Below are 115,343 nucleotides of genomic sequence, written 5' to 3' on the forward strand. Positions count from 1 at the left end.
AAATATCCCGCTTTCCCGACAACGTCGCTCTGTAGATCAGGATGTCTCCATCAATCAGAACGAAAGCTGATTTGGGAACATCAAGGGCATTGAATATGATTTCATTTTTCTTATACGTGCGAATCTGAGCACCGGAAAGAGCTATACAGTCGTTAATTTCCTCCGGAGTCATATCCTGAAACAGTGCACTTTCTTTCAATCCATTGATCATGCGGTCACCTTTATTACTTTCTCAGACAGGACTCTTGAACTGGCCACTATTCATTATATACCCAATTATGCAGAATGTAACACGGATGACTCGGGAAGAACCACTGGCAGACCGGCTTTTGCGAACAGCTCTTTTGCTTGGGTTAATTCCTCATCTGTTGGCTCTTTTGTATTCTCTAACTGATACTGAAGCTTCATCGCTTTCCATTTATATTCTCCCATTTTGTGGAAGGGCAGGAGCTCTACTTTCTGAATGCATTGATAAGGCTTCAGAAACTCGGCAAGTTCTTTAAGCTGTGACATCTCTAAAGTCCATCCGGGAACCAGTACATGACGCAGCCAGACCGGTTTCCCAATTTGTTCACAATAATCCAAGGTGGCAAGCGTATTGGAATTACTTTTTCCTGTAAGAGAAATGCATTGGGAATCTTTCAGACTTTTGATATCAAGCAGTACCAGATCTGCTGCATCCAAAACAGGTGCTGATCTGAGCAGGGATACGCTACCGGCAGTATCCACCGCAGTATGAATTCCATGCTCACGGCAGCGCTGAATGACATCCAGTGTAAATTCAGGCTGGAGAAGAGGCTCTCCTCCGGAAAGGGTAACGCCGCCCTTTCTAATAAAGTTCTTGTAAGTGAGTATTTCTTCCACAACCTCCTGAGAGTCTACTTCTTTTCCTGCTCCCATTTTCCAGGTGTCGGGGTTGTGGCAGTAGAGGCAGCGGAGCGCGCAGCCCTGCAGAAACAATACGTATCGGATACCCGGACCATCAAGTGTCCCGAATGTTTCAACTGAATGAAGAGATCCTTTTATGCTCATAACTCCGTGCCTCCTTTCAGCACACAATCTATAAAAATTCAATCGTTTATTTGTTGAGATATTGGCTTACCAGTTCCACTCCACTATTTCAGATATGCTTACATCTTATTGTGGAATGTTCGGTGCAGTACATCAAGCTGCTGCTCTCTGGATAGCTTTATAAAGTTGACGGCATAGCCGCTGACCCGGATGGTAAGCTGTGGATAATTTTCAGGATGGTCCATGGCATCCAGCAAAACCTCCTTGTTCAGGACATTCACATTGATGTGGTGCCCTTTGTCGGCAAAATATCCATCCAGCAGGGAAACCAGATTTTCAGACTTCTGATCCGCTTCCTTTCCAAGAGCACCCGGCACTACGCTGAACGTGTAGGAGATACCATCCTCAGAGTAATCGAAGGGCAGCTTAGCGACACTCTTCATACTTGCGATACAACCGTTTGTATCACGTCCGTGCATGGGGTTGGCACCCGGTGCGAAGGGTTCTCCGGCAGGTCGTCCGTCGGGGGTTGCGCCTGTCTTTTTGCCGTAGACCACGTTAGAAGTGATGGTCAGCACCGACATGGCATGCTGTGCTCCGCGATAGGTAGGGTGCGCGCCAAGCTTTGTTCGGAAGCTTTTGACCACATCCATTGCAATCTGATCAACGGAGGCATCGTTATTCCCAAACTTAGGGTAGTCTCCTTCGATCTCAAAGTCAACGGCGAGGCCTTCTTCGTTTCGGATTGCTTTAACTTTTGCGTGTTTGATGGCGGAAAGACTGTCTGCAACGACGCTGAGCCCTGCGATGCCCCCTGCCATCGTCCTGAGCACCTCTTCGTCATGAAGTGCCATTTCAATGCGTTCGTAAGCATATTTGTCATGCATATAATGAATGACATTCAGTGTGTTGATATACAATTTCGCCAGCCAGCCCAGCATTGTATCAAATTTTCGCTGCACTTCTTCGTAATCCAGGTATTCAGAGGTGACTGGTGCAAATTCCGGTGCAACCTGTATACCGTACCGCTCATCCTTCCCGCCGTTAATGGCATAGAGCAGTGCCTTGCCAAGATTCGCACGAGCGCCGAAGAACTGCATCTGTTTGCCGATTCTCATAGGGGATACGCAACAGGCAATGCCATAATCGTCACCGAACTTCGGACGCATGATATCATCGCTTTCATACTGGATTGAAGAGGTTGCGATGGACATCTCCGCACAGTAATTTTTAAAATTCTCGGGAAGACGCTGGCTCCAAAGTACGGTCAGGTTTGGCTCCGGCGCAGGGCCGAGGTTTGTCAGCGTATGCAGGAAGCGGTAACTCATCTTCGTTACCATATGCCGCCCGTCTTCACCCATCCCTGCGATTGCCTCAGTAATCCAAACCGGATCACCGCTGAACAGTTCGTTGTAAGCAGGGGTTCGCAGGAAGCGGACCAGACGAAGCTTTATGATGAAATGATCAACAAGTTCCTGGATTTCCGCTTCGGTATATTTTCCGCTTTTTAAATCCTCTTCCGCATAGATATCCAGGAAGGTAGAGACTCTGCCGAGGCTCATGGCAGCTCCATTCTGTTCCTTGATGGCGGCCAGATAGCCGAAATAGAGCCATTGTATCGCTTCCTTGGTGTCCTTTGCCGGGCGGGAGATATCATAACCATAGGAAGCAGCCATATCGGTAAGTTCTTGAAGGGAACGAATCTGTTCGCTCAGTTCTTCCCGCTGTCTGATCACGGTTTCATCAATCACGTCAAACACGTAGGACGCTTTGGCATTCTTTTTCTTCTCGGTGAGGAAGGTGGTGCCGTACAGCGGAATCCGCCTGTAATCCCCGATAATTCTGCCTCGTCCATAGCCATCGGGAAGTCCTGTAATGATGGCACAGTGGCGTGCCTTTTTCATCTCGTCGGTATATGCGTCGAAGACTCCATCATTATGGGTCTTTCGGTATTGAAATACGTTTTCGATTTCATCGGGAAGCTTGCGGCCGTAGACTGCCAGCTGTTCGTGGACGAGGTTGATACCGCCGAACGGCAGCACTGCTCGTTTCAGGGGTTCGTCTGTCTGAAAGCCGACGATTTCTTCCAGCGCTTTGTCTATATATCCAGGCTTATGGGAGGTGATGGTGGAAATGGTGTTCTCATCGATGTCATAAACTCCGTTCCGATCACGCTCCTCCTTGAGCAGTTCCAGTGTTTTTTTCCACAATTCTTCTGTTTTCCCTGTTGGCGATGCAAGAAAGCCTTTGTCGCCGTCATAAGGTGTATAGTTTGCTGCGATAAAACCGCGGGTATCCACCTCTTTGTTCCAATTTCCTGTTTTAAAACTCATATCGATTCCTCCTTTTGACGGATGCTCAGCGAATATTGATTGATCAGCACCATGAGCGGAACACGATGACCAGTTTTTCTGGTGCTTTCATGATCAATATACCATTGTGATGGGAAAGAATCGGTGATATTTGTTACATAAAACATATTATTTGTGTAGGATTTACTCATCTTGCATCCAAAATAATCAAAAGTAATAAGGCCAATGGGCTCTATTGCGATTTGTCAGGTCGACTTGACATGACGTGGAAAATTTGTTATCTTGGTCCTGTAAGGTAAACGTTACAGGAGGAGACAATCCATGAAAAATAAAATAAAGCAATTTCGGGAACATTTGGGGCTGACACAGGAACAATTGGGCGCTCTCGTTGGGGTATCAAGACAAGCGATTAACGCCATTGAGACGGAGAAGTTTGAGCCATCCATCTGGCTTGCTTACGACATTGCAACGGTATTTCACAGCAATATCGAGGAAATCTTTTTGTTTGAATCGAGTCAGCGCAAATCAAGAGCGGAGCAAAGCAGAGGTGTAGTATAAATGGCATTGAGACAAATAAGGCTGCAGGATGATGAAATTCTGCGTAAAAAAAGTAAGATCGTAGAAGTTGTGGACGATAGAATAAGACAAATTTTAGAGGATATGGTTGAAACGATGTATCATACCGAAATTGGCGGAGGGCTGGCTGCTCCACAAGTAGGAATCTTGAAAAGACTCGTTGTGATCGATATGGGGCAAGGGCTGATTAAGCTGGTGAACCCCCGAATCATTCAACAGGAGGGGAGCCAGGAAGTGATTGAGGGGTGTTTGAGCATTCCGAATAAATGGGGGAAATTAATAAGGCCCGATAAGGTAACGATACAGGCCTTAAACGAAAACGGGGAGGAACTGACCCTGACTGGTACCGGTGATTTGGCAAAATGCTTTTGTCATGAAATTGATCACCTGGATGGAATTCTCTTTACAGATTTCGTTGTGGAATACATATGAGCAGTGTCGGATCAAAACATTGAAAAATAGGGACGGAATCCTTTTTTATTCCAATCGATGAAGTGCGTGGCAAGGAAGCCCGCACTTTTTTATTATGCAGAAAATAATCATGGCAGCAACCTTATGAGGATTGAATTTTATCTAAAAATTCAATCTTTTCAAAATATGGCATAAAAATTGCTCATCAAAGTGCAAAGAAGGTGCATTGAACTTTTATAGGGCTAATCTTGAACCAACTCAAAGAAGGAAGGATGGAAAGTATGAAGAAAACGAAAAGAAGAATCATAGCGTTTACGCTTGTACTCGCTATGGTAATCAGTTCCGTTAGTGTTTCCTTTGCAGAAACAGGAGGCAATGACGCACAGACGCCAGAAAGCAATGGCACACAAACGCAAGGCTTTATTGATATGCCTTCAAACTGGGCTGCGGAGCCGCTGGAAAATGCGGTGAAAAACGGACTCCTTTCGGGGTACGATACAGCCAAGGGAAAAGAAATCAGAGCGGGTGGGAAACTAACCCGCGGGGAAATGGCAGCTATGATCAACAGAGCCTTCGGCGCATCGGTAAAAGGGGATCTTACCGGTTACGTTGACGTGCCGGCAAGTAAATGGTATGCACCGGAAATCGCAAAGGCTGCAGCCATGGGAACCTTCTCGGGCAGCGGCGGAAAAATGAGACCTGAGGCGCTGATTACAAGAGAAGAAGCTTTTGTAGCGCTTGCAAGAGCCTTTAAAATTGAAACGAAAAAGGCTTCCGAATTACGATCCTATTCAGATGCAGGAGACGTTTCAAACTGGGCAATTCCTGAAGTTTCTGGCCTGGCAGCCAAGGGGTATGTCGCCGGCTCAAACGGAAAATTAGCCCCGAAAGCAAACATTACCAGAGCCGAATTTGCTAAGATTATGGACAATATCGTCAAGCAGTACATCACAGCATCAGGAACTGTTACCAATGTAGAAAATGGTACGGTCGTCGTGAATGCACCGGGAGTAACACTGAAAAACCTGACCATTGCAGGGGATTTGATCCTTGCCGACGGAATTGGTGAGGGAGAGGTAAGCTTAGATGGAGTGGCTGTAAAAGGAAACACTATCATCAGAGGCGGCGGTCCCAACTCCATCGTTGTAACGGGCAATTCCAGCCTTGGTAAGGTCATCATCAGCAAAACTGCCGGAGGAAGAATCAGCGTTAAAGTCGTAGGAAATGCTAAAGCCGAAGACGTGATCATCATGGATGGTAAGGTATTCCTTCAGGTAGCGGAAAAAGCAGCAATAACGTCACTATTGGTTTCAGTGCCGGACACAGAGCTGAATATTGCAGGTACGGTAACAAAGCTCATCTCAGCTGCAGCAGCTTCAGGCTTGAAACTTACCGTTTCAAAAGGCGGAGTTGTCGTAACTGCTGCGCTCAATGCCTCTGCATCCGTGAACAATGAAGGAACGATAAAAACACTGGAATCCAATGCTTCAGGCGTAGCTCTTTCTGGAAATGCTCCGGCTGTAATTACAGGCACCAATCCGCCAGCGTCAACGAAAACACCCTCATCCTCCGGAGGAAAAAGTGGAAATAGCGATTCTGATGAAGAAGATAAAGAGAATCTTTTAGAGGTCAGCAGAACAGGATATGAACTGGAGGACTACACTGTAAATTTTAAAGCTGGAAACCCAAAAAGAATTAAAAGCAATATTCTTTTTTATTCCACGATGGGGGCTGTCGATGTAGCTGATGTGTATCAGGTGTTGAATGATACAGAGGCAGCAGCCCTGGTCAGCGAAGGAAGAGCACTTTCTATCGGTACAGACAGCGACATTACAGTCGATTTGCCGGAGGATCTCACATCGGTCAACGGGCATATGTTTGATCAAAATGAAAAGTACGACTTTTACTATATCTACGTAGCTTCCATTCCTAAGGATGCAAAGAAAGATATTGTCATTACCAAGGCAGATCTGATGATCCATCCGGAACGAGGTCCTGCGGCATTAACTTCCATCGGGGACGGTCCGGGGAAGGGAGCTGCTGTACCGGCAGGAGGAGCCACTTCGGTAGATCCTGAATCATCGACCTTCGTTCAGGCTTATATTGATAATATGAAGCAAAACACACCTGGAATCAAACCACGCCTTGCTGATTTCTCAGCATCCTGGCAGGAGACAGAAGACCTGCTGTACGACGATTTTTACAACAACGGAGATAAGGAAAACTTTGAAAGTCACGGACTGGTGCCGGTTTACATCCCACTGGCGCTGGACAATTATAAAAGTGTTGCCAATGAGCAGTACTTTGCGGACTTGGTGGAAAGCTGCCACATCGCATTCTTCTTCGGAGGTGCGCAGCTCAGGCACACGAGAACGCTTTTGAATGATGACGGCACTCTCTCAAAGGTGGGTCAGGCCATCCAGAATGTTCTTGAAAGAGGCGGAACTGTTGCCGGGTCCAGCGCTGGTTCTGCGGTGATGTCCGGCTATTCCTATACAGACGGCGCTAATTATTCCTACCCGCCCATGTATTGGAATCAAACGGAACTTGTAGACTTTGAAGTCTACGATGGAGAAACGGATCAAGAGCCGGTAGCAACCATGAAAGGAAACAGTCTCTATTATAAAAGCATCGGTGTCATCCAGCCTGCTGCAGGCAAGGATGCTTTAATGGATTCCCATTTTGATATCAGAGGCCGTTTGGGCAGACTGCTGGTAGCGCTGAGAGATACAGACCAAACAGGGCTTGCAATCGGACCAGACGAAGGAACCGGAATCAGAATCAGTGAACAGATTGGAACCGTGTTTGGACTGGGCGGCGTTTTCATCGTCGATGCCAGCGATGCGATTTGGAGCGAAGGTAGCGGTCCATCCAACCCGCTGTCTGTGACAGGGATCAAGCTCCATTATCTGACTGAGGGAGATACTTACAATTTTGATACGGGTGTTGTTACGCCAAAGAGCGGAAAAACAGAAATTGTTTCTCCCGCAGAATCAGTCTACAAGACTGTGGATGCTTTCGGTCCGTATGAGACCAGCAAAACCATCCTGTCTCTCGTAAACAGCGAAGCAGAGTCCGTAACGGTAAAAGGGAAGAAAGCACCGGATACCACTTTTGCTGAAGGCCCTACCTTTGATATTACTTATACGAAGACTGCAGGAACTACAGCGTATGATTGCAGCGATACATATGGGGAGGGAGAAATCAAGGAATCACTGGGGGAATACCGGAAAACCACCATTGTTAATTTAATCTTGGATGTTGCTCCCGGGCATCATTTGCCTGTCGTAAAAGCCATCACCAGTACGTCGGGGAATGCAAGTATTTTGTTCAATAATCCGCTGTGCCTTGGAACCACTACAGACGGTCCTGTTGACCTTACAGGAGGCAGCACCGCAAAATACATCACTGTAAAGGATAGCGCAGGCAATAGTAAAGCACTGTCAACAGGCAGTTCCTTTGCCATTTCAGGCAATGTACTGCACATCGCGCTGGCATCAGGCAGCTTCGAAGCCGGAGACACTATTCAGCTGACGGATAAGGTAATGGATATTTATGGGGAAGCAGTTAACTCGGAACGTGTCTTTTGGAACAGCGGAACGAAATGGTCAGTACCGCTAAAGATATCCTCGGTATATCCGTCAAGCAAACGCTACAGAACTTTCATAGAATTTAGCAATGAAATTGCCATTGGTTATACCGATGCAGCGGATGACAACTATTTCATCAACCCATCGTCCTCATCGGATTTCAAGTCCCAGTATATTGTTGTAAAAGACAGTACAGGTAAAGTGAAAAAGCTAGATAATGCAAACTCCTTCTGGCTTGATCCTGACTATCCAAGGGAAATCATGATTGATCTGGATACGGATTTGTTTGAGACTGGTGACACTGTAACGATTTCGACCAAAATCAAAGATATCTATGGAGAAGGACTTGTCAAGGATGCAACTTACCGCTATTACTATGATGCAGAGGCTGAGGAGGGGGAATGGACATTAGCTTTATAAAATGACTATATAAAATCATATAAAAAAATAAAAGGAAGATGGGCCGAATTGAGATTCACCCTCTTCCTTTTTCTGTTTCTACTTTTGTTTGTGTTTCTATTTCAGACTAATCTGTTTGAGTAAAAAATAAATTGGATAAGTTGATTTCTACTTATTTAAAATGAATGCTAATTATTTGAAGTGTATTTTTTGATCTTCTGATAAGCCTGAGATTGGCTTATACCCAATTCTTTTGCAATTTTATAAGAACTTCTCAGATCATTATATTTTTCTAAAATGATTCGCCTTTCTTCTGCTTCAAGGAGTTCCTTTAGTGTGGGTTGTTTCTGAAAGGATGCCGCTTCATTTTCGGTGTAAGCGACTGCCTTTGCGATGGAACCGACTCCCTTTTCAGTTGAATCATCTTCCTTTTGAGTTTGTTTTGCAATATGGGTGAGAACATTATCAGGCAAATCCTCCACTCCCAGAACGGAACTTCCGGAGGTAACAAAAAGTCGCTCCATTAGATTTTCTAGCTCCCGTATATTTCCCGGCCAACTGTAATTGACCAGCGTTGTTAAAAGCTCGATTGAGATTCGCTTATTCTCTTGATATTTTTCGGTGTATCGGGCCAGGAAGAAATGGATCAAGGAAAATATATCATCCTTCCGATTGCGCAGCGGAGGAATCTCAATGGGAACCACGTTGAGACGGTAAAACAGATCTTCCCTGAATTTACCTTCACTGATCAGCTTGCCTAGGTCTTTGTTTGTTGCTGCAATCAGTCTAAAATTGATCTTCCTTGGTATTGTCTCGCCCACACGAATCACAGCCTTTTCCTGAATAACATTTAAAAGTTTTGCCTGCATGTGCATTGGAAGATCTCCGATTTCATTGAGCAGGATGGTTCCGCCGTTAGCGGCCTCAAAATATCCGGCCTTGCCGTCACCCTTGGCGCCGGTAAAGGCTCCTTTTCCATATCCGAAAAATTCAGATTCTGCAAGGCTCTCAGGCAGAGCACAGCAGTTGACATTGACCAAACGACCACGGGAGAAGCTTGATCTGGCATGGATAAAATTAGCCCAAAAATCCTTGCCCACGCCGGTTTCGCCTTGCAGCAGAACATTCGCGTCACTTTGGGCTGCTTTCACCGCAAGAGCCATGACTCGTTCCATTTCAACGCTTTTTGTAACAAGCTCATGGATAATATTATCCTGGCTGATAATTTCAAATGTATTGACATTGATATACTGATTGGCAAGGGCTTCTTTTTCACCAACCAGCGCAAAATCTTTTTTTACGGATTCAATTTCTCCTTTGATGGTTTCAACAAGTTTCCGATTCATTTCCAATTTAAAATCGCTGTAATCGAAATCGATGCCCAGAACACCCATGAGGAGGTCTTTCGTATCCTTTCGTGCGCTGTAAACAGGAACGCTGTAAGTGATCACTTCTTTGAGCAGATAGGGATCATAATATGCCCGGGTAAACCCGCCTTCTTTTACACGTATGGATTCAAAGTACCACCATTTCAGGAAAGAGTTTTCCTGGGTAAAGTCTCTGATATAAGACATATTGTGTTCGCAGATCTCCCATTTACCTACATTTTCAATACATACGCCTGCCCCAAGTTCGTCAGAACCAAGCTGCGGCGTCGCTTCAGGGGTAAACTGGAAATAGATCTGAGAGATCAGCTCCTCTGAACAAGCCGTTTGATAAAGCAAAGATTTGAGCCAGTCACTCTGAAGCTCATAAATATAGTGCCGGTCTTCCCGGATGCGAATCATATCAACTTCACCCGAGAGCTTCTCCCGGATTGATTTCGCAATATTGGATACGCGAATCCCAAACGGAATTTCTTCTTTCAACATGGAGCACCTCTATAACAAAGCGGGAATTAGCGAAAGACCAATGGCCTTCCACTTTATCTGGCAAATAAATCAGATTGATACGCAAATCATATCAGACTTTGAAAAACCAGTCAAATATTTCGCTGATCGATGACTTGGTATAAAATTTGCTATTAAATTAGGAAGGACAATTGGAAATTAGCATCAACCATGAAGGAGATATTATGGGGATCAAAGCAGACACAATATTTTATAATGGCAAGATCTATTCGATGGACTCATCTTCCCATGTTTTTTCAGCAATGGCGGTAAAAAATGGAACGATACTTGCGCTTTCAGAGAAGGAAAATGAGAGTATTTTGATGGACGATTACTCTCAGGAGGGGCATACTGTCTTGAAAGACCTGAATAACGGAATTGTACTGCCAGGGCTTTCGGATACCCATGTTCATGCCCCGGGGCTTGCATACGATATGCTATTCAACGTAAACCTCTATCAGGCGCTTTCAAAGGACGAGACGCTGGACTTGATCCGAAACCACGTCAATGAGCATCCGCAGGACGAAATCTATTATGGGCGAGGTGTCAATTCAGGATATTTTGAAGGAGTTGAGATGACTGTAGGGCCGAGAAAAGAGCATCTAGACAGAATCTCCTCGGACAAACCGATTATCATCGCTGACTTTGGAGGAAATTATCTCTGGATGAACTCTGCCGCTTTTGATACCTATGGCATTACCCAGAAGACAGAATGCCCCCAGGGCGGAGAAATCCCACTCGACCCAAAGGATCAGTCCCTTTGGGGAATTGTCAGAGGAGAGGCCAGAACCCTCGTGCCATATCAGAGTTTCAGCGAAGAGCAAAATTATCTGGCTGCAAAATGGTTTCAAAATCAAATGCTGGCTTATGGATACACTTCTGTGTTTTCGCTGCGGCCTCCCGGAACCGTCAGACCGAGAACAACACATTTTCCTCTCTTTGAGGCCTTGGAGAAAAGAGGTGAACTTTTCCTCAGGGTACAAGGCGGCAGAGATATGGATCCTAACGGTGATGTTGATGTACAAATTGAGATCATGGAGGAAGAACGAGTCAAGCATAATTCAGGACAGATCCGTTTTACAACAGCGAAATTTTTTCTTGACGGTTCCATCGAAGGTCTTGATGCCTACCTTCTCATGCCCTATGAAAGCGCATCGGGAAAGGATGAAGATTACAAAGGCATCTTCCTCTGGGAGGAGGGAAAGCTTGCGGATGCATTTCGAAAGTGCATGGAAGCAGGGTTTCAGATTCATTGCCACGCTATTGGCGACGGTGCTGTCAACCGGGCTCTGAATGCGCTGGAGCAAGCCAAGCAACAACTTGCGGAAGGCGATTACAGAACAGTATTTACTCATTTGCAGTTGGTTTCACCTACTGATGTCAAACGGATGAAGAAACATCATATCATCGCTAATGTACAGACCTACTGGCATCTTAAATCACCTGTCCTGTATCATCAAATTGAAAAACCTCTGCTTGGAGATCGTGCGGAACGAGAATACCCCCTTCAAAGTTTAATCGCAGAAGGAATCGTTGTAACCGCCTCCTCAGACTATCCGGTAACACCGGATCCCAATCCTTTTTACGCCATTGAGGCTGGTGTTACAAGAAATCTTTGCAATGCTGCAGCCTTTGGCATCAAGGATATCGCAGATATAGAAGAACCGACGTATTTGCTGAATAAAGAGGAACGTACTTCTGTGGGAGATATGATCAAAGCATTTACCGCAAATGCAGCTTATTCCATATTTCAGGAGAATTTAACCGGAAGCTTGGAACCGGGAAAAGCGGCTGATTTTATTGAGATCAGTGCTGATCCCTTTACTATAAATCCCACTGAAATCGAGTTTATCAAGGTGAGAAAAACCTACTTTGGGGGCAGGCTGGTGTACAGCGCTGAGACAGCTGTTTGAAGCCGTTTAATGCATGTTGAAAAGGAGGCCCATATAGAAATTATCAATCCTTTGGACAAAGGGTGAAAATTTTTTTGCAGGGTATCGCTTATTGGGAAAGGAAGTGGTAAAATAAATATCTCTTAAAAAAGTTTAAAAACATGGAAGAATAACGTGAATTTGTCTTCGGTCTAAGAAATTCCCAATTTTGTATAAATGAGGGATATGGAGACCGATTGATTGCACATCTTACAAACAAAACCAATGATATAAAATCCTTTGAGGATTTTATAAATAAATGATTTATAAGGAGGCAAAAATGACAGAAGAATTGGTAGAAAAGAAAAAACACGGTCTTTCTTTTCCTTCGGCATGGTTAATTACTTTTATTTTATTAATGATTGCTGCCGTGTTAACCTACATAATACCGGCAGGAGCGTATTCAACGCTGATCTACAATGGTGAGACTGAGGCATTCACGATCACGGCTCCAAGCGGTGAAGAAAGTGAAGTCCCTGCTACGCAGGAAACGCTTGATCAGTATGGAATCAAAACGGATTTGGACAAACTGGTGGACGGAACCATCTGGAAACCCATCGCCATTCCGGGAAGCTATGAAAAGGTAGATCCTCAGCATCAGAACTTCGTGGATGTGATTATGTCCATCGTCAACGGGATCTACGAAACCATCGACATCATGTTCTTTGTGCTGATTTTAGGAGGTTGTCTGGGGATATTAAATTATTCCGGTGCGTTTACCGCTGGAATCGGAGCCCTGAGCAGAGCAACGCAAGGGAAAGAATATATTCTCATCGTAGCAATGACCTTCCTGATTTCTTTGGGTGGAACGACGTTTGGTATGGCGGAAGAGACAATGGCACTTTATCCGGTGCTTGTTCCGGTATTTCTAGCCGCAAAATACGATGCGCTGGTCTGCGTTACCTCCATTTATATGGGTTCTACCATCGGCTGCATGTTTTCAACGGTAAATCCTTTCTCCGCGGTAATCGCGTCCAACACCGCCGGAGTGGACTTTACTTCCGGCATCTACTGGAGAATGCTGGGTCTGGTTGCAGCCCTCGTCATCGTCGTTATCTATATCATCCGTTATGCAAATAAGGTGAGAAAAGACCCCACAAAATCAATTGTATACGATGAGCGCTTTAAAATCGAGGCGGCCTTCCAGCAGAAGCAGGAAGCACAGCCCTTGAAACCGCAATACTCCATTGCACTGATTGTTTTCCTTGCATGTTTTGCGGTCATGATCTACGGTGTTATCAATCTGGAATGGTGGTTCGGTGAGATGACCGCGGTCTTTATCGTTGGTGGCGTGATCATCGGCATTATTTTGGGATTGCCTGAGAAGGTTTTCTTTGAAGAATTTATCAGCGGAGCTTCTGCCCTCGTAGGGGTAGGTATGATCATCGGATTCTCCAGAAGCGTTAACCTTCTGCTGGAGAGCGGAAGAATTCAGGATACTATCCTGCAAGGATTGATCAGTGGTGTGGGCGATATGAATCCCTATTTCTTCCTTGTAATACTGATGTTTATCTTCATGATCCTAGGCTTTTTTATCAATTCGTCTTCTGCCCTTGCAGTATTGACCATTCCGATTATGGCGCCTCTTGCTGATGCGGTAGGACTTCCCAGAGAACTGGTGATCTCTGCATACATTTATGGACTGGGGATTATAACGGCAGTATCGCCTTGCAGTCTTGCGCTGATTACCTGTGAAATGGTTAAGGTTCCATATGTAAAATATGTGCGCTTCCTGATGCCGCTTCTTGGACTGCTGACCATCCTCGGTGTTGTAATGCTGCTGCTTCAGGCTTCGTTGGGATAAAATGAATCAGTGTGGGACTGCGCAGGAAACTCGAACAGTAAACTTGTGTAGGAAACTAGAGTGATAGGCCTGCGAAGTCCTTCATCTTAAGCAAGATTGAATTGGCTGATATTTAAGGGGAGAGTATATGGATATCAAAAAAGAATTCGAAAAAAACCGGGAGCGATTTATTTCTGATTTGCAGGGCTTAATCCGGATTCCAAGTGTGGCAACGGAAGCTGACGGAGCGTATCCTTTCGGGAAAGAGGTTCAAAGAGCATTTTCCTATATGCTTGATCTTGGTAAATCAATGGGTTTTGAAGTAAAGAACGTCGATCACTACGGCGGGCATATTGATTTTCCAGGCAGCGAAGATGGCATCATGGCAGTCGTCGGTCATATTGATGTGGTTCCGGAGGGAGACGAATGGACCTACGATCCATTTGGAGGAACGATAGAGGGCGACTGGATTGTCGGACGCGGAGCTCAGGATGATAAAGGCCCGACTATGGCAGGGCTTTACGCGATGAAGGTGCTGAAAGATTTGGGATTTCAACCGAAAAAGACTGTTCGGCTGATATTGGGTCTGGATGAAGAAGCCTGCTGGGACGGAATGAGATATTATCTTCAGCATGAAAAAGCACCGGATTTTGGTATTGTCCCCGATGCAGACTTTCCTCTGGTACAGTGTGAGAAAGGTTTGCTGCAGCTTGATCTTGTAAAGGATTGTACGGAAGGGACCTCCTTAACCGGAACAGAGCGGCTTGTCCTAGAATCTGTTGAAGGTGGAACAGCTCCCAATGTTGTTGCAGGTCATGCGGATATGGTAATCACAGGCACGGAAACTGAGCTCAATGAAGTTTGTCAGAAAATCAATATGGAAGCAAAGCAAAAGGGATATGAAATAAAGATGATTTCTGACGAGGTGAGACTGACCGTATCGGTGAAAGGCGAACCTGCGCATGCTGCTGTTCCGGAAAGAGGGGAAAACGCAATTTCCATGGCGCTGGATCTAATTCGGGACATTCGTTTTGCCAACGAGGATGCAAATCACCTCATGAATTTCTATCATGATAAGATTGGTTTTCATTTGGACGGAAGCAGAATCGGATGCAATATGGAGGATGAACTGTCTGGAGCATTGACCTTTAATGTGGGTGGCATCGTATTCAATTCAGCTGAAACAAGGATAACCGTTGACATCCGTTATCCTGTTACTGCGTCACAGGAAGCGGTTTGCGAGGGATTGGAAGCGGCGATCAGAGAAAGCGGATTCAAGCTGGAGGTCTTTGATCACATTCGGTCAATCTACCAGGAATCCTGCAATCCTGTGGTAAAGACGCTGATAGAAACGTACCGTGAAATCAGCGGTGATATGGAGACCAAACCTTCTGTCATCGGAGGGGCAACCTTTGCCAGAGCAATTCCAAACTGCATGGCCTTCGGCGCTTTGTTCCCCGGCGACCCCGAACTGGAGCATCAGAAAGATGAAAAAGTTCAAATTTCACAGATGATCAAAGCGGGCACGATTTATGCGGAAGCTATTTATCGATTGACAAAATAAAATTTAGCTTTGTATTGCAATAGAAAATTTCAAACAGTATAAACTGAGAAAGCTCATCATGATTTCTTTTGGAACATGATGAGCTTTCTTTCTGGAGATAAGGTTCTCCTTATTGATACTTCTTTCATCTTAATTATACCATAAATAAAAATAAAAAAGCAGACTATAAGTCATGATTTTTAAGTGATATAATGCAGTAATCGAATTCAGACAGAACAAAAATAAGGGCTTCAGCTTGACTTATTTTGCACGATACGGAAATGCTAAAGTTATAAAAGAAAAAGGAGTGTGTCAGCATGAATGACAAAAGAGATGTTTTAGATAATGGTCCTTTTTTTCATGGTACGAAAGCAGAACTAAAGCTTGGAGATTTATTAGAACCACAATATCTTTCAAATTATCAGGATAAAAAATCAAACTATATTTACTTTACCGGAACTTTAGAGGCTGCTAAATGGGGTGCTGAATTAGCGAGATCTAACGCAAAAGAAAGAATTTACATTATAGAACCTTTGGGGGAATTTGAAAATGACCCAAACTTAACAGATAAAAAGTTTCCCGGAAATCCAACACGTTCTTATCGCTCCAAATTTCCTTTGAAAATAATCGCTGAACTGGGTTCATGGGAAAGACATTCTGATGAAGTATTAAATCAAATGCTTACTTCTCTAAAAAAGTTAAGTGAGGAAGGAAAAAATGTAATATATGATTAAGGATAGGATGTTGTAGAATTTCCAATTCACAGCAGCTAATTTTGAGAACAGCAGGAAAACAAATAATAAAAAAGGTGAAGCAGAGTCAATAAAAAATGGATAAAAAAATGCTCTTTCTCTTTTCACATAAATTTGGTATACTCTTTCATGGGTTTTCAAAATATGAAATCAGATTTGGTTTCATATTTTATTTTTTGAGGTGAATCCTATCGAAAGGAAGGTGATGATTTTCGGTGAAATAAATATAAAATAAAATGAGAAACGGTATTTAATCTAGGAGGAAAAAACAAATGAAACATTCTGATAAAATTGGGCAGCCCAGAGATCAGTTTAAATCCAGGCTGGGATTTATCATGGCGGCAGCAGGCTCAGCTGTTGGCTTAGGAAGCATATGGAGATTTCCGTACGTTGTCGGAGAAAACGGCGGCGGTGCTTACATGATTATTTATATGCTCGCACTTATAATTATCGGCATACCGGTTATGGTGGCCGAATTTGTTATCGGAAGAAACAGCGGTAAGAATGCTGTTGACGCCTATGCGCACTATTCAAAAAAATATAAAATCGTTGGTGTATTTTCAATGCTTGTCCCTTCCATTATCCTATCTTTTTACTGTGTTGTGGGTGGATGGGCGATTATGTACTTATATCTTACACTGGCAGGAAAGCTCACGGATCTGACCCCGCAAGGATATACAGAAATGTTTGCAGCATCTTCCAGCGATATGCTTTTGTCAGGTTTCTTTTTCCTGCTGTTCGGTGTACTTGCTATATTGGTTGTCTGCAAAGGAATTTCACAGGGAATTGAAAAAGTTTGCTCCATTTTGATGCCGGCGCTTTTTATTATCATGGTTGCGCTCTCCATCCTTGGCTCTCTTCTGCCAGGTGGAATGGAAGGAATTAAATGGTATCTGATGCCTGACTTTTCAAAGGTAAACAGCAGAACTTTTGTAGATGCTGTTGGACAGGTTTTCTTTACGATGAGCCTTGGAATGGGTATTATGGTAACCTATGCAAGTTACCTGAAAAAGGATGAAGATATGCCCAAAGCCGCGACGATCACCGTTGTTTTTGATACGCTGGTATCTGTCTTAGCTGGTTTTGCTATTTTCCCGGCAGTGTTTGCCTTTGGTCTGGCGCCGTCCTCTGGCCCCGGACTTGTCTTTATTACATTGCCCAACGTATTTGCCCATCTTCCGTTTGGCATCGCAGCTGCAATCGGTTTCTACTTGCTTTTGATCTTTGCTGCGCTGCCGTCAGCCATCAGCCTGCTGGAGGTTCCGGTATCCTACGTTATTGAAAAGTATCATATCAGCAGAGTAAAAGCTGCGGTAGGGGTAGGTTTTTTGATCATGCTCATCGGTATTCCCACACTCCTCAGCTTTGGACCATGGAGTGACATTAAGGTGTTCGGATATAACTTCTTTGATCTGTATGACTATGTGACCTCCAATATCGCACTCCCGATCATCGGTCTGGCAGGCTCCTTAATCCTTGGTTTTACCTGGAGCAAGAAGGTCGTCATGGATGAAGTAACAAATCACGGTAGAATTAAATTTGGACTGAAAAACATCTGGTACTTCTCCGTGAAGTATATCAGCCCGATCCTGTTGATCATCATTTTCATTACATCTATAGGAATGTTAAAGTCTGAGTTATAATAAAGCATAAATAGCCATTCTGAGATTATTCCGTATTGCTTCATTGCATTTGCTGTATATTTAGCAGCCGGATTCCTTATGAACATATACTTTCTGAACTGATTCCTCCCGCTATCACAAATCATAGAAGAGAACTTAAAAGTATGGGAATTGCCTGATCCAGACGGAAGTCAGCAAAGAAAATTAAAGGAAGAACAGAAAACGAAATACGCGCCATGTCGGACGCAAACCGATATTGCGCGTATTTAAAATGGATACAATCTGTGATATTATATATAATATAGGAAAATCGTTCATAAGTTTTTTTCGGCAGGAGTATTGCTCCTGCTTTCTCACAATAAAGAGAAAGTATGAAGGCAAAGGAGGTAAGAAATGGCTTTGCATGTAGTAGATGAAGCAAAACGCTGCTTAAATTGTAAAAAACCATTATGTCAGGTAAAGGGATGCCCTATCAAAACACCGATTCCTGAAATGATTCAAGCGTTCCTTGGTGGAGAAATCAACAAGGCTGGTGAAATGCTCTTTGAGAATAATCCGCTTTCTCTCATCTGTTCATTGATCTGTGACCATGAAAAACAGTGTGAGGGTCATTGTGTGCTCAATCATAAAGGGATGCCCATTCATATCAGCAGCATAGAACACTATATTTCGGATAACTATCTTTCAAAATTAAAGACCGCTGCTGTTTCCTCAAAAAAGGGACGTATCGGTATTATAGGATCGGGGCCTGCGGGCCTTACAATTGCCATATTGCTTGCTCAACGGGGCTATCAAATCACAATCTTTGAGGGAAAAGACAAAATCGGCGGTGTTTTGCGATATGGCATTCCAGAATTCCGCTTACCAAAGTCCATTCTAGACCGGTATGAAAATCTGCTTGTGGACATGGGGATCAAAATACGGCCCAATACAGCGATCGGAACGGCGATCGGTGTGGATGAAATGATCCGGGATGGCTATGATGCTATCTTTATCGGTACCGGCATCTGGAAACCAAATACGCTGGGAATCAAAGGTGAGACGCTGGGAAATGTGCATTATGCCATCAACTACCTATCAAACCCCGATGTATATCATCTTGGCGATACTGTTGCTGTTATCGGGGCTGGGAACGCGGCGATGGATGTTGCCAGAACGGCACTCCGGGAAGGGGCGCGGCAGGTAACTGTTTTTGCAAGAGGAAACAAGGCGGCGGCTAGTAAAAGGGAGCTTGAGTATGCCCAGATAGACGGCGTCAAATTTGAATATAATAAGGCTCCTGTTGAATTCACGGATGAAGGTGTGATCCTGCAGGACATCGAACGAGATGAAACCGGCGCAGCTGTGTTTGTAGAGGGCACGCAGAAGCTTTACCGCGCGGACAGCACCATTATTTCCGTCAGTCAGGGACCACGGAATCGTATCGTTTCTACAACGACCGGACTTGACGTGACGCAAAGAGGCCTGCTGGTAACAGACCAGAAGGGCGAGACGACACGTCCGGGAATCTATGCTGCAGGGGACATCGTATTCGGTGCCAAAACAGTGGTTGAAGCAGCGGCTTATTCGAAGCTTGTCGCAGATGCGATGGATGAATATGTGCAGAACAAAAACAGAGATCAGAAAAACAGCAGTGAAGAAAGATCGTAAAAGTGCTGTTCAGATTCCCTCTTGTCCCATTATCTCAACCATTTACCGTAGTGGGTTTCTCCAAGTATGGAGAGCCGCACCGGCAGCAACACTGGTGCTGCAGTAAAATTCAGCACTTGTTGAAATTAATTCTCTTATCGAAATCAATACTTTTCCAGAAATGGAATGATATATTTCTGATTATTTGTAATCATATGACCGAGGTTCGGAAGCAGAAGCAATTCTGCTGATGGTACCAGGCGCGTGAGCCTTTGGGCGGACGCTTGTGAGTCGATGATCCAGTCATTTTCTCCGCCGACATAGAGCACAGGCATGGTCAGCCTGTACAACGCATCGTCTGAATGAACGGGAAGTTCCTGTATCGGCTCATAGTTTTCTACGATAAGGTTCAAGAAGTCCAGAGCTTCCTTTGGAATATTCTGCTCTCCTAAAATATCAGTATCGACCTCCAGAGTGTCGTCTGACTGACGTGATTGCTCCGCACTTTGAAGGAACTGCAGGCGGATCTCAGACAGTCCGGCAGATGCGATCAAAATCAGCTGCGATACTTTCTCGGGAAATGCAGCAGCAAACTTGATGGCGAGCCAACCTCCCAGGGAATTTCCAGCAATGGCTGCCTTCTTAAGACCAATTGCCTCCAGAACTTCCTTTAGCCAGAGCGAAAAGTCATCTGCGCGCAAATCCGGTCTGTATTCTTCGCTGTTCCCGGCTTCACCGATAATATCTACGGCGAAAACCCTGTAATTTTCAGAAAGTGCAGAAAGCTCAGGAAACCAGAATGCACTGTTGCTGCAAGAGCCGTGGAGCAGGATAATCGGCGGGTTCGATTCCTCTCCGGTTGTCAGCAGGAAGGTCTGTCCATAGCTGGTTTCCACATAGCGCTGTTCAAAGGGAAAGTGGCTCAATACTTTGTTATAGTAGCCCCGAATTTTGTCACGACCTTCTGTTGTTTTATATACACTTCTTTTCATATTAACTTACTCCTTTCAAATTTAGATTGTTAGGATTCCTTTGATCCTGTCATTTGTTATGCAATCCTTCTTTGTTAATTCGCAATACCCCGATCCTCTTGTGTTAAAGAGGCTACCGTATCCAGCATCACCGCCATAAATCCAATATCGCCCCACAATGTGATCCGAACCATGTTTTCCCGTTCGATATATTGTGATTGAATGGAAGACTGCCCATATTCCGGTGGCTTTGCGTTGGACACGGCAGTCAGCGTATTCATGATGCGGATCGCATCTTCTTTTCCATATACGGCAACATCAATAACGGATGAGGCGATGACTTTACGATTCCCTTGTTTGCTCTCTTCAGAGGTATGATCGCTGTTGCTCTGCATAAAAATGCTCAAATCATGCCCGGTTACCCGCCAGCCCTTGCCGATTTTCGTCGCACGCAGCTTTCCTTCTCTGATATACCGCTGGATTGTCTTGGGATGGATATCCAGCATTTCTGAGATCTGATCCACTGTATAATAATCTTTCATTGTAAAAACCACTCCTTATTGATTCGTTTAAAGTAATTATAGGGAATAATAAGTAATGTGTCAAGCGCCTTTTGATTTTTTACTCTTAGTTTGATATCCAAAATTATTCCAACGGTTGTAATCTGTTTTGCTTTCAAATATCAAAAATGTTAAGCTAAAACTAGTACTCTGCAACACCTAATTAGTTACATTGCCGCCGGTTAAATTTCCGTATGACTGTGTTGGCGCCACTCACCATAGCTACGGCTATGCCTCGATTAGATAAAAAACATTGCAGAAAAGCGCACTGCAGTCTACAACTGTATCAAACGTGGCTGGAGCTGTAGGACTGATAGAGAACGGACCGGAGGGAATGTTTATGAAGTATCTTACAAAAGATTGGTATGAGATCTGTCAGAGGACGGGTCTCCATTATGGAATGAGAGTGCACAGAGAGGCTGGCGCATTCAGTGAGACACTGTATCAGCGGCAGCAGTGAATTTGAGAATCGTTGGGATCAGTTCGTGATTCGCATGGATGCCCGGGGGAGCTTTACAGAATGCAATAAAGTTACATTTCAAAACGCTGACATCATAAAGCAGGAACCGAATATTACCGGCAGCAGCTGGCTTTACTGCGAGTTATACCGCATAGAAAACGGCTATGAGGTTCACATACTTTTTTGGGGGGAAGGAATGCCGGAGCTAATCCTTACCTGCAGTGACATCATGATGGAAATAGAATGAAAGGATCGGTGTGTATCATGGAACGAGCACAAGAGGAATTTATAAACAGGATTACAGCGGATGGTACCATGGAATTCAGCCGGAGCATTATTGAAGGTGTTGAAATTAAGCTGTGCAGAAATGATCCGCATATTTACAAGCATCATGTCCATAACGAACTGTCCTTAGGGTATATTTTAGAAGGATCAACGGAATTAACGCTGAATGACAGGACCATCCGATATCAGGCAGGAGACGGAGTATTGATTCCTCCTCTGATGACCCACAGGTGCGCTCCCAATGATATTAAGCATTGGTCGTATATCATGTTTTTTATTGATCCTGACTACTATGGCGATGTGGTGCGGTTTCATCAGGCCAGGAAGCTGCAGTCCGATGAGATTGAAAAACTGAAGGGATTCATTGAACAGATGCTTTCTGAACAGAATGCAAATGTGCTGGAGACGATTCTGATTGAGCTTCTGCTTGCGTTTGCTGAAATAGACAACACAGATACGACCGCGGAAGGTACTGATGAAAAAATCAGGACGATTCACGATTATCTGATTGAGCATGTCAGGGAAGCAGTTTCGTTGGAAGAACTTGAGCAGCTGTCAGGATTGAATAAATTTTCAATCATCAGGAATTTTAAGAAAATCTACGTTGCCACTCCTGCGGCATATCATCTTCAGTATCGGGTTGCTGAAGCGAAACGGTTATTAAAAGAAGGGGTTGACGTTTTTGATATTTGTGAGGAATTGAAGTTCTATGATCAGGCGCATCTGATCAGGGAGTTTAAGAAAATGTACGGTGTGACTCCAGGCTCCTATTTGGGGCAGCTTAATGATTAGAACCATTATTTTCATTTCAGTAGATTCTGAGACTCTGTTTTTGTGGTTCGCGGCTGTAATTTGATCATCGCTATTCAGGTGCTTTTTGCGAAGAGAGTAGCGATGATCACAGCGTTATGTGGAATTACCAACTGAGCCGGGGGAACAGTGGGTTTCCTACTTTGATTTTCTTTTGATTTTCTTTTCTTTGGAATAAGTGACCCTGATACGTCCCCGTTAAACCATGAAATGTATGATAAAGCACACTGCAAGGACATACATAACCGGATGAACTTCTTTCCCCCTGCCGGTGATGAGCTTTATAACGGTATAGCCGACAAAGCCGAAAGCGATGCCTTGGGCGATACTAAAGGTCAGAGGCATCAGGATGATCGTCAGGAATGCTGGCAGAGCTTCTGTAAAATCGTCAAATTTGATACTTACCACTTCACCCAACATCAATATCCCAACAATAACTAAAACGGGAGCGGTTGCCTGTGTCGGGATTAATAAGAAAAATGGTGCAAAGAACAATGTAAGCAAATAAAGAATTCCGGTGGTTACGGCGGTAAGACCTGTTCTGCCGCCCTCAGAAACACCGGTTGCACTTTCAATATAAGTAGTGACCGTAGACGTGCCTAAAACAGATCCGGCTGTGGCGGCGATAGAATCGCAGATCAAGGCTTTATCGAGATTTTTTATCTTTCCGTCTTTGCCTACCAATTTGGCTTTTCTGGACACGCCGATCAAAGTTCCGATATTGTCAAACAAATCTACGATTGTAATGGAAAATATTACTGCAAACAATCCATAACTGAATACGCCTTTAATATCCAACTTTCCGAAGGTTTCTGCAGGGACAGGAGGAATAATATTGAAAAAATCGCCTATGCCGGCAGGTACTTTTGTAATTCCCATAAACATCCCGATAACGGTAGTTGCCAGAATACCGATGAGGAGACCTCCCTTTATCTGTTTTGCGTAAAGCAGACTCGATAGGGCAAGTCCAATTAAAAATAAAACGACACCGGGGGTTTTTAGATCTCCCAAGCCAACAAAGTTAGACTGATCCGCTACGATAACACCAGCATTTTTAAATCCGATAAATGCGATAAAAAGACCGATGCCGACGCCAATTGATATTTTAAGGCATTCAGGAACACAGTCTATAATTAATTGTCTTACCTTCGTCACGGTCAGAATAATAAAAACTATGCCGGAGAGAAATACAGCACCCAAAGCGGTCTGCCAGCTTAAACCCATGGCGCCGCAGACCGTGTAGGCAAAGAAAGCGCTTAAGCCCAATCCGGGAGCGACGACGACGGGGAAGTTAGCGTACAGCCCCATAAGAATGGTTGCAAAAGTCGTTGAGATTATGACAGCGGCGATGGCACTGTCTTTCGGCATCCCTGCGTCGCCTAACATGCTGGGAACTACCGCCAGAATATAGACAGAAGCGATAAACGTTGTAATACCTGCTATAATTTCAGTTTTTACCGTGGTTCCATTTTCGGATAGTTTAAAAAACTTATCCAGGCTGCTGGTTGAACCAGTTGAAACGTTGTTGCTTGACATTAAAATTTACCTCCATATTAACAAACTAAAAATTAGTGTAACCCTAAACGGAGAATCATCAGGAATAACCTGTCCTATCTCTCTGAAAATCCCTCCTCCGTAATTCTCCCCGTAACATAATATCATGGTCTTATGCATATTCAAAATAAATTTCGGAATACGCATTTTAATTTTTTGATAGGAAAGGCTAGTTCCTCCGCACCCTTCATTAAATCAGCGATTCCATAGATTATGAAAAATTCATTCCGTATCAATTTTGTACAATACAAACCCTTCGAATTCGGCTAACCTTACGGTAGAAAAGAGAAGGAGTTTTGTTATGAATCAGCTAAAATTAATTGTGGTTATGGTTATCTGGGGGAGCATCGGTGTGTTTACGAGGTTCATTCCTTTGTCCGCCTTGAGCCTTGCATTTCTTCGTGCGTTAATTGCCTTGCCGGTACTGTTTGCTGTGATGAAAGGAAAGGGGCCGGATCGAAAGCCCTGGAAGCAGTTTCTCCCTTACATTCTTTCCGGAGTGCTGCTTGGGTTTGGGTGGCTCACCTTATTCTACGGGTTTAAGCATACCAGCATTTCTTCTGCGGTGATCATCTACAACATGTGTCCTGTGTATGTTATGATCCTTGCTCCAATGGTCCTAAAGGAGCGGATTACGAAGATGCAGGCTGGAGTAATCTGTATTTCTTTCTTAGGGCTTTTCCTGATCGTAGGACAGACTTCGTCCGAAGGCTATGGTTCTGTGGGGTTGGCGCTGAGCGCTGTTTCGGGTATGCTCTATGCAGCAATCGTACTAATCAACCGCAGCATCAAGGTGCGTGTGGATAATCATACGGCGACCTTTGTTCAGATTTTAACTTCCAGTCTGGTCCTGCTGCCTTTTGTGCTTGTGGAAGGGAACCTTGTTACCGTTTTGCAGCTGGATGCCAGGGCGGTGGTTTATACAGTACTGCTGGGTGTGCTTCATACTGGTGTAGCCTATACGATTTTCTTTTCTCTTTACGAGCATATGAAATCCATAGAGATTGTTCCCTACAGCTTTTTGGAACCGCTTTTCGGGATCTTATTCAGTGTGCTTTTGCTCGGTGAGATTCTGACAGTACCGCAGATTGCAGGAGGAGTTCTGATTTTAGGATCCAACTTTATTGGAGAGCGGTGTAAGAGCAAGAGCAAGGCTGCTTATTGATTTCGGCTTTGTTTGCGTATTCACCTAAGAGCCTTAGGATACTTCTGCAGACCATGTTTCGTACAATAAAGATACAGATCTCCCCGGTTCATCATCATGGGAATCCGCACTTCCGCACTCTGCTCTGGATACAGGCGGATCAGCAGCGCTCTGTCGTAGGACACATATGCCGCGAAGGAAATATAGTGGTCCTTCCGCATCTCATGCTCAATAGAGATAAAGTGATCCAGATCCATATCCTGAGCAGAAATTTTATGGTTCTCATCATGAGGCACCGGCTTCAGTGGTTTTAGTTTTCGTCCGCAGCAGGAAACGGAAGCGCTGCCGGTACTGGTCAGGATATTATTGCAGGCAGGGCAGACATAGAAGAGTGTTCGATCAATCTTTCCCACGTCAGGAAGATTCAAATCAAGTTTACCCTCCAGCATTTTCTGGATGTCCGCTCCCAGAACCGCCGCAAGATCAGACCAGAGGGAGACATCCGGGCAGCCTAAGCCGCACTCCCATTTGGATATGGTTTTATTGCTGACATTCAGCTGATCAGCCAGCTGCTGCTGTGTCAGACCTTTTTCCTTCCTTAGCTGAAAGATAAAATGGCCCACCTTGGCACAATCCATTTCAATCACCTCATTTTCTAACAGTACCTTATTCCCTTTGATCTCTTAGATTTTTATTACTGATCATAGATATCTTGCAATGACTTGAACCAGCCTCGACGGCAGCTGTGATAGATCTGTAATATCTAAAAAGCGTTCCTGGCCGTAAATGTCACAGATCATTTCCTTGTCCTGGCCGATGGCTGCCGCGAGAAATAGAATGCCTTTTCGGCTGTATTCGCTCAGCACACCTTTCATATCCTCTATGGCTTTCTCGCCGGTATAGTCTGGCATGGCTTTTGGCTGACCGTCGCTGATGCTGATGAGAAGCTTTGTTTTTTGAGGCGCTGCTGCCAGTTTTTCCGACAGGATGCGAAGCGCCATACCGTCCCTGTTGTTGCTTCGGCCTTGCATACTCATCAAGCTGTACTTGTCATTTAGACCAGGGTTCTCCCAGTCGATATAAGAGTACAGAGACATTCGTTCCAGCGGTGAGCGATCAGCTGTATCTCCGCAGATTATCGTGGAAATTCCGCAGTCTTTGCAAAACTCGTAGACTGCAATGGCTGCTTCCTTCGCTGCTTCCAGTCTGCCGAAGGCGCTCATGGAAGCAGACTCGTCAATGCGCAGTGCAACCGCAAGGGAAGGCTCTTCATCGGGGGGAGACTTCCGGGAGAAATACCGGAAATCAGGGGATGCTGCTTTCTCAGCATGGAATCTGGTGCCGTATAGCCTGGACTTTGAAATCTCCGCAGAAACTTCGTGTTCCAGCAGGGGAGAGGTTTTCCGTACCAGTTCCCGGATGACGGGCATGATTCTCGATTCGATGTCATGATATTCCCCATGTTGGGCCAGGGTGGATTCCGGTCTGTGAACAATCAGATTCACTTTTTCATGAGCAGAACCCTTTACCATTTCACGGGCTTGCTGGTTCAGATGTTTTCGAAAATCCTTCTTCTCCTGTTCCCAGTCTTTGTTTTCCTTATTGTTCAGTTCATGATAGTTGGGCGTTCCATCCTCTCCTCTGTCACTACTTTCTGTATCCATTGAAGTTTGGCAGGTCACATCGGAATGCCCTTCGCTGTCTGCTGCCTTTCTAAGCGCAACGGATGGGATATCGATTAGAGATTGCTCTGCTCCTTTTGTTTCGACCGTTCCCTCTGTATGAATTTCCATCACTTCTCCGTTGCTTTCGATGAAGCGTGCAGAAAGAGTCTCCAGCTCTGTCAGCAGCTCCTGCTTTGACAATGCCTGTTCCAGAATCAGGATTTCATCGGAGTCTGTGGTGATCTTATAGATCACTTTGTGATACAGCGCGTTGATGGTTTCCGTACCCTGCAGGACAGCATCCACCCAGAAAAAATAGGAACGCATTCCAGCGACGCCTTTGATAGCGTTTGCTTTTGCGGTTTGGTCCAATAACACAATAACACGTGCAAGGGTCAGCAGCAAGTCCTGATCGGTACACCCGGTCTTAGCCGCGGCGCGTTTCATCATGACTGTGATTTCTGGTAAATCCATTTTTTCACTGTGCTGTACCCGATCCCGAAGGGCTTCATTTAGAGGACGGCAGCCATTGTAACCGCGGTTTGTTGTGATGACCGCAATAAAATCCGGATGGCGGCGTACGATACGGGTTGGTAAATTGATGCTGCCATCCTGTTCCAGCGCTGAGTTCAGAGCCATGAGAACCGCTGCATCCCGTATTACCGTTGGCTCCTGAATTTCCAGCAGCCAACCATTTTCATATGCCCTGACGATCTCTGACGGGTAGTACTGATAGGAGACTGTATTTGTTTCAGTGGCATATTCATCCTCCGGAAGGACTGGAAGGATGGAACCAAGCACATCCGATTTATCCATGTCGGCAAAGCAGGTAACCTTTGTATAGGGAAGGCCGAAGTTCGCAGAGAGCGCCTTTGCAAGCTGTGTTTTGCCCGAACCCGCATCCCCTTCCAGCAGGATTGTTGTAATCTTCATTTCATCCCGATTCCAGTTTCGCTTCACCTCTGAGGAGATGCGTCGTTCTGCTTCGCTTTCAATATGAGTAGGCGGTTTTTGCCAGACCAGTTTTTTTTCTTCTTCTGTCAGTCGTCTGGCAGGAGACAGAAGCCATTGCTGTTGCATTTTATCGAGCTCCATTTCTTTTGGTTAAATACCAATCTAATGCGGTATCGTTTCTTGATTTAATAGTATTCCATTTCCTCTAAGATCCGGGACAATACCCGTAGCCGTTCGCCTGTGAGCTCGCCAAGATCGCTCAGTGACTGAGAAAATTTCTTGATATCTTCGTTAATATTAGGATTTTCCATGCAGACCGAGACCGGCATGACACCGCCCTGAATCCCTACACGCTCCACAGTCCGTTTCTCCGGATCGTAGAGTAGGGGAAGTCGATATGCTTCCCGGAAGTGCAGCATGGTGCGGCTTAAAAAAATCATCAGGTCCATCACCTGGTGAATGGGCAGTTCTGCACGGATTTCCAAATTGCCATCTGATGTTTGTTCCCAGATTTGTGCCGCAATTGGCATATTCTGATTGCCCTCCTGTGTGGGGGCTCCCAATGTCAGCCGCTTGATGTCAGACCGATAGGCGTCTCGCCCGTCGATCCGGTCGTATTGATCTGCGGTCATTACAATATTCTCGTTCATTATCGTGTTCTCATTCCTTTCAATATCCTCATTCATTTCCGTATCTTCATTCATTTCCGTATCTTTATTTATTTCCATATCTTCTTTGCCTTCGGATCTTCTGCAAGACACTGCTCCCGCAGTTCTTCCAGCTTCGCTGTATGATTATCAGCAGGATTATCATATTTCAGAACCTTCATAACGGAAATGTCAAAGTTTTCTTTCCCGTAAAGATTCCAAAGCTCCTGAAGCCTCTTGTTGGGATGGGTTTTCCCGGTAAGCTTTACAGTGGTGCTGTTAAAATCCGCTTTCGTATCATTTGATATCCCCAGGAAAGTTTCGCTTGTTACTGTGCAGCGGAATGAGATTACCCCCATTTCCGGCCGCCTGTTTTTATACTCTTCAAGGAGTTCTTTTTTTCGTTTCATGTCCATAGTGTTCACCTCATATTTATTGTATATGCTGTTTAAGAGGAAAACAATCTACGCTCCGTAGAGTCTACGAGCATATGATAATGGAAAATTCTGAAAGACGTCGAAAAAAGAATTGACCTAGAGCTCACTCTAAGCTGTATAATATATCGTACCTGCAGAATTTAAAGAAAATTCAGAGGATACGTATCAAAGAACAGGAGCGAAGTGATGGAAAAGACAAAGGTTTATTTTACAGATTTTCGAACTGTGGCCTTCGGAGACGGGCTGCCGGTCAAGCTAAAAAAGCTGATCAAAGAGGCTGGTATTGGTCAGATCGATATGAACGGAAAGTTTGTTGCGATTAAAATGCACTTCGGTGAGCTGGGGAATGTAAGCTTTCTTAGGCCCAATTATGCAAAAGCTGTGGCTGATGTCGTGAAAGAACTTGGCGGAAAGCCATTTTTGACAGACTGCAATACCATGTATCCCGGAAGCAGAAAGAATGCTTTGGAACATTTAGAATGTGCGTGGGAGAATGGTTTCTCGCCTTTGTCGGTAGGATGTCCCATATTAATCGGTGACGGCCTGAAAGGTACCGATGATATTGAGGTGCCTGTTGCAGGCGGTGAATATGTGAAACGTGCAAAGATTGGCAGAGCTGTTATGGATGCCGATATTTTTATTAGTCTGACCCACTTCAAAGGGCATGAAATGACAGGGTTTGGCGGAACGATCAAAAACATAGGAATGGGATGCGGTTCTCGTGCAGGAAAAAAGGAACAGCACAGCAGCGGTAAACCATATATTGAACCAGATCTGTGCAAAGCCTGCATGAAATGTCAGAAAGAATGCGCCAATGAAGGGCTGGTATTCGATGAGGAACTTAGGAAGATGACCGTAGATCAGGGTCATTGTGTAGGCTGCGGCCGTTGTCTAGGTGCGTGCAACTTCGATGCCATTGCGTTTGACAATGACGAGGCCAATGAACTTCTGAACCGCAGAATGGCAGAATATACAAAAGCAGTTGTTGACGGCCGGCCTAATTTTCATATCTCATTAGTAATGGATGTGTCGCCCAACTGCGATTGCCACGGAGAAAATGACGCGCCCATTCTGCCAGACTTGGGAATGTTCGCTTCCTTTGATCCGCTGGCCCTGGATCAAGCCTGCGTGGATGCTTGTCTGAAGGTAGCTCCGCTGCCCGGAAGCCAGCTTGCTGACAATCTTGCAAAGAAGGGATTTATTGATCACCATGATCACTTCATCAATTCCTCGCCGGAATCAGAGTGGCAAAGCTGTATGGACCAGGCAGAGAAAATCGGTTTGGGGACACGGGACTACGAACTTATTTCTGTGTTGCAGACCCATTCCCATCGTTGACAGGATTTCTTTTATCCTCGCAAATCAATAGGATACTTGTAAACCTGGTAATTAGTATTTCCTAATGAAAGACCCACTGTGCCAAACAGGAAAATCAAGCATATGACGCTTATCAATGAGTTATTGGTGGCGTCATTTTTTCTGCTTAAAATTCTATGCAGAAAATCATGTCGAAATCGAAAAATGGAAGATTGTACTAAAAAACCAGTTGGATTATAATAGAGGTAATTTGTTTTATTAATATGGATGAATAACAGAGAAATCAATGAAATTACACTGCGATACTTTTGCTTACGACAATATAAGGAGAGAAGTAATATGATAAAAGCAATTGTACTGGATGACGAATTGGCTGCAGGGAAATGGCTAAGCAGGAAGCTAAAGGAAACCGGTCGTGTTGAAGTGTTTTGCACCTTACAAAACCCTCTTGAATTAACAGAGAACTTAAATAAAAATCATATTGATGTGGTGTTTTTGGATATTGAGATGCCTGAGATTTCAGGAATAGAACTTGCCCTGCAGTTGAGTATGAAAGAAAATGCACCGGAGATAATTTTCGTGACAGCGTTCGATCGTTATGCACTGGAAGCGTTTCGTGCAGATGCCCTTGATTATCTGGTAAAGCCGGTAATTGACAGAGATCTGGAACGTGTTTTGGCAAAACTTGAGAAAAGGTTGAAAAGCCATACCAATGTTACGGAAAGGCCTCGGTCTGCAATCGAGAAGCGCTGCTTTTCCATATCCGATGTCAACCTGAATTTTCCAACTGCTAAGTGTGAGGAACTATTTCTATACATGCTGCTGAAGAACAAACAGTCGGTTTCCAAGTGGGAGATTATCGAGGACTTATGGCCAGGGAAAGGGTTGGGCAAGGGAGAAGCAAATATCCGCACAACAGCATTTCGCTTAAATCAGGTGCTGGACAAGCAGGGGCTTGATTTACGCGTGAAATCAACAAAAGGATATTACCACTTTTCTTCTGTTTTTAACAAAAACGAAATCGTTGCTGTTAGACCTTTTCCTCTGACAGAAGATTTGCAGCATATAGAAGCTTCTGCTGTGGAAATTCTAAGGCAACATAATTTTCTTAAAATCATGGAAGAAAAGGACTATCTTTGGGCCGTTATGCTGAAGGAGCATGAAAGTGCTTATTATAAATGGGCGATGGATTTGGTTGAGCGCCATCGTGATCGGGAAGCTTTATTTTTGCAGGCTCTGTGCTATTTACAGGAGCAATTTCCATGGAAAGAATCTCTCCTTGCGGAAATTTTACCACTGATAATGAAACTGGAGGGAGCCGTTGCACTGAAACACTTCTTTCGTCTCCAAAAGGAGGAACGTTCTCATATGGGAATCAAACTCAGCCAGGGAATTCGAGCTCTCTACGATAACCTACTAGATAGGTCCGAAATATAAAGAAAATTGTAGAAAAATAGAAAAAGATGTCATAATAAATCGAGTATGTAATTTTTTTGTAACTTTTTGCAGATATAATGAATCATTAAACCCAGATAATAAAAGGAATGATCATTGGGATCATTCCGGCAGGCAGGACTTTTACACTTGAACGTATGATTAGGGGGTAAAAAATGATTCGAAAAATGCAAAAAAAATTGACGGCAGTTTTACTGATCCTTACACTGACCGTAAGTATGCTGCCCGGGATGGCACAGGAAGTCTGGGCTGATCCCGGTGGAGCTGATCTGTCCTTAAGGACCATTGGCACTCATGTATTCAATTCCGTGACGGAAGGCTACGGGACGCAGCCGTTTCACCAGGAAACTATGGACAATACGGGCGATGACGGCACTGGCGAGTTGACAATCGAACTTGGCGGAGCAAATCCCGAGGCTTTCACACTTTCAAAAACGAGTATTACCAACATCGAAGCGAATAAAAGCGACTATTTCAATATTACTCCGAAAACAGGCCTTACGGCCAATACCTACACGGCTACAGTCACCGTTTCGGGACCTGGTGTGACAGCGAATAGCTTTGATGTGAGATTTCTTGTGAGTCCGGCAGGAACAACCTATACTGCTACCATCAGAACATATATTGACGATACAAGTTCTGATGTGACGGGAAAAGTAGAGCTTTGGAAAAACGGCAGTCTTGCAGCGGAGGCGGAAAAGACTGAAACTGGAGGATATACAACCGACGTACCCAATGGAGACTATTGGGTTTATATCAATAATGTAGATACTGGGCGGTCGATCTCCATTAACGGGGGCCCTCTATCTGTCGAAGTGGATTATTACACGGTAAACTTTTCGTCCATAACAGCAGGCACTGCAGATGCAAGCAACGTTACCGCAACAGCCAATGGTGCTTCCATCAGCAGCGGAACATTGGTACTAAAAAATGCAAGTGTCATTTTTACTGCAAAGGGGAAAGGTTCCGCCAGCTATACCTATGGGTGGAATGATGCAGGTAGCACCACAAATGCAACACTGAGCATCGCATTTCTGAAGACTCCAGTAGACCTTATCTGCACTGTTACCGGCATAGGAGAGCCACCTGCAGAGCCGGATTACGACATCAACGGAGACGGTTATCTGTGGACTGGAAACAGCGAAAAGATTGTTTTATCAGGTGATAACGACATACTAACGATTCATAAAAAGCCGACAAGCTATATTCAGATTGAAATTGAATCAGAAGATGGATCGACGGTCAAAATCAATGGAAATTCAATTGCCTTCGATGAGATGAACATTGTTGTTCTTAATAATATTGCACTCACACTTGATAATGTAAATGTCACTGCGCCTCCTGAGTCTGTCAATCCTGATGCTCAGTCCAGAATTGCACTGTTGCTCAATAAGGCACAAAAGGATTTAGAGCCGACGGAACTCAACATTGGAGGGAATTGTTTCCTTAACGGCAGTGAAGCAGGTCATGGAATTTCTTCCTATGAAGAGCTTCGAATTACCGGGTCCGGGACGCTCAATGCAAGAGGAGGAGACCGTACCTCCGGTACCGGCAACGGTGGCAGTGGTATTTATACAGATGGTTACAGGGTAGCTGGAAACGATGCGAAGCTGCTCCTGGACGGCGGTGTTACAGTGAATGCTGCAGGCGGAGACTCGCAGAGTGAAGAGGGCGGAGTGGGAATTCATGCTGCCTTTGGAGTTTTGATCATACGGAATGCCACGGTTAGCGCAACGGGCGGAAAGAGTACCGGTTCCACTGGCATTAAGCGAAATGGTGGTGCGGCGCTTCAAGCCTCATTTAACGGAACGACCTTGCTGCAGGGAGGGAGTGTTATTATTGAAGATAGCACAATAACTGCTCGGGGCGGCAATTCTGCAAGTGGATCAGGAGGAACAGGTATTTACGCTCTCAGCGCGCTGGCCATAAACGGTAGCAGTACCATTGATGCTGAAGGAGGAAATAGTGATTCCGGTAGCGGAGGTACAGCGTTATATGCAAATATAGGAGAGCTCAATATCCACGGTGGAACCATCAATGCAACGGGAGGGAATAGCACCTCTGGAGCGGGAGGTACAGCGCTATGTACAAATGTGGGAGAGCTCAACATCCACGGCGGAATCATCAATGCAACGGGAGGGGATAGCGCCTTTAGCAGCGGCAGTCCAGCGCTGTATGCATATCTGGATGACCTCAGCATCAGCGGTGGAACAATAACTGCCAAAGGCGGAAACGGCGCGGTCAACGGCTCCCATGGGATTTATACTCAGTGCGGTGCTGTAACCATCGGAAGCGGTGCCAATGTGACAGCAATCGCAGGCAACGGTACCACTGGCCTTGGTGGTGTAGGAATTCGGGCGTACGGCTCTCCCGGCGGTACAGGATCTTCCCCGGGAACCGTCCAAATTGCAGCCAATGCAGGTGATATCTATGTCCGGGGCGGGCAAGGAGTCTCTGCTGAGAGAGATTCCATCATGGGTCATTTTATTTATGTCGCAACGGGAAACATCGGTTCTATCTTGATGGAACTGGGTGCAGCTCATGTGATTCAGAATGTCCCCGGAGGAGATGATCTATATCATGTTAAGGCTGCAGTGAATCCGGCTGCAAAGGTTGTGATTCAATCCAGCGTAAATGGATCCAAAGGAGACTATCTCTATCGGGCACCCACAAAAGAGGACGGGTTGGCCTCCCTATGGCTGCCTGCCGGAGAAAAAACGCTGAGGGCAGAGGATTATGATGCAGGAACATTAACCGTTCCTGTGGGTGGAAGCCCAATGCCGGAAATAACGCTGAGTCTTGGTGCGAAAGATCCAGTCGTTACCGCGCATAACACAGCTGAACTGAAAACCTACATATCAGCCTCCTATGTTACTACAATCAATCTCGTTGAGGGAACTGTATATGATTATGATGGGGCATCAATTACTCGGGCTCTAACCATCAATGGAAACGGAGCTACTCTTAATGCAGGAGCGGGAATTGACAGCATCGTTGTCAAAATGACAGATGGCAAGGTACCGAATGCGGAGGGGAAAGTCTTCCTGGAGGTTCAGGGTACGGGAAGCAGTCTCACACTGAAGGATGTGACAATTCAGGGTGGAGGTACGCTGTTCTTATGCGGAATTAATGCGAAAACCGGCGCTGCAGTAAGCTTGGAGAATGTAACTTTTAAGGGCTTCCATGCAAATATAGCCAGCGAAGGCATTGTTAATAACTTTGGCGTTCACGCAGAGCCAGAGGCTACATCTTTGATCGTCAAAAACTGTGCATTTGATTCTTCCAATGCATTCAGAAATGCGGTTGCCGTGCGAGGCGGAACTGCATTGATCGAAAACAGCACCTTTATTGGTACTGCAACACCGGAACTTCTCAATGTGTCTGATGGATACGAGTATGGGGTCTATTTGTACGGAGGAACTTCCACAGTCAGAAACAATACGATGAGCGGTTATGACGGCGCGCTGATTCCAGGATACCTGAGCGGCTCCATTGCGACAGCTGCGTATTACGATATTGATGCAGAAATAACCGGAAACAAATTGTCGGACAGCACCGTCGGAATAAACATTGTGGGCGCATGGCATATCTTGTCCTACCCCTGCAAGGCAACTGTAAACGGTATTGCGCTAAACTCCAGTGAGCATGCCTATCTTCTCGGAGAGAAACTTTCAGTCCAAAATACGATTGCCAATAATATGGAAGGCAGTATTCAACTGAATCTCGATCAGAATGATTACTATACAGATACGACGGTTACACCACCGGAGAATTTCGGAACACCAGTATATTTTGGAGGCTTCCTTAAGCTGAAGGAAAAAAGCAAATCATCTGCAACTCTGGAATTTTTCGATTCCAAAACAGCAAAAGCAGCAATTGCAAACCAGAAATCTATGATCCTTCAAGTTTCGGGGGATAATGGAGCGAGCTGGACAACAGCCGCTGTGACAGCGCCGCTGACATCAAATTCGACGGGAGCTGTGGTAAGCCTTGCTTCAGGGAAGACTTACCTTCTGCGGACGGTAATGACAATTACAAGCCAGACGATGCCCAATGACTCCTTGCCCGATGTGTATACACCAGCTGACATTGTATGCTATTCCAATGCAGTCAGTGTGACCATTGCAGCAGGAGGAGGCTCATCAAGCGGACCGAAGAGTCCCCCGGCAGCAAACAGTGGAGCAGAGGTAATTGTCAACGGAAGGATCCAAAACGCAGGATCAGCAGAGACTGTAAAAGGATCTGACGGACGAACCACCACAACGGTAACGGTGGATTCAGCAAAATTGGAGGCCATATTGGCTACGGAGAAAAAAGGGGCAACTGTAGTTATCCCAGTGACGGGAGGTGCGGATACTGCAGCGGGCAAGCTCACCGGTGAGATGATTAAAAATATGGAACAGCAGGAGGCAACTCTTGTCCTCAAAAACGATACGGCATCCTACACGCTTCCAGCAGCACAGATCAACATCAGTGACGTATCCAGGCAGCTTGGGACAAGCGTTTCTCTTGCGGATATTGCTGTAGCTGTCAGTGTGTCGGAGCCGGACAAAACAATGGCAAAAGTGGTCGAAAGCGCTGCTTCAAACGGCGGATATACCATCATGATTCCAGCAGTAGACTTTACCATCACCTGCACCTATGGCGGACGTACGGTTAATGTCAGCGGATTTAACTCCTACGTGGAGCGTACCATTGCCATACCTGACGGAGTGGATCCCAAGAAGATCACTACAGGCGTTGTGGTTGATCCAAAGGGTACCATTCACCATGTTCCAACCAGAGTGACCGTAATAAACGGAACATACTATGCAGTAATCAACAGCCTGACAAACAGCACCTATTCCGTTATCTGGAATCCGGTTGAGTTCGCGGATATGAAAAAGCATTGGGCTAAGGATTCTGTTAATAATATGGGATCCAGAATGGTTGTTACAGGGGTTGGAAGCACCAATTATGCACCGGCAAGAAATCTTACCCGGGGCGAGTTTGCCGCTATTCTCGTGAGAGCTCTTGGACTGGAACCGGGAATCGGCAGCCATAAATTCAGTGATGTTACTACGACTGACTGGTACTCCGGCTATATTAAGACGGCGGCGGAATATGGCATCATAACGGGATATGATAACGGTAATTTCGGTCCTGATGACACCATTACCAGAGAACAGGCAATGGCTATGATTGCACGTACGATGAAACTTACCGGTCTTAATTCCGGCCTGGCTACCGGCGAAGCAGGTCAGTTGCTGAAAGGATTTACGGATGCTGCGAAGGTTTCCGCTTATGCCAGAGACAGCATCGAAGCATGCCTGAAAACCGGCATTGTTACCGGAATCAGTGCAGACAAGCTTTCTCCGAAAAACAATATCACGCGGGCCGAGGCTGCTGTTATGGCAGAACGCCTGCTTCAGAAATCAAACCTGATCTAACAGCCTTGCGGCATTCCGGACTGAATTCTGTTTCATGCAGAATTCAGTCTTTTTTCGTTACCATGGATGTTGAGGCTGAATCTTGTCGGTTGAGGCTGAATCTTATCTCATGAAAGAATATGCTCTGTCATTATTCCGCAAAATATAGTATGATATACTGTACAACATTTTTATGTTAACTGGACGCTTTCTGTCCGTTGTTTAAGAACGACTTGCCAGGAAAAGTGCCAATAGGCTTATTTCGTAAAACTATTCGGGAAAAAGTGCCAATAGGCTTGTTCCGTATTAATTATTAAAGGAAATCGGAGGAGACAGCATTGGAGAAGTGCATAAATACAGCGGAAATATATGAAACGATTACGGCTATCATTGACGATCACGTTCTGGTTTGCGACAGGGAAGGAAGAATTGCTTTCTCCAATCGGGCAATCCAGGAAAGTTTGGGATATACCGATTCAGAACTTGCTGCCTCTGCCTTCCTCGATTTGATCGCGGATATTCATAGGAATAAGGCAAAGACAATGTTGGAAACCGTATCTTCCAACCCTTCTGATTGGGAAGAGTTATTGTTTCTCGGAAGAGATGATATGGTTCGGCTTCACCTAAAATTTTTTGAGAAGGGGAATTTGATCTATTTACTTGGAAATGAAAAAAGTGCGGAGTATGAGCGAATTAAAAAGAAAATTGATACAGAGATAACGAACGCGGTAAAGATTCATAGACGTTCCCTGCCAGCCAGCCTTCCTCAGTCAGAGCGAATTTCATTTGCTTCCTTATATATTCCCGCAGAGGAGCTGGGAGGCGACTTGTTTGATGTTTTTAAAGTGGACAATGGACTGCTGGATGATTATTTTGAACAGTACGTTTGTTTTGTAGCAGATGTTTCCGGACATGGACTGGATAGTGCAATGCTTGCAATCTTCGTGAAAGATACTATCAGAAGTTACTTCCGCTTGAAGCATATACCGGGTCAGCTGCTGTCACCCAAAGAGATCATGCTGTTTTTCATCGAGCAGTATCGCAAGGAAGGTTACCCGGAAGAGTATCTGGTTTGCTTGATCATTGCAGTTTTTGATCTGAAAACAAAGGAACTTACTTACTGTAATGCGGGACTTCATATCTGTCCGCTGTTAGTTACACAGGAGGAGCGGATGATAGAACTGGGTAAAGCGGGCTTCCCCATAACCACAGCGCTGAATGCTGATTTGTTTGAATACGAGGACACGACTTATCCTCTCCTTCCGACCTTGACTTTGTTTTTCATGTCTGACGGATTGCCTGAACAAAGGGCCGGAAATGAATTTTACGGAGAGAGACTGAAAAAACTGTTTCCCGAAATTCATCGTCTGAATCCTGCAGGGATGATTCAGCGGATAGAAGAAGATTTCAATGATTTCCTTGGTTGTGAGAAAGTTAGAGACGATATTACATTAGTTGTCGCAAAGCTTCTGCCAACGGTGAATAAATGATCAGGACGGCTGAATTTACAGTAACTTTCGTTCTGCCACGGCTCGTTTTGTACGAGCGTATAGCTGGCATATATTTTGACAGGCATATTACTGGCATATAGAGGAGGAGAAGAAGATGCAGGAGATTCTGGAAGGGATTCTTGAGGCGATAGAAGATGAGATCAGAGCACAGAGGAATTACCAAAGCCTGGCGGATAAAGCAAAGGACCCGGGTGTCAGAAAATTCTTTGAGCAGCTTAAATTAGAAGAGGAAGAACATGAACGGGTGCTTCGCACGCGTTATGAAGCGTTTTCAAAGATGCGTTAAATTATTATGATATTTGGCTGTAGAAGGAGGCTGCTTGTGGGTAATATCATGCAAAGAAATCATGTCAATATCCTCGGAGACGGGAAGCAGACTGTGGTTTTCGGACACGGATTTGGTTGCTCTCAGGATATTTGGAGATATTTAGTACCCAGTTTTCTAAAAGACTACCGGGTTGTTTTATTCGATTATGTGGGCTCAGGCAAGTCTGATTGTTCCGCATACGATGGGGCGCGTTACAGTTCCCTTGAGGGCTACGCTGAAGATTTGCTGGAGGTCCTGGAGGAATTGAAACTTGGCCCGGTTGTTTTTGTCGGCCATTCTGTCAGTTCTATGATTGGCTTGCTCACTTCCGTCAAGAAACCGGAACTGTTTCAGGCTTTGATTATGATCAGCCCGTCTCCCAGGTATCGGAATGATCTTCCGGACTACTATGGGGGCTTCAGCGAAGACGATATTCGGGAATTGCTGCAGCTGATGGAAAAAAACTTTGTGGGCTGGGCAACTGCAAGCGCCGCTGCTTTGATCAATACACCGGATCAACCTTCTCTTGCAAGGCAGTTAGAAGAGACCTTTCATGCTGAAGACCCGGTGATTATGAAGAATTTTGCCAAGGCAACTTTTCAGTCAGATCACAGAAAGGACTTATCGGAGGTTTCAATTCCTTCTCTGATCATCCAATGTTCCGAAGACAGCATTGTACCCATTGAGGTGGCAGACTATCTCCATGCTCATATTCATGAAAGCAGTCTGCAGGTGATTAAAGCAAAGGGCCATTACCCTCAATTGAGCTGCCCAAAGGAAACGGCGGATGTCATAATCAATTATCTTTCAGACGGGAATAAAAGCAAACAGGGGTTTTCACGTGGACAGTAGTATGAAAAACGCTCCCTGCGGTTTTGTGATATTGTCAAATCAGGGAGAGATTCAGGAAGTGAATGATACATTTTTGAATATGACCGGCTATGGAAAAGAGGACCTGATGCACAAGCATTTAGAGTCCTTTTTAACGATACCAAGCAGGATTATGTTTCACTCATTATTTTTTCCTCAAATCAGGCTTAACGGACGGATCGAGGAGCTCTATCTCACGATATCATCGAAAAACGGCTCCCTTTCGGTGCTGCTTATGGGCAGTAAAAGCCAGCTTAGGGACAGGGAAGTCATCGACTGCATGATCATCAGAATGAGTCAGCGGGATGATTATGAAAAGGAGCTTCAATTTATCAAAAAGGAATTGGAAGGCGCTTATCTAGCCGAGAATAAGCTCAGAAAACTCTTTGAAACGACATTGTTCTCCATCAATGAAGGAATTATCGTTACCGATGAAGCTGGCATGATCACGATCATGAATCCACTTGCTGAGAAATTCACTGGCTGGAAAAAAGAAGCTGCAAAGGGCAAGGCATTTGATGAGGTGTTTCAATGCGTCGCCAGCAAGACAAGAGAAAAGCAGTCTGGCATGGTCCTAAATGTTATTGAAACCGGCACAAATAAGGATGTCTTTGATGATTTGATCTTACTCTCCAAAGATGGAACGGAGCGGTTTGTTTCCGGAACTGCAGCAGCGATCCGTTCAGAGGATGGCAGCATTTCCGGCGTAATTTCTTCTTTCAGAGATATTACAAAGGAATACCTCCAGGAAAAAGAAATCGATCACTTCCTGAATGTAAATCTGGAAATGCTTTGTGTTATGAATGGCAGCGGAGAATTTCACAAGATCAATAAGAAGTTCGGCAGTACCCTTGGCTACAGCGCAGAAGAGCTTCTGGGCAAGAGTTTTCTAAAATTTGTCCATGAAGAAGATGTGGCGGATACCTCTGATGCAATTATGACACCCGGTTATAGCCACGAACCTTATGTTTTCACCAACCGTTTCCTCTGCAAAGATGGATCCTATAAATACATTGAGTGGTACCGTCAGCCCGTGGAAGGACACTATATTTATTCTTCCGCCCGAGATGTGACGGAAAAGATATTGAAAGAGAACAATCTTATGAATATAGCGGTCAAGGATGAATTGACCGGTCTTTATAACAGACATTTTCTGATTTCTTACCTGGAAAAGGAAATGCGGTCTGAACTGGAAAATACGCCCATGATCATGGCAATTATGGACTTGGATCATTTTAAGCTTGTGAATGATACCTGGGGACATCCGGTAGGGGACCAGCAGCTCAAACATACAGCGGGAACAATTCTGAATGCTGTGCGGAAAACGGACATGCTGATCCGATTTGGAGGTGAGGAATTTCTGTTGATTTTGCCCAGGACTTCCGCTGAAGCAGCAGAAAGAGTACTTGAAAAGGTCAGAACATCGGTGGAAACGAACCATCATCCTGTTACCGGAAGGCAGACTGTCAGTATCGGAATTGCAGAATACCGCAAAGGAGAGTCATTTTCTGAATGGTACCGGCGCGCAGATGGCGCATTGTATCATGCAAAGGAAACCGGGAGAAACCGTATTGTTGTTTCTGATGAGTAAAAATTGGTTCGAGTGGTAAAAGTCTGGATGAGGAATTTAAAAAAATGGAGGTTTTTCTGTTAATTTGTCGAAAATAATATTTTTCGGAAGGAATGGAATTCAACGTGTCGTATGGTAAAATTGTTAGCAGGATTATGTTCAAAAGGAAAGACACCATATGAGAAAGAAACATACAGCAATTTTTGTACTGATTGTTATCATCTTTCTATCGTTGATTTCAATTTTTATCAGCAAGCCTACAGATTCATACCCTCCTGAAATAACAGGGGGTGTTTTGGATTTGCGTGATTGGTCGTTTGAGAAGGATGGAATGGTAACTCTGAAGGGAGAATGGACATTCTACTTTAACCAATTCCTGACTCATTCGGACTTTATGTCAGGCAACTGCCCAAAACCAATTTTGGTCCAAGTTCCTAGCACAAGAAAGAGCATGGCGGAATCAAAGCCCTTCAACGAAAACCAGTATTATGGAACATTGCGCCTTGTAGTGAAACTTCCGGATCAATGGAAGCCATATGGCCTGAAAACGAATATCATTCTCACATCCTACCAGCTCTACATCGACGGAAGATTATCTGGAGAAGTGGGGAAGGTTGGCACGAGCAGAGAAAACAGCAAACCATACTATAACATTCTCACCACCTATTTCAATCCTGAACAGAATGAAGTGGAACTCATTTATCATACCTCAGACTTCTGGGCACAGGATAGCGTGATAACTGCTCCCAAACTTGGACTGGCTCAGCAGATTTCAAGAGAGCAGCAGATTGGTTTGGGAAGAGATTTGTTCCTGTTTGGTATGCTTCTTATAATGGGAATTTACCACGTCGGCTTATACTTTATGCGTTCCAAAGATCCTGCACCGTTATACTTTGCTGTTTTTTGCCTTTTATTTTCCCTTAGAATGCTTTTGGTGGGAGAACGCTTTTTGCCAAGCCGCCTTGAACTGGACTTTTTTTTATATGGACGCGTAGCATATTTGTGTGTTTTTATTGGATTTACGGCGTTGTGCGGTTTTCTTTACTATACCTTAGAAGGTTTGTTTCCCAGATGGTTTCTCAAGGCCGGAACGGCTCTGGGACTTGTATTTGGGATCTTAATGCTATGGATTCCTTATTATCTGGCTGACCGGATGCTTATGGTGTACGCTGCAGCGGGGTTTGCGCTGATGGGTTATTCGATAATCCGTTTGGCGGTAGGTGTACTGAGGAGCTATCCCTTTGCCCAAACGGTTCTCTTGGGCTTTGCAATGCTTGGGATCACCTTTATCAATGATTTTGTGTATCAGATAACCCTCTCCAATACTCCCTCTCTCATTCCACTGGGCGTAATCGTTTTTACATTTACTCAGGCATATACACTGTCTGCAAGATTCTCCAGTGCCTTTACGGATGCCGAAAGACTGTCTGTTGAAAATCAAACGATTCTGCAGGAACTCAAGCTCATGAACAGCAATCTGGAGTCCCTTGTAGAAGAACGAACTTCAGATCTGCAGAAAGCTTTCAAAGAGATGGAGGCCATGTCAAAAACGGATTATTTGACAAAACTCCCAAACCGAAGGTTTGCTCTTGCAAAAATTGAACAGCTTAAGGAAGCGGGAAAGAGTTTTTGTATCGGCCTGGCAGATATTGATTATTTTAAGGAGATCAATGACCGCTACGGGCATATGAAAGGGGATGAAATCCTGATTCAGATCGCAGGAATACTGCAGCACTCCGTTGGAGACAGCGGGTTTGCAGGAAGATGGGGAGGAGAAGAATTCCTGCTGCTGCTGGAGATAAATGAGCTGAAGGCAATTCAGGAAAAAGCAGAATCAATTCGCAGGTCAGTGGAAGACTATAGGTACAGTGATATCGAGGAACATATTACAATTACAATAGGTATATGTCTGTATGCGGAAGACATGTCTGTGAGCACGATGATTGCTAAGGCAGATCAATACTTGTATCAAGGAAAGGCCGCCGGCAGGAACCGATGTGTCATTGACGGATCTGTACTGCAGCCAGCAGGATAAGAGTCTTGTCCATGAGCGGCGGATGTATGAAATTTAGAAAGGGAGCCGGTTATTGAATAACGTTATATTAAGCAGCTTACTGTTTGTTTCGTCAACTTTGCTCTGTATTCTCGTCTTCTATGGAATCAGGAGAAGAGAGATACAGGGCGTTTTCTATTTTTCAATTCTCATGGGAGTAATGATCATCCACTCGGTGGGGTATGCCTGTGAACTATTAAGCAATTCCCTTACGCAAATGTATCTTTGTATTAAAATTGAATACATTGGTGCCTCTTTTTATCCTTTTCTCATTGTACTTTTTGCAAGAGAGTATACGGATGAAAGGCGGTTTGCAAACAAATATCTTTTGAACCTGCTGCTGGTAATCAATACCATAACGCTGATTCTTGTCTATACAAACGCCTATCATGGTTTCTATTATTCCTCAGTCGGTCTTGACTTCTCGCCCGGGTTTCCGATTTTAGCACTGAAAAAGGGGTTCTGGTATACTGTTCAGGTAGCCTGTTTGTTTTTTTCAATTCTGTACAGTGTGATCATCCTTAGTATTAAGTTGAAAAGATCCAGTGGTAATTACAGGAGAAAAGTTGCATTTATGCTCATCGGGGTCATGATCCCTTTGATTACTTTGATGGTGTACATGAGCGGATACGGTCCGGTTTACATTGATTTGACACCCTTTTCCTATTTTATTATGAGTCTGTTTATCATTGTCGGACTACTTCGCTACGATATCCTGCTCCTTGCACCAATCACCCATGAAATGGTATTCCATTCCATTGAAGAAGCAGTTTTGGTAGTGGATCAGGATGATTTTCTGGTAAATTTCAACGCCGCATCAAAAGTCTATTTTCCTTCCCTTGAAAAGATCAAAATAGGTCAATCGGTGCATTTGATCGAAGAGCTCGGGGACTATGACTTCGCTTCAAAACAGAGGATCTATGAAGCCCGCGGAAGAATCCTGAGCTTCCATGTGATTTCTGTAAGGTACAATTATATCTATGTCATTAGCGATATAACCGAATCAGAAAAGGTAAAAAAACAGCTTGAAACGTTAGCCAGCGAGGACAGCCTGACTGGCTTATACAATAGACGCCACTTTATGGAGCTTCTGGAAAATTCAAATGGCGGTGGCACCTTCATAATCTTTGATCTGGATCATTTTAAAACCATTAACGATACCTATGGTCATATGGAAGGAGATCAGGTATTGATCTGGTTTGCAGGCAAGCTGCGGGAATGCTTCCAAAATCAGGTTGCATGCCGCTATGGCGGGGAAGAATTTGCGGTATATGCAGAGAATCTGGACGGGCAGGTGGCATTCCACAAAACGGAGCTTTTAAGAGAAGCATTGCACGCTGATTCGTCACGGGCGGTCAAGGTCACATTTTCCGCTGGCATCACGAATTTTGAGAAAGAAAATATACCGGAAACTCTGATTAAAGCCGATCAGAAGCTTTATGAAGCAAAAGCTGGAGGCCGGAATCAAACCAGATACGAATGATACTACCTGTTTACATTTTATCGGGCAGGTTTTCCTTGCAAAGCAGCTGCGGTGTGCATTCGGCACAATTGACGGCTGTTTTTTCTTAATATCTTCCAATGACTTTTGATATGAGAACGAATATGATGTTGTTGCGTGATAAAAAATAAACAATCAAAATGAAAGAAGAAGGGAAGAGAAAAATGGACAATAAAAAGAATGCTTCTGAGTTGGTTCAGTACCCTGCTTACCGCTGGTTGATGCTTGCGGCTGCAATTTTGACAATGTTATGCGCAATGATGATCACAATGTCCTTTGCGCCTTTGGTTGAAATCATTGCCAAGGATCTTGGAGTCGATCTGGGAACCGCATCCTTTGGCTTCATGGGAATGAATTTATTTTCAACTGCAGTAGGTGTTATGCTCGCAGGGTTTTTAATTGACAGGATTGGTCTTTCAAGGGTTATGATCGGTGGGCTGATACTAATGCTTGCGGCTAATACTGCACTTCCTGTTATAGGCCATAGCTATGCTGCTGTCGTCCTAATCAGAATTCTGGAGGCGCTGGGCTGCGCTCCTGCCTTGATTATTATCGAACCAACGGTATCCTTCTGGTTTCCAAATAAGGAGAAAGGCCTGGCATTGGGCTTGAATGGACTATCCATACTCGGACCAGTGGGAACGGGCATGCTCGGACCGCGACTGGTGATGAGCGCAAGCTCCTGGCAAATGGGAATGCTTTACTTCTCAGTGGTATTGCTGGTGGCAACAATCTTTATTGTAATTGTAAATATAGGTGCCAGACATCATCTCCCTCCTACCATGACAAAGAAGGAAGAGCACAGCAATATGACGAAACAGGATTTTATGAAGACAGTTCTGCGCAGTCCTGCATTTTGGCTGGGTCTTTGCGTCATGGCGTTCAGTACCTGGGCAAACCAATCCTTTAACAATCTAAGTCCAGCTTTTCTCGCAGTAGATCCTCCTGTTGGAGCTGGCTATGGGGCAGAGGCAGCGGGAAGGTTTTCGGCAGGCACATGGATTGGTATGATTGGAGGCTCTACTTCATCGGTCATTTAAATATCGCATTTTAACCTAACGAAAATGGGGCTTGATCTATTCAATGCCTCATTTTTGGGATACAATTATAAGTGCAATAGAATGAGGTCTGGGGGAGTTAACGATGGAAACGAACCATTTAAATGGAACTGGAATGGATGCTTTTTCAACAAAGTTTCTAAATGCATTACTGCAAGGAAAAAATCTGAATGATATCTTGGCTATCGGATTTGAACTGCTTGGCAATCCCATATTTGTTACCGACACCATAAATAAGGTACTCGCTTATACAAAGGATGTCGAGGTGGAAGATCCTGACTGGAATGAAATTGTTGAAAAGGGATATGTCTCCTTTAATGTAGCCACCAATAAAAAAGTTAAAGCAGTCATGGAGCAGATCGCCATCAGCGGCACACCGGTAATTGAATACCTGGAGGACAAAGAACTATCCATTTTGCGTGCGGTAATTCGCAGCGAAAACAAAACAATTGGGTATCTGGTGGTTCCCGGAAACTTTAAATCTCACAGCCAGGAAGATATTGATCATGCTGTCTTGCTTTGCAATATCTTGTCTCTGGCAATGCAAAAGCATCGTTATGCCTGCAATTCCATGGATCTTATGGCAGAATATTTTCTTACGGAACTGCTGGATGGAAAAATTAAATCCTCTAACATTATCCGGGAAGAACTGCGGTTTCTGAGAATGGAATTAAGAGCCTTTCTGTACATTCTTGTGATTCGAGCCAAAGACCATTATGATAATGTCTCCTCCATGGAAGTGATGGAAGCAATTAAAGCAATCTTTCGGGGCTCCATTTCCGCGGTATATAACGATGATATTGTAGTATTTCTCAATGGAAATAGGAAGATGGAAGATTGCGGGGATGAACAGGAAAAGCTGACGAAACTGCTTGCAGGAAATAAGCTGCATGGCGGTCTGAGCCGCTGCTTCCAAAGCATGTCAGATGTTCCATACTATTATAGTCAGGCAGTGGAAGCCATCGAATTGGGACAGCCTATGGACAGGCAAATGATTTTGTATCATTACGACCATTACGTTTTGCACCATATGGTTGCGGTTTGTGCAAAGCATACGGAAATTCGGAACTTCTGCCATCCCTCACTATTTGTACTGAAAAAATATGACGGAAAAAATGGAACGGATTTTATGCAAAGCCTGTATCAATACCTGAAGCACAGCAAGAACCTGATCGAAACAGCCAATACCCTTCACATACATCGCAATACAATGAGCTATCGTATCAAAAAAATAGAAGAGCTGATGGATGTTGATCTGAATGATATGAATTTATCCTATTATCTTTTTATGTCTTTTAAAATACTTGAATTTATCAGGGTTCAGGAAATGGACTAGTCCTACAAAAGAGGTGGATCAATTTGAATAAAAAAAGCAGTGCAGACGTTCTTGATCGTTTGCATCAACAGATTTTACAGTGTCGGCTCTGTGCGGAAACCTTCGGATTTCAGCCTCATCCTGTTGTGCAGGGCAGCCATAACGCTAAAATCATGCAGATCAGTCAGGCACCATCCAAAAGCGTACATGAGACAGGTAAGCCTTTCAATGATGCCAGCGGAAGAAGACTTCGGGGGGAATGGTACGGTATCACGGATGAGGTCTTCTATGATCCCAACCTGTTTTATATTGTGTCAATGGCACACTGCTATCCGGGGAAGTCCCCCGGCGGAGGCGATCGACGCCCTCCCAGAGTTTGTTCAGAACTATGGCTTTCTAAAGAACTTGAGTTGGTCAATAACGAAATCTATATCATTATTGGCAGCTATGCTTCGGAATTCTTCTTTCCGGGGGAGAAAATTACACATTTGGCCTTCGAAGATCGGGAAATCAACGGCAAACCTGTCTATGTTCTCCCCCACCCGTCACCGCTGAATATGAAGTGGTTTATGGACTATCCCGAGTTTACGGAGCAACGGATTCCGATCATAAAGCGTGAAGTTCACCGGGTGCTGGGGATTGAAATGGTTTAAGTATGGCCGCGAAAACTTCCGCAGCCATCAATAAATAAGCATTGATTGTCAGCAAATTCCATGGGGCCGAGGGCCAAAGCCCAAGACGCCAAAATCAATATATGCCTGACCGGTTCCATCCCCTGCGCGAACAAATACAGACAATGCACGTCCAGGTACATCATAAGTTTGCGTGAAGCTTTCTCCCGGCTGAAGCGTAAAGGTGCCAAGGCTAAAAATGAGCTCTTTGTTTTCACGATCCTGAATCAGAGGGGAAAAGGTAGCCGGAACTGTACTGCTTTGTCTGCTTGAGGCGTAAATGCGAATGGTGTAATATGACGCAATATCAAAGCCTTCCAAATTTTCGTTGAGTCGAGCAGTCTCGCCTGCAGGGATGGTTACTGCCCCTGGCTGCGTTCGGAAAATAAGCCAGTTTTGAGGGCCATAGCGGGTATCGTGATCCTGCATGATCATCCTTCCTTTCTTTGAGGCATTATATTTTATGATGTTTTGCGATGGTTGGTTCTTTTCAGAGTCTATTGACAGCTCACACGGATTAACATATTTCAGAGTCTATTGACAGCTCAATGGATGATCATATTCCAGAGCCTATTGACATATCAAACGGATTGTCATACTATTATGTTATGCGATATATCGAGTGACATAATAGTGGTTAGGAGGATTCTATGTCGTACACAAGCGGCCCCATGACAGAGGCCATGTTTTATGTGCTGCTTGCACTGGTTAACCCGAACCATGGGTACCAATTAATGAATGCAATCTCCCTAGTCTCAAATGGACGGATTCAGATGGGTCCCGGGACTTTATACGGGGTTCTTGCAAGGCTGCAAAAGGATGGACTCATCACCATTGTCGAGGATGATGGGCGCAGGAAGATTTATGAAATGAATGACGTTGGCAGGGCTGCACTGAGGGAAGAATATCAACGGCTTCTTTCTATGGTGCAGGACGGTATTTCACTTAGGGGGGAGATGGACAATGAGAATGTCAAGTAGAAATGGCAAGTCTGGCCGGGCTCCCAGAACGGTAAGACGATTTATGCAGGATGATATTTGGAACATCGGAAGGAATGAATCCTGGTTTTCCGGTATGGCGGAGAAGGGGTTCCACCTGCGTCGTATTGGCAGGATCTTTGCATTTTTTGAAAAAGGAGAGCCGACGAAAACGAACTATCGAATCGATGTAATGAATACTGCACCGGAGACAGAACAGCTGGAGCTTTACGAGAAATTCGGCTGGAAGCTGGTATGCAATATCAAAGAACTATACATATTCTCATCCCCGGAGAACGCAGCATGCCCAGAGCTTCATACTGACCCCGCAGAACAGAGTTTTACACTGGAAACTGTGGATCGGAAACTCAAATATCAAGTGATCTGGATCTCGTTTCTTATGATGATTTTTCTTGGCATGATGGCTGCTTTGTTTTTTCTGAATCAAACGCCTACCCTTTCCTTGATGGAAGTAACAGGGCTCCAGATACCGATTCTTTTGTTTGTGGAACTCTATGTTTCCTATAGCGTAATCAGAAATTATGTCTCTCTCAGGAGGCTGAAAAGGACGCTTTCTCAAGGAAAGCCGATGAATCATAAGGAACGCTGGAGACTCCCTCGTCTGATCAATGGAACGATCAGCGTATTCTTTATTCTGTGTGCATTTCTTACAATTATTTTGCCCATTGCGGACATCTTTCAAAGAGAAACTTACACATTGACCGATAAACCTGACAACCTTGCAGTGATCCGTCTTGCAGCAATTGAAAAAAATCCTCGCTTAGATAGACAAACAGGGCCCTTCAACGAGGGGGGAGACTTTTTAAATAGTGTCAATAAGGGCTGGTCACCCTTGGCCCCTGTTCAATACGAGATCAATGAGAATGGGATTATCGAAGATCTAGCGTGGGATGACAACAGCGGACCTTATTCTCCTGCAATCCATACACGGTACTATCGATTGCTCTTGTCTGGTATGGCAGATAACTTGACCAGAGATATTGAGAAAAAGTTTGTCGATTCCTATGATCCTGAAATGATTGTTTGTGAAGAGAAAGTGGAAGGGTTCGATCGATTGATCGTTGCAGTATCGGGAATTAGAAAACAAGTTTTTGCAGCAAGGGGGAAAGAAGTAATGTACGTGGATTATTTCGGAAATGCGCAGGCACAAGATCTCATTCGTTTGTTGCCGCAGGCTTTTCAATTTCCAGCAGAGATTTGATGTGATCCAGTTCTTTTTTATGACCCTCATGATCCAAAGGGGTTTCCACATAAAAAGGAAGGTCACTGATGCAGGGATGGGTCATAATATTCATGATTGCCTCAATACCGATTTCGCCTTGCCCAAGGGGCATATGCCTGTCCTTGCCCGACCCGAGGGGATATTTGCTGTCGTTCAGATGAATCGTTTTCAACCGTACCAGTCCAATTTGCAAATCCAGTTCCTCCAAAACCTGATCAAAACAATTTCTAATATCATAGCCTGCAGAAAATACATGACACAGATCCATACAGATTCCAAGCTTTTCACTATGTTCAGTCAGATGAATCACTTCTTTCAGCTGACTGAAGTTGAAGCCGATCTCAGAGCCCTTACCGGGCATTGTTTCCAGTAAAACTGTGATCCCCGCATCTCCTTGAATGGCTTGATTCAAGGCTGCTACGATTTGTTTGATCCCGCTGGCTTCGCCTGAGCCGGTATGGCTTCCCGGATGAAGCACAAAATATTCTATGTTGAGTGCATCCATTCTTTTGATGTCTTCTATGACAACGCCGCGGCTGAACTCATAAACCTTAGGGTTGGAACTTGCAAGGTTCATGGTATAGGGGGCGTGGGCCTGCAGCGGGCCGAACGTATACGCTTCTCTAAGTCTTTGGAATTTTTCAATATCTTTCTTGTCATACGCTCTATAATTTGAACCCCTGGGATTTCTGCTGAAAAATTGGAATGTATTTGCTCCCATTTTTTCAGCATCGTCTACTGCTTTGGCATAACCTTTTGCCGTTGATAAATGTGGGCCTATTACGAGCATGGTGGTTTTCTCCTTAATTCCGTTGTTTCCTTATTGTCTGCACGGTTTGTTCTTGCAGGCTGTCTATTCTTATTGTTCAATGAAAAGTTGGAGCTTATACTTGTGTCAGATCGAAATCTTAACTTTTTCGTAAGGATTATTAAGTATTTCGTAAAGCACTTTCTCAAATAAATTGGTAAAGTAAAAGAGAAGAAACGGCTATGACAGGTGGAATCATCCGGTGACAGACATGAGTGGAGAGTGAAATGACATGAAGTTCAGCAATAAAGATCATTCTATTATGCATCAAGGGGAAATACGGAAAGGTTCCACAGGCTATATGCCCGGGTTGGACGGGCTGAGAGCGCTTGCGGTATTTGCTGTAATCGCATATCATCTCGATCTGTCATGGGCACCGGGAGGACTATTAGGGGTAAGTCTTTTCTTTGTACTTTCCGGATATTTGATTACTAATATTCTGATGAAGCAATGGGAACGAACCGGAACGATTGATTTGAAAGATTTCTGGATTCGCCGTGCCCGGCGGCTGCTGCCGGCTCTCTTTGTCATGCTGACTGGTGTGATTCTTTGGGCCGCGTTTTTCTCCTCTGAACGTTTGGCTGATTTACTACAGGAGGTACTGGCAGCAGCTTTTTACACCAGCAACTGGTATTTGATCTTTCATCAGGTGTCATATTTTGAGAGTTTTGGACCGCCTTCTCCGCTGGGGCATCTATGGTCTCTGGCGGTGGAAGAGCAGTTCTATCTTTTCTGGCCGCTTCTTTTGGGATTGGGACTCCGCTGCACCAGGCAGCGAAAATGGATTATAGGGGGAACAGCTGTCATCGCGCTGGCATCTGCCGCAGCGATGGCTCTGATTTATATGCCGGGACATGACCCCAGCCGGGTATATTATGGAACGGATACACGTGCTTTTGGTTTGCTTGTGGGCGCAGTACTGGCTATGGTTTGGCCAAGCGGCCAGACTGGAGAGCTGACGGCAAAAAAGAGACTGGCTTTGGAAACAACAGGAAGCATGGGGTTATTGGTCGTCATTTTGATGATCATTACAACGAATCAATATCAAACCTCTCTCTACCAGGGCGGGCTGCTGATTTTTTCAGCCGCAGCCGCTTGCGCTGTGGCTGCATTAGCCCACCCTGGAACCGGTTTAGGGAGGTTGCTTGGGTGGAGGCCTCTTCGCTGGCTTGGAGAATGCTCTTATGGGATCTATTTATGGCATTATCCGGTCATCGTATTGACCAGCCCGTTAATAAATACGGAAGGCCCTGACCTTCTACTACAGCTCAGGCAAATTGCTCTGAGCATTTTTCTGGCAGTATTGTCCCGTTATCTTGTAGAAGATCCCATCCGATATGGCCGTGGAATCGGCATTTCCCGGCTTGTACCGGGACTTCGCCATTTCGCAGAACAGGCCAAGGCGGGAAAATCACGGCTGGCGGCTAGGCCGCTTTTGCTGAGTGCTAAGATATCGGTCAGTGTGCTTCTGATCTGTTTTGTATTTCTCATGACCGCCAATGGGGGCGGACAAATTTCAGCAGAGGATTTGATATCGGGTCATGTTGCAACAAATATTCCGATCACCCAAGAAAGAATTGATCCCTCAAAGGATTTGGCGGACTCCGATGCATTGGAGCAGCAACCTCACGAGAATGATCCCACGGTGCCAGTGAAGCAAGGAGCAGGGATGGACTCAATAGAAAAACCCAGTGGTGAGAATTCGAATACTGAAGGGGCAGAGCAAGAAAATCCCAGTAATAAAGCAGAAGGGGAATCATACATAGTGAATGGCACTAAAACGGCCTCACAAGGGGAAAACGAAGTCAATACGGAGAAGGAAACGATAAAAGGGGAGGGAATCACTGCAATAGGAGATTCTTTAATGATCGGAATTGAACCGTATTTACAAAAGCGTATGCCTGGAGCTATTGTCGATGGAAAAATCGGAAGACAGATGCACCAGGCGCCGGATGTGATTTCCGGTCTTGAAAAGGAAGGGAAGCTAGGCAAAACCGTAATCATTGAATTAGGGTCCAATGGTTCTTTTACAGAGAAGCAGCTGGCAAATACATTGGACTCTCTGAAATGTGCCGAGCAAATCATATTGATGAATACCCGTGTGCCAAGGCCTTGGGAGACTGCGGTAAACGATACGATTGGCAAGGTGGCTCAGTCTTATCCTAACGTTAAGCTGATTGATTGGTATTCAGCCAGTAATGGGCACAATGAATATTTTTATTCCGATGGAGTCCATCTGAATCAGAAGGGTGCAGAGGCTTACGGTAATTTGATCGTTGAAGCACTGAGCGCAGTTCAAGAACAAGAAACAAGCAAATAGAAAAACAGGCGTCATTGAATGGATCTTTGTATCATATAAACAACGAATTTTATGGTACAATAAAAGAAAAACCAAAGGGATGAGAATATGCAGGAGAACAAGATAAGAGTATTGGTTGTTGAAGATGAAGCTTCAATCCGACGTTTTATCAAACTCAATCTGGAAACCGCAGGGTATGAAGTGGGAGAAGCCGCTAGCGGAGAGGATGCCTTGGAGCTAATTGAGACATTTTCTCCGGATGTAGTTGTGCTGGATCTCATGCTGCCTGGGATTGATGGGCTGGAGGTCTGCAGACATATCCGCGGTCATACACCCGAGCCTCTGATTATCATGCTGACAGCAAAAAGTCAGGATACCGATAAAATCATGGGCCTTGAACTGGGTGCGGACGATTATATGGTGAAACCATTCAATCCGTTTGAATTGATTGCCAGAATTAAAGCAATGCTGAGACGAAGAGACCGCTTCGATACACCAAAGAAGGTGTATACCTGCGGCGATCTTGAACTGGATACCGATGCCAATAAACTGCTGAAGGACGGATATGAAGTAGAATTGACTCCCACGGAATATTCCCTGCTGAAGATTTTTATGGAAAATCCGGGAAGAGCATTGAAAAGGGATGAACTTCTGAATGCGGTTTGGGGAGAAGACTATTTTGGTGATACCAAAACTTTAGATGTCCATATCAGGCGGCTCAGGGAAAAGATTGAAGAAAACCCCTCAGCGCCGCAATATATTAAAACTGTCTGGGGCTCAGGATACAGATGGCAGCCAGAGTCCGACCGGAGGCCTTCATGAGAAAAGGAATTCGGGGAAGGCTGACTGCAAATTTTATGATTGTCATTTTGATAACTGTGGCAGTTTTGGAAGTTTTGCTGATCTATATTGTTCAGCAAAATTACTATGGCAGCCTGAAAGGCAACTTGACGAATCAGGTGAAAATCAGTGCGGATATGTATTCGAAATATTATTCTGACGCATCGTTGGAAGACAATATTTTGTACAACGTAGACGCTTTTTGGAATCAGAGCAATGCAGAAGTAGAGATCATCGACAAGAGTGGCAGAATCGTCATGGATTCGCTTGGCATGATTCCCGGCCCGGGAGAGCCCAAGGATGATATTCGGGATGCACTGAATAATCGTATGGGAGAATGGGTGGGTACCTTAAACGGCCAAAAGGTAATTGCCGTTGCCTATCCGTTGAAATCAGACGGCGAGATTGTCGGAGCCCTGCGCCTTATTGCTTCAACCGATGCGATCGATCAGGATATTGGAAATACCATTAAGCTATTCGTAGCAATCGGGATCATCGTTGTTCTTCTGGTTGGTATGCTTAGTATTTTTCTTGCAAATACCATATTGATTCCTTTAAAAGAAGTGACCGCTGTTGCCGAGAGCATGGCAGCGGGCAATTTTCAAATTAAGAGCAGAAAGAAAAGGGATGACGAAATCGGCAAGCTTTCCGATACCCTGAACTATATGGCCGATGAGATCACGAAAAAAGAAAAGCTTAAGAATGAATTTATATCATCGGTTTCCCATGAATTACGTACGCCTCTTACCTCCATAATGGGCTGGGCTATCACATTGAAGAGTGAGAAATTCCAGCAAAAGGAGACATTGAATGACGGCCTCGGAATCATTGCCGAGGAGAGTGAGCGACTAACCAGGATGGTTGAAGAACTTTTGGATTTTTCCAAATTTGTTTCGGGTAGGATTAAACTTGAATACGGCACCGTAAATTTGATGACGCTGATGGAGCATATCCGCAAACAGCTTACGCCCAGGGCATTACGGGAAAACATAAACTTTACTGTGTCCTATCCGGAAAACATGCCGGAGCTGTTTACAGACGTTAATCGGATGAAACAGTTATTTATCAACATTTTGGATAATGCACTGAACTTTACCGACTCAGGTGGAAGTGTTGATTTCCATGCTGAGGTTTCCGAAAAAGAATACCGGTTTATTATAACGGATACCGGCTGCGGGATTGCCCCAGAGGAACTTCCCATGGTAAAGGAAAAGTTCTACAAGGGTAAAAGCTCTCATTCAAAAAATGGAATCGGTTTATCAATCTGTGAAGAAATCGTCACCTTAATGAAGGGGCGATTAGAGATAAGCAGCCAGGTCAATGTAGGGACCACTGTGGCCATTATACTGCCCAGAGAGGTGAAAGCAAATGGTTAAAAAGGGCTTGCTTCTTCTGAGTGTATTCTTTTTAATGATTCTTGCCGGGTGCACCGATCCTCCCGGTGCATCGGCAGGCAAGATCATCCCCCCGCTCAATCAATCCAGTCCTCTTGGCGGTAAATGGGAGATTATGCAAGAGCTTGGGACGAGCGGATATGCCATTGAAACCTCACAGCAATGGACTGGCGGTACCGTTCAGTTTGCCGAAGATGGGGTTGAAATTGGCGGTCATGTTTGGGATCGGCTATCGTACAAGATAAAGCGGGTCAATGCAGCAGATTACCTGATGACAAAATACATTCCATTTACTGATGTTGCGATCACGGAGAGTCAGGAGGTGGATGTCATAACCGTGTATGCGGCATCCAAATATTTGGGCGAGTTTATGAAGCTCAGTGATGAAAAGATGATTTCCTTTGTGCAAAACAAAGGACTTTTACTTAGAAAGCTATCGGATGAGGCGGACAGCTTTCTTGGTTTTCCAGACAGGAATGCTCATGATCTTTATCAGGACAGCATTCAGGGGACTTCAGGAATTCTGATGGGTATCAAGATCCCCTATGGCTCCGGTTACCGATACAGAACCCTTTGGGTTGCCACCGACTATAATGAGGTGCATCCAGTGCTTGCGGCCGATCAACTCTTCTTTCCGAGAACCAGTGGGTTTTGGGAACTTCAAGTGCAGAGTATAACGGAAGAGGGCAAGACTGGCAATATTCTGACGGCACGTAATGTGACTGCAAAGACCCTTGAAGCACGCCCAGTCCTTAGTGGGGATGTGGAAGAGGAAAACGAAAACAGCCGAGTCTCTGTACCGGAAGCAAAGGATCCTGAGAAGAATACCAATAAGGATACTCCGCAAGATATCGCAGCGACTGATGATAAAGATAGTGCAAAAGATGGGGAAATCGAACGTGAGCCTGTGGCAAGGGTGATCAATTATATCGGAAACAATTATATTGCCATAGAAAAACAGACAAAAGAAGGAAATCGGCTTCAGGTACTTCCGGTTGATAAGCTGTCAATGACGACTGAGATTAAAATACACGACCTGATGGGACATAAAGGTCTGAGTGCATATCTCGGTGCAAGAGAACGTGCGGTATCGGAGTTGAAAAAGAAGGGCTTTTCCGCACTTGAAGAAGCTGAGCTAGGGCAGAACTTTGGACTGGTTCGCAAATATGGACATTGGTTTTTAGTAGGCAGAGTTAACTATGAGAAGGGCGGCATATTTGAGCACAGCGACTTTGATTTGAAGATCATCCCTCCTTCCAACCTGATTTATTATGATACCCTTGTATTAAGCTGGCATAATATTAAGGATCGGGTGCCGGATGCCTTGGATGCTTTTGCCTCGCCAAACAGAGACGTTGCGCTGGTAAAGACGAAGAATAAAATTATCGTTTATCAGGTTATTTCCGAGCAGCTGGCAGAAACCCCGCTTGCAGAGATTGATCTGCTGGAAGGAACCAGTGTAGTTATGGCAGAATGGGCTACAGGATCTTATGTGGACAACTGGGAGAAATCTTTCCTTGCCTACGGTGCTAAGCCTATGCCTTCAGGTTATGTCAGAATTAAGCAATAATTAAGTCCCGGAGTAGAAATCCGGGACTTTGTGCATTATAAAACCGCAAGGAAGGCAGGAGCCGGGCCCACTGTCACATCAGCGGTTATCTGATTGGTTCGGGTATCGATGATCGAGATGTCATTTGCGAATGAGTTGGTGATAACAAGCTGTCTCCCGCTGTTTACAGTCTCTGCACCATAGGGGCCTCTTCCAGCAGGGATGCTGATCAATTCACTATGGCTGAACAGATCGAAAAGAGATACGGTATCAGAATATCGGTTCGCACAATACAGCATTCTTCCGCTTGGGGTAAAGGCTAGACCCACCGGGCCTCCCTGAGTGGGGATATTCGGCGAAGCCGGTTCCGCAAGCTGTACGTTGATGGGGGTAAGTGTATTCCCATCCTCATTTGAGACCATGGCCAGGCGGTTTGTTGGGCTGATGCTCACACACTCGGTTCCTGCTCCTGCCGGCAGTACCTTAACAACAAGATTCACAGACAAGTCAATCACTGCAACTTGAGAAGTGTTGCGCAGTGTCACAAAAGCCAGGGTACCGTTTTTTGTGAAATCCAGTTGGAAACCAATGGAAGGGAGCGGAATTTCTGCTACCTGTTCCAAGCTGTAAGCATCCAGAATTGAAACAACAGGTTCTCCGTAATGAACAACATAAACATAGCGGCCGTCCCGGGTTACTCTGACCCCTGCCGGACGAATACCCGTGGGGATAGTCGTCAGGGTTTCATTGATCCGAAGGTCAATCAATGAAAGCGTGTTTTCAAAAAAGTTTGTGACGTAGGCATAGGGTGCATGCCTGTTAATATCGATATCAAGGGGACCTACCCCTACGGTGATGTCAAAAAGTCTTTTCGCGTTATTTACATCCACTACAGAAACGTAATTGACTCCATAAACACAGATATATGCCAGAGCCGGTTTTGGGCATCTGGTAAAAATATTTCTTCTGATCGCATCGTTGGGCTCAAAATTGCCTGCAGGAAGTGTTGCCCTGATCTGTTTTAGATATTCTTCTCGGTTATCAAGCATGAGGCCGCTGGTAACGTTCATGTGAAAAACTCCTTTTGTTGAAATATCGCTTTGGTATGAATCATACCGCTGCTATATATTTTATGAATGAAAGAGTTTTGTTGGCACTCTGCGCCGGCGTCTTCGTTGGATTCACCTTGGTGAATGATTGACAAAAATAAGAAAAAACCGTATGCTTAGGTAATCCGCAGATCTTCAGTAAGAGGTAAGTCAAGTGATCGTCGATGATAGAGTGGATAAACAGGAACAGTCCGTGGTTGAAGATAAGGGAATCATAACGGATATCAGCAATTGTTTCTGCGAATATCTTGATTATGACAAATCAGAATTGATAGGAAAGACCCGTGATCAATTCTTTTTTCAGCTTCTTCGAATGAACAAGCTTCCTGACGGAAGTACGGGAACATCAGAAGGGTTTCTTTTTACGCGGAAACTGGATGTGCGAAATGTTCGCATACGACGAAATGAGTCTGGAATTTCAGGCAGATTCGAATATAACATAAGTGAAATTCCCAATTCACGGTTGGAAGAGAATAATGGGTATCTTGAACAACTTTCCCTGTCAAATGTAATTGGGATTGGTATTTTGAGTGTTCCGGATTTAATTTTAATCAAAGCAAATGAAACATACTTGAATTTTCTCGAACCGCCGTATCATGAAAGAAGCAACAGTATAGGTAAGCCGATAAAAGATATGATACCAGGCTTGTGTGGCAGCCGGTTTGAGGGATTTTACGAGAAGGCCATTTGTACGGGAAAAGTCATCTCGGAAAAGGAATATGAACATATCGGATTTCAAAGGGGTATGACATACTGGAATTCCATCATCACTCCCCTGGCAGAGGACGGTACTGTAAAATACTTAGTTGTTACTGCGTCTGATGTGACCGATCAAGTGGTTGACAGGAGACAGATGGAGGTTATTCTTGATAATATGTCAGATGGTCTGGCTGTTTTGGACCGCTCAGGATCTTATATCAAGGTCAACAAAAAGCTGAGAGAGTACATACGGAATATTACAAAGCTAGATGATGCAGTTGATAAATTGGGCAAGTCCTATCAGGCAGGGGAACTTTATTATGACAGCAGTGAAAACCCCCTCCCACTGGATGAATTTCCTGCTGTACAAGTTCTTAAAGGCGAACGCACTAAAAATAAGCGCGTGCTGATGAAGTACAACGAGCAAACAACATATTTTAATGTAGATGCAGACCCTGTCTTTGATGAGAACGGAGAAATTCAGCTTGGGATTATCCTGTGCCGCGATGTTACAGAGCAGGTGAGGCGGGAAACTCTAATAAAGGAACAAAAGGAAGAACTGGAAGCAATCATTGAAAATATGAACGATGCTTTTGCTATTTTCAGTCGAGAAGGCAGGGTTATCAAATTAAATGCGGAAGCACGAAAGCTGCACCCACATCTGACACTGGAACACACGATTCATTCTTCTCATGAAGGCTATACTTATTATGATTTAAACGACAATCCTATTTGTATCGAAAACACTCCGACAAGGCGGGCCTTCCGGGGAGAAGCGGTAAGAAATGAACGGATCATTTTGAAGAATAGCAGGGAGCGCATCGTGTTAGAGGCCAATGCAGTTCCGGTATTTCATGATCAGAAGCTAATCTCTGTGGTGGTATCGCACCGTGTTATAACCAGGATGGTTGAGTATGAAGAGGAGATCAGAAGGCAAAAGGAATTGCTTGAAGTCATCCTGAGCAACCTGAGAGAGTCAATCTATGTGTTTGACCAAGATTTGAATGCACTTGTTCTCAAGAACTCAGTACGGATGTTGAATTTACAAGCAGGCCAAGGAATGAATGAAATGAACTCCATGCACCCACAGTCAGATCCCTTTTACAAGCATTATCATTTGGATGGCTCTAGCATGAAGCTGGAGGATACGGCAATTTATCGCGCGGTAAATGGGAAAGCGACTGAAAATCAGACGGTGTGCTTCCAAGAAAACGGACGAAAGTATTGCTATCTTGTAAATGGGAAGCCCATCTTAGATCAGGAGGGAAAATTTCTGTACGGGATCACAAGCGCTATGGAGATTTCTGACCTGATGAATAGCCAACTTGAATTAAGAGATGCAAAAGAAAAGCTCTTGGATCTGGAACATGAAAAAAATCAAGTGTTGATGAATGCCATGAAACAGAAGGATGAGTTTCTGTATTTGATTACCCATGAGTTCAAGACTCCACTAGCAGTAATTTTGTCAGCGCTGCAAACCATTGACCTGCTTTGCAAAGATCAGATGCCACTCGTGGCTGAGAAATATTTGAAAAAAATCAAACAGAATACTTTCAGGCAGATCAGGCTGGTGGGAAACCTTCTTGATATTACAAGAATTAATTCTGGTTTTGTAACAAACAATGATGAAGTTTACGATATTGTTCATATGACCCGAAGCATTATTGAATCAATTCAATCGATTGCTCAGCAAAAAGGGGTTACGGTCACGTTCGCTACGGCATTATCCAATTACGAGATTTGTTTTGATGAGGAAAAATATGAGCGGATTTTATTGAATCTTCTCTCCAACGCACTGAAATTTACCGAGCCGGGGAATGATATATGGGTAGAATTAAGAAAAAAGATGATTGCAGGAGTACAAAGAGTATCCGTGAGCGTAAAGGATTCAGGCATCGGCATTCCTGCAGATAAGCAAGCATACATATTTGAACGATTTGGCCAGGTGAATACCAGCTTCTCAAGGCAAGCAGAAGGTACGGGAATCGGACTTTATCTCGTGAAGCTTTTTGTCAGTGCAATGGGAGGCGAAATCAAATTGAAAAGTGAAATCGGCAAGGGGAGCACCTTTACTGTTCTGCTTCCCGATAGGGGCAGATCCAGAGCAGAGCATCAGCCTAAAGCGAGTGAGTCACCGAAAGTATTGAATTACAATGAAAGGCTAACTCAGGAGATTGAGATTCAGTTATCAGACATTTACTTCTAGAAAACAGAAACTAAAGGATTACGAAGACATATGAAAAAACTGGCCATCGGAATATTGGCACATGTAGATGCCGGCAAGACAACCCTATCTGAAAGTATTCTATATTTGAGCGGTAAGCTGGGAAAGCAGGGAAGGGTTGATAATAAAGACGCTTTTCTGGACAATCATGATCTCGAACGTGCAAGAGGAATCACCATATTTTCAAAACAAGCGGTTTTTGAGATTGGTGATCTTCAGGTTACATTGCTTGACACGCCGGGGCATGCGGATTTTTCTGCTGAGATGGAACGAACGCTGCAGGTGCTGGATTACGCTATTTTAGTGATCAGTGGGGCAGATGGGGTTCAAAGCCATACAAAAACACTATGGCGACTTTTGGAACATTATAAAATTCCAGCATTTCTGTTTATCAATAAAATGGACCAGCAACGAGCTGATCGTCAAACATTGATGGCAGAGCTGAAAAAAATGTTGGATGAAGGATGCATCGACTTCAGTGATATTGTTCTGGAAGATGCAGCGGAAGGTGCAGGAATATCTGTGCTTGATAGAGTGTTTTCAAGCGCGGATCAATCCGAGCCTGATGGATTTTATGATCAGCTGGCAATGATCGACGAGATCATGCTGGAATCCTTTCTCGAGAATGGGTATATCGAAACAGCACAGATCCGGACGGCTATCAGTCATCGGCGAGTATTTCCATGCTGCTTCGGCTCAGCATTGAAAAACGATGGAGTGTGGCAATTGCTGCAGATCATTCAAGCTTTCTCAAAGGAGCCTAACTATTTCCATGAATTCGGAGCGAGGATTTTTAAGATCACAAGGGACGACCAGGGAAACCGCCTAACTCATTTGAAGCTCACAGGAGGAGATCTCAAAGTTAAGGATCTCCTTACCGGTGACGGCTGGGAAGAAAAAGTGAATCAGATCCGCATCTACTCGGGACAGAAATATGAAACTGTCAGCACACTGGAAGCAGGGTCTATTTGTGCCGTTACAGGTCTTAGCCAAACAAGGCCGGGAGAAGGGTTGGGGCGTGAAAAGACAACCTCGGCGCCTATACTGGAACCGGTACTTACCTATCAGATGATTTTGCCTGAGGGCTGTGATCCGAGGGGATTCCTCCCCAAAATACGACAGATGGAAGAAGAAGTGCCAGAGCTGCACATCGTTTGGAACGAGCCGCTGCAGGAAATCCAGGCCCAGATAATGGGTGAAGTACAGATTGAAATTTTGCAAAGCACAATAGAAAGCCGTTTCGGCGTTGTCGTAAGCTTCGGTGAAGGACGGATTTTGTATCGAGAGACAATCGCAGGACTTGTTGAAGGTGTCGGTCATTTTGAGCCCTTGCGCCATTATGCGGAGGTTCATCTACTGATGGAACCGAGGGAGCAGGGAAGTGGGCTGCAATTTGAATCTGAGTGCAGTGAGGACTTGCTGGCGAAAAACTGGCAGAGATTGATTCTGACGCATCTGCAGGAGAAGGCGCATAAAGGGGTTTTAACCGGAGCCCCAATCACTGATATGAAAATTACACTGGTGTCAGGAAAAGCGCACAACAAGCATACTGAAGGCGGAGATTTTCGAGAGGCAACCTATCGTGCGGTGCGCCAGGGTTTGATGGAGGCAGATTCGATTCTTTTAGAACCCTACTATTCTTATCAGCTGGAGTTGCCTGAGAGAATGGTAGGAAGGGCGATGACCGATATTGAGCAGATGTCTGGAACCAGCGAAATTATAGCCACAAATGGTGAAACGGCAGTTCTAACCGGAAGTGCTCCGGTAATTCGGCTGAGAAACTATCAAAAGGATGTTTCTTCTTATACAAAGGGCCTAGGGCGACTTTTTTGCACGTTGCAGGGATATGGCGTCTGTCATAATCCAGAGGAGGTTTTGGATCAGATCAGGTATGATCCTGAGAATGACCTTAGTAACCCAACAGGTTCCGTGTTCTGTGCCAATGGTGCTGGTTTCCTTGTAGAATGGTTTGACGTAAAGGAGTATATGCATTTGGAAAGCTTCCTGAAGCAAAAACAGGAAGCCTATGCCACAGTTGGATCCGAGGCAGCAGTAAATAAAGGCGAAGAATGGATCGGTCTGGATGAGATTGACCGGATTATGAATAGGACCTTCTACGCTAATCAGGGTAGGAAGTCTGCATGGAAACGTCGGAAAACTGCCCATGAGAGCTATTATGAATCGGTGTCAGGATTCGGCAGTGAAGGCAACCTCCAACAGGCTGGCGGCATGGGACTTGGAATTGGGAGCAGTACTCGCAGAGATCAGTATCTACTGGTGGATGGTTACAACATCATCCATGCATGGCCAGAACTAAAAGAGCTGGTGGATGATAACATGGCGGGCGCGAGAATGAAGCTTCTGGATGCGCTCAGCAACTATCAGGGGATTCGAAACCGTGAGATCATCGTAGTGTTTGACGCATATCGCGTTCAGAGGCACTATGAGGATCTGATCGACTATTATAATATTCATGTGGTGTTTACGAAAGAAGCTCAGACGGCAGATCAGTACATTGAGAAGTTTGCCCATGACAATAAGAAAAAATATGACATTACTGTTGCGACTTCTGACGGCTTGCAGCAGCTCATCATAAGAGGTTCCGGCTGTGCACTTTTATCAGCCAGAGAGTTGAAGGAAGAAATGGATGCGGCCAGTGAAAAGTTAAGGCAGCAACATCCAGAGCTGCAGGGCAAGGAACCCAATTATTTGATTGATGCATTGTCTCCCGATGTAAAACTGCAGATGGAAGAACTCAGAACAGAAGAAAACGATGATTAGCGACTGTGAAGGTCTATTGCATCATTCAGCTGAGTCTTCTCTGACTGAATGATGCAATTTCCTAAACTTAGCTGCCGTTGGAACCAGTCGAAGCACCGGCAGCTGCGGCATCCATTACACAGTCAATGGCAAGGACTACCGCCAGTGCGATAATCTCATCTTTTCCCTCCGAGATATCAAGCTCGTAGCAATCGCCCCAAGTCATCCATTCCTTATGAATCGTTACGATGGGTAGTCCGTGCTGGGTGATTTCATAATCGTGAGCCATGAAGCTTCCGCTGATCTCCCAGCCTAATCCTTCGATACTGTACCGAGGACGAAAAAAAGTGAACTCTTTGACGATTTCAGCTACTTGTCTTCCATCTACAAAAACGAAGAATTTTGGTAGGAGGCTGAAAACTTTCTGCTGAATAAAAGCGACTTCATTTCCCCTGATATCAGTGATGTGAAGCTTTTTTCCCCAAGAGAAGAGTTCTCCCTCAATAAAGTACTTATCGGATCCCACAGAATCCTTAACAGTGAACCGATCGGCCCATGAAAAAATCTTTTGACGGATGTACAGTTTCATAATAAGTTCCTTTCCGAATCGCCTAGCGACTACCGCTGATTATCTTATGCTAAACAGAGGATGAGAGCCGACAATTCAAAAATATTATACACCGTCGGGATTTTATTGTAAAATACCTTCAGCTTTTCCGAATGGATACCTCAGTAGAAGGGCTTCAGCTTTCCGGTTCCGATAACGTGATGTCCAGCGACTTTATTTTTTCTCCTGAAAGAACAAAATGAAAATCTAGCGGGAGAGGACTTCCTTCAAAATCACCGGACAGCATGGCAGTGGCAACAGGAAGACCATCCTTTTCCTTGAAGTCGATCAACTCCTTGGTTACAGCAGCATCACGGTTTGCCTTGATAATATGCCTGCTGATTTCAGAAGGACCGCGATATTCCATTCCCTCATCCTGAAGAATTGCATCTTCAGCAAAGCACTCTGTGAGCAGTTCCTCATCATATTCTACGGATGCTTGGAAAAAAGAGGCGATGGATTCAGGCAATTCTAATTCACCTAACTTGGTTAAAACTTTCATATAAAAACTCCTTTTCTGTGGTATGAATGATAGATTCTATTATATCGATCAAACCTGACAGCACTAGGTCAAGTTATAGAATTTAATATGATTCTAAATGATAATTTCTATCCTGTTTTCAAATAAAACATAGAACTATTTAAAAATAGGATTCTGACAAATACAGGTATTAAGACTGCAGATATTACCAGATATACACAGGGATTTCATACTATACACTACTAATTTTGTATGGTATAATAATAAAAATCTGAATATTGTGATTATTAGACTTCCGTTTGAATCTAGTTAGCAATTTGTATGATTGAAAAGCAAAGTCGCTTGAAGCGATTTTGCTATTTTTTTATATAATTGGGAATATCAAGCGGAGTAGCGGCAGCCACTTTTTTAATAATGAGGAATCTTGATTCCGTCAGTTCCACTTTTTTACTATGTATGTTCACCGAAATGGACTGCATCAGGGTGAGGCGGTGTTTTTCATGAGAGACTATAGTTTCCAATCGAAGTTTACAGAAGATGAGATAGAGAAAACTCTTAATCATTATTTATCTCTGCAGCCAGGATTCGATGCAAATCTTACCTTTTACAGAGAATATCAGCCAAAAGACAAGATCGTTTCGAAATATGTGGCCTATTTCTATGAACTGCATACCAGTGCGTCAAAAAATGTATCCATTCCCATCATTCCCGACGGATGTATGGACCTTGTTTTTGTCAAAACGGATGACGAGTACAAATCTTATATTATAGGAACCGCGCTGAAATTCAGTGGTTTGCTTGCAGTGAAAAATCGGTATGTTATCGGGATACGATTCCATCCGGGCGCGTTAAGAATGTTTTTTGACGTTGATCCATTTCAGATTTTAGCCCAGCAAATCCCACTGGGTGCACATATGGTGAAAAATCGAGATATCAACGAGCAGCTTTATCGAGCGGAATCCTCTCAAGAGCGAGTCACAATTCTCGAAAATTTGCTCATCAGCAATATTAAAAGGCATGAAAAGTATAAGATTGTTCAGTATTGCGTTCAGAGGATGGTAGAATCAAAAGGCCTGGTGAATCTCAATACGCTGTCTGATGAAGTTCATTATAGTACACGATATCTCAATCATCTGTTTCGAGACTATGTGGGCCTCTCGCCAAAGTATCTTGATGAAATTATAAAACTTCAAACAACAATTTTTCTGATCGCAAATTCCTCGGATTCACTATGTGACATTGCATTCCATTCGGGATTCTGCGATCAATCTCACATGAATCGGCTGCTCAAGAAGTTCTTGGGAGGCCCTTCCAGCACGCTTTTGAATCAAGGATTTTTCACGGCGGATCATCATGTGCTGAACAATATTTATATTTTTTAATCTATAAACTGTTCCGTTTTATTCTATTCCTATCCTCTTTCAGCAGATAAAATCCTAATATGCAAAATGTTTAAGCAAAGGCGCTTTCGACGAGTGTCTTTGCTTTTTTCGTTCAGGGAAGCGGTTCATGTGCGCATTAGATGGGTTGATTTTCTCTCCATCATATACACACCCGCCATTGAATCAGCGCTTCCTAAGAGAAGAAAGGAAGGAACAGTATGGTTAGAAAAGAAAAGAGCAAGGTGCTGTCAGAACGATTTGATGAACTATATCCCGGAGGTCATTCAAAATTCAGAGAACCCTTTGATGTAACGCCTCACAAGGTTTTTATTAAAAGAGCATCAGGTTCACGGATATGGGATATAGACGATAATGAGTATGTTCAGTTCAACGATGCCTTTGGCCCGAGCATTCTGGGACACGCCCATCCGGTACTTGCCAAAGGGCTTGTTGATCTCATTGAAAATTCAGCCACAATAGTAGGATCCAACTGCCTGTTCGGTGAAGATGACATCTTGTTCGCGGAGGCAATTATCAGGGATGTACCTTGTGCAGAAGCGGTCAAAGTTCAGGTGACTGGTTCGGAAGCAGTACAGATGGCCATCAGAATGGCAAGAGCCTACACCGGTAAAAGTGTAGTGGTAAGGTTTTCTGATCACTACCATGGATGGTTTGACAATGTATTTGGAGGACTGCTCAATGATGATAGTGAGGCATTGCCGTATCAGAAGGAAGGGGATAATCTGACTGACGATCATTGGACCTCTGGCCGTTTTCCTGGCTGCATCGAAGAATCCTATGTACTGCCATGGAATGACTTTGAAAAACTAGAGGAGACTTTTGACAAGCATCATGATCAAATCGCCATGATCCATTTTGAAGCCATGGTCTGCAACACACTGGGGCTATATCCGAAACCTGGTTTCTTGGAGAAAATAAGAGCACTTTGCGATCAATACAACGTGGTAATGAGTATTGACGAAGTCATTACAGGATATCGACTGGGGCTGAGCGGTGCTCAGGGGTTCTTCGGTATCACCCCGGATATTGCAACGTTTGCAAAAGCGATTGGAGGAGGGATTCCCGTATCCTGTGTGGTGGGAAAGAAGAAGTTCTTCGAACCCTTCGACAATGGTTTGAAAGGACCCGGTACTTTTAATGGGTTTGCTTTGGGAATGCGTGCCGCAGCAGTGACCCTTTCCATTCTTGGCCAGGAAAACGGTAAATGCTATGAAGAGCGCCAGACTGTACAGGATCATATCACAGGAGGACTATTGACCATTGCAGAAAAATATGAGATACCACTTCGCATCACAGAAGCACCGGGCGTATTTTTTACACTGTTTGGTATAGCTGGAGGGAAGAAACCTGTATATACGGTACAGGAAGCCATTGACGGGGGTTGGAATCCCAAATTGTTCATTGCTTTTAGAAAATATATGCAAAATGAAGGCATCATCATGCTTCCTGGAGAACGCTGGTATCTGGATATCGCCCATACTATGGATGATGCAGAATGGGTCTTAGAGGCGGCTGAAATTAGTATGAAACAGCTGGCGGACGATATCAGAAGCGGAATCTTCGAGCCTGGGATAGACTCGTAAAACCTGATGAAAGGAGAAGATGTAGAATACATCACACATAAAATTATGGAAACATCAAAACTTACCAGAACCTTGGGTATGAGAGAAGGAATCACCATAACAACGGGAACCGTTGTCGGTGTAGGTATATTCACAGTAGGAGCCAATTGTGTTGGTATTCTTGGCTCCTCCGTAATTATTTATACGTTAATTGCAATGATCATCTGTATCTTTCCCGCAATGATGTATGCGGAAATGGGTGCGATGCTACCTTATGCAGGTGGCACCTATGAATATGCGAAACGGGCAATCAACAAACCCATCGCCAATATCGCAGCATGGCATTATATTATAGCAATCATTGCTGCATGTGCCAGTGAAGCACTTGCGTTTTCCAATTATTTTAGCTGGATCCTCAGCGGACTCGGAATTGATATAACCATTGATACAAGAATAATAGCCTTTGTCCTGATGGCATTTTTTATCGCAATAAATTTCAGAGGCATCAAAATGTCCAGCAGATGGCAGAATGGTTTTGTAGCTTTTTTCTGGGCAGCTTCTTCCATTTGGATGTTCTATATGATTCGGAATGTGGATACTGCCAACTTCATTCCTTCACAATTTGCTGAAATTCCAGGTTTTAGAGATGCGGTACTTCTGATCACTTATCTTTGGTGGTGTTTTGCCGGGTTTGAAACCGTGGTGGGAATGGGAGGCGAAATCAGATTTCCACAGATTAATATTCCAAGAACATTACTGCTTTCGCCACTCCTGATTTTTTCCGTATCCGCGTTGTTTCAGTATTTTCTGATTGGAGTTGTCCCTACAGACCTGCTCGGATCTATAGCGGATGCAGAGGCTCCATACGCTCAGGGTCTCAAAATGGCAGGTTATGTCGGTTTCCCCCTTGTTTTTCTGTGTATCGCCATCGCCTTTGGAGGTGACTTATCCACTATGAATCCTGGTATTGCGGCTCCATCCCGCTATATTTTCCAGATGGGTTCGGACCATGTTCTTCCAGAGCTTTTCGGCAGAGTACACAAGGATTTTAAGACTCCATTTATAGCGGTTTTGTTTGTGGGTATTGTCGCATTCATGCTGATCCTGACAAACTCCATCGTCATTATCGCTGAAATAAGCATTTGCTCCTTATTTTGGTGCTATATCATCGGGTTCTTCTCATTTTTATCACTTCGTAAAAACGAGCCTGAATTGAAACGGCCGTATAAGATGCCCTTTGGAATTTTCGGAGCGGTGATCAGCATGGCCATCTATGTCATCATGATGTTGAACCTGGGAGCACGGTATTTTGCGCTTAGCTGTATCATCACCGCAGTTTGCCTTCTCTTCTATTTCTTCTATTCTAGAAAGCATTCGTTGTCTGGGGAAGAACTGAGATCCATCAGGGATGCAGAAGCAAGTGAACTGGAGGAGGATCACCCTTCGGACCAAGAACGTGCCGCGATGAATCGTGAATTCAAAGCTTGGAGGCTAATTGTTGCTGCTTTATTTCTGTTTACCATTGGCATCTATCTCTTTTCGTTTGTTCGGTAGCTAAAAACTTTCTCTATAGTCTCTGGTGACTTTGTAAAATCATCAGAGACTATTTTTTGCGTTTCATTCTTGTATTAATCAGGTTTTGCAATGATTCCGACGTCTTCAGGGAGGAAAATTTTAAGAGCATTCAGTAAAAAATTCACATCTTGGAACAAAAAATAATAATAACAACTCAATATACTCCAATAATGATCATAAAATCATACCAAAAATTATGAAAATATTAATAACAAAAAAATGGCCGCTCAGTTATGATAGAAGGAAGGACTGCATAAGCTTTTGTAACTGCCTGTCATGTTCCGTGTATGCTGACAGGCAATGAAAAAATCTTAATTTGCACGGAGAAGTGGCAGGTGAAGTCTTGAAAAATGTTTTGATCATTGGAGGGGGTCTCGCAGGCTGTACTGCGGCGAGAGAACTTTCGTCTGCAGGAATTCATTGCTGCATCGTTGAACAAAGCAGAGACATTGGCGGAAAGGTGCGCAATTATGGCTGTAAATCAGACTCAAAATGCAACAACTGCGGGCTTTGCGCGGTCGGTTCTCTTTGGGATGATATCAGAGAGGACGCTAACGTGAGAATGCTTTGCAGTGCATCGGTGATTGATCTGTCTCAAGCTGATGGGGAATTTTGCGTTCTGATTCAGACTGAAAGCGGCAAAATAGAAGAGCGTTTTACAGAAATCATTGTTGCTGCCGGATTTCAGGATGTCGCTCAAACTGCGGGAGCTGGCTATGACAGCTCAGATTTTCCCAGAGTCTGTACAGGCAATGCGCTGGAACTGTTGATGAAAGAACGGAGTATCGATTCCCTTTTCCCAGAGCAGCCTGACAGCATCGCTTTTATCATGTGCTACGGTTCCAGAACGCGAAAAGAAAGAGCAGCTTACTGTTCTCAGGTTTGCTGTGCTTATTCCACCCGTGCCGCAAAGGTAATAAAACAATATTACCCCGGTACTGAGGTGGTATTTTTTTATATGGATTTGCAGGCAGTCAATCCGGGAAATTATGCGGAGGAGCTGGCAGCCAGGGGAATTCGCTTTGAACGGTGCAGACCCGCAGAAATTTCCTTCGAAGGCGATTACCCGATCGTGGCATATGAGGATGCGGAGGGGAAAAAACAAAAGCGCTTTGACTATCTCTTCCTGAATACGGGGATTCATCCTGATCTTGCTCAAAATACGGCTTTGGCAGATCTCACTGGCCTTAAGGTTGAGCGAAGCGGGTTTCTTGGATATGTTTCTGAACCGCTGGAAACGGGTGTTTATCTCGCAGGATGCTCCCGCTTTCCCATGGGAATTCTTGATACCATTGCCAGTGCACGAAATACTGCCTCCATACTCATCAACGGAGAGGCAAGAGGCAGCAATTGGGAACATAAGGGAGGGGTACAATGAAAACGATCCTTGCCGGCAAAAGCAGATACACGGAGTCACTGAAACCGGCGTTACATGATGCCGGATTTGATACCATTGCTGTAGAAACTGTGCATGAGCTGAGATCACTTCCGAAAGAGTATCCTGTGATCGTTCTGCAGGACACGGAACTCAGCCCGCTGATTACAAGTAAAAAGGAGGCGGAAGCAGCAATCCTTGGATTGAAACCAAAGGATCTGATCGTGTTTTTAATGGATCAGAACCAGGACGCCACTCCCTACATAGAAAACTGCGTTTTACATATGGCAAGCTATCTGGCAGGACTGAAGCGAAATATCGCGGTTCTTCTAAGGTCTTCCAGAGCCTCGGATTCCGGATTTGACGAGCGTTACAGAACGGCGAGAAACAAAGGGGTAGCCTTTGTGAAGTATGAGCATATTGACATCGGCTCTGATGACGGTAAAACCCGGATTGAACTTTGGGATGGAAGCACGAGGCTAGTCCTGGAAACGCCGCTCTGCATTCCTTGTGAAGCCAGCCCGACTTCCGAACTATATGCCTTTGCCGATGCGCTGCATGTTCGAACCTATGGCGACAGAGACGTAAGCGGCAGCCATGGAGTCAGCGGAGGAAGATGGTTTTTAAACCAGGGAACGACGTTCAAGCGAAATGTGAAACTGATCCATACGGATTCTTTGGACCAGGATGCAAGATCCATTGTGCCGTCTCTCGTGAGGGATCTAAAGGAACTCTATGAGCCGGGACAGGAACAAATAGCGTTTGTTGACAGCAAAAAGTGTGCCTTTTGTTATACCTGCTACAGAGTCTGCCCTCATTCGGCGCTGTCTCCTGATGAGAACAATGAGGCAATGAAGGCAGAGGAACTCCTCTGCCAGCGCTGCGGTATCTGCGTTTCTGTCTGTCCGGCAGGTGCAATCGCTTTCCGGGGAACAGAGTCGGTTTGTAGATCAGAAGGCGAAGCCTTCGAGCAGGATGCGGGAGCTATGGAGCAGCGAACCGAAGTCATGGAGCAGGATGTGGGAGCCATGGCGCTGGGTAAGGAAGACGATAGCAAAGCGACACAGAAGCTAAAAATCTTTTGCTGTGAAAATTCTGCGTTCCCGCTGTCAGCAGAAGCCCTTGTCGGGATTAATACTGCCATCCAGCCGGTGGCCTGCGGCGGTGAAATCAGCACCGGTATGGTCTTGGAAGCGTTGAAACAGTATGATTCTGTATTGGTGGCGGTTTGCTGCTACGATGCCTGCAAGCATCGGGACGGAAATAAGCGATGCACAAAGCAGATGGAACGGCTGAAGGAGAGATTGGGAAAATTGGGCTACGATTCAAATCGAATCAGCAGTGTGCGGATTGGTATCACAATGGCAGACATATTGCGGGATGAGGCTTTAACAGCCTTGAAAGGAGAAGTGCGATGATCATAGCTTCACAGAAGCCCATTGAAGAAATCAGGGAGACTATAAAGCCATACAAGAAAGTCCTGATTGCAGCTTGCGGCACCTGCGTCACCGTATGCCTTGCCGGAGGTGAAAAGGAAGCAAAGGAGCTTGCCGATCTATTGTCCCTGTCAGGGGATCAAGAATTCAGAGTGGTAACACCCAAGCGTCAGTGTGACAGCGAGTTTCTGGAAGAGTTTGATAAAGACATTGCCTGGGCCGATGCGGGGCTGTCCTTAGCCTGCGGGGTAGGCGTCCAGTATCTGGCGGAACGCTGCACGGGAAAACCGATCATTCCCGGCCTCAATACTGCCTTTATGGGCGCAAACCGGGATGCCGGTTACTGGACGGAAATGTGTCAGGGCTGCGGAAACTGTGTTCTTGAAAAAACAGGAGGGGTCTGTCCTGTCGCACGATGTTCCAAGAGTCATTTCAACGGTCCCTGCGGCGGAAGCTCCAAGGGGAAATGTGAGGTGAACGATTCCATCGACTGTGCCTGGCAGTTGATCTACGACAGATTAAAAAGCCTGAATCAGATGGAACGGCTCTTTGAAACCATTCCGCCGAGAGATTGGAGCACAAGCAGAGATGGCGGACCCAGAAAGATCCGAAGGCCGGATGTGGCCATCGAGGAGGTGACGGAATGAGCGAAGAAAAGAGCAGACTTCAAAGACTCTTTGAATCCGGTACCTTTGTTGTCACTGGTGAAGTGGGTCCTCCCATGGGTGCGGATTCAGGGCATGTCTACCATGCGGCGGAGGCCTTGACCGGGATCATCGATGCTGCAAATGTAACGGATAACCAAACTTCTATCCTGCGCATGTCCTCCATCGCAGCCTCCCTTCTTGTTCAGCAGAAGGGTCTAGAGGCAGTGGTTCAGATGACCTGCAGAGACCGAAACAGGATTGCCATACAAAGTGATCTTCTGGGCGCCTGGGCTTTGGGGCTTCGGAATCTGCTTGTCCTTTCCGGGGATCATCAGAGCTTCGGAAACGACCGCCATGCGAAAAACGTCTATGATGTGGATTCGGTACAGCTGATCAAGATGCTGTCAGATCTCCAGAGGGACGGCGTCTTCTACAATGGTAAGAAAGCAAAGGGTGTGCCGGAATTTTTCATCGGTACCACAGCAAATCCCTTTGCAGATCCCGAAGAGCTGCAGCTGATTCGTCTGAAGAAAAAAATACAAGCGGGAGCCAAATTCGTTCAGACCCAATCCATCTATGACATTGACAAATTCGAGGCGTGGATGGAGAAGGTCAGAGCGTGGGGCCTGCATAAGGAAGCATATATCGAGGCGGGGGTTCTGGTCAATAAATCGCTCCGCTCCATCGAAATGACACAAAAAGTACCCGGAATGGATATTCCTGACGCACTTGTGGAAAGAATGAGAAATTCGGAAGACCCGAAAGAAGAAGGAATCCGGATCGTTCTTGAACTCATTGAGCGCATAAAGAAGATCGAAGGCATCAGAGGACTGCACATCATGGCGGTAGGCTGGGAAGAGATCGTACCCGTTGTAGTAGAGCGTGCGGGCTTATCACCCCGACCGATTGTGGAATAAAGAAAGGCAGGGCATATGAAAGGAACGTTAAATCCAGATTTTAAAAAGCAAATCGCTAAGTTTCCAGATGGTGCAAATGTAATGAATTGTTATCTGTGCGGGACCTGTACTGCAGGGTGTCCTGTGGCGGGATTGGATTCCGCCTATAGCCCAAGAACCATCATGAGGATGGCCTTGGTGGGAATGAAAGACGAGTTGCTCTCCTTGAACGAACTTTGGAAATGCAGTCAGTGCGGTCGTTGTACCTCTCATTGTCCGCAAAATGCCAGGCCTTCGGATGTGATTAAAACCGTCCGGGAAATTGCTGTGGAAGAGGGAAACGCAACAGGCGATTCTATCAGCATCATTGCAGAACTGGAAAATGATATTGGCAGGCTGAGGCTGGAACGAATTGAAGATGCACTGCGGCTGATCGAAATCAATCGGAACAAGAAAAACCAACGAATCGAAAAGTAGGTGGGTGGTATGAAAAAGCCGGTAATGGTTGTGGGCGGAGGAATCGGTGGTATTCAGGCGTCCCACGATTTAGCTGAGATGGGCATTCCTGTCTTTCTCATTGAACGGTCTCCTTCCATTGGCGGGAGGATGGCCCAGCTTGACAAGACCTTTCCAACCAACGATTGCTCTGCATGTATTCTTGCTCCCAAGGTCACCGCGACGTTTAATCACCCCCTGGTAAAAACCATGACCTGGAGTGAGGTGGTGGAAATCCGCGGCAGCGCACCGGATTTCACCGCGGTGATCCGTCAGAAGGCTCGTTACATAGACACCGATAAATGCACTGGCTGCGGGGACTGTACGGAACAATGTCCAATTACATTAAAAAGTGAATTCGACATGGGAGTGGGGAGCAGAAAAGCAGTCTTCAAACCCTTTGCACAGGCAGCACCCAATAAGGTCGTCATAGACAAAAAGGGTTCCTCGCCATGTAAGTATCAATGCCCTGCTCACATTGACGCCCACGGATATGTTACGCTGACTGGAGAAGGACGCTATGAAGAAGCCCTTGATGTGGTTCGCCGCGTCACGCCGTTCTCAGGAGTGCTGGGCCGTGTATGCGTCCATCCCTGCGAGTCCAACTGCACCAGGCGTTTTGTAGAACAACCCATCAGCATAGCGGGTCTGAAACGCTTCCTTGCAGATACAGACCAGAAGAACGGGAAAAAGAAGGTGGCGGTAACGGCTGAGCCCAAAGCGGCTAAAATAGCAATCGTCGGAGCCGGCCCTGCAGGGCTCAACTGTGCTTATTCCCTGGCGAAAGAGGGGTATGACTGCACTGTATTTGAAAAGCTTCCTGTGGCAGGCGGCATGCTGCAGGTCGGCATACCGGATTACCGTCTGGATAAAAAGGTATTGGATTATGAAATCGCCCTTGTAGAAGACATGGGTGTGGACATCAAATACAATACAGAAATTGGCAGGGATTTTACGCTGGAGGATCTGAAGACGCAGGGGTATCAGGCAGTCTTTCTGGCAATTGGCGCCCATTCCGACGCCAAATTGGGAATTCCCGGGGAAGAGAATGAGGCAGTCATTTCCAGTGTTGCGTTCTTAAGGGAGCTGAATCTGAGAAAGTATTCAGGAGAAAGCGCAGCCACCAGCAAACGAGCTGCTGACGAGTTCACAGAGGTTGCATTTTCAAATGATAAGTTAACCCCCGGTAAAAAGATCATCGTCATCGGTGGGGGAAATGTTGCAATGGATTCTGCCCGCTCAGCACTGCGGCTGGGATGCGATGTCACGGTGGTGTATCGCCGCTGCCGAGAGCAGATGCCGGCCAATCCATGGGAAATTGAAGAGGCTGAGGAAGAGGGTGTGACGTTTCTATATCTGACATCCCAGATTGAAGTTCTCAGTGAAAACGGCAGGTTAACAGGTTTGCGGTGCTGCAAAAACAAGCTGGGCGAACCCGATGCTTCGGGCAGACGCAGCCCGGAAGCAATTCCGAATTCCGAATTTGTCGTAGAAGCTGATCATATCATTGTAGCGATTGGACAGAAGGTGGAGAGAGAAATCGAATCAGCAGGTTTCCGGGTGTTTCACTCCCGTGGAACCATACTGGCCAAAGATGCGAAAACTGAGATGGAAGGCGTATTTGCAGGAGGAGATGCTCAGTCAGGACCTGCAACACTGATCGAGGCCATCGCTGCCGGGAACAGAGCTGCCAAAGCCATTATCAACTATGTGGAAAATAGGAATGATACCATAGAACCATTCCTGCTGCCTCAAACAGATCTGTCTCAGGTGGATACCGACGGATTCTCGTTCGCTTCCAGAGCCAAAATGCCTGTCATCGATATGGAGCGTCGGAGAAACAGCTTTGACGAAGTGGAACTTGGCTATGACGAAGAGACTGCCCGTGCAGAGGCAAGAAGGTGCGTGGACTGTTCTGTTTGCTGTGAATGTCTGGCTTGCGAGGCAGCATGCAAGGCCGGAGCCGTTAGCCATAAGCAGGAGGATCAGTATTTGGAAATTCCGGTGAGCGCAATTGTAATGAGCCCCGGATACGATTTGGCAGATCGGATTCCGCCGGAGCTGGGATACGAAAAATATGAAGATGTGGTTACCTCAATGGAGTATGAGCGAATTCTTTCCGCATCCGGGCCATACGGCGGTCATGTCCAGCGTCCCAGTGACGGGAGGCAGCCGAAGAAAATTGCATTCCTTCAATGTGTCGGTTCCAGAGATGATCAGTGTGAGGCAGATTACTGCTCCTCTGTTTGCTGCATGTATTCCGTCAAGGAAGCGCAGATCACCAAGGAGCATTTGCCATCGGTGGAGGACATCCACATCTATTATATGGATATGAGAGCGTACGGAAAGGATTTCGATCGATACATCAAGTCTGGAGAGGACAAATACGGCATCAAGTTTATCCGCAGCCGCGCGGGCGGTATTGAGCGGCTTGAAAATGGAGTGCTGAGACTATACAGCACAAGACCCGACGGGTTGAAAACTGCGGAGGACTATGACCTCGTCGTTCTTGCCACGGGATTTCAGTCCAATCCTGAGACAGAAGCCATGCTCGGCAGGATCGGAGTGAAGACAGACCGGTACGGGTTCGTCCACTGTGATGAGTTTGGCGCTCCGGAAACCTCGGTCGAGGGCATTTACGCCTGCGGAGCAGCCTCTGGGCCCAAGGATATTCCGGAAACAGTGGCTGAGGCTAGTGCTGCAGCTTCTGCAGCGGCACAAATTGCAAATCAGGAGGAACTATCCGAAGAAGACTTTATCAAATTCTTCGATCCCGATGAGGAAGTACCCCTGCGGGATGTTTCCAATGAACCCATCCGAATGGGTGTCTTCGTCTGCCGCTGCGGTGTCAACATCGGCGGCTATGTAGATGTTCCCGATGTTTGCGATTATATCAGAACACTGCCCTTTGTGGTTCATGTAGAAGACTCCCTTTACACCTGCTCTGTGGATGCACAGAAAAATATGATGGATCTCATTGCGAAGCACAGGCTCAATCGGGTCGTCGTCGCTTCCTGCACGCCCAGAACCCATGAACCGCTGTTCCAGTCGGTACTGAAAAAGACGGGACTGAATCCCTACCTTTTCAATATGTCGAATATAAGGGATCAATGCTCCTGGGTTCATATGGACGATAAGCAAGCGGCAACCAGAAAGGCAAAAGAACTTGTGCGGATGGCGGTGGGAAAAGGACTGCTTGCCGTAGCACTACAGAGAAAGAAGATCCCCGTAGAGCATTCCGCTTTGATCCTCGGAGGAGGTGCCGCTGGTATGAGCGCTGCTCTGGCCATTGCCGATATGGGATATCGGGCAATTCTTGCAGAGAAGAGCGGCTGCCTTGGAGGAAATGCCCTGGCATTGAATGATACTTACAGCGGGAGACCGATTCAAAGATACCTGGAGAAGATGATTGACAGGGTCATGCGCAATGAGCGGATTACTGTTCATCTAAACACAACGGTGGGGAAACTGGAAGGCTTTGTGGGTAATTTTAAGACGACGCTTGTATCCGATAATGTGCTTACCCCGGTAAATCATGGCGTTGTCATCGTAGCGACAGGAGCCCATGAAGCGCAGACCGCTGAGTACCTTCACGGAAAGCATCCCAAGGTCATCACCCAGCTCACCCTTGACAGACTGCTTCAAAATGGAGATGCGTCGATACAGAATCTCAAGAACGTGGTGATGATTCAGTGCGTAGGCTCCAGAGAAGCGGAACGGATGTACTGCAGCCGTGTCTGCTGCAATCAGGCTATGCGAAATGCCGCTGCACTCCGAAGAATCAATCCGGAGGTCAATATTTCTGTACTTTACAGAGAAATGAGAACCTATGGAATGCAGGAGCTCAACTACAGGAATGAGCGCCAGAACGGCGTTTGTTTTGTAAACTATGATCTTGAGCACAAGCCGACGGTTCGGGAGAACCCTACAAATGAGACAAAGGGGCTGCAAGTTTCAGTTTTCAGCGAAGCGGCAAGCTCAGAAGTAGTCTTTGAAGCGGATCTGGTCGTTCTGGCTACGGCCATGGAGGCGGATCGGGAGGCAAACAAGATTACGGCCCAGCTGCTGAAGATTCCCCAGACGCAGGACGGCTTCTTCCTGGAAGCCCATGCGAAACTGCGCCCTGTGGATTTTGCTACGGAAGGCGTATACCTATGCGGGTTGGCCCACTCGCCAAAAAACCTGAAAGAATCCATGGTTCAGGGAAAATCAGCAGCGGGAAGAGCGGCAACTGTAATCTCAAAGGATTTTATCGAAACAGAAGGAACCATTGCAAAGGTTGACGGCAATCTCTGTACGGCCTGCGGAACCTGTGAGACCATCTGCCCCTATGGAGCAGTTGAGGTTCAGGATGTACCGGTACGCGGGGGAACCGTAAAACGTGCCATTGTCAACGAAGCACTCTGCAAAGGCTGCGGAACCTGCTCGGCAAACTGCCGCTGCGGTGCGGCAGATGTGGGCGGTTTCGCTGACAGGCAGATCGTGAATGAGATTGAGTATCTGATGAGAAAGTAGGTGAGTATATTGAGTGAACAAGCTGAATTCATTAACCCTGCACCATCTGACCCATCAACCGCAGCTTCAGAGGAATGGACACCCAGGATTATTGCATTTTTATGTAACTGGTGCAGCTATGCAGGAGCAGATCTGGCAGGAACGAGCAGGATCCAATATCCCCCCAGTATCAGAGTCATCCGGGTACCCTGCTCAGGTAGGGTGAACCCTCAATACATTATAAAAGCACTGGCTGACGGTGCGGATGGCGTGATGGTATCAGGTTGTCATCCTGGAGACTGTCACTACCTCGAAGGAAATTATTATGCAAGAAGGCGGTTTGCCGTATTGAAGAGACTCTTATCTCTTGCGGGCTTTCACCCGGACAGAGTTCAGTTTACCTGGGTTTCTGCGTCGGAGGGTGCAAAATTTGCGGAGGTTGTCTCTACCGTTACCGAAAAAATCAGGGTTTTGGGACCAAGCGAGCTTGGCGGAAGGGATGGTGTATGATGGATTATGAGAAACAATCCCAAAGGCTCGCTGAAATCGCTGCAAAGCTCCTTGAAGAGGAAACGGTAGAAGCAGTTCTGGGCCTGAGAGATAATCCAGAAGCCGGATGGCCGACACCTTACTGTGCAAGAAACCCCCAGGATGCAAAGCGGCTTGTGTGGAATGATGCCTGTTATACCAATCTTGCCTTTTACCTGACCGAAATGAGGGAAAAGACTGCCATTGCCGCCAAGCCCTGCGATGTGCGGTCCATCATCAACCTGATTTCTGAAAATCAACTGGATCGTGACAATTTTATCATCATAGGAATTGAATGTGAGGGTATGCGTAAGGACGGAAAACTGGCGCCTGGCTGCGATGCCTGTCCCTCCTCCACACCAAGCTTCTGGGATATTGCCATTGGGGCAGACGGCGCGGATACGTGGTGTGATCTCCCTATGGCGCAAACAGGAGAGAATGTGACCCAATGGGCGAAGACATCGACAGTAGAAGAACGGTTTGAACGGTTTCTGAAAGAAATCGATAAATGTATCCTTTGCTATGCCTGCAGACAGGCCTGTCAAGGCTGTTATTGCGTTTCCTGCTTTATGGACAGAAAAGCAACCCCCTGGGAGCAGATTGATGCCGATACCGGCTCAAAGATTGCATTCCATCTGAACCGTGCCATGCATCTTGCAGGCAGATGCACTGACTGTGGCGCCTGTGAAAAAGTCTGTTCCGCCGGTGTAAATCTCAAGTATATCTACAAGGGGCTCAGTGAGTTTGTTGAAGAGACCTACGGATTTAAAGCAGGAGTCGACCCGGAAGCCACACCGGTCATGAACCGGTACGAGGCAGATGATCCCCAGGTGGCTTTTTTAGGAGGTGACTGCATTGTCGGCATATGAAATGCGCGCTAACTTCGGTTCTTCGCATATCTTGACCGGGAATCAGCTGAGAGCCGCTTTGGATGACCTTCTGCAGAAGTTTACCGTGGTTGCTCCGGTCATGGCGGATAACAAGCTTGTATACGATGAAGTAAAAGCAGTGGGTGACATCGTTCTTGACGATGGCCTTCCCTATAAATCTCCCAAAGAGATAGTGTTTCCGAGAGTGGAAGCTGTGATGCGCTTTCTGGAGAACAGGGTGGAAGAGGCGCAGGTGATCAAGCCGGTGCTGCTGGTGGGAGCAAAGCCCTGTGATCTCGCTGCGATGAAGGTACTTGACGAGGTGTTTACCGGAGAGCAGGGTCGGTATAAGGATAGTTTTTACAGCAACAGAAGAGATTTTCTCACAATCATTGGAATGAACTGCCGGGAAAAGAAAGCAGGGTGCTTCTGTGAGGAAAGAGGGATCAATCCAGCTTTTTCTCTGGACTGTGACGGTTTTCTTACGCTGCAGGACGATGGAGCTGTCTATGAACCTCTGACAGAAAAAGGGACCGATTTGTTTTCAGGGACCGATCTGTTTTCAGGAACCGATGAGGCTTCGATAAATTCTGCTTCCCATGGGGATGAACCTGTGCAGGATGGGGCGAAGCCGGATCGACATAGCGTGGAGTCTGAAGGACCTGGGATGGGGCCTGTGCCGGATGGAGTAAAGCTGGAAAAGATGTTGGTTCTCGAAGCGATAGAAGGAGAGGTCTTCAACTCCATGCCATGGGAGAAATATGCCGAAGGCTGTATCGGCTGCGGTACCTGTACCTTTATTTGTCCCACCTGCCACTGCTTTAACCTTCGTGATTCAGAGAAAAATGGAATCGTTACCCGCACGAGAGTTTGGGACAGCTGCATGTATCCCAAATTTACACTCCATGCCGGAGGGCATAATCCAAGAACCAAAAAATATGAGCGGTTTCGTCAGCGGGTACTCCATAAATATCTGTATATCCCTGAAAACTACGGCTGCACTGCCTGCACCGGTTGCGGGCGCTGCATCCGCTCCTGCCCTGGCGGGCTCAATATCAGAAACACCGTTGCGGACATCAGGAGCCAGTTAGAGACAAAAAGGGAGGTGCATGTATGAGCGTACAACATCAGGATGGCATCAGGAGCGTACAAAATCCATATCTTCCGTCCCGTGCAGTGATTCTGGAAGTGATTCAGGAGACAAAATCAGAAACGCAGGATGTAAAGACCTTTCGGCTGAAGCTTGATGAACCTTTTGATTACAGACCCGGTCAGTTTGTTGAGTTCAGCGTGGCAGGGATTGGAGAGTGTACCTTTGGGTTTGCCTCAAGCCCTCTGATCAAGGACCATATGGAGCTGACCGTCAAGCGAACGGGATATGTCACTGAAAACATCCATATGCTCAGTGAGGGCAGCACCGTTTGGATCAGAGGGCCCTTCGGTAATTCTTTTCCCCTTGAAAAGCTGGAGGGCAGTGATCTGTTTTATGTGACAGGAGGCCTTGGCCTCGCTCCGCTGAGACCGATGATTGATTATGTCTTTGACCCTGCTTATCGGGATCGGTATGGCAACATCAAAATGCTTATGGCGGCCAGGACATCCGGGGACTTTATCTTTTCCTATGATTTTGAAAAATGGGCTAAGATGCCGGATACGGAATTTTATCAAACAATCGACAGTCCTGCGGAAGGCTGGGATCAGTTTGTGGGCTTTCCCCATACTCTGATCGAAAAGATCCCCTTTGATCTGGAAAAGACGACGGCGGTTCTCTGCGGTCCTCCGCCTATGATCAAGGCACTTTCCAATGCTTTTGTTCAATATGGATTGCCGCCGGAGCGCATTTATACCACCCTGGAAATGCGGATGACCTGCGGTGTAGGCAAGTGCGGAAAATGTAACATCGGACACCGGTATGTCTGTATCGATGGACCCGTATTTTCCATGGCAGAGCTTGGTGAGATGCCCAGCGAATACTAAGGAATAGAGACTCTATCCTTGATGGATAGAGTCTTATCTTTTATTGCTGATAGGCGATACTTTGTATTCTAGGTTCTAAATTTTGAGGCTAATAGAAAAATATTGACCATTGACATTCCAGATAGATTGCGTTAGTCTATTAATAGACTGACAGTCGGTCGGTAACTACGAATGAATCGGAATAAACACCCTGTTGGATGGGAACTTTTATATGATGTAAGGGGAATCAAATGAGAATTGTAAAGGAAGCGGAAGAACGAAAAAATGAAATTCTGGATGCAGCGGATGCGCTTTTTTCCGGAAAAGGATTTGACGGAACCAGCACCGGAGATATTCTGGAGAAGGTGGGAATTGCCAGAGGCACCCTATATTATCACTTCAAATCCAAAGAGGATATTATGGATGCGCTGATTGAACGCTACAATTTCCGGCTCATGGCAGCAGCGAGGGAGATTGCAGCAGACAAAAGTCTGCCGGTAGCCAGTCGAATTTTAGGCGTAGTAAGCGCATTGAATGTCAGTGGGGGAAGCGGAAGAGAAATTATGGAACACATTCATAAGCCGCAGAATGCTCTCATGCACCAAAAAATACAGAAGATGATTTTTACAGAGGTCGTACCCATACTGTCCGGCATCATCCGGGAGGGGATTGAGCAGGGAATTTTTGATACGCCCTACCCAGAAGCCTGCATGGAAATGATTGTCGTCTATGCCAATACCGTTTTTGATGCAGACATGGTCAGCATGACAGCGGAAGAATTACACGGACGGATCAAAGCATTTTCTTTCAACCTGGAGCGGCTTCTTGGAGCGGAGACAGGAAGTCTTTCCTATATCGAACAGACCATCGGCGGAGGATTGGAGGAAGAAGAATCCGCCGGAAGAGATTGCAGGGGAAATGAGAAGCAGAACGGCGGCTCCAAATGAATCAAGAAACTGGAAAGAATCTTCAGAAAAAACTGAGTTCTCGTAGTAAGCAAATGCTTGCTAAGAAGCGGAATCCTTTTTCTAAATTTCTTGTTCTATGGACTGGTGAACTGATTTCTCTCATCGGAAGCGGCCTTACCTCCTTTGGTCTTGGTGTTTATGTGTATCAGGTGACAGGAAAGGTCTCCGGACTGGCGCTAGTATCTTTGCTCGCCTTCCTTCCTGCTCTGCTGCTGAGTCCGATGGCGGGAGTTCTTGCGGACCGATATGACCGCAGGCTCCTGATGCTTCTTGGCGACAGTCTCTCTGCGCTGGGAATCCTGTTTATTCTGATCTGCATGCTCCTTGGGGATGCGCAGCTCTGGCAGATCTGCATTGGTGTTACCATCAGCTCAGTGTTTTCATCACTTTTGGAGCCTGCCTACAGAGCATCGATTACGGATTTACTTTCTCAGGAGGATTATACCAAGGCAAGCGGGCTTGTGCAGGCCGCAGGATCTTCAAAGTATTTGATCTCTCCTATTCTGGCAGGATATCTGCTCAGAGTGTTCGATATTAAGCTGCTTTTGATCATCGATATTTGTACCTTCTTTGTGACTGCCAGTTCGATCCTGTTTGTGAGGCGAAGTCTTGCATCACAAAGGGATCAAGGATCAGCATCCTCAAAAGGAGAGCGGGGACCAGAATCCTCAAACTCGGAGCGAGTATCGGCGTCCTCAAATGGGGAATGGTCGCCGGTGTCCGGTTCCATGAGGGATGATTTTCGGGAGGGCTGGCATGCCGTAGCAGGCAACCGGGGGGTTTTAGTTCTTGTTCTAATGGGGTCGGTGATTACATTTTTTCTCGGTTTCATACAGACCCTTTCCACACCGATGATTCTTGCTTTCACAGACAGCTCGGCCTTAGGAACAACCTTAACCCTTTCGGCTTTTGGAATGCTGATTACCAGCGTCTTTGTGGGAATCATTCCCATGAAGCACAATTTTGTGAATAAGCTGTGTTTATCATTGTTCGGAGCAGGAATCTTTATGGCAGTCTTCGGGCTGAGAGAAAACATCGTTCTTATTTGCGCTGCCGGGTTTTTGTTTTTTTCCATGCTGCCCTTTGCCAATACCAGTCTTGACTATCTGATACGGACCAATATCGGCAATGAGCTGCAGGGAAGGGCTTGGGGACTCATCGGCGTGATCTCTCAGCTGGGCTATGTGGCAGCTTATGCAGTCTCGGGCATTCTGGCAGATCACGTTTTCACACCTTTGCTGGTCAAGGGGGGCGCTCTGTCCGGCAGCGTTGGGTTGATTTTAGGGATTGGAACCAGCAGGGGAACCGGTCTTCTTATCCTGATAGCGGGGCTTTTATTGAGCATTTCTGCCATCATACTGCTCCGCATAAAATCCATCAGAGCCTTAGAGACGCACTGATGCATTCCATGCGCACATCAGATCGGTTCATGCGCTTAAAATTCATCCGGTGTTTCTGTCCAGTTACTCAGAAAACACTGTACGAAAGGGAGAATTCTATGTATTACAGAATGATTCGAAATGATATGGCAAGGAGCAAAGTGGTTACGTTGACAACCATGCTTTTCATCACCGCAGCGGCCATGCTGGTTTCTCTTGCGGCAATCCTGATCATTCATTTGACAGGGGCCATAGACACCCTGATGACACAAGCTAAGACGACCGATTTTTTACAGATGCATTCTGGAACATTGAATGAGGAACGGCTGGAGGCCTTTGCCGAAGAAAATACAGCGGTGGAGGCATATCAGCTGGCGGAATTTCTGAATGTTGATAACAGCCAGATTCTTTTTAACGGAAGACCATTACAGGGAAATGTGCAGGATAACGGGCTTACAGTCCAAAATGAAACCTTTGATTATCTGCTGGATCTCGATGGAAAGCGAATCGATCCTCTTGACGGGGAGGTTTATGTCCCCATCAGCTACAGGAAAGAGAGTATAGAAGCCGGTGATACGGCATTGATTTGTGGGAAGGAGTTTGTTGTAGCAGGATTTCTGAGGGATTCTCAGATGAATTCTTTGCTGGCCTCTTCCAAGCGGTTTCTCATAAGCCCAAATGACTATGAAGAGCTAAAGCCCTTCGGAACCATTGAATATTTAATTGAATTCCGATTGAAAAACAAAGAAGCACTTTCTTACTTTGAAGCTGCATATGCACAAGCGGGGCTGGAAGCAAACGGGCCGACGCTGACCTACCCGTTGTTTGTAACCTTGAACGCTGTTTCTGATGGGTTAATGATTGCAGTCATCCTGTTGATCAGCGTGCTGACGGTGGCCATTGCATTTTTATGCATCAGACTAACGCTTCTTGCAAAAATAGAAGATGATTACCGGGAAATCGGTGTGATGAAAGCCATCGGTCTCCGGCTCTCGGATATGAAAAAAATATATTTATTGAACTATGCCGCAATGGCAGCAATGGGCTCCGGACTAGGCTGCGTTCTGTCCCTTGTGTTTCAGGATCATCTCATTGAAAACATCCGGCAAACCTTGGGGGAAAGCCAATACGGGTATGCGGCTCCGATGCTGGGTGCAGTGGGAGTTTTGCTGGTTTTCCTTGCCGTAACGGCATATGTCAACGGAGTGTTGAACCGCTTTCGGAAGATTTCGCCGTCAGAGGCAATACGTTTTGGAAACCCACAGGCAAAGGTGAAGGGGTTAAAGGGATTTCGCCTCAGCAGAAACAGGCGGGGCAATATCAACGTGCTTTTGGGCGTTAAGGATGTTCTTTCAAGAATGGGTCTTTATACGACAATGCTAGCCATCTTCATTTTAGCTGTATTCATCATGCTGGTGCCCCGAAACTTGTACCATACCATCGCCTCACCAGCGTTCACTTCCTATATGGGAATCGGTCAGTGTTCCATCCGAATGGATCTGCAGAAGTCCGGCTATGGAAGTGAAGGCGGGCTTGGAGAGCAGGCAGAAGCCATAGCAAAAACCATGGAAAGCGATGATGAGATTGACAGATACGTTGTTCTCACAACCAAGGTCTTTGAGATGGTAACGGATACCGGCAATAAAGAACGGCTGAAAATCGAGTTGGGAGATCATTCTGTTTTTCCCGTGAACTATGCGCAGGGAGAAGGGCCTAAAAAGGATAATGAGCTGGCCCTTTCCGTTCTGAATGCAGATGAGCTGGGTAAGCGCACGGGCGACTCCCTCACTGTGATCATTGATGGGAAAGAAAAGCACTTTACCGTATGCGGGATTTATTCCGACATCACAAACGGCGGAAAAACAGCAAAGGCAGTGTTCAGTGATTCCTCAGCAGAGGAAATTTGGTGTGTGATCTGCGCATCCCTTAAAGACGAGCGAAATGCAGTTCGTAAAGTTTCAGAGTACAGAGCTTTATTTACCGATGTTAAGGTAACCGGCGTGGATGAATTTGTTTCCGAAACCTTTGGTGCGACCATAGCTGCCGTGGAAAAGGCATCTGTCGTAGCAGTCGGTGTGGCGATTCTGGTTACAGGGCTGGTGACCCTTTTATTTATGCAAATGCTTGTGGCAAAGGATCGGTATTCCATTGCAGTGATGAAGGCAACGGGATTTCACAATTCGGATATCCGTCATCAGTATCTGACAAGGGCGGTTTTGGTACTGGCGGCAGGAGTTCTGCTGGGGATTTTCCTGGCAAATACACTGGGAGAAACGTTGGCGGGATCAGTGATCTCTTCTTTTGGTGCAGCATCCTTTCGATTTATTGTTGATCCCATCTTTTCGTATTTGTTCTGCCCGCTTGTTCTATTTGGGACGGTGGTTTTGGCAGCATCAGCAGGTACCGCCAGGGCAGGGAGCATCAGAATATCGGATCATATCAAGGAGTAACATTTATGAAGCAGATTATCATCGGAAAAGATATTATCAAAGCCTATGGCGAGGGACAGGAAAAACGAAATGTATTGGACGGCGTATCCATTACAGTGGGAGAAGGAGAGTTCCTTGCAGTGATGGGGCCTTCCGGCTGCGGCAAATCGACGCTGCTGTTTGCACTGAGCGGAATGGACGGAATCGATGGCGGCAGTGTAACCTTTGAAGGGCAGGAACTTGCAGGACTCAAAGAAAAGGAGTTTGCAGATTTGCTGAGAAGAAAGATGGGGTTTGTCTTTCAGCAGCCTGCTATGCTGAAAAATCTCAATTTGCTTGACAATATCATGCTTCCTGCCCTTCGGGACAATAAGAAAAATGCAGCGGGAATCAGGGAAAAAGCCAGGGCTTTGATGAGAAAAACGGGGATTGAGGAACTTGAAGAAAGGGGAATCACACAGGTGTCAGGAGGTCAGCTTCAGAGGGCAGGCATCTGCCGGGCATTGATGAATGATCCTGTGGTTATTTTCGGTGACGAACCAACGGGTGCATTAAACTCCAAATCATCACAAGAGATCATGGATCTTTTTGCACAAATCAACCGGGAGGGAACGGCGGTGTTGCTTGTCACTCACGATGCAAAGGTTGCAGCCCAGACAGAACGAGTACTTTTTATGAGGGATGGAATGATTGTCAGGGGAATGAGATTCTCAAAAGAGATCGGGAATGATATAAAGGGGGATAACATAGCGGAACGGACCAGAAAGATCACACAGACCATGGCAGAGATTGGTGGATGATGGCAGACGCAGGGGGATAGCTGGCTGACTCAGAGGATGTCTGTCAGCTCTGCAGATTGATACCAGCCTTAAACGATAGAAGAAGGCTGGGACAGCTGGTATTTATGTCAGCTTGCCGGATAAGATGCGTGTAAGCGCTGCCTTGAATGCTTCATCCTGGGCCGGGGTCCGCTTTGATGGCCCCTTGAGCCTGCCGCCTGCATTTCGGATCTTCTTTGCAGTATGACGGAAACTGAGAAGCCCATCAATATTCTCGACGGTGTACTCCTTACCGTCCTGATTCAGAACCAGAGCCTGCTTTGACAGGCACATGGCGGCAAGGCCGTAGTCCTGTGTAATGACGATATCCCCGGAAGAAGCGATATTGACCAGAGCAAAATCCACGCTGTCAGCTCCTTTTGAGAAGACCAGCGTAGAGGCTCCTTCCTTTTCAAACACATGGGATGTATCACACAGGATGAGACACTCAAGCCTATGTTTCTTTGCAATTCCAACGGCGATGTCCACCACGGGACAGCCGTCGGCATCGATTAATAGTTTCATTGAAAAATACCCTTTCCGTTGCTTTCTTGTAGAACAGATCTGACGGAAAGCCAGGTTCGCCTAGCGGAGGTTCCGTCTTCGTTTTCGCAGGACTACCCCTGCTCCTTTATTTTTTCGGCAAGCTCGTTTAAATAGAGCCATCGCTCTGTTTTCTCTTCCAGCTCTGATTCCAGAGTTTTTATTTCCTCCATGACCGCCTGAAGCTTTTCGTAGTCGCTGGAAACCTCTGCCGCGGCCTTTCCTCGTTCAGCGATTTTTGCTTCCAATGCGGCGATGTCGTCATCAATGGTCTGAAATTCATGCTGCTCTTTAAAAGAAAACTTCAGTTTCTTGGGTCTTGGAGAAGAACCTTCTCCTGAGGATAGTCCATGATTGGAGGAATCTGAGGAGCCCCCACCGGCAGAACCGGAGGGGTTCTTTTTGCCGGAATCTTGTTTTTCCGCCGCTTGCTTATCCGTTGCCTTTTTTTCTGCGGCGAGCTTTTCTGTATAGTCGGAGTAATTTCCCACATATCGTTCTATTCGCCCGTCTCCTGTTACATCAAAGATCGACGTGGAGACCTTGTCGAGAAAATAGCGGTCATGGGAAACGGCGATGACGGCACCGGGGAAGGTTTCCAGATAGTCTTCCAGAATGGACAGCGTTTCAATATCCAGATCGTTGGTTGGCTCATCCAGCAACAGGATGTTTGGTGCAGCGATGAGAATGCCCAGGAGATAGAGTCTCCTGCGTTCCCCTCCGCTGAGCTTTCCTATGACGGAATATTGCAGATCCGGTGGGAAGAGAAACCGTTCCAGCATCTGAGAAGCGGAAAGGGTTCCTTCCGACGTCTTTACCTCTCCGGCAATTTCGCTGACAAAGTCGAAAACTCTTTGATTGGGATCGAGCTCACGGCCTTCCTGGGAGAAGTAGCCAAGCTTAACGGTGGAACCGACTTCAACAGAGCCCGCATCCGGCTGCAGCTGCCCTGTGATGATGTTCAGCAGGGTGGACTTGCCTGCACCGTTCTTTCCTACGATTCCAATTCGGTCGTTCCGTTGAATCTGATAGGAAAAGCGGTCAATGATGGCACGGCCATCGAATGCTTTTGTAATCTCCTGGAGTTCAATGAGCTTCTTCCCCAAACGGCTGGTTAAAGCAGCCATCTGGATCGTATTTTCAGATACGGGGGCACTCTGCTCTTTCAATGTTTCATAGCGGTCGATTCGTCCCTTGCTCTTGGTGCTCCGGGCTCTCGCACCCCGCATGATCCATTGGTATTCCTTCTTTAGGATTGCCTGCCGCTTTCGTTCACTGGCCTGATCCATTTCAGAGCGCTGGGCTTTCAGCTCCAGATATTTTGAGTAATTTGCCTCGTAGGTATACAAACTGCCCTGAGACAGTTCTGTGATGCGATTGACCACCCGTTCCAGAAAATATCGGTCATGGGTGATCATGACGAGGCAGCCGGAATAACGGCTCAAATATTGCTCCAGCCAGATGACCATGTCGCTGTCCAGATGATTGGTGGGCTCGTCCAGAATCAGAATGTCGGAAGGATGAATCAACGCCGCAGACAAGGCCACACGCTTTTTCTGGCCGCCGGACAACGTACCGATTTTTGCTTCGTAATCGGTAATGCCAAGCTTGGTCAGCATTGCTTTCACTTCAAATTCATGGAGTTCACGGAATTGAGGGGAGAACTCTGAAAAGACCTGTTCCAGTATGGTGAAATCGTCATTCATGGATGGATTCTGGGAAAGATACGATATTTGCAAATTGGGGTTACGCGAAATAGAACCTTCGTCAGGCTGTTCCACTTCTGCCAGGATTTTCAACAGGGTACTTTTTCCCGTGCCGTTGATTCCTACGATGCCAACCTTATCCCGCTCGTTCAAATAGAGGGATACATCGTTTAATAGTTGTTTCGTGCCGTAATTTTTAAATATATGTTCTGCAGATAAAATCATGGTTTCTCCTCATGGCAGGCGGTCAATGCCGCCTCTTGTATTAGTATATCCTATTTTACCATGGGTTATGGGTTGAGACAACTGATTGAACTCAGACATTGATCCCAGATATTGATTCATTTCCAGTAGAGGGTTTAAAAGAAAAAAAGGCGCCTTTAGAAGGTTTTCTATTTGATACTTAGTGGACCTACTCTACAAAATTAACTGCCCTCTTGACAAGTAGATTTGTGTACGGTATAATTTTGCACATGATGCAATATTTCGTTCAATGCAATTTGAAAAGAGGAAGTATAAAAATGGTATCGATAACAGTGATTGATTTAGAGCAATACGGCATTTCGCTTCGTGAAGAAAAATATGCAAGAACAAAAATCGCCATCTTGAATTTGGTTTTGGAGAAACTTGAAGAAACATCCTTTGATGAGATCCGCATTGCCGATGTCTGCAGAGAAATAGGAGTGTCAAAAAGAACGTTCTTTAATTATTTCAGTTCGATCCATCACGTGTTTTTTTACTTGCTGCAGATTTGGATCATTGATACTAAAAATATCGTGCTGCAAAGGCATCCAGTCGCGGGATTGGAAAGCATTCGGACGGCATTCGAGGATCTAGGTAGAAAATTTGCCAAGCAGCCCAAAGCTGCATTTCAGATTTTTTCGAGTATTTTCAATGCCGATGTGGAGACTGCCAAGATAGGACGCTTGACCAAGGCCGAAGCAATTCTCTGGGGATTCGATGCAATGGTCTCCGAAGAAATTCCTATGCTGGGTTTTCGAAAAATGCTTATTTGTGCAATTAAAAACGCCAAGATGGCAGGTGAACTATCTGACAATTTCGATCTTACAACCATTGAATTCTCGCTGAACAGCATTTTGATCGGCGTTCCGTTTACTTTAAAGGATGTTGGCTTCACGAATATATCCGCTGTATACAAAACCCAATTGGATATTCTATGGCGCGGCTTGAAGAATATCTAATTCTAAAAAGGAGGATATTTATGCAAACTGCAAAATCCTTAAAGCCTGTTTCTCTTTTGGCCTCGGTCGCAATCTTCGGAATCAGTTTCACCTTGATTTTTCTTGCGCTCTATGTCGTCATTCCAAGCATGATGAAGATTGGGATATCATTTATGGTCGGCTATCTCATTTTCTTTTACTTGCCATTTGTTTTAATTTTTTTCTCAGCTTTTTTGCTGCTCAAAGCTGAAGGTCTCAAGCTTTCATGGCCAGTCATTAAAAGCAGATACAGATTGAATAAAATCGATCGTAAAACCTGGATGTGGACTGCCGGACTGTTGGTTATCTGGCTGGTTGTGCTACTGTTTGTCCAGCCGCCAGTCGGTAAAACGATGGCGCAGATTCCATTTTTTGCGCCGCCCTCTTACTTTCCCCCTGAAATTAATCCGAATTTAGCTCCGTCAGCGAATGGTATGATGTTCGGAATGGAACTCGCCGGAAAGTGGTGGATTATTCCGGTTTACTTTGTCGGTTGGTTCTTTAACATTTTTGGTGAAGAATTTCTGTTCCGGGGATATTTGCTGCCGCGGCAAGAGCTAGCATACGGGAAATATGCATGGCTGATTCATGGAACTATGTGGGGTTTGTGGCATCTTTTCTGGAAATGGAATATCATTACTTTGCTGATCACAGCACTTTCGCTTTCGTATGTTGTACAAAAAACAAAAAACATCTATGTTGGTATCATTGTCCACGGATCATTGAATTTCATTCCATTGATTATGATCGTAGTAAATGTGATTGGTTGATAATGGTATTGAAAAACTGATTGATCATTACCTAGATTGCATGTAATATTTGAGGATTTAAGCAAAATTGTCTGCTTTATTATGAGAGATTATTCAATTTTGCAGTATTTATATGTTTTAGCTTGAGAAAAACGGACAAAACAATATGGAAATTGACAGTATATAGAAACGCAAGTAAGGCACCTTGAGTGAAGTACCTCACTTGCGTTTTCCGTATCGGTTTGGGGTTTGGTTCAATAAGTTTCCCTATTGAACCGGGCTGTTTGTTTCCGAGGCATTTTTGGCAGTAGCTTATCGCTACAGAAATCCCGATTTATGGAATAGTGATTATGAAAATGACGTTTTAGTCCAGCAGCTCTTTTGCTTTGACATAGTTGAATACGGGGCCCTCCAGGCAAACATAGGTCTCATTGATTTTGCAGTGTCCGCATTTGCCAACGGCACAGGACATCTTTCTTTCAAAGGATACCCATATTTTTGATTCATCCACCCCGTTTGCAATCAGTTCCATGGCGGAAAAATGCATCATAATAGGGGGCCCCACAACAACTACGTTGAAGTCGTCAAAGGATGCAAAGGGAATTTTCTTAATATGCTCTGTGACAAGACCGGTTTCAAACCCCGGTGCTGCAGTATTGTCCAGTGTCGCAGTCATATGGAATCGTTCCTGAAATCGGCGAATATCATCGGTAAACAACACTGCATCCACATCCTTAAAGCCGGAAATCAGATAAACTGATTTGCAGATTTCGGGATGGTCATAAAAATGATTGATCAACGTTCTGACTGGGGCAAGCCCTGTTCCGCCAGTGATAAAGACCAGATTCTTATTCTCAAACTGCTCTACAGGAAATGCATTTCCGTAGGGTCCTCTCATAAACAGGGTGTCACCGGCCTTAAGCCCGAACACCCCTTCGGTGAGTCTTCCCACCTTGCGGATGGTGAATTCCACATACCCCTGACCTTTTCCGCTGACGGATATGGGTGCTTCTCCAATTTTGGGTATGGAGAGCATGAAAAACTGCCCGTGCTGTGTCGCCGCATCACAAGCAACCCGGAAGGTATATTCTGCCTGTGTTTCTTTTAACACATTCAAAATTTCATGCGGCTGTGGCATCATAATATTCTTCATCATCGTTCCACCTTCCTGTTCGGGTTTTCAGCGGTTCGCCCAGCTGCAGCATCAGCTCTGCCGGCAGGCTCACCGACTGCTGCTATTCTGTCACCGCGCAGTCCTGCGGCAGTTGTATTGCCGACAGTGCGCTCCAATTCCTCTGACAATCTGCAGATGGTATCAAAAAAGGAAATTTCTTTTGGACATCTCTTGTCACATCGTCCGCATCCGACGCACATGTGCGCTTCACCTCCGAAACGGAGGTTGTAGTCGTACAGCTTGTGAAGGGTTTTAAACCTCATGTTGGCTCCCGGCGTTTTCCGAAATCGGCTGCCTCCTGCTGTCATGGTGTAGGTATCCAGCATGCAGGAGGACCAGACCCTGCGCCGTTCTCCGTCATTGCTGGTTTCGGCGTAGATGATATCAACGGTATCGAAACAGCTGCAGGTTCCGCAGACGGCACTGCAGCCGCCGCAGCCAATGCACTGCTCGTCGAATTCCTTCCAGAATTCCAGATTGATTGCCTCTTTCAGCTGCACGCGATTCTGAATTTTGGGAAGCTGGGCGATCTTTTTATTTGAGGTGACAAACTGAGGTATAAATTTTTTGGATTTTTCTCCTGAAAAATAAGGTGCAAAGGCTTGATCTTTGACAGAAACGAGGAGACTTGGGTGATCAAATCTGATTGCCATGCTGTAATCCTCGGTTTTGTTTGTCCCCATAGAAACACAGAAGCAGTCATCCCAACCGCCGCCGCATTCCATCACGACAAACCGGACCTTATCCCGCAGCCGCTCATAGTAGACGTCACCATGGCCGCCGTTTTCTAAAAAGATGTTGTCCAGCCGCTTGATTCCGTTGATATCGCAGGGGCGGGCAAAGATCAAAACGCCTCTGGAATCCGCAGAAGGTTCTTCGATGCTCTGATTTTCCCGGAATCGGATCATGGTCTGGGTGATGGGGTAGTAGATCTCTTTCGGTGAAAAATCCGATTGAATCTCATGAACGATTTCCTGGACCGAGTCAATTTCTCCGTAGCGAATTAAATCTGTACTGCTTTTCGAGCCGCGCTTTTCGTAGCGTTTCGGTGCGAAGATCCGGTATTCTTTTTTCAGTTCCTGAAGGATTTGATCCATTGTTTCTCTGCCCACAGAAAAAGCAGGTGATTTCGGTTGTGTGCTGTCTTCTTCTTGATTTTGTGCGCCTTTGTCAATGAAGGCTTTACTGTTATCAAGGAGTTTTTGGTCAAACCGGAGCAAGCCGACGGTAATCTTTGCAATTGCTTTGTAGAAAGGCGTATCAGCATATTGATCCACATCGGCAGCAAAGGCTGGAACCCAGTTCAAGAGATGTTCTCTCAGAAATTCACGCTGCTTGAACAGCCAGTCACTGCAGTCAGGATCACGGCGGGCTTCCTCGCATAAAAACGCCATGAATTCAAGTTCAAGGGCGATGTGATCCTCAAAAAGTCCAGAAGTCTCACCGTTCTTAATCAGGCCGGCCGACTCGTAATACTTTCGCACGGTTTCCCAGGCATCCTGCATGATGACTCTTTCGGGGCTGGTGTACACCGACTCATAGGGGAATGCCGCAGAGCCCTGAGAGATTCCCGCAGCCAGAAAGATCTTTGCATAGTCAGCGGCCAGATCGGTTACCGCATCATTGGGATTGCCAGCCTTTCTCTCAGGGTGTTCACAAGAACCAGCATTCCCAGCGAGGTCGGAGACTTCGTCATAGCCGGAACCGCCGATACAATCGGAATCTTCGTCAATCTGATCCAGATAATTTTTGAGCATCCGGTAGCCTTCCGTGAGGGAAGGTTCTCCCGCTTCCGAGGGGAACGTCATAGCCTTCATTTGCAGAAGAAGCGCACGATCCACTTCCTTTTGATAGATACTGCCGAGAAAGCGGTACAGCTTTTCTCTGCTTTCCATGAGGTCTGAATAAAATGATTTTGCATTCATTTATCGTTCACCATCCTTTTTTTCACCATTATCCTTTCCCTTCCGCTCACTCCTGCTTTTCAGCTGACTGCATTCCTGAGGAAGTACATCGTGCCATTTGGCCTTGCGCAGGATATAACGAACAGAGGGACCGTTGCCGAAGTCCCGGAGGCTGTGGACATTTTCGCTTCCTGCTTCTCTCAGCTTGGCGGATACCTCGCTGTCGGGGTCATTGATGTCACCGAACATCAAAGCGCGGCCGGAGCAATTTTTAACGCAGGCTGGTTTTTCTCCTTCTTCTCTTTGATGGAGGCACAAGGTACATTTATCCATGACTCGGAGCTCTTTCTTATAGGTATTCAACTCATAAGGACAGGCATTTTTACAGCTAAGACATGCGATGCACTGATCCTGATCGATGAGAACAACGCCGTCGCTGCTGTTTTTATAGCAGGCGCCAGTAGGACAGACATTCACACAGGTGGGATCGGCGCACTGCTGACACATGGATGGTAGAAAGTACATCTGGATATCCGGATAAGTGCCCGTTGGGCCCACTTCCCGCACGGTGATCCGGTTTGATCCAAGGGCAACCTGATGTTCCATCTTGCAAGCTACCTGACAGCCTTTGCACCCGATGCAGCGGTCTAAATCAACAACAAAACAATATTGTACCATTACTTTACTCTTACCCCCTCTGTTGGATCACTGGACTGCGGCAGCCATTGCTTGAAATCTTCCGGTTTTGTGAAGACACCTTCCGGTGGAGCATCGGCTCTGGAAACCTTTACAAGGAATGCCCGCAAGGTGTAGGTGCCTACCACATCGTTGAAGGGCGCATCCTCCTTGGTCAGCATGTTAACGTTCATTTCCTTCCAGCCGTGGGTTTCCGTATTCAGGGTTTCCGGGTTCCAGAAGCGCTCCATGTATACCGTCCCCGGCTTGATTCCCTCAGTGACGGAAGCCAGTGCTCTGATCTTCCCGCGTTTTGATTCCACCCACGCCCAATCCCCTTCGGAGAGGCCGTAAACGGCGGCGTCCTGGGGATGAATCCAGAGCTCAGGCACGGGGTAGATCTCCCGAAGCCAGGGAATGTTTCTCAGCGTATTGTGATGGTAGAATGGAATTCTACCGCCGGTCATGACTAGGGGATATTCAGAAGAAAGCGTCCCGCCGTCCAGAGGACTTTCGTGGGGCTCCAGATAATAGGGGAGGGGATCGTAGTCCTTTGAAGCCGGAGGCAGATCGCAGGGGCTGAAAGGCCGTCCCGTTCTTGCAAGGGTAATCATGCTTTCCAGATAGATTTCGCATTTCTTTGAGGGCGTGTGAAAGCCTTCGGGCTTGCCGGTTCGTGGATTTTCCTGCTGGTAAACATAGTAGGATTTCCATTCTTCAGTGGGCATAAAGACATAGGGCGTTATTTCCTTCAGTTGATCCCATGTCAGGCCTAAACGGCTCAGGAAATGATCGAAGATCTCATCGACCTTATCCCAATAAGGGAGATCCTTGCCCATATATTCCGCATCAAAGGCCTTGGCGCAGGCTTCGTGGCCTTTATCGCCGCAGCGCTTGGCAATCATGGACCAGATGACCGTTTCGTCCACGGTTTCCCACAGATGGGTTGCAGCCTGCCTGGCAAATAGCTTGTTGCAGATTTCGATCATCATATCCGTCTCCAGCCATTCTTCTGTTGGAAGCAGAATGTCCGCATACGCAGAAAAGGAAGTGGGATACATATACATATGTACGATAAAATCAAGCTCCTTTATGGCTTCTTCCCATCTTTGGCTGTTGGCTACGGCGCCCAGCTTGTTCCCGGAACGCTCGATCCAGACTCTGGGCTTATAGGGCTTTCCTGTCAGGATTGCCTCAAGGACGCTGGAGGGGTGACCCGCATACCAGATGCCCAGTCCTTTGTATTCATTTCCTCCCAACCGTTTTTTCAGCTGTTCCTGCGGCAGTCTGTCCGCGGCGATGGGCACGGGATAAAAGGGCATATCGAATACGCCACTCTTGCGGAACCTCTGCAACAAGGCACCCGGCTTTTCCACATTGCCCATGAGCAGGTCGATGGTTGCCGCTGCCATTGCAGCCTGAACGGAGTTGGGCGTCTGATCTGTGGCAACGCCCAGCGCAATGCCGCTTGGTGTATTCTTAGCAAACAGGTTGATAGCCTCTTCGATTTTACTCGCATCCAAAAGGCATAGCTCAGCTGCCTTCTCCAGCGTGAACGGTTCTACGCGCTCCCAAAGAAGCTGAAAGCCGGTCTTATATGCGGCACCGTCCACAAGAAAGCTTCCGTCCAAGGCGGGGGAAAGTTCATCATTCCATGGATATTCCATGGGCTGCATGGTATTTGTCTTGGTATCCCAAACCATGAAGGTATCGGGGATATCGGGATTGTCGCTGACCTTTGCCCGAACCTGCATCTTTGTACTGACATCCACCAGATAGGGAAGATTGGTCCATTTCATTACAAAGTCATGGTCATAGAGCTGATGCTCCAGAATGTAGCGAACCCAGCACAAGAGCAAAGCTACGTCAGAGCCGGGACGGATGGGCAGCCAGATATCGGATTTGGCTGCATCCGGCGTAAACCGTGGATCGATCACAACGGTCTTTACGCCGTTGCTGCGCAGGTCCGCAACGGCACCACCGCCTGTGGCAGGGCAGGAATAGGAAGGCGCGGTCCCCCAGAGAACCAGAGTTTTAATTGGGGTGTCTTCCGGATAGTAAAGCTCCAGAGCATTGGAATCAGCAATACTGGGATCGTCTCCACCATACATCATCGTATAGGATAACACCCGGGGAAGGTAGCACTGGGCACAGCCCGGTTCAAACCAGTTGGGGGTACCGAAGATGTTGCAGAACCTTGCGATACTCCAAATCTCGGGATTGCCTCCGCCTCCCGTGGAACAGAATACCGTTTCTGCTCCGTAGTGTTCCCGGGCGTCCATGAGCTTATCTGCGATGATGTCCAGCGCTTCGTCCCAGGATATGCGCTTCCATTTGTTCTCTCCCCGTTTTCCGACCCGCATCATCGGATATTTGTTACGGTTTGGATGGTACAGCGCTTGAATCCCAGAAAGCCCTTTGGCACACATTCTTCCTTTGCTCATAGGATCTTCCGGATTGCCTTCGAGCTTGATGACGCGGCCATTTTTCACGTGTGCAATCACTCCACAGTTTTGAATGCAGGCCCTGCAGTTGGTTTTAATCTTTTTTACAGATGAAACCGTATTGGCGGTATCTGCTGTTCCTTTCACAAGACTGCGCCCTGTATCATGGGTTGAAGGAAGACCTCCTATGCGGATTGCATTGAGAATGTCTCCTTTTGCCAATGGTGTTGCTTGCATTTTTTGCCTCCTTTGCGTTGGATGAGAATGCTTGTGTTTTCCTCTCGTGTCAAACAACTGATTGAGAGGGAATAACATCTATGTTACTTTTGAAATATACTTTCAAAAGTTGACATACTGAAAATTGAAGCAGAAGGGTCATGATGAATGTTGTCTGTCTGCTTCCTAAGCGATATGCTTTATGCAGGTTGATTGATTCGAAAAGATGATGGCGAATACCGGCTTGTTATTCCTTCGAAAATTCTGCCGCTAAAGATCAAGGAGCGTGCGCTGATAGTTGAAAATTTGCTCCAGCGGAAGAAGTGCTGCGCCCAGAAGGGAGGCGTTCTCCTTAACACCGGAAGCGAGGATGCGGATGGTTTCATATCCGTAAAAGTTATTCTTCAATTCGAGCTTGGCAATGCCGACTTCAATGAGACGATCCATATACGCACCAAGATCTCCGCCGATAATGATAAAGGACGGATCGACGCTGAGCAAAATGACATCCAGCCCTGCAAAAAGATGTCTTACATATTCTTCAATAATCTTTTCCACAGAGGGAATGCCTGACTCATAATCTTGGAAAAGTTGCCGGAGGTATTCGGTCTCGCTCATATTTTCTGGCTTGCTTTTCAAAAGAGCGCGCTTCGAGGCGAACAATTCCCAGCATCCGTAACGACCGCAGCTGCAGCGGATTTTCTCGTCGGATACTTTCAGGTGTCCAAATTCCCCGGCACGTTTATTTCTGCCTCTGAAGAGAAATCGGTCGATGAGGATCCCTGATCCGATTCCTTCCGCGATAGAGACATAGACAAAATTGCTTAAATTACTGCCCTTTCCCATGAGATATTCGGCATAGGCGGCTGCATTGGCTTCGTTATCAGGGTAGACCTTCAGTCCCAGCTCCTGTTGAAATTCTTTCAGAGAATTGTTTTTGATATTTAGATTTGGGATGTAATCCAGGATGAGATTGTCAGTATCCACGAGGCCCGGAAAGGCCATTCCCACACCCAGAATTTTGTCTTTTTCAATCTGATTTCTGTCCATCATTGTAAAAATCTGTTCCCTGATCTGACTGAGGGAAGGCTGGAGCCCCGATTCTATGGAATAAGGGAATTGAGCAGAATCAACTGCATCACCCACCAGATTGATCAGCATCACAGAGACATATGAAGGTGATATGCTGACGCCAAAGGAATACCGGACGTTGGGCAAAAGCTTGATAATGACAGGCTTTCTGCCGCCACTGGAGTCGGCGGTGCCGAAGGTAGCCACGAAGCCTTCTTCTGTCAACGTCTGAATATACGTATTGATTGTCGTATGGCTTACTTGAAGATGCTTCCCAAGTTCCGCCTTTGTGGTCTCGTGATGTGTCCTGAGGTATTGAAGAATCCTGATATAATTGACCTCACGAATCTGTTCGTGGGTGTAGGTTTTATTCTTTAACATTTGTACACTCCTTTGATCTTGTTGGTTCTGCGGATTCATTATATAAAGAATCGGTGCTCTGTACAAGAAAATTCTGAAAGATACTTTCAAAAGTTTTGCCGAGGAATCAGTAAAAAAAGCTATAAGCTATCGTCAAAGAATGGAACTGTGTGTTCCTGGAGACAAAAGCCGGGAAGTAAATTTTTTATAGGAGAATACATTTGTTTTAAAGTGTCATCGGATTGTGTTATAATGTTTGCGTCGATTGATTTTTCCGCACAAATTCGTCTTACAGTCACAGAGAAATCATAGATATAACTGATTTTAATTGTATTAGGTGAGCAGCATGAACGAAAGAGAATCCATTATTTTTCTGCGAGGAATCGACAGAACTGCAGAAATAAAGAGCATTAAGAATCTGGGAACGTCTTATAGAGTCTCCTTTCATCATTCCGAAGAAGCGGTGAATTTTCATCCCAACGAATTCAGAGCAGAAGTCGTTGTCAGCTATATGGATCAGTGTGATGGGGTACTTGTCCTGGTGGATGGGCGAGTTGCTGAAGCCTCAAGGCTCTACCAAAGCCAGAATTATTGCAAGGTCATCAACGGTGAAACGCGAAGCCTGTTTCCTCTTCGACAGGTTAAATTGATCCCGTGCAAAATAAGAATCAAAAACTTGAAAGCGAAGCTAATCTATCTCGCTGGTTTTCCAGTGAGAGATGTGGAAGCGCTCTATGATTTCGGTGAGCATTACCGAATCGTTCATAAGGACGGAACAAGATTATTGTGCCCAGCCGCACTGATTCACATTGATGTAAAGCGTCCACTGACCGATGAACTGAATTATCTCGCGAAGGTTGCATCCATTCAAGACGACGGCAAGTCCGGTAATCCCGCCAATTTACTGAGAAAACAATATGAGCAATTGAACTATATTAATTCGGATAGCGTACTGAATTCATACCTGAAACAGATGGCACCGACCCAGATGAAAAATAATCCGGTGCTCATCTATCCATTTTCCTTTGACTTAAGCCTGAAACAGGCTGTAGAAAAGGTCTTTGAAAGCAAAATCAGCATGATCGAGAGTCCTCCCGGAACAGCAAAAGAAGAAGCCATACTGAATACGATTGTAAATGCAGTCATGCAGAATAAAACGATAGCCGTAGTATCAAACAGCATTCTCGGTTTGAAAAGTCTGCAAGAGCGTTTGCATGAAGAAAACTACTCTTTCTTTACCGCTATTGTGGGAAACGATACTTTCTTTTATAATCAGCCCGGCTATCCCGCAGATCTTTCTGAATGGAAGCGAACAGAAGCAGAACGCAAAAAACTGCTCGCGGAGATCAATCAGTATCGTAAAGAAGCGGTAAGACTGCTTGAAATACAGCAAGAAAAGGCAATTTTAATGAAAGAGCTTGCAGATCTGACAAAAGAGAAGGAATATTTTGATCATTATCTTGAAACAAATAATCTGAACAACGATGCTGAAAGCTTTGGTTTTCTTAATAAGATGTCCAGTGACGATCTGATTTCGTTTCTTGCAGACAATGCGATGCAGTTATCAAGAGGCAAAACCTTGAGTTTTATTTCAAAGCTAAAACTATTGATAAAATTTGGCTTTTCAGATTTCAGCGCACTGAATGAAAAGAATTTTGAGGTCATGCTCCATCTCCAGAGAATGTATTATGATGCTAAAATTGAACTACTAAAGAAGAATACTTACCGTTTGGAAAAAAAGCTTTTGACTAAGGATTTTAGCCGTAAAGTTGTAAGTGCTTCTGAGAAATCCAAAATACTGTTTCAAGCAGAATTATACGAACGCTATCAGGAACGGATGGATATTCGACCTGCGTTTGATAAAGATACATATGACCAAGATTTTTTTTCCTTTATAAAAGAATACCCAGTTGTTTTTTGTTCTCCTGATTCTTTGAGAGGCTGTATTCCGCAGGACTATCTCTTTGATTATATCATTTTGGATGACGCTTCGCAGATTGACCTTGCCTCGGCATCACTGGCGCTTTCCTGCAGCCGTAATGCAGTAGTGGTCGGAGATGTTCGTCAACAACCTCTTGTTATTGACGCGAACTATCGTGCAAGGATCGAGGAGGTGCTGCATCAATATGCGGTCAGTGATGAATTTAATTATAACAGGCACAGCATCTTATCATCGATGGACAAGCTCTTTCGAAGATCCATTGCAAGGACGGTCTTGCGGGAACATTACCGCTGCCAGCCTCAAATCATTGGATTTTGCAATCAGAAATATTACAATGGGAGCCTGGTTGCGATCTCAGAAGAGGATGGCGAAGTCCAGCCGCTGATTTTGCTCAATACGATCTCTGCAAAACACGTAAGGATGATTCCGAAGGAAATTGAAGAGAATGATCAGGTGCGCACAATGGAGGCAATCACGGAAGATTTGCTAATCAGGGGAAGTCTTCCCCAGGATCGCATTGATCTGATTGGATATGAGACACCATTTCGAAAGCGCAGTCTGAAAAGTGGGGGTAAGTATGGTGGAATGCATGAATCTGATATCACATCTAAATATCAGGTGCAGGAGAAGGATATCATGATTTTTTCCGCTGTCCTTGATTTGCCAAGGCAGGTGGGAGATTCGGGGTGGGATTTTGTAGATGATCCTCGTCAGATCAATGTTACGGTATCGAAAGCAAAACATCAACTTGTAGTAGTGACAACAGATTCGTTCAAAAAAAACCAAGGCTCGAGTGTAGGTGATTTGATCCGGTATGCTGAATACCAAACAGTGGCAGAGAATCTTATTAGCAATGAACTGATTCCCGTTTTTGATTTGGTATACCGGGAGTATACAAAAAGCTTGATGCTCCTGAAATCAAAGATGAAGTATACCGTACGGTATAGAGCAGCGTTTCTGATGAACGGCATCATTGAAATGATGCTGAGGGAGCAGCAGTTTGGAAGCTTCTCCTACGCCCACGGGGTACCGCTGCGAATCCTGATCAGGAATTGGGATAAGCTCACCGAAGAAGAACGAGCCTATGCCCAAAATCCCAGTACCTGTGTTGATTTTGTCATTTATAACCGTTATGATAAACTTCCGATACTGGCTGTAGAGATTGGCGGCATATCTTACCGCGGAAAGAAGGCTCTTCATTTGATCAGAGATGATATGAAAGAACGCATTCTGGAAAAATATCAAATCGATTTACTTTGGACCTCGATCAATGAAGGCTGGGAAGGGGATATCCTGAGAAATAAACTGGAAGAGCTTCTGACGGTCGCTGAAGATCAGACGGAGTTCGAAACCTAGCGGTTTGTGATTTGATAACGCGTTTTATAGAAAAATTCTATTGTGATTCATCCTTAATTTTCTTTCCTATTTTTTGTTGACTCATATTGCTAATACTGATATAATACTAATACAGTTAGCAATTTAATTCGGAAGGAGCTGCGGTAATGGACTATAGGGAATTGGCCATGGAATTGATGAAGACGATGTTTGTGATGAATAAAGCAAGACCGCACAAGGAGATTACCGAAGCCATGCATGGTGAATCGTTTGTAATGCGGTATTTAGCCCATCAAAACGACTACGTATTACCCAGCGAAATCAGCAAGATTATGGGAATCAGTTCGGCTAGAGTTGCTGCAGCCTTGAACAGTCTTGAGAAAAAGGGACTGATTACGCGGCAGATTGATCCGGAAGACAGAAGACGGATTCTGATAACTCTGACTACTGAGGGAAGAGCTTCTGGAATTGAACAGCAGCAGGAAGTATTGGAGAAATTTGCAGGAATGCTTTCTCATCTGGGAGAGCATGATGCGAGAGAATACGTTCGGATCGCCGGGCGTCTTGCGGAATATGCGTCTAAGGAATCACACCACGAGTAACAGCAAGCATAACACAGCAGCAAACATAACGCAAATAGCAACAAACATAACACAAACAGTATTCAGTGAATAAAGAAAAGAAATAGCAGCGAAACTAAAAGCGGTCATATCGTATGGCCGCATATAAAGAATAAATAGCTAATACTATTAGAAACTAATGAAGTTCGAATTGAATGCCATTAAATAATAGACTACATTATGATGAAAATGGAACGATGCTAAAAATCGATAGCTGGTAATAAAAATTGCTAGAAGTATCTCATGACCAGAACAAAATTGTGTCAAAAGCGGTGAAATAAAAACGGAGGATATGATATGTTAAAAATTTTGAAACGCCTGAACCGGCAGGAATGGCTTCAGGCAGGGATTAGTTTATTTTTTATAGTTGCCCAGGTTTGGCTCGACTTGAAATTGCCGGACTATATGGCTGAAATTACGAGGCTGACCCAAACCCCGGGCAGTGATATGGCTGATATCTGGATTGCAGGAGGATTTATGGTTTTATGTGCTCTGGGAAGCTTTGCAGCAGCAGTTGTCGTCGGGTACTTCGCATCCCGCATTGCCGCATCATTTTCCATGAGACTGCGGAGCCTCCTTTTTAATCGAGTGGATTCCTTTTCCATGGAGGAAATTAGCAGATTCTCCACTGCCAGTTTGATCACTCGTTCCACAAACGATGTGACGCAGATACAGGTCCTGATCACTATGGGTCTTCAGATGCTTGTCAAGGCGCCGATTATGGCGGTTTGGGCAGTGACAAAGATTTCGGGAAAAGGCCTGGAGTGGACGGCTGCCACAGGAATTACTGTGCTCATTCTGGTTGTAATGATTGGGATTCTCATGGCGCTGGTTCTGCCGAAATTCAAAAAAATGCAAATTCTTACCGATAACCTGAATCGTGTAACCATGGAAAACTTATCGGGATTGCGTGTTGTCAGGGCATATAATGCCGAGGGGTATCAGGAAGACAAATTTGAAGAGGCCAACGATGATCTGACGTCAGCCCAGCTTTATACCAGCAGGGGGATGGCCATTATGCTTCCGGTGATGTTTATGCTGATGAGCGGATTGACTCTCGCGGTCTACTGGATTGGTGCCTACCTGATTAACGGAGCGGGAATTATGGATAAGCTTACGATATTCTCCAACATGGTCGTATTCTCCGCTTATGCAATGCAGATTATCATGTCCTTTATGATGGTTGTCATGCTCTTTGTGCTGCTTCCAAGGGCGGCAGTGTCCGCAACTCGTATCAACGAAGTCCTTGATACGCAGCCGTCCATGAAAGAAGGGACACTTACCATGGGAATCCCGGAGGCGGAAGGGCAGATTACTTTCAAAAATGTCAGTTTTCGATATCCGGGGGCAGAAGATGATGTACTGCATGATATCAGCTTTTCTGTAAATAAGGGAGAAACAGTGGCATTCATCGGCTCCACGGGCAGCGGAAAAAGCACACTGATTAATCTCGTCCCTCGATTTATCGATGCAACTGAAGGCGAGGTTCTAGTAGGCGGAGTCAATGTGAAGGAGTATGCCCAGGAGGCACTAAATAATAAAATCGGATATGTACCGCAGAAAGCAGTGATGTTTAAAGGTACTGTCAGTACCAATGTAGCCTTTGGCGACAGTGGACGGGGCGAGATGTCGGAGTGGGAAGCCAGAGGCAATGACCGGGGCGAGGCGTCCGAATCGGAAATAAGAAGGGCAGTACGAATTGCTCAAGGTTCCGATTTTGTTGAACAAATGGAAGGCGGATATGAGGCAGAGATCGCTCAGGGCGGTTCCAACGTATCCGGAGGTCAGAAGCAGCGCCTGGCCATTGCAAGGGCAGTTTGCCGCAATCCGGAAATCTTCATTTTTGACGATAGTTTTTCTGCGCTGGACTATAAGACCGATCGTATGCTGCGCTTGGAATTGAAGCGGGAGACCGCAGGGGCGACAAGCATGATTGTGGCGCAGCGAATCGGAACCATTCTTGATGCTGATCAGATTATCGTATTGGAAGAAGGACGGATCGTAGGAAAGGGAACCCATCGGGAACTGCTGAGCTCCTGTGAAGTATACCGGGAAATTGCGATGTCACAGCTGAGTGAGGAGGAATTGGCAATATGAGCGAGAGAAAAGAAACCAGACCTGCGGGTGGTCCAATGGGAGGACCGAGAGGGATGAACGGCCCCGTTGAAAAACCAAAGAACTTTAAGTCTACCATGATAAAATTGATGCGATACTGTAAAAGCTGGCTTCCTGTCATCGCAGTGGCATTAATTGCAGCCATTGCAGGAACCATCTTTCAAATCGTCGGTCCGGATCAACTAAAGGATCTGACCAACGTGATCGGCGAGGGACTGCCGGTGCTGGTAAATGGCGTACCCGTTGCCGGAAACATTGATCTTGCTCGGGTGTCGTCCATTGCATGGATCCTTGTATTTCTGTATGTGGGATCCATGATCTTGAACTTTCTACAGGGCTATATCATGGCTACGGCCACACAAAAAATATCTCGGAAAATGCGTTCGGATATTTCTCAGAAAATTAACCGTCTCCCTTTGAAATATTTTGATAAAACAAGCCATGGAGATATTTTGAGCCGTGTGACCAATGACGTGGATGTCATCGGTCAGACGCTGAACCAGAGCGTTGGAACGCTGATTACTTCTGTAACCATGTTCGGGGGCTCTCTGATCATGATGTTCTATAGTAACTGGATCTTAGCACTTACCGCAGTGGGATCCAGTGCCATCGGTATCGTACTGATGATCCTGATCATGGGGAAATCTCAGAAATATTTTACGGCGCAGCAGAGAGAGCTGGGAAGCATCAACGGTCATATTGAGGAAATCTACACAGGCCATAATGTGGTGAAGGTATATAACGGAAGCCGAGGCGCAAAGAAGACATTTGAAGAAATCAATGGAAAGCTCTATCAAAGTGCCTGGAAATCTCAGTTTTTATCTGGACTGATGATGCCGCTCATGGGATTTGTAGGAAATTTTGGTTATGTCGCAGTCTGCGTTGTAGGTGCGATTCTGGCCGTAAATGGTGTCATTTCATTTGGTATCATTGTTGCTTTTATGCTCTATATCCGGCTGTTTACCCAGCCTTTGTCACAGGTTGCACAGGCGCTGAACAATCTGCAAAGAACTGCAGCCGCAGGTGAGCGTGTCTTTGAGTTCTTGGGTGAGGAGGAGCTGAGTGAAGAAATAGGAAAAAAGAAAGGGTTGGAATTCATTCGGGGCGATGTGGAATTTAAAAATGTAAAATTTGGCTATGTGCCTGAAAAAACCATTATCCATAATTTTTCCACTAAAATCAAGGCGGGAGAGAAGGTTGCCATCGTGGGACCAACCGGCGCAGGTAAAACGACCATTGTGAACCTTCTTATGCGTTTTTACGATCTGGATTCCGGTGAAATCCTTTTGGACGGAGTGCCTATCAGTCAGGTTCCCAGGGAGAATGTCCATGAACAGTTCAGTATGGTTCTGCAGGACACTTGGCTCTTCGAAGGCACCATTCGGGAGAATATTGTTTATAGCAAGGAGGGCGTTACAGCAGAGGAAGTGGCCGCAGCCTGCAAGACCGTGGGGCTCCATCACTTTATCAAAACATTGCCGGATGGTTATGATACCGTTCTGAACGACAAAGCGAGTTTGTCCGAGGGACAAAAGCAACTGATTACCATTGCCAGGGCAATGATTCAAAGCGCGCCGCTGCTCATTCTGGATGAAGCCACCAGCTCAGTAGATACCAGAACGGAACGAATGGTTCAGAAAGCAATGGATCAACTGACAAAGGGAAGAACCTCATTCGTCATTGCCCATAGACTTTCTACCATAAAAAATGCCGATCTGATTTTGGTCATGAAGGAAGGCGATATCATTGAAAGTGGAACCCATAAGGAGCTCCTTGAGAAGGGTGGCTTTTACGCAGAACTCTACAACAGTCAGTTTGAGGCGGCAGTATCATAGCTTACAGTGCCCTGGAATTTTGGGATGGAACCATAAAAACACAGCAGTCTGAGTGTTGGGCTTCAAGTTGTAAAATAAATCAGCAGCCGGACAATTGTTCCTGCTGCTGGTTTTCACTTCCGAATAAGTGTTAAAAGGCATTCCCTTTTAGCTGCTTGTTTTAGGTGCGATCCCTTGAAGGTCTTTCGCTTAAAGCGAAATCTTTTCATAACGGTTACCATACGTTGACATGCGTTATGTGTAGGAATCGCAATTTCTGATATTCATAATTTTCAATGGGATTATAGTCGACGTCATATGTATGGGCTGCCACAAGTACATTTGCAGGGGAAGGATCTTCTCCCACCTCTACAATGACGGGGTCATGACCGAAAGACCATCCGTTGAAGGAAATCTGAACCAGATCACCGGGAACCACCTCGGAGATATCCACCTCTTCTGCCACGGGACCGACGCTGGTATTTCTGGTCAGGAATCGATAGAGAAATTCCACTCCGGTCCACGCTGGAGCCCGGTTGTTTAAGCTGTAATAGTACCAGCCAAAAGTCGGCGTAGGATTCATAACTCCTGAGCCGGCGAAGAGGCATTGGGAGGCAAAGTTCGTACAATCACCGCCAAGCTCCTCAAAATTATAGTACCTGGGATTCCGTCCGTAAGCCCATTGATGAGCGTAGGCTACTGCTTTTGCCCGGTCATACTCTTTTTTTCGCATCTGCTGCACCTCCTTTCAGTGCAGTTTATGACAAAGCTGGCTGAGGTGTGCAGTATTGACGGAGGTGTGTAATATCGATACAAAGATTTCTGGTACACCGTATTCTGACCAGGTATTTAGAAAACGTGTACTAGCGTTTGATTCCAAATAAAAAACGTGTAAAAGTTATTCTTCTGCAAATTTCATACATAAGAAAGGTTAAAGCATATGAGATCAGTACAATACTGAAGTATTGCAAGAATACTCCGGGAAGCTGCTGCACGATAAAATAACCTGTTACTACAACAATGGTTTGATGGAAAAAATAAAATGGGAAGGCTGCGGGCGCAAAATATTTTGTAAATCTACTATTAAATTCGAGATGATATTTACCCAATCCAATGATTGCTAAGATGCCAATCCAGCTTAGAATTCTCTGTTCCACGTCCCAGACAAAGCCGCTTGAAAGCTGCGCTTGATATAAACTGCAACGAATCATAATTAGTAACAACCATGAAATGCCAAGTTGTATTCGATATTTTACCAATCTGTTCTGTACCTCTTCCATGCCCAAAACAAAGTACCCTAATAAAAAGCATGCGGCAAACTCGCCGATACTCTTTCCGCCTATGTCAAGGATTGGGACACAGAGTAAAATAACAAGGAACATGGGCAGTATCTTTATCATATTCATCTCAGTAGAATTTCGCTTATGCTCCTTCTTGTTATACCAACTCATCAACGGCAATGATATCATAGAGATGATAAACAGAAATAAAATAAACCAGGTATGCGCCGGTGTAAAATGACCATCATACCCGCTCCAATCTGTTAACGAAAAAAAGATGGAAAAATGATCAAAATAGCTTCCCGGATAATTATGAAAAAACTTGTCTGCCAAATAGGTTTGTACCGGAACCAAAAGAACAATTGCAGACACCATCGGAATCAGCAATTTCTGAAATCGCTCTTTTGCATATTGACGAGGGGTCCTTTTCTTTAATGCATAAACTGTGGACATTCCAGCCAATACAAACAATACCGACATCCACCACGGATAAACTCCAATGATGAATAATGTAGCCAACGTATTATTCTGACTATGTATATACCAGCTCTCTCCAAAATTATTGAATATCATTGCGGTGTGGTACGGAATCAATAATAAAATACAGAAAATACGGATGTTATCAATATAATACTTTCTCATAATGTTTCCTCCATCTATCACAAATTTTCTACAAGCTCACGAACATAAGAACACATAAATGTTTCCCTGTCCCAAGTGATCTTTTCTGCAATTTCATTCCAAAATGCAGGATGCGTCAATGAAGACAATAATGAAATGACTTTGATTTTAATGGATTCTTCATTACAATTGGGATTACATTTTCCTACAAGATGGGTAAAAGCCTGAAACTGGAGTTCTATTCTTTCTTTTGTCTTCACATCGATCTCATAATTTTGATACATTATCTGCTCAGATCGAAGGATACCTGTTGAATTCATTTGCTTTTTCATAAAGCGCTGACAAAAGCTCTTTGCCTCCTCCTTACTCATATCCTCTTTCTCAATGATTTCCTTACATAACAATGTGATATCTTGCCAATACTTTTCCATCATGAGCGAAAACAAACCAGCTTTCCCCCCGAAATAGTAGCTTATTGCAGCTACATTTACATTTGCCTGTTTTGCAATTTCTCGTACCGAAATTGAATTCATATCTTTCTTTTCCAGTAACAAAAAAGTTGCATCGATAATGATTTCCTGCATATTTTCTTCCATAATCTCACATCCCTCAACTCGCAATACTTCAGTTAAAACAATTGTTTAAAACGCACGTTTAATAATATCCCTTAAAATGAATATTGTCAATGACTTTTCACCTATTGGAAAGACTGCTGCCCGATTTGTATGGTATACTGAATTGGAAAAACGGGAGGAACAGTAATCCAATCCAAAATGATGTTAGGAGGATCACAATGTGTGACGTTACTATTTTAGATATTGAATTTCAATTCGCAGAGCGTAAGGATGTCATCCATCCGGTGGTTTTAAAAGATTCTGAATTTATGGTTTTGATCGATTGCGGGTATACCGGATTTCTTCCTGAGCTGGAACGTGCCATGGAAAAGAAAGGTCTTCAATGTGCAGATTTGACCCACGTGGTGATTACACATCAGGATCATGATCACATGGGGGCCTTGGCAGCATTGAAACAAAAATATCCTGGAATCATGGTGGCAGCAAGTGAAGAAGAGGCGCCTTATGTCTCGGGGCAAAGGAAGTCACTTCGGCTGGAACAGGCGGAGGCAATGCAGCCTCATCTTCCCGAGGATCAGAAACAGTTCGGGCTTGTATTTACTAATATTCTTAGAAATGTTCAGCCAGCAGAGGTAGATATGCTTGTAAGAGACGGAGATCATCTTCCGTGGTGCGGAGGATGTACGGTAATCGGAACACCGGGTCATACTCCCGGACACATCTCACTCTTTGCAAACCGAAAAGAGATTCTGATTGCAGGCGATGCTGCAGCCCTTGAGAACGGCGAGCTGGTCATTGCAAATCCCCAATTCACTTTAAATATTGAGGAAGCAAATCGCTCTCTTAAAAAAATAAAAGCTTACGGTGCAAAACAAATCATCTGTTATCATGGCGGCATCTATAAGCTAGATGTACAGGAATGATCAAAGGGATTGAGAAACAAATGGATCATCAGTCAGGGATGTAACCTCTTTAAGAAAAATAAACAGGACAGACTGCTGTCATATTTGTATGGTATACTGAATCGATAAGAATCAGATAGGAGGATCTTCTATGCGCGAATGCTCATGGCCGGGAAACAATGAATTAATGAAACAATATCATGACAGGGAATGGTGCAAGCCGAGTCATGACGATGGATATATCTTTGAAATGCTGAATTTAGAAGGGGCCCAGGCAGGATTGTCATGGAGCACCATCATCAATAAACGGGAAGCGTACAAAAAAGCGTTCCGCAATTTTGATGTTGATTACTGCGCCAATTTAACCGATGAAGAACTGGATCAAATTAAGGATGGATTTCCAATTATAAAAAATCGTATGAAAATCAGGGCAGTTAGAAATAATGCGGTTGCGTTTCAAAAAATCCAAAAGGAATTCGGAAGCTTTTCTGCTTTTTTATGGAGCTATGTGGACGGAAAACCTGTGATTAACCGCTGGGACAGCGAGGGGCAAATGCCCGCTCAGTCGCCCTTATCAGAACAACTCAGTAAAGATATGAAAAAAAGGGGCTTTCAATTTGTAGGCCCCGTGATCGTCTATTCTTTCCTGCAGGCGGTGGGCCTTGTGGATGATCACATTGCAGAATGTCCTTATCATACGGATCATAGATAGCAACATCTGTGAGTTACAGGGCAGGGGTTTTTTGCTTATACTGGAAACCCCTGATTCTGAATTAACGCAGCGCTGTCTGAACCTTAAGCACCCGCATGGGACAGGCCGATACACAGGCCGGATCTTGATCCTGATCACGCAGATCCCTGCAGAAATCACATTTCCCTGCCTTGCCAAGTGCCGATAGAAACGCAATGGCATGATGGGGGCAGGCTCGTTCACATCTCCTGCATCCGGTGCAGCTTTCATAATGAAGCACAACAATCCCGTTCTCGGGATTTTTTGTTATCGCGCATGAAGGACATGCCGCCAGACAATCGGGATTATCGCAGTGCTTGCAGGTGTCAGAACTCCAGTAGGTATACACATCGGGAAGGATGGTTTCTCCAACTTTTCTGTAACTGCCCCCCTCGTATTCGGTCACCCTTCGAAAGAACTCTCCCGGATTTAAATTGTTTTTATCCTTGCAGGCAATCTGACAGGTTGCGCAGCCGGTGCAATATTTCTCGTTAAAATCAATGGTCAATTGCATGCTCATCGTTTTCCTCCCTTTCAATTTGAACCAGACAGGTATGGGACGGATTTCCAAAGGCCAAAGGCGTTGGTTGATATTTTGTCAGTGTATTGACACAGCCTCGTGTATCGGTTCCGTTTTCATCGGGCGTCCACCATGCTCCTTGCGGAATGGATACGACGCCGGGCATAACCCGGACGGTGACCTTCGCCGCAAGGCTTACGATACCCCGTGAATTGAAAACCCTCACCCGGTCGCCGCTGAGGATCGACCTTGCTTCGGCATCCTTCGTATTGATCCAAACCGCATGGGGTTCCACTTCTTCCATGAGTTCTGAATTATCAAAGGTAGAGTGAACTCTGCGCTTCGTATGGTGACCGATGCACTGAAGCGGATATTCTTGGGTCAGTTCGTCCTCCGGACCTTCCCAGGCCGAGAGATACTTTGGAACCGCAGGAATATCGCTCTGTTGTTTTTCCCAGAGAGCTTTGGAAAAGACTTCGATCTTGCCGGAAGGTGTGGGAAACGGATTGTTCTCAGGATCTGAAATCTGAGCTTCAAAGGCAATGCAAGGCTTTGCATGTTCCCATCGATAGATTCCCTGCTGTTTGAACGTCTCGTAATCTGGAAAACCCGGGTTCTTTTCCGCTGTCTTATCGACCAGATATCGGTGCCAGTCAGAAAGCGTCCTGCCCTCAGTGAACGGTTCCCGCAGGCCGAGCTTCCCGGCCAGATCACTGATCCAATCATATCCGTTGCGGCATTCCCCCAGAGGTTTAACCGCCTGATTCATAAAAAGAACGAAATCATCCGGGTCCCAGGGTTTGATGATATCATCCCGCTCATACATACTGTCAGAAGGAAGAAGAATATCGGCAAACCTTGTACTGGGTGTGATGAAGTGATCGCTGGCTGCGATAAAGCGGACGAGCTCCTCGTCCTCCAGTATTTTTTTCGTGCTGTTGATATCGGAATGCTGATTGATCAGGCAGTTGCCTCCCAGATTCAGCAAGAGTTTAATATTGGATTTGAGTCCGTCTGCACCCCGTACGCTGTCCTCCGGACCCATCTCTTTTCCGCGCAGGATGGCGTCGGGCCAGCAGAACATGGATATCTGCGCAGGATTGGGATTGATCGAAGGTATGGAGGCTACAAAAGGATCCCGTGCTGCGTAGCCGCTGCCGGAAGCCCAGCCGCCGCTGATTCCTATATTGCTGGTCATGGCAGCCAGAACCGTACCTCCCCGGACGATCTGCTCTCCGTAAGCATGGCGCTGGGGGCCAAGTCCCTGAATCAGAGCGCCAGGTTTCACCGTAGCGTATTCCCGCGCAAGGGCCGTGATGGTTTCAGCAGGGATTCCTGTGATGGCTTCTGCCCAGATCGGCGTCTTGGGAATCCCATCGGGGCCTAGTCCAAGGACATAGCTTTTATAAGAATTTCCGTAAGGGATTCCCTCCGGCATGTGTTCTTCATCGAAACCAAGGCAGTAACGATCGAGAAACGACTGGTCCTGAAGGTTTTCTTTTACCATCACATAGGCCATCGCGTCAAACAGCGCATTGTCTGTGGTTGGACGGATTGGAATCCACTGGTCGGCAAGCGTCGCTGCAGTTGCGGAATACATGGGATCAATGCAGATAATCTTCGTTCCGGATTCGCGAAGCTTCCTTAAATAATATGCAGTGTTGGTGCCGCTGATCATTTCAGCGGGATTCCAGCCCACAAGAATCACGAGTTTGGAATTTAATATATCTTCTCTGCTGTTGCCCGTTGCGGTGGTTCCGTAGGTGTAGGGGGTTGCTGCCTGGGTACAGGCAGAGCTGTAAGAGCCATAGTAGGACAGGTAGCCGCCAAAGAGCCCAAGCAATCGGCGCATCCATGTACGTTCGCTGATCAGTCCCGGATTTCCGGTGGCATAGGGCAAATAGATCCCATCCGGGCCGAACTCATTCCGAACAGCGATGAGATTCTCTGCGATGGTATTTAACGCTTCCTCCCAGGTGATCCGTTGGAATTTTCCTTCGCCTCGTTTTCCAATTCTCTTCAGTGGATATTGGATTCGATCCGGATGATACATATGGGAACGGTAAGCGCGGCAGCGAAGGCAGCCCCTTAGCTGGAGCGCCTTTTCCTCAGGAATATCATCCTCTGTTGAAATTCGGACGATCGTATTCCCTTTGACATGGAGCTTCAGAACACATCTGCCTCCGCAGTTCAGTGCGCCGGAGGAGCGTACTACCCGTTCTTCTTGATCTCCCTCTGACAAGTATTCTATTTTCATGTCTTTGCTCTTTCTAATTTTCATACATTGCCTCTCTAGTTTTTTCTGTATTCTCTCGGTGTGGTTTTGAAGTACCGTTTGAACATCAGCGTGAAGTAACTGGGGTTTTCAAAGCCGCAGGAACGGGCGATATCGGTGATGCTGTCTGTACTGTTTCGTAGGAGCATAGAAGCCCCCTGCATCACTCGATATTTCAGAAGGTATTGCATCGGCGAAACCTGAATCACTCTCTGAAAACACCGGAGGCATTCCCGTTCCCCTATATTTACGGAGGCTGCAATATCAGGCAATACGATGTTTTCTGCATAATGCTCGTGTATGAATGCCAGCATTTTTCTGATTCGAAGCTGATCCTGATCCGGCTTTGTGTGATGATCTCCCGGTTCGGGCAGAAATTGGCGGTACATGATGAAACAGATACGGGAAAGGCTCTCCCGCACTTCAAATTCATAACCGATCATTTCTTCTTTCATTGAATCAAAGATATGAATCAAATATTCGTTGATGTCGCGCATCCACTGCTGACCTGGACGAAAGAGGCAGCAATCGAGAGACTGCAGCTGCCGAAGCGGAGTAACGTATTTCTGTGAAAAGACAGACGTTTCATCACCCATCAATTCGGGATGAAACACAAGGGAGAGCTTCTCGCAAAGATCCTCTGAAGTGCCGGTGTGCAGTACTTTTGCGTTGATAAAGACGGACTCACCTGAAGAAACGATCAGGGATTTTCCCGGTACCTGGAGCTTCAGTGTTCCTTTGATAATATAGATGAACTCCATT

The 115,343-nt window shown here is 45.5% G+C and carries 85 protein-coding genes and 1 pseudogene (2 of these 86 running past the window's edge); 57 read left to right on the forward strand and 29 right to left on the reverse strand.

All coding sequences use genetic code 11. The annotated features are described in order from the left end of the window. From FRZ06_00490 to pflB, 3 genes are all read right to left on the reverse strand, one after another. Window positions 1-211 carry the start of a Crp/Fnr family transcriptional regulator gene (locus tag FRZ06_00490; protein ID QOX61938.1) on the reverse strand. The gene continues 464 nt to the left of window position 1, outside the view, so the window shows 211 of its 675 coding nt (coding positions 1-211); it begins with the start codon at window positions 209-211; its stop codon lies beyond the left edge, outside the window. 65 nt (window positions 212-276) lie between these two features. After that, window positions 277-1,032: a pyruvate formate lyase-activating protein gene (gene pflA, locus FRZ06_00495; GenBank protein QOX61939.1), complete on the reverse strand. Its 756-nt coding sequence runs from the start codon at window positions 1,030-1,032 to the stop codon at window positions 277-279. A gap of 98 nt (window positions 1,033-1,130) precedes the next feature. Next, a complete protein-coding gene (pflB, locus tag FRZ06_00500) occupies window positions 1,131-3,344 on the reverse strand; it encodes a formate C-acetyltransferase (protein QOX61940.1) in 2,214 nt (737 codons plus the stop codon). Between the two features lie 300 nt (window positions 3,345-3,644). Here pflB and FRZ06_00505 point away from each other — a divergent pair, with 300 nt between their 5' ends. The 3 genes from FRZ06_00505 (at window position 3,645) to FRZ06_00515 (ending at window position 8,320) form a co-directional block, all read left to right on the forward strand. Further along, window positions 3,645-3,881 carry a helix-turn-helix transcriptional regulator gene (locus FRZ06_00505; protein QOX61941.1) on the forward strand — a complete coding sequence of 79 codons (237 nt, stop codon included), beginning with the start codon at window positions 3,645-3,647 and terminating at the stop codon, window positions 3,879-3,881. Further along, on the forward strand, window positions 3,882-4,331 hold the full coding sequence (gene def / locus FRZ06_00510) for a peptide deformylase (GenBank protein QOX61942.1): 450 nt from the start codon (window positions 3,882-3,884) through the stop codon (window positions 4,329-4,331). Between the two features lie 251 nt (window positions 4,332-4,582). Continuing rightward, window positions 4,583-8,320 carry a hypothetical protein gene (locus FRZ06_00515; GenBank protein QOX61943.1) on the forward strand — a complete coding sequence of 1,246 codons (3,738 nt, stop codon included), beginning with the start codon at window positions 4,583-4,585 and terminating at the stop codon, window positions 8,318-8,320. A 167-nt stretch (window positions 8,321-8,487) separates the two neighbouring features. Here FRZ06_00515 and FRZ06_00520 read toward each other — a convergent pair whose 3' ends face one another. Continuing rightward, on the reverse strand, window positions 8,488-10,170 hold the full coding sequence (locus FRZ06_00520) for a hypothetical protein (protein QOX61944.1): 1,683 nt from the start codon (window positions 10,168-10,170) through the stop codon (window positions 8,488-8,490). 170 nt (window positions 10,171-10,340) lie between these two features. Here FRZ06_00520 and FRZ06_00525 point away from each other — a divergent pair, with 170 nt between their 5' ends. The 6 genes from FRZ06_00525 to FRZ06_00550 all read left to right on the forward strand — a co-directional run bounded on the left by FRZ06_00525 (window position 10,341) and on the right by FRZ06_00550 (window position 19,469). Continuing rightward, window positions 10,341-12,101, forward strand: a complete 1,761-nt coding sequence (locus FRZ06_00525) for an amidohydrolase (GenBank protein ID QOX61945.1) — start codon at window positions 10,341-10,343, stop codon at window positions 12,099-12,101. A gap of 298 nt (window positions 12,102-12,399) precedes the next feature. Next, a complete protein-coding gene (locus tag FRZ06_00530) occupies window positions 12,400-13,923 on the forward strand; it encodes a YfcC family protein (protein QOX61946.1) in 1,524 nt (507 codons plus the stop codon). A gap of 127 nt (window positions 13,924-14,050) precedes the next feature. Further along, a complete protein-coding gene (gene pepV / locus FRZ06_00535) occupies window positions 14,051-15,466 on the forward strand; it encodes a dipeptidase PepV (GenBank protein QOX61947.1) in 1,416 nt (471 codons plus the stop codon). A gap of 296 nt (window positions 15,467-15,762) precedes the next feature. Further along, entirely contained in the window at window positions 15,763-16,179 is a 417-nt protein-coding gene (gene arr, locus FRZ06_00540) for an NAD(+)--rifampin ADP-ribosyltransferase (protein QOX61948.1), read from the forward strand. Window positions 16,180-16,469: 290 nt separating this feature from the next. Next, window positions 16,470-17,840, forward strand: coding sequence for a sodium-dependent transporter (locus tag FRZ06_00545; GenBank protein QOX61949.1), 1,371 nt, complete (start codon window positions 16,470-16,472; stop codon window positions 17,838-17,840). Between the two features lie 372 nt (window positions 17,841-18,212). Next, on the forward strand, window positions 18,213-19,469 hold the full coding sequence (locus FRZ06_00550; protein ID QOX61950.1) for an NAD(P)-dependent oxidoreductase: 1,257 nt from the start codon (window positions 18,213-18,215) through the stop codon (window positions 19,467-19,469). A 143-nt stretch (window positions 19,470-19,612) separates the two neighbouring features. On the opposite strand, the gene FRZ06_00555 is transcribed toward FRZ06_00550, so the two are convergent. Further along, entirely contained in the window at window positions 19,613-20,440 is an 828-nt protein-coding gene (locus tag FRZ06_00555; GenBank protein QOX61951.1) for an alpha/beta hydrolase, read from the reverse strand. Window positions 20,441-20,514: 74 nt separating this feature from the next. Next, window positions 20,515-20,961 (reverse strand): helix-turn-helix domain-containing protein, encoded by a 447-nt coding sequence (locus FRZ06_00560; protein QOX61952.1) that lies wholly within the window; start codon window positions 20,959-20,961, stop codon window positions 20,515-20,517. A 512-nt stretch (window positions 20,962-21,473) separates the two neighbouring features. On the opposite strand from FRZ06_00560, the gene FRZ06_00565 reads away from it, so the two are divergent. Both FRZ06_00565 and FRZ06_00570 read left to right on the forward strand, forming a co-directional pair. Beyond that, the gene (locus FRZ06_00565) at window positions 21,474-21,686 is read left to right on the forward strand and encodes a DUF4085 family protein (GenBank protein ID QOX65773.1); all 213 of its coding nucleotides are present in this window, start codon (window positions 21,474-21,476) and stop codon (window positions 21,684-21,686) included. Window positions 21,687-21,703: 17 nt separating this feature from the next. Further along, complete coding sequence (locus tag FRZ06_00570) at window positions 21,704-22,516, forward strand: AraC family transcriptional regulator (GenBank protein QOX61953.1); 813 nt, start codon at window positions 21,704-21,706, stop codon at window positions 22,514-22,516. Between the two features lie 216 nt (window positions 22,517-22,732). On the opposite strand, the gene FRZ06_00575 is transcribed toward FRZ06_00570, so the two are convergent. Continuing rightward, on the reverse strand, window positions 22,733-24,070 hold the full coding sequence (locus FRZ06_00575) for an NCS2 family permease (protein QOX61954.1): 1,338 nt from the start codon (window positions 24,068-24,070) through the stop codon (window positions 22,733-22,735). Between the two features lie 319 nt (window positions 24,071-24,389). Between FRZ06_00575 and FRZ06_00580 the strand changes: the two genes are divergently transcribed. Then, window positions 24,390-25,253, forward strand: coding sequence for an EamA family transporter (locus FRZ06_00580; GenBank protein QOX61955.1), 864 nt, complete (start codon window positions 24,390-24,392; stop codon window positions 25,251-25,253). Between the two features lie 20 nt (window positions 25,254-25,273). Here the strand turns inward: FRZ06_00580 and FRZ06_00585 are convergent, their stop codons facing one another. From FRZ06_00585 to FRZ06_00600, 4 genes are all read right to left on the reverse strand, one after another. Further along, the gene (locus tag FRZ06_00585; protein ID QOX61956.1) at window positions 25,274-25,870 is read right to left on the reverse strand and encodes a helix-turn-helix domain-containing protein; all 597 of its coding nucleotides are present in this window, start codon (window positions 25,868-25,870) and stop codon (window positions 25,274-25,276) included. 63 nt (window positions 25,871-25,933) lie between these two features. Further along, the gene (locus tag FRZ06_00590) at window positions 25,934-27,976 is read right to left on the reverse strand and encodes an ATPase (GenBank protein QOX61957.1); all 2,043 of its coding nucleotides are present in this window, start codon (window positions 27,974-27,976) and stop codon (window positions 25,934-25,936) included. Window positions 27,977-28,035: 59 nt separating this feature from the next. Next, entirely contained in the window at window positions 28,036-28,500 is a 465-nt protein-coding gene (locus FRZ06_00595) for a hypothetical protein (GenBank protein ID QOX65774.1), read from the reverse strand. Between the two features lie 68 nt (window positions 28,501-28,568). Further along, a complete protein-coding gene (locus FRZ06_00600) occupies window positions 28,569-28,913 on the reverse strand; it encodes a GIY-YIG nuclease family protein (protein ID QOX61958.1) in 345 nt (114 codons plus the stop codon). Between the two features lie 207 nt (window positions 28,914-29,120). Here FRZ06_00600 and FRZ06_00605 point away from each other — a divergent pair, with 207 nt between their 5' ends. The 12 genes from FRZ06_00605 (at window position 29,121) to FRZ06_00660 (ending at window position 47,952) form a co-directional block, all read left to right on the forward strand. Next, window positions 29,121-30,272 (forward strand): DUF362 domain-containing protein, encoded by a 1,152-nt coding sequence (locus tag FRZ06_00605; protein QOX61959.1) that lies wholly within the window; start codon window positions 29,121-29,123, stop codon window positions 30,270-30,272. A 246-nt stretch (window positions 30,273-30,518) separates the two neighbouring features. Next, window positions 30,519-31,688, forward strand: coding sequence for a response regulator (locus tag FRZ06_00610; protein ID QOX61960.1), 1,170 nt, complete (start codon window positions 30,519-30,521; stop codon window positions 31,686-31,688). Window positions 31,689-31,861: 173 nt separating this feature from the next. After that, window positions 31,862-37,135 (forward strand): S-layer homology domain-containing protein, encoded by a 5,274-nt coding sequence (locus FRZ06_00615; protein QOX61961.1) that lies wholly within the window; start codon window positions 31,862-31,864, stop codon window positions 37,133-37,135. A gap of 317 nt (window positions 37,136-37,452) precedes the next feature. Further along, window positions 37,453-38,604 carry a SpoIIE family protein phosphatase gene (locus FRZ06_00620; protein ID QOX61962.1) on the forward strand — a complete coding sequence of 384 codons (1,152 nt, stop codon included), beginning with the start codon at window positions 37,453-37,455 and terminating at the stop codon, window positions 38,602-38,604. A 115-nt stretch (window positions 38,605-38,719) separates the two neighbouring features. Continuing rightward, complete coding sequence (locus FRZ06_00625) at window positions 38,720-38,911, forward strand: rubrerythrin (protein QOX61963.1); 192 nt, start codon at window positions 38,720-38,722, stop codon at window positions 38,909-38,911. A gap of 36 nt (window positions 38,912-38,947) precedes the next feature. Further along, a complete protein-coding gene (locus tag FRZ06_00630) occupies window positions 38,948-39,784 on the forward strand; it encodes an alpha/beta hydrolase (GenBank protein ID QOX61964.1) in 837 nt (278 codons plus the stop codon). Continuing rightward, the gene (locus FRZ06_00635) at window positions 39,774-41,393 is read left to right on the forward strand and encodes a diguanylate cyclase (GenBank protein QOX61965.1); all 1,620 of its coding nucleotides are present in this window, start codon (window positions 39,774-39,776) and stop codon (window positions 41,391-41,393) included. The genes FRZ06_00630 and FRZ06_00635 overlap by 11 nt, the downstream gene beginning before the upstream one ends. 157 nt (window positions 41,394-41,550) lie before the next feature. Continuing rightward, entirely contained in the window at window positions 41,551-43,407 is a 1,857-nt protein-coding gene (locus FRZ06_00640; GenBank protein QOX61966.1) for a diguanylate cyclase, read from the forward strand. A 52-nt stretch (window positions 43,408-43,459) separates the two neighbouring features. Further along, window positions 43,460-44,908 carry a diguanylate cyclase gene (locus FRZ06_00645; GenBank protein ID QOX61967.1) on the forward strand — a complete coding sequence of 483 codons (1,449 nt, stop codon included), beginning with the start codon at window positions 43,460-43,462 and terminating at the stop codon, window positions 44,906-44,908. 158 nt (window positions 44,909-45,066) lie between these two features. Beyond that, window positions 45,067-45,966 (forward strand): MFS transporter, encoded by a 900-nt coding sequence (locus tag FRZ06_00650; protein ID QOX61968.1) that lies wholly within the window; start codon window positions 45,067-45,069, stop codon window positions 45,964-45,966. 103 nt (window positions 45,967-46,069) lie between these two features. Then, the gene (locus tag FRZ06_00655; protein ID QOX61969.1) at window positions 46,070-47,320 is read left to right on the forward strand and encodes a hypothetical protein; all 1,251 of its coding nucleotides are present in this window, start codon (window positions 46,070-46,072) and stop codon (window positions 47,318-47,320) included. A 59-nt stretch (window positions 47,321-47,379) separates the two neighbouring features. Continuing rightward, window positions 47,380-47,952, forward strand: a complete 573-nt coding sequence (locus tag FRZ06_00660) for a uracil-DNA glycosylase (GenBank protein QOX65775.1) — start codon at window positions 47,380-47,382, stop codon at window positions 47,950-47,952. A 48-nt stretch (window positions 47,953-48,000) separates the two neighbouring features. Here FRZ06_00660 and FRZ06_00665 read toward each other — a convergent pair whose 3' ends face one another. Then, window positions 48,001-48,399, reverse strand: coding sequence for a hypothetical protein (locus tag FRZ06_00665; protein QOX61970.1), 399 nt, complete (start codon window positions 48,397-48,399; stop codon window positions 48,001-48,003). Window positions 48,400-48,620: 221 nt separating this feature from the next. On the opposite strand from FRZ06_00665, the gene FRZ06_00670 reads away from it, so the two are divergent. Together FRZ06_00670 and FRZ06_00675 are read left to right on the forward strand one after the other, a co-directional pair. Beyond that, complete coding sequence (locus FRZ06_00670) at window positions 48,621-48,950, forward strand: PadR family transcriptional regulator (GenBank protein QOX61971.1); 330 nt, start codon at window positions 48,621-48,623, stop codon at window positions 48,948-48,950. Further along, complete coding sequence (locus FRZ06_00675; GenBank protein QOX65776.1) at window positions 48,940-50,169, forward strand: DUF2812 domain-containing protein; 1,230 nt, start codon at window positions 48,940-48,942, stop codon at window positions 50,167-50,169. Before FRZ06_00670 ends, FRZ06_00675 begins: the two co-directional genes overlap by 11 nt. Here FRZ06_00675 and FRZ06_00680 read toward each other — a convergent pair. Continuing rightward, the gene (locus FRZ06_00680; GenBank protein ID QOX61972.1) at window positions 50,123-50,980 is read right to left on the reverse strand and encodes a deoxyribonuclease IV; all 858 of its coding nucleotides are present in this window, start codon (window positions 50,978-50,980) and stop codon (window positions 50,123-50,125) included. The genes FRZ06_00675 and FRZ06_00680 overlap by 47 nt on opposite strands. Before the next feature lie 319 nt (window positions 50,981-51,299). Here FRZ06_00680 and FRZ06_00685 point away from each other — a divergent pair, with 319 nt between their 5' ends. The 4 genes from FRZ06_00685 to FRZ06_00700 all read left to right on the forward strand — a co-directional run bounded on the left by FRZ06_00685 (window position 51,300) and on the right by FRZ06_00700 (window position 57,101). After that, entirely contained in the window at window positions 51,300-53,318 is a 2,019-nt protein-coding gene (locus tag FRZ06_00685; protein QOX65777.1) for an acetyltransferase, read from the forward strand. An 87-nt stretch (window positions 53,319-53,405) separates the two neighbouring features. Then, window positions 53,406-54,119: a response regulator transcription factor gene (locus FRZ06_00690; protein ID QOX61973.1), complete on the forward strand. Its 714-nt coding sequence runs from the start codon at window positions 53,406-53,408 to the stop codon at window positions 54,117-54,119. Then, window positions 54,116-55,513, forward strand: a complete 1,398-nt coding sequence (locus FRZ06_00695) for a HAMP domain-containing histidine kinase (GenBank protein ID QOX61974.1) — start codon at window positions 54,116-54,118, stop codon at window positions 55,511-55,513. Before FRZ06_00690 ends, FRZ06_00695 begins: the two co-directional genes overlap by 4 nt. After that, window positions 55,506-57,101, forward strand: a complete 1,596-nt coding sequence (locus FRZ06_00700) for a hypothetical protein (GenBank protein QOX61975.1) — start codon at window positions 55,506-55,508, stop codon at window positions 57,099-57,101. The genes FRZ06_00695 and FRZ06_00700 overlap by 8 nt, the downstream gene beginning before the upstream one ends. 35 nt (window positions 57,102-57,136) lie before the next feature. Here FRZ06_00700 and FRZ06_00705 read toward each other — a convergent pair whose 3' ends face one another. Then, window positions 57,137-58,150, reverse strand: a complete 1,014-nt coding sequence (locus tag FRZ06_00705) for a hypothetical protein (protein ID QOX61976.1) — start codon at window positions 58,148-58,150, stop codon at window positions 57,137-57,139. Window positions 58,151-58,343: 193 nt separating this feature from the next. Between FRZ06_00705 and FRZ06_00710 the strand changes: the two genes are divergently transcribed. Both FRZ06_00710 and FRZ06_00715 read left to right on the forward strand, forming a co-directional pair. Then, window positions 58,344-61,094, forward strand: a complete 2,751-nt coding sequence (locus tag FRZ06_00710; GenBank protein QOX61977.1) for a PAS domain-containing protein — start codon at window positions 58,344-58,346, stop codon at window positions 61,092-61,094. Between the two features lie 30 nt (window positions 61,095-61,124). Further along, window positions 61,125-63,893, forward strand: a complete 2,769-nt coding sequence (locus FRZ06_00715; protein ID QOX61978.1) for a GTP-binding protein — start codon at window positions 61,125-61,127, stop codon at window positions 63,891-63,893. Window positions 63,894-63,960: 67 nt separating this feature from the next. Here the strand turns inward: FRZ06_00715 and FRZ06_00720 are convergent, their stop codons facing one another. Together FRZ06_00720 and FRZ06_00725 are read right to left on the reverse strand one after the other, a co-directional pair. Then, entirely contained in the window at window positions 63,961-64,461 is a 501-nt protein-coding gene (locus FRZ06_00720) for a hypothetical protein (protein ID QOX61979.1), read from the reverse strand. A 154-nt stretch (window positions 64,462-64,615) separates the two neighbouring features. After that, entirely contained in the window at window positions 64,616-64,981 is a 366-nt protein-coding gene (locus FRZ06_00725; GenBank protein ID QOX61980.1) for a nuclear transport factor 2 family protein, read from the reverse strand. Between the two features lie 431 nt (window positions 64,982-65,412). Between FRZ06_00725 and FRZ06_00730 the strand changes: the two genes are divergently transcribed. From FRZ06_00730 to FRZ06_00810, 17 genes are all read left to right on the forward strand, one after another. After that, on the forward strand, window positions 65,413-66,342 hold the full coding sequence (locus tag FRZ06_00730; protein ID QOX61981.1) for an AraC family transcriptional regulator: 930 nt from the start codon (window positions 65,413-65,415) through the stop codon (window positions 66,340-66,342). 218 nt (window positions 66,343-66,560) lie between these two features. Further along, a complete protein-coding gene (locus tag FRZ06_00735; protein ID QOX61982.1) occupies window positions 66,561-67,946 on the forward strand; it encodes an aminotransferase class III-fold pyridoxal phosphate-dependent enzyme in 1,386 nt (461 codons plus the stop codon). Window positions 67,947-67,952: 6 nt separating this feature from the next. Continuing rightward, the gene (locus FRZ06_00740; protein ID QOX61983.1) at window positions 67,953-69,479 is read left to right on the forward strand and encodes an APC family permease; all 1,527 of its coding nucleotides are present in this window, start codon (window positions 67,953-67,955) and stop codon (window positions 69,477-69,479) included. A 337-nt stretch (window positions 69,480-69,816) separates the two neighbouring features. Beyond that, window positions 69,817-70,878: a CoB--CoM heterodisulfide reductase iron-sulfur subunit A family protein gene (locus FRZ06_00745; GenBank protein QOX61984.1), complete on the forward strand. Its 1,062-nt coding sequence runs from the start codon at window positions 69,817-69,819 to the stop codon at window positions 70,876-70,878. After that, on the forward strand, window positions 70,875-72,293 hold the full coding sequence (locus FRZ06_00750) for a hydrogenase iron-sulfur subunit (GenBank protein ID QOX61985.1): 1,419 nt from the start codon (window positions 70,875-70,877) through the stop codon (window positions 72,291-72,293). The genes FRZ06_00745 and FRZ06_00750 overlap by 4 nt, the downstream gene beginning before the upstream one ends. Continuing rightward, window positions 72,290-72,958, forward strand: coding sequence for a hypothetical protein (locus FRZ06_00755; protein QOX61986.1), 669 nt, complete (start codon window positions 72,290-72,292; stop codon window positions 72,956-72,958). The genes FRZ06_00750 and FRZ06_00755 overlap by 4 nt, the downstream gene beginning before the upstream one ends. Further along, window positions 72,955-73,875, forward strand: coding sequence for a methylenetetrahydrofolate reductase (locus FRZ06_00760; protein QOX61987.1), 921 nt, complete (start codon window positions 72,955-72,957; stop codon window positions 73,873-73,875). The genes FRZ06_00755 and FRZ06_00760 overlap by 4 nt, the downstream gene beginning before the upstream one ends. A 15-nt stretch (window positions 73,876-73,890) precedes the next feature. Beyond that, window positions 73,891-74,331, forward strand: coding sequence for a hypothetical protein (locus tag FRZ06_00765; GenBank protein ID QOX61988.1), 441 nt, complete (start codon window positions 73,891-73,893; stop codon window positions 74,329-74,331). A 9-nt stretch (window positions 74,332-74,340) separates the two neighbouring features. Next, window positions 74,341-78,864, forward strand: coding sequence for an FAD-binding protein (locus tag FRZ06_00770; protein ID QOX61989.1), 4,524 nt, complete (start codon window positions 74,341-74,343; stop codon window positions 78,862-78,864). 30 nt (window positions 78,865-78,894) lie between these two features. After that, window positions 78,895-79,353, forward strand: a complete 459-nt coding sequence (locus tag FRZ06_00775; protein ID QOX65778.1) for a hydrogenase iron-sulfur subunit — start codon at window positions 78,895-78,897, stop codon at window positions 79,351-79,353. Beyond that, complete coding sequence (locus FRZ06_00780) at window positions 79,350-80,240, forward strand: hypothetical protein (GenBank protein ID QOX61990.1); 891 nt, start codon at window positions 79,350-79,352, stop codon at window positions 80,238-80,240. The genes FRZ06_00775 and FRZ06_00780 overlap by 4 nt, the downstream gene beginning before the upstream one ends. Next, window positions 80,227-81,357 (forward strand): hypothetical protein, encoded by a 1,131-nt coding sequence (locus FRZ06_00785; GenBank protein ID QOX61991.1) that lies wholly within the window; start codon window positions 80,227-80,229, stop codon window positions 81,355-81,357. The genes FRZ06_00780 and FRZ06_00785 overlap by 14 nt, the downstream gene beginning before the upstream one ends. Further along, on the forward strand, window positions 81,354-82,217 hold the full coding sequence (locus FRZ06_00790) for a hydrogenase (protein QOX61992.1): 864 nt from the start codon (window positions 81,354-81,356) through the stop codon (window positions 82,215-82,217). Before FRZ06_00785 ends, FRZ06_00790 begins: the two co-directional genes overlap by 4 nt. Before the next feature lie 230 nt (window positions 82,218-82,447). Further along, window positions 82,448-83,143, forward strand: coding sequence for a TetR/AcrR family transcriptional regulator (locus tag FRZ06_00795; GenBank protein ID QOX61993.1), 696 nt, complete (start codon window positions 82,448-82,450; stop codon window positions 83,141-83,143). A gap of 53 nt (window positions 83,144-83,196) precedes the next feature. Then, the gene (locus FRZ06_00800; GenBank protein QOX65779.1) at window positions 83,197-84,564 is read left to right on the forward strand and encodes an MFS transporter; all 1,368 of its coding nucleotides are present in this window, start codon (window positions 83,197-83,199) and stop codon (window positions 84,562-84,564) included. A 98-nt stretch (window positions 84,565-84,662) separates the two neighbouring features. Beyond that, window positions 84,663-86,993 (forward strand): ABC transporter permease, encoded by a 2,331-nt coding sequence (locus FRZ06_00805; GenBank protein ID QOX61994.1) that lies wholly within the window; start codon window positions 84,663-84,665, stop codon window positions 86,991-86,993. 5 nt (window positions 86,994-86,998) lie between these two features. Next, window positions 86,999-87,772: an ABC transporter ATP-binding protein gene (locus tag FRZ06_00810; protein QOX61995.1), complete on the forward strand. Its 774-nt coding sequence runs from the start codon at window positions 86,999-87,001 to the stop codon at window positions 87,770-87,772. A gap of 102 nt (window positions 87,773-87,874) precedes the next feature. On the opposite strand, the gene FRZ06_00815 is transcribed toward FRZ06_00810, so the two are convergent. Together FRZ06_00815 and FRZ06_00820 are read right to left on the reverse strand one after the other, a co-directional pair. Next, the gene (locus tag FRZ06_00815; protein QOX61996.1) at window positions 87,875-88,315 is read right to left on the reverse strand and encodes a YaiI/YqxD family protein; all 441 of its coding nucleotides are present in this window, start codon (window positions 88,313-88,315) and stop codon (window positions 87,875-87,877) included. A gap of 92 nt (window positions 88,316-88,407) precedes the next feature. Beyond that, window positions 88,408-90,264, reverse strand: coding sequence for an ABC-F family ATP-binding cassette domain-containing protein (locus FRZ06_00820; protein ID QOX61997.1), 1,857 nt, complete (start codon window positions 90,262-90,264; stop codon window positions 88,408-88,410). 248 nt (window positions 90,265-90,512) lie between these two features. Between FRZ06_00820 and FRZ06_00825 the strand changes: the two genes are divergently transcribed. Further along, window positions 90,513-91,241: a TetR/AcrR family transcriptional regulator gene (locus FRZ06_00825; GenBank protein ID QOX61998.1), complete on the forward strand. Its 729-nt coding sequence runs from the start codon at window positions 90,513-90,515 to the stop codon at window positions 91,239-91,241. Then, window positions 91,217-92,029, forward strand: a complete 813-nt coding sequence (locus FRZ06_00830; protein ID QOX61999.1) for a CPBP family intramembrane metalloprotease — start codon at window positions 91,217-91,219, stop codon at window positions 92,027-92,029. Before FRZ06_00825 ends, FRZ06_00830 begins: the two co-directional genes overlap by 25 nt. A 343-nt stretch (window positions 92,030-92,372) precedes the next feature. On the opposite strand, the gene asrB is transcribed toward FRZ06_00830, so the two are convergent. The 5 genes from asrB to FRZ06_00855 form a co-directional block, all read right to left on the reverse strand. Then, window positions 92,373-93,164 carry an anaerobic sulfite reductase subunit AsrB gene (gene asrB, locus FRZ06_00835; protein QOX62000.1) on the reverse strand — a complete coding sequence of 264 codons (792 nt, stop codon included), beginning with the start codon at window positions 93,162-93,164 and terminating at the stop codon, window positions 92,373-92,375. Beyond that, window positions 93,161-94,576 carry an anaerobic sulfite reductase subunit AsrA gene (gene asrA / locus FRZ06_00840; GenBank protein QOX65780.1) on the reverse strand — a complete coding sequence of 472 codons (1,416 nt, stop codon included), beginning with the start codon at window positions 94,574-94,576 and terminating at the stop codon, window positions 93,161-93,163. The genes asrB and asrA overlap by 4 nt, the downstream gene beginning before the upstream one ends. Before the next feature lie 531 nt (window positions 94,577-95,107). Continuing rightward, complete coding sequence (locus tag FRZ06_00845; protein ID QOX62001.1) at window positions 95,108-95,764, reverse strand: 4Fe-4S dicluster domain-containing protein; 657 nt, start codon at window positions 95,762-95,764, stop codon at window positions 95,108-95,110. After that, the gene (locus FRZ06_00850; GenBank protein ID QOX62002.1) at window positions 95,764-98,442 is read right to left on the reverse strand and encodes a molybdopterin-dependent oxidoreductase; all 2,679 of its coding nucleotides are present in this window, start codon (window positions 98,440-98,442) and stop codon (window positions 95,764-95,766) included. Before FRZ06_00850 ends, FRZ06_00845 begins: the two co-directional genes overlap by 1 nt. Before the next feature lie 249 nt (window positions 98,443-98,691). Further along, entirely contained in the window at window positions 98,692-99,912 is a 1,221-nt protein-coding gene (locus tag FRZ06_00855; protein QOX62003.1) for an ROK family transcriptional regulator, read from the reverse strand. A gap of 286 nt (window positions 99,913-100,198) precedes the next feature. On the opposite strand from FRZ06_00855, the gene FRZ06_00860 reads away from it, so the two are divergent. From FRZ06_00860 to FRZ06_00875, 4 genes are all read left to right on the forward strand, one after another. Further along, window positions 100,199-103,150 carry a hypothetical protein gene (locus FRZ06_00860; GenBank protein QOX62004.1) on the forward strand — a complete coding sequence of 984 codons (2,952 nt, stop codon included), beginning with the start codon at window positions 100,199-100,201 and terminating at the stop codon, window positions 103,148-103,150. Window positions 103,151-103,296: 146 nt separating this feature from the next. Further along, window positions 103,297-103,731, forward strand: coding sequence for a MarR family transcriptional regulator (locus FRZ06_00865; protein QOX62005.1), 435 nt, complete (start codon window positions 103,297-103,299; stop codon window positions 103,729-103,731). 315 nt (window positions 103,732-104,046) lie between these two features. Next, on the forward strand, window positions 104,047-105,846 hold the full coding sequence (locus FRZ06_00870) for an ABC transporter ATP-binding protein (protein QOX62006.1): 1,800 nt from the start codon (window positions 104,047-104,049) through the stop codon (window positions 105,844-105,846). Further along, entirely contained in the window at window positions 105,843-107,699 is a 1,857-nt protein-coding gene (locus tag FRZ06_00875; protein ID QOX62007.1) for an ABC transporter ATP-binding protein, read from the forward strand. The genes FRZ06_00870 and FRZ06_00875 overlap by 4 nt, the downstream gene beginning before the upstream one ends. A gap of 214 nt (window positions 107,700-107,913) precedes the next feature. Here FRZ06_00875 and FRZ06_00880 read toward each other — a convergent pair whose 3' ends face one another. From FRZ06_00880 to FRZ06_00890, 3 genes and pseudogenes are all read right to left on the reverse strand, one after another. Beyond that, window positions 107,914-108,411, reverse strand: a complete 498-nt coding sequence (locus FRZ06_00880; protein QOX62008.1) for an amidase domain-containing protein — start codon at window positions 108,409-108,411, stop codon at window positions 107,914-107,916. Between the two features lie 130 nt (window positions 108,412-108,541). Next, entirely contained in the window at window positions 108,542-109,600 is a 1,059-nt protein-coding gene (locus tag FRZ06_00885; protein QOX62009.1) for an acyltransferase family protein, read from the reverse strand. Window positions 109,601-110,022: 422 nt separating this feature from the next. After that, window positions 110,023-110,175 (reverse strand): annotated as a pseudogene (locus tag FRZ06_00890) (helix-turn-helix transcriptional regulator). A gap of 197 nt (window positions 110,176-110,372) precedes the next feature. Here FRZ06_00890 and FRZ06_00895 point away from each other — a divergent pair. Both FRZ06_00895 and FRZ06_00900 read left to right on the forward strand, forming a co-directional pair. After that, on the forward strand, window positions 110,373-111,077 hold the full coding sequence (locus FRZ06_00895; protein ID QOX62010.1) for an MBL fold metallo-hydrolase: 705 nt from the start codon (window positions 110,373-110,375) through the stop codon (window positions 111,075-111,077). Between the two features lie 130 nt (window positions 111,078-111,207). Next, complete coding sequence (locus FRZ06_00900; protein QOX62011.1) at window positions 111,208-111,768, forward strand: DNA-3-methyladenine glycosylase I; 561 nt, start codon at window positions 111,208-111,210, stop codon at window positions 111,766-111,768. A 61-nt stretch (window positions 111,769-111,829) separates the two neighbouring features. Here the strand turns inward: FRZ06_00900 and FRZ06_00905 are convergent, their stop codons facing one another. The 3 genes in view from FRZ06_00905 to FRZ06_00915 are tightly spaced (at most 35 nt apart) and all read right to left on the reverse strand, a layout consistent with a single transcriptional unit that may run on beyond the window. Then, window positions 111,830-112,306: a 4Fe-4S dicluster domain-containing protein gene (locus tag FRZ06_00905; GenBank protein QOX62012.1), complete on the reverse strand. Its 477-nt coding sequence runs from the start codon at window positions 112,304-112,306 to the stop codon at window positions 111,830-111,832. Beyond that, window positions 112,284-114,563 (reverse strand): molybdopterin-dependent oxidoreductase, encoded by a 2,280-nt coding sequence (locus FRZ06_00910; protein QOX65781.1) that lies wholly within the window; start codon window positions 114,561-114,563, stop codon window positions 112,284-112,286. The genes FRZ06_00905 and FRZ06_00910 overlap by 23 nt, the downstream gene beginning before the upstream one ends. 35 nt (window positions 114,564-114,598) lie before the next feature. Further along, window positions 114,599-115,343: the 3' portion of a helix-turn-helix domain-containing protein gene (locus FRZ06_00915; GenBank protein QOX62013.1), read on the reverse strand. It continues 146 nt past the right edge of the window; 745 of the gene's 891 nt are visible here — the last part of the coding sequence; its start codon lies off the right edge, out of view; the stop codon is at window positions 114,599-114,601.

It is taken from the genome of Clostridiales bacterium, assembly GCA_015243575.1.
GTDB classification, from domain to species: Bacteria; Bacillota; Clostridia; order Peptostreptococcales; family Anaerovoracaceae; genus Anoxybacterium; species Anoxybacterium hadale.

Bases quoted from the DNA above. Each gene is read 5' to 3' on its own strand.
- pflA (QOX61939.1), bottom strand. From the start codon at position 1,032: ATGAGCATAAAAGGATCTCTTCATTCAGTTGAAACATTCGGGACACTT.
- pflB (QOX61940.1), bottom strand. From the start codon at position 3,344: ATGAGTTTTAAAACAGGAAATTGGAACAAAGAGGTGGATACCCGCGGT.
- FRZ06_00505 (QOX61941.1), top strand. From the start codon at position 3,645: ATGAAAAATAAAATAAAGCAATTTCGGGAACATTTGGGGCTGACACAG.
- def (QOX61942.1), top strand. From the start codon at position 3,882: ATGGCATTGAGACAAATAAGGCTGCAGGATGATGAAATTCTGCGTAAA.
- FRZ06_00515 (QOX61943.1), top strand. From the start codon at position 4,583: ATGGAAAGTATGAAGAAAACGAAAAGAAGAATCATAGCGTTTACGCTT.
- FRZ06_00520 (QOX61944.1), bottom strand. From the start codon at position 10,170: ATGTTGAAAGAAGAAATTCCGTTTGGGATTCGCGTATCCAATATTGCG.
- FRZ06_00530 (QOX61946.1), top strand. From the start codon at position 12,400: ATGACAGAAGAATTGGTAGAAAAGAAAAAACACGGTCTTTCTTTTCCT.
- pepV (QOX61947.1), top strand. From the start codon at position 14,051: ATGGATATCAAAAAAGAATTCGAAAAAAACCGGGAGCGATTTATTTCT.
- arr (QOX61948.1), top strand. From the start codon at position 15,763: ATGAATGACAAAAGAGATGTTTTAGATAATGGTCCTTTTTTTCATGGT.
- FRZ06_00545 (QOX61949.1), top strand. From the start codon at position 16,470: ATGAAACATTCTGATAAAATTGGGCAGCCCAGAGATCAGTTTAAATCC.
- FRZ06_00550 (QOX61950.1), top strand. From the start codon at position 18,213: ATGGCTTTGCATGTAGTAGATGAAGCAAAACGCTGCTTAAATTGTAAA.
- FRZ06_00555 (QOX61951.1), bottom strand. From the start codon at position 20,440: ATGAAAAGAAGTGTATATAAAACAACAGAAGGTCGTGACAAAATTCGG.
- FRZ06_00560 (QOX61952.1), bottom strand. From the start codon at position 20,961: ATGAAAGATTATTATACAGTGGATCAGATCTCAGAAATGCTGGATATC.
- FRZ06_00565 (QOX65773.1), top strand. From the start codon at position 21,474: ATGGATGCCCGGGGGAGCTTTACAGAATGCAATAAAGTTACATTTCAA.
- FRZ06_00570 (QOX61953.1), top strand. From the start codon at position 21,704: ATGGAACGAGCACAAGAGGAATTTATAAACAGGATTACAGCGGATGGT.
- FRZ06_00575 (QOX61954.1), bottom strand. From the start codon at position 24,070: ATGTCAAGCAACAACGTTTCAACTGGTTCAACCAGCAGCCTGGATAAG.
- FRZ06_00580 (QOX61955.1), top strand. From the start codon at position 24,390: ATGAATCAGCTAAAATTAATTGTGGTTATGGTTATCTGGGGGAGCATC.
- FRZ06_00585 (QOX61956.1), bottom strand. From the start codon at position 25,870: ATGGATTGTGCCAAGGTGGGCCATTTTATCTTTCAGCTAAGGAAGGAA.
- FRZ06_00590 (QOX61957.1), bottom strand. From the start codon at position 27,976: ATGCAACAGCAATGGCTTCTGTCTCCTGCCAGACGACTGACAGAAGAA.
- FRZ06_00595 (QOX65774.1), bottom strand. From the start codon at position 28,500: ATGAACGAGAATATTGTAATGACCGCAGATCAATACGACCGGATCGAC.
- FRZ06_00600 (QOX61958.1), bottom strand. From the start codon at position 28,913: ATGGACATGAAACGAAAAAAAGAACTCCTTGAAGAGTATAAAAACAGG.
- FRZ06_00605 (QOX61959.1), top strand. From the start codon at position 29,121: ATGGAAAAGACAAAGGTTTATTTTACAGATTTTCGAACTGTGGCCTTC.
- FRZ06_00610 (QOX61960.1), top strand. From the start codon at position 30,519: ATGAATAACAGAGAAATCAATGAAATTACACTGCGATACTTTTGCTTA.
- FRZ06_00615 (QOX61961.1), top strand. From the start codon at position 31,862: ATGATTCGAAAAATGCAAAAAAAATTGACGGCAGTTTTACTGATCCTT.
- FRZ06_00625 (QOX61963.1), top strand. From the start codon at position 38,720: ATGCAGGAGATTCTGGAAGGGATTCTTGAGGCGATAGAAGATGAGATC.
- FRZ06_00640 (QOX61966.1), top strand. From the start codon at position 41,551: ATGAGAAAGAAACATACAGCAATTTTTGTACTGATTGTTATCATCTTT.
- FRZ06_00650 (QOX61968.1), top strand. From the start codon at position 45,067: ATGAAAGAAGAAGGGAAGAGAAAAATGGACAATAAAAAGAATGCTTCT.
- FRZ06_00655 (QOX61969.1), top strand. From the start codon at position 46,070: ATGGAAACGAACCATTTAAATGGAACTGGAATGGATGCTTTTTCAACA.
- FRZ06_00665 (QOX61970.1), bottom strand. From the start codon at position 48,399: ATGCAGGATCACGATACCCGCTATGGCCCTCAAAACTGGCTTATTTTC.
- FRZ06_00670 (QOX61971.1), top strand. From the start codon at position 48,621: ATGTCGTACACAAGCGGCCCCATGACAGAGGCCATGTTTTATGTGCTG.
- FRZ06_00675 (QOX65776.1), top strand. From the start codon at position 48,940: ATGTCAAGTAGAAATGGCAAGTCTGGCCGGGCTCCCAGAACGGTAAGA.
- FRZ06_00680 (QOX61972.1), bottom strand. From the start codon at position 50,980: ATGCTCGTAATAGGCCCACATTTATCAACGGCAAAAGGTTATGCCAAA.
- FRZ06_00685 (QOX65777.1), top strand. From the start codon at position 51,300: ATGCCCGGGTTGGACGGGCTGAGAGCGCTTGCGGTATTTGCTGTAATC.
- FRZ06_00690 (QOX61973.1), top strand. From the start codon at position 53,406: ATGCAGGAGAACAAGATAAGAGTATTGGTTGTTGAAGATGAAGCTTCA.
- FRZ06_00695 (QOX61974.1), top strand. From the start codon at position 54,116: ATGAGAAAAGGAATTCGGGGAAGGCTGACTGCAAATTTTATGATTGTC.
- FRZ06_00700 (QOX61975.1), top strand. From the start codon at position 55,506: ATGGTTAAAAAGGGCTTGCTTCTTCTGAGTGTATTCTTTTTAATGATT.
- FRZ06_00705 (QOX61976.1), bottom strand. From the start codon at position 58,150: ATGAACGTTACCAGCGGCCTCATGCTTGATAACCGAGAAGAATATCTA.
- FRZ06_00715 (QOX61978.1), top strand. From the start codon at position 61,125: ATGAAAAAACTGGCCATCGGAATATTGGCACATGTAGATGCCGGCAAG.
- FRZ06_00720 (QOX61979.1), bottom strand. From the start codon at position 64,461: ATGAAACTGTACATCCGTCAAAAGATTTTTTCATGGGCCGATCGGTTC.
- FRZ06_00725 (QOX61980.1), bottom strand. From the start codon at position 64,981: ATGAAAGTTTTAACCAAGTTAGGTGAATTAGAATTGCCTGAATCCATC.
- FRZ06_00730 (QOX61981.1), top strand. From the start codon at position 65,413: ATGTATGTTCACCGAAATGGACTGCATCAGGGTGAGGCGGTGTTTTTC.
- FRZ06_00735 (QOX61982.1), top strand. From the start codon at position 66,561: ATGGTTAGAAAAGAAAAGAGCAAGGTGCTGTCAGAACGATTTGATGAA.
- FRZ06_00740 (QOX61983.1), top strand. From the start codon at position 67,953: ATGAAAGGAGAAGATGTAGAATACATCACACATAAAATTATGGAAACA.
- FRZ06_00750 (QOX61985.1), top strand. From the start codon at position 70,875: ATGAAAACGATCCTTGCCGGCAAAAGCAGATACACGGAGTCACTGAAA.
- FRZ06_00755 (QOX61986.1), top strand. From the start codon at position 72,290: ATGATCATAGCTTCACAGAAGCCCATTGAAGAAATCAGGGAGACTATA.
- FRZ06_00760 (QOX61987.1), top strand. From the start codon at position 72,955: ATGAGCGAAGAAAAGAGCAGACTTCAAAGACTCTTTGAATCCGGTACC.
- FRZ06_00765 (QOX61988.1), top strand. From the start codon at position 73,891: ATGAAAGGAACGTTAAATCCAGATTTTAAAAAGCAAATCGCTAAGTTT.
- FRZ06_00770 (QOX61989.1), top strand. From the start codon at position 74,341: ATGAAAAAGCCGGTAATGGTTGTGGGCGGAGGAATCGGTGGTATTCAG.
- FRZ06_00780 (QOX61990.1), top strand. From the start codon at position 79,350: ATGATGGATTATGAGAAACAATCCCAAAGGCTCGCTGAAATCGCTGCA.
- FRZ06_00790 (QOX61992.1), top strand. From the start codon at position 81,354: ATGAGCGTACAACATCAGGATGGCATCAGGAGCGTACAAAATCCATAT.
- FRZ06_00795 (QOX61993.1), top strand. From the start codon at position 82,448: ATGAGAATTGTAAAGGAAGCGGAAGAACGAAAAAATGAAATTCTGGAT.
- FRZ06_00800 (QOX65779.1), top strand. From the start codon at position 83,197: ATGCTTGCTAAGAAGCGGAATCCTTTTTCTAAATTTCTTGTTCTATGG.
- FRZ06_00805 (QOX61994.1), top strand. From the start codon at position 84,663: ATGTATTACAGAATGATTCGAAATGATATGGCAAGGAGCAAAGTGGTT.
- FRZ06_00810 (QOX61995.1), top strand. From the start codon at position 86,999: ATGAAGCAGATTATCATCGGAAAAGATATTATCAAAGCCTATGGCGAG.
- FRZ06_00815 (QOX61996.1), bottom strand. From the start codon at position 88,315: ATGAAACTATTAATCGATGCCGACGGCTGTCCCGTGGTGGACATCGCC.
- FRZ06_00820 (QOX61997.1), bottom strand. From the start codon at position 90,264: ATGATTTTATCTGCAGAACATATATTTAAAAATTACGGCACGAAACAA.
- FRZ06_00825 (QOX61998.1), top strand. From the start codon at position 90,513: ATGATGCAATATTTCGTTCAATGCAATTTGAAAAGAGGAAGTATAAAA.
- FRZ06_00830 (QOX61999.1), top strand. From the start codon at position 91,217: ATGGCGCGGCTTGAAGAATATCTAATTCTAAAAAGGAGGATATTTATG.
- asrB (QOX62000.1), bottom strand. From the start codon at position 93,164: ATGATGAAGAATATTATGATGCCACAGCCGCATGAAATTTTGAATGTG.
- asrA (QOX65780.1), bottom strand. From the start codon at position 94,576: ATGGCGTTTTTATGCGAGGAAGCCCGCCGTGATCCTGACTGCAGTGAC.
- FRZ06_00845 (QOX62001.1), bottom strand. From the start codon at position 95,764: ATGGTACAATATTGTTTTGTTGTTGATTTAGACCGCTGCATCGGGTGC.
- FRZ06_00850 (QOX62002.1), bottom strand. From the start codon at position 98,442: ATGCAAGCAACACCATTGGCAAAAGGAGACATTCTCAATGCAATCCGC.
- FRZ06_00855 (QOX62003.1), bottom strand. From the start codon at position 99,912: ATGAATCCGCAGAACCAACAAGATCAAAGGAGTGTACAAATGTTAAAG.
- FRZ06_00860 (QOX62004.1), top strand. From the start codon at position 100,199: ATGAACGAAAGAGAATCCATTATTTTTCTGCGAGGAATCGACAGAACT.
- FRZ06_00865 (QOX62005.1), top strand. From the start codon at position 103,297: ATGGACTATAGGGAATTGGCCATGGAATTGATGAAGACGATGTTTGTG.
- FRZ06_00870 (QOX62006.1), top strand. From the start codon at position 104,047: ATGTTAAAAATTTTGAAACGCCTGAACCGGCAGGAATGGCTTCAGGCA.
- FRZ06_00875 (QOX62007.1), top strand. From the start codon at position 105,843: ATGAGCGAGAGAAAAGAAACCAGACCTGCGGGTGGTCCAATGGGAGGA.
- FRZ06_00880 (QOX62008.1), bottom strand. From the start codon at position 108,411: ATGCGAAAAAAAGAGTATGACCGGGCAAAAGCAGTAGCCTACGCTCAT.
- FRZ06_00885 (QOX62009.1), bottom strand. From the start codon at position 109,600: ATGAGAAAGTATTATATTGATAACATCCGTATTTTCTGTATTTTATTA.
- FRZ06_00895 (QOX62010.1), top strand. From the start codon at position 110,373: ATGTGTGACGTTACTATTTTAGATATTGAATTTCAATTCGCAGAGCGT.
- FRZ06_00900 (QOX62011.1), top strand. From the start codon at position 111,208: ATGCGCGAATGCTCATGGCCGGGAAACAATGAATTAATGAAACAATAT.
- FRZ06_00905 (QOX62012.1), bottom strand. From the start codon at position 112,306: ATGAGCATGCAATTGACCATTGATTTTAACGAGAAATATTGCACCGGC.
- FRZ06_00910 (QOX65781.1), bottom strand. From the start codon at position 114,563: ATGAAAATAGAATACTTGTCAGAGGGAGATCAAGAAGAACGGGTAGTA.